Consider the following 86,464-nt stretch of genomic DNA (forward strand, 5'->3'; position numbering starts at 1 on the left):
CGCCCCGCTCTCACGTCCGGGCGCTGGGCAGTCCGGGTGGTTCAACCCGCCTGCTGGTACAGCGCCTTCGTCACCTTGGGGTTGAGCAGCACCACCAGGCCGGCCAGCCCGGCCAGGCCCACCAGCACCCCGAGCACCGGCATCGCCCCGCTGCTCTGCCACATGTAGTAGGCGACCGGCAGGCAGAGCGAGTGGGTCAGCACCGCGGGGGTCCGCCCCCAGCTGCGCAGCCGCAGCAGCGCCCGGGCGGCCAGCAGCGGCAGCAGGCCCATCAGCAGGATCACCACGCCGCCGTACTCGGCCAGGCCCTGGTTCCTGGTGCTCTCCACCAGCGCGGCCACGATCATGTAGCCGCCCCAGGCCACCAGGGCGGTGCCCTCGGCCACGGTGAGGGCGACGGCGGCGAGCAACTGGGCCGGACGGGCGGCCGGTGCGGGTGCGGAGGTCTCTGCGGTCACCCCAGCAGGGTAGCCGCCGCCCCCGCGGCCCCGAGCCGTAGGCTGAGCCTCATGCGCGCGCTCCTGGTCGTGAACCCGAAGGCCACCACCACCAGTGGCCGCACCAGGGACGTCCTGACCCACGCCCTGCGCAGCGACCTGAAGCTGGACGTGGCGGTCACCGGGTACCGCGGCCACGCCCGCGACCTGGCCCGCCAGGCGGCCGCCGACGGCACGGTGGACCTGGTGGTGGCGCTGGGCGGCGACGGCACCGTCAACGAGGTGGTGAACGGCCTGCTGGCACACGGCCCGGGCGAGCGGGTGCCCCGGCTGGCGGTGGTGCCGGGCGGCTCGACCAACGTCTTCGCCCGCGCGCTGGGCCTGCCCAACCACCCCGTGGAGGCGACCGGGGTGCTGCTGGACGCGCTGGACCAGCGCCGCGAGCGGCAGATCTCGCTGGGCAAGGCGATGACCGAGGGGCTGCCGGACCGCTGGTTCACCTTCACCGCCGGGCTCGGCTTCGATGCCGGCGTGGTCGGTCGGGTGGAGGAGCAGCGCCGGTCCGGGCGCCGATCCACGCACGCGCTCTACGTCCGCGAGGCGCTCCGGCACTACGTCACCGAGCGTGAGCACCGGAAGAACGGCCCCGTCACCCTGGAACTGCCGGGCCGGGCCCCGCAGCCGGGGCTGGTGTTGTCCATAGTGTCGAACACCTCTCCGTGGACCTTCCTGGGCAACCGCCCGGTACTGCCTTCGCCCGCGGCTTCCTTCGAAACCGATCTGGACGTCTTCGGCATCACTCGAATGACGGCGTTCGGAACCGCTCGCACGGTCCGTCAGATCCTGTTGCCGCACACTCCTTCGGACCAATCCGGCACGGCCGCCGGACCGACCGGAAAGCACGTGGTCTCCTATCACGACGTCCGGCACTTCACCTTGGTTTCACAGGAACCGGCCCCATTTCAGGTCGATGGGGACCACCTTGGAGACCGGAGTCGCGTCAGTTTCACAGGCGTACGGCGGGCACTGCGTGTGATTGTGTGACCAGAAGGGGGTCCCGCCCTTCTTCTCGAACGCGCGAGCCCCCTTCACCCCATAGAAGTACTGCCTGTGAGGTAGGCGACACCGAAGAATCAAAAATTCCTCCTCGAAGGGGGTTGTATCCGAGCCCGAGGTTTGCGAACCTCTACATGGCGATCGGGACGCGGCGCAGCGGGACAGCGAAGCGGCCCCACTGACCGCGTACCACCTGGCCCCCGGCCGGGAGGCGCGCAGGATTCGCCCGAACCCCCCTCAGCAAAGACCGTCGGGCCTCACCGGCCGTAGGTCCCCTTTTGCCTTTGGGGGATTCGTGAAAGCGTTCACATTCACAAGCCACCATCGATAGTGCCGCTGGACCACCGTCCGTCGGCAGGAGGAGTTGGACGACCATGGACTGGCGCCACCGCGCTGTCTGCCGCGAAGAGGACCCGGAGCTGTTCTTCCCGATCGGGAACACCGGTCCTGCTCTGCTGCAGATCGAGGAAGCCAAGGCCGTGTGCCGCCGCTGTCCCGTCATGGAGCAGTGTCTGCAGTGGGCTCTGGAGACCGGCCAGGACGCCGGCGTCTGGGGCGGCATGAGCGAGGACGAGCGTCGTGCGATGAAGCGTCGCGCCGCCCGCAACCGCGCCCGCACTGCCTGAGCGAGCAGCTTCACAGCGCTCCGCTCGGTGATCGACGCGCAGCACCCGCCGCACCCGCAGTACCCGATCGACACATGATCACAGGCTTCGACCGCCGCTGAGTCGGAGCCTTCCGAGGAGCCGCCGCGCCCGGGCAATCCGGCCGGCGCGGCGAGCCGACACGCGGCTCAACTCGGTCCCGACACTTGCCACTGCTCACGCAGAGCAATACTGTGGACTTGGGACGCTCACCGTACGCAGTTTGCGGGGCGGGCGTCACGCCCGCACAGAGCCCCCGTTCCGACCGACTCCCCCCGACGGCCGGAGCGGGTTGAGAGGCCCTGCCGACCCTCCCCCCCCCGGTCGGCAGGGTCTCGTTTTTCTCCCCCGCCGCCGCACGACCCCCTGGGCGCCCGGCTTCTGACACCCCGTCAGCGGACCGGGATCTCCAGCACCACCTTGGTGCCGCCGCCCGGGGCCGCCACCATGTCGAAGGTGCCGCCCAGCTCACCGGTGGCCAGGGTGCGCACGATCTGCAGCCCGAGGTTGCCGCCCAGCTGCGGGTCGAAGCCCTCCGGCATGCCGCGCCCGTCGTCCTGAACGGTGATCAGCAGGTACTCCTCCGGCCGCGCCCCGCCCGTCCAACTGTCCGACCAGCCCTTGCCGGTGGCCGACGCCCGGCCGCGCAGCGCGCTGACGAACAGGGTGCCGGCGGTCTTCGGGCCGAAGGCGTGTTCGAGTGCGTTCTGCAGCAGCTCGGTCAGCACCATCGCCAGCGGCGTGGCCACCTCCGCCGACAGGATGCCGAAGCTGCCGCTGCGCCGGGTGGTGACCTGGCCGTCCTGGGAGAGCTCCATCACCATCGCCAGCACCCGGTCGGCGATCTCGTCGAAGGCCACCTTCTCGTCCAGGTTCTGCGAGAGGGTCTCGTGCACGATGGCGATCGAGCCGACCCGGCGCACCGCCTCGTCCAGCGCGCCGCGGGCGGCCTCGGAGTCCATCCGGCGCGACTGCAGCCGCAGCAGCGCCGCGACCGTCTGCAGGTTGTTCTTCACCCGGTGGTGGATCTCCCGGATGGTGGCGTCCTTGGTGATCAGTTCGCGGTCCCGGCGGCGCAGCTCGGTGACGTCGCGGACCAGCACCAGCGAGCCGGTGTGGGTGCCCTTGGGCTTGAGCGGGATGGCCCGCAGCGTGACCACGCCGCCCTGGACCTCCACCTCGGTCTGCCGCGGCGCCCAGCCGCTGGCCAGCTTGACCAGCGCCTCGTGCACCGCCCCGCGCGAAGGCGGCGCCAACTCAGCCGTGGTGCGCCCCAGGTGAACCCCCACCAGGTCGGTGGTCAGGCCCAACCGGTGGTAGGCGGAGAGCGCGTTGGGGCTGGCGTAGGTGACGATGCCGTCGGCGTCCAGCCGGATCAGGCCGTCGCCCACCCGGGGGGCCGCGTCCATGTCCACCTGCTCGCCCCGGTACGGGAAGGTGCCGGCCGCGATCATCTGGGCCAGGTCGGAGGCGCTCTGCAGGTAGGTGAGCTCCAGCCGGCTGGGCGTGCGCACGGTGAGCAGGTTGGTGTTGCGGGCGATCACGCCGAGCACCCGGCCCTCGCGCCGCACCGGGATCGACTCGACCCGCACCGGCACCTCCTCGCGCCACTCCGGGTCGCCCTCGCGCACGATCCGGCCCTCGTCGAAGGCGGCGTCCAGCAGCGGTCGGCGCCCGCGCGGGACCAGGTGGCCGACCATGTCGTCCTGGTACGAGGTGGGGCCGGTGTTGGGCCGCATCTGGGCCACCGAGACGTACCGGATGCCGTCCCAGGTGGGGATCCAGAGCACCAGGTCGGCGAAGGACAGGTCGGAGAGCAGCTGCCACTCCGAGACCAGCAGGTGCAGCCATTCCACGTCGGCACCGGTGAGGGTGGTGTGGCGGCGGACGAGTTCGTTCAGCGAGGGCACAGGGCGAGCGTAGCCAACCCGGCGCCGGACGGCGCGATCCGCCCGGGCCGCCGGGGCCGCACCGTCCTCGGAGCCAGTTGTCGCGCTCGTCTGGACAACCAAGATTGGTCTAGTCCACAATGGAAGAGCACCAAGGAGGGACCACACCGCGCAACTGCCCTGACCGCGCGCGGTCTCTCCTCGGTCGGCCGCCGGCTCACCGGGACCCCGCACAGTCCCGGTGCCGCAGCCGGCGACCGACGACAGCTCCGGGCTGCGGTGCCGCGCGGGTTGAGGGTCCCGCGTCGGCGCCGTGGCCCGTAGTGTTTTCCGCTGTTCCGCTTTTCCGCCCGGCTGCTGCCCCGCCCGCGCCCCCGCTCAGTGCGTCTCGGTCACCTTGGCCAGCGCGCGCGGCGCGTCCGGGTCCTGGCCGCGGGCGATGGTGATCTCGTAGGCCAGCTGCTGCAGCGGCAGGATCTCCAGGATCGGCTGCACCTCCTCCGGCACTCCGGCCGGCAGCGCGAAGCCTGCCGAGGCGGCCGCCACCTGGTCCCGCTGGCCCACCACCATCAGGTCCGCCCCGCGCCCGCGCAGCCGGTCCAGCACCGGCTGCAGCGCCTCGCCGCCCTTGCCGTCCGGCACGATCGCGATCACCGGCGAGACGTTGTCCACCATCGCCAGCGGCCCGTGCAGCAGGTCGGCGCCGGAGAACGGCTGGGCCGGGATGTAGGTGGTCTCCATCAGCTTGAGCGCCGCCTCCCGCGCGCTCGGGTAGCCGAAGCCGCGCGAGGTCAGCACCAGCCGCTGGGCGAACCGGTAGCGCTCGGCCAGCGCCCGCACCTCGGCCTGGCGCCCCAGCACCTGGGCCGCCAGCTGCGGCAGCTGCTCGGCCGCCGCCCCGCCCTGTCCGCGCAGGCCCTGCACGAACAGGAACAGGGCCAGCAGCTCGGCGGTGTAGGTCTTGGTGGCCGGCAGCGCCTTCTCCGGCCCGGCCAGCACGTCGATGTGGAACTCGGAGACCTCGGCCAGCGGGGAGCCCGGGTTGTTGGTGACCGCCAGGGTGACCGCGCCGCCCTCCCGGGCCGCCTTGGTGGAGGCGACCAGGTCGGGCGAGCCGCCGGACTGGCTGACCGTGACCACCAGCACGTCCCGCAGGTCGGGCCGGGCGCCGTAGGCGGTGGTGGTGGACATCGAGGCCAGCCCGGCCGGCTTGCCCAGCTCCACCTCCACCAGGTACTTCGCGTACAGCGCCGCGTTGTCCGAGGTGCCGCGGGCGGTCAGCAGCACGAACCGCGGACCGCGCGCGGCGATCTGCGCCGCGACCTGCCTGATCGGCGCCGCCCCCTCGTCCAGCAGCCGGCGCAGCACCGCGGGCTGCTCGGCCATCTCGGCCGCCATGATCCGGCCGGGCGGGTGGGTCGGCTGCTCGGGCATCGGGGCCCCTCTCGATGGGCGGACGGGTACCGGCCCACCGATGCTACGGCCCTGACGCATCGTCAGGACTGATTGTTGATCAGCTGGTTGATCTGCGCGTCGGCGGCCTTGGTGGCCTCGTCCACCGGCTTGCCGGCCAGGATCGAGCTGAGCATGTTGACCAGCACGTTCTGCTTCTCCACCTGGGCCCAGCCGGGTGCCAGCGGGGTGAACCAGGCATCCGGCACCGCGTTCGCCGCGGCCGCCGTCTCCGGCTTGTACTTGAGCGCGTCCAGCTGGGTCAGGTTGTTCGGCAGGATGTCCTTGCCGGCCAGCAGCGCCTCGGACTTGGTGCTGGTGAACAGCTTGATCCAGGCCTTGGCCGGGTCGGCGATGGTGGACTTGGCGGTGATCGCCAGGTCCGAGCCGCCGATGAAGCTGGGCAGCGGCTTGCCGTTCGGGCCGGGGAAGCCGGCCACCTTGAGCACGTCCTTGAGCGCCGCGTCGCCACCGGGCGGGGTGGCCGCACTGCCCGCCTCCCAGCCGTTGCCGTAGATCACCGCGGCCTTCTGCTTGCCGAGCACGTCCGACTGGTGCAGCTCGTTGACCGTCAGGTCGTTGTGGTTGTACTTCTTCACCAGCTCGACGAAGTGCTGGATGCCCTGCTGCGCCTTCGGGTCCTCCAGCGTGCCGTGCCAGTTGCCGGCCGCGTCGAACTTGGCGATCGAGCCGCCGTAGGCCGCCACGTACGACATCGCGGCGTACCAGTACGGGCCCGGCAGGTAGAGCGCGGAGAAGGCCTTGTCGCCCTTGGGGGCGTTCTGCTGGACCCTGTCCATGGCGGCCCGCAGGTCGTCCTCGGTCTTGGGGAAGTCGGCGCTGCCGGTGGCCTGTTGGAGCATCGCGGAGTTGTAGACCGCGACCCGGGCGCCGGCGTAGTACGGCACGCAGTAGAGCTTGCCGTTGTAGTTGCAGGTGTTCTCCAGGCCGCGGATCCAGGCGTCGGAGTTCTCGTAGTCGGCCTTGTTCACCTCGAGCAGCGAACCGCCCAGGATGTACTTCATGGTCTCGGTGTTGCCGAGCTCGACGACGTCCGGCGCCTTGCCCTGGCCGAGCGCGGTGTCCAGGTTGTTCACCTTGTCGGCCCAGGTCTGGTAGCTGAGCTTGATGGTGACGTTCGGGTAGAGCGCGGCGAACTCGTCGTTGACCTGCTGGACCAGCTCGGGCCAGCTGCTCTGGGCGTCGTTCATCAGCCAGACGGTGAGCGAGCCGGTGGCCGCCTTCGGGTCGGCGCTCTGCCTGGCGGGCCCTCCCGAGCCGCCCGACCCGCATGCGGCGGCTCCTGCGACCAGTGCGGTAACGACGGACGCGGCCAACAGCTGACGCTTCACGCGATCCTCCCGGAGGGACGGCAAGAGGGTGTTCCCGCGGCAGGATGGGCCAGGGGCAACCGAGAATTCCGACGGTGGACCCGATGTGGTCCAGACCAGATTTCTGGAGCCTGGCCTAGACCAAAGGCTGTGTCAACGCGATCGGTTCACTTGGCGGTCCGCCGTTGCACACCTGTTGTCAGCGATCAGCGCTCCGCTGTCGACCCGTCACTTGAGGTTCCCTTAAGGCCTGCTTAATGCATGACAATTCCCGTGCGAATGGTCTTCCCGCGGCCCGCCGGGAGCCGGGCGGCGGGATTCCGCGGGCCGCCCGGAAACCGGTACACCGGTGCCCCGGAACGGTAATTCCGTTCCGGGGCACCGGTGTTGAGCGGCGGTCGGAAAGTGTCGGACGGTCAGCCGCGGACCGAGGGCTGACCGGTGAGGACCTCCACCGCGGCGAGCCCGCAGACCCGGGCGGCACCGTGGGTGACGATGTGCAGCGCGCCGACCGGCTCGGCCTGCGGCACCCCCATCTCCACCACCAGGGCGTCGGGGCGGGAGGTCAGCAGCAGGCGCAGTGCCGCCGACATCCACCCGTGGCGGTGCACGTCGCGCACCACCAGGACCAGGCGGCGCCCCTGGGCCTCGGCGACCAGCGCGGCCACCAGCGGCTCCAGCTCGGCCTCCTCGGCCTGCTCCGGACCGACGCTGCGGCTGCGGGTGCCCGGGAAGCGCTCGGCCAGCATGCCGGCCACGCCCCACGGGGTCTCGTCGCCCACCGCGATGTTGGACTCCGGCGAGAAGGAGACCACGTACGGGCGCTCGGTGACCGGGAGGAACGGCTGCGCCGGGTCCTCGGTCACCTTGAGCGCCCGGCGGGCCGCCCGCAGGCCGATCGCCAGGTCCGGCTCCACCGGGGCCGCCTGGGCCGCCCCGGCGCCGAACCGCGCCTGCCGGGCCCAGCTGCCCAGCTCCCGCACCCGGGCGGCGGCGTCCGCCAGCCGCTGCTCGGCGAGCCGGCCCGAGCGGACCGCCTCCACGATCGCGTCGCGCAGCTGGAGCACCGTCTCCTCGTCGCACAGGCCGCCGCCCACGCAGATCGCGTCGGCACCCGCGGCCAGCGCCAGCACCGTCCCCTCCGCGATCCCGTAAGTGTCGGCGATGGCACCCATCTCCACCGCGTCGGTGACGATCAGGCCCTGGTAGCCGAGCCCGCCCGCGCTCTGCGGCCCGCGCAGCAGGCCGGAGAGCACCGCCTCGGACAGCGTGGCCGGGTAGACCGGGTCGAGCGCCGGGATCATGATGTGCGCGCTCATCACGGCCTTGGCGCCGGCCTCGACCGCCGCCGCGAAGGGCGGCAGGTCGCGCGAGCGCAGCAGGTCCTCCGCCACGTCGATCAGCGGCAGGCCGTGGTGCGAGTCCACGTTGGTGTCGCCGTGGCCGGGGAAGTGCTTGGCGCAGGCGGCCACCCCCGCCGACTGCAGGCCCTCCACCCAGGCCGCGGTGTGCCGGGCGCACAGCTCGGTGTCGGCGCCGAACGAGCGCACCCCGATCACCGGGTTGCCCGGGTTGGAGTTGACGTCGGCGGCCGGCGCCCAGTTGAAGTTGATGCCGCACTCGGCCAGCGCCCGGCCGAGCTCGCGGGCCACGTCCCGGGTCAGCGCCGGGTCGTCGACCGCGCCGAGCGCCAGGTTGCCCGGCCAGGAGGAGCCGGAGCCGACCTCCAGGCGGGTGACGTCGCCGCCCTCCTCGTCGATCGCGATCAGCAGGTCCGGGTTCTCCCGGCGCAGCTCGCGGCAGAGCTCGGTCAGCTGGGCCTGGCCGGTCACGTTGCGGCCGAACAGCGCCACCGAGCCGAGGCCGGCGGCGATGTGCCGGTGCACCCACTCGGGCGGCTCGGTGCCGTCGAAGCCGGGCTGCAGCACGGCGAGCGCGTCCCGGTGCAGCTGGTCGCTGTCGGGCACGGTCGGGATGAGGATGCTCATGCTGATCAGCCCTTCACCGCGCCGGCGGTCTGACCGCCGACCGCCTTGCGCTGGAAGAAGAGGAAGAGCACCAGGATCGGCAGCGCGAAGACGGTGGAGGCGGCCATGGTGGCGCCCCAGTCGTCGCCGAAGTTGGTCTGGAAGGAGCTCAGCCAGACCGGCAGCGTCTGCGCGGTGCCCGGGCCGGTGGCCTTGTTGAGCACCAGGACCAGCGGGAACTCGTTCCACGCGGTGATGAAGCCGAAGAGCGAGGTGGACATCAGGCCCGGGACCAGCAGCGGAAAGACCACCCGGACGAAGGCCTGCGGGCGGGTGCAGCCGTCCACCATGGCCGACTCCTCCAGCTCCTTGGGCACCGCCGCGATGAAGCCGCGCAGCGTCCAGACGGTGAAGGGCAGCACCATCATCATGTAGAAGATCATCAGCGGCACGAGGCTGTTGAGCATGTTGTTGTCACGGACGATCAGGTACACCGAGATGACCATGACCTCCCAGGGCGCCATCTGCGCCAGCATGATCACCAGGATGAAGGCCTTGCGGCCGCGGAAGCGCATCCGGGCCACCGCGAAGGCGGCCAGGGTGGCGATCACCAGCGAGGCGCCCACCGCGATCACGGTGACCAGCAGGCTGTTGCCGGCCATCTCCCAGAACTGCGGGGCCTTGAACGCGGTGCTGAAGTGCTCCAGCGTGGCGTGGAAGGGGATGAAGACCGGGGTCTTGCTGATGATGTCCTTGTTCGGCTTGAACGAGGTGGAGACCATCCAGTAGACCGGGAAGGCGAAGAAGACCAGCAGGACAAGGGCGATGACATTGGGCCAGCTGCGGCCAAAGAGAGAGCGCCTCACAGCTCGTCCTCCTGCTTCAGAATGACTCGGAAGTACGGGACCATGGCCAGCGCCAGCATCACCATGGTCAGGATGGCGATCGCGCTGCCGACGCCGAAGTGCTGGTTGCCGATGCCCTCGACGAAGGAGTAGACCGGCATGGTCTCGGTGGACCGCTCGGGGCCGCCGCCGTCGATCGTGTAGACCTGGGTGAAGGACTTGAAGACCCAGATGATCTCCAGGAAGGTCGTCCCCAGGAAGAAGGGCTTCAGGCTCGGGTAGATCACCGAGCTGAAGATCTTGAACGCGCCGGCGCCGTCCATCCGGGCGGCCTCGTACAGCTCGGTCGGGATCGTGGTCAGGCCCGCGTACATGTTGAACGCCACGAACGGGATCGAGCCCCAGACGATCAGCAGGATGATCACGAAGAACGTGGAGGCCTGGTTCCCGGTCCAGTTGTAGGTGGCCATGCTGTGCCAGCCGAGCTTGTCCAGGCCCCAGTTGACCACGCCGTAGCGCGAGTCGAAGAGCCACAGGTAGACGGTGGACTGCGCCACGAACGGCATCGCCCAGGCCAGGATCAGGCCGACCCCGAGGGTCAGCCGCATCTTGCTGCCGAGCCGGTTGAGCAGCAGGCCGACCAGGGTGCCGCCGACCATGATCAGCACCACGTTGATCGCGGTGAAGACCACCGAGCGCTCGGTGGTGTGCCAGAAGTCGGCACTGGTCAGCTGGTCCGTGTAGTTGGAGAAGCCGGTCCACTCGGTCAGGTGCTGGATCAGCTGACGCTTGTTCAGGTTCTGCAGCGACAGGACGAAGGTGTTGACCAGCGGCCAGAGCAGCAGCGTCAGGGTGGCCAGCATGGCCGGCGCCAGCAGCGCGTACGGCGCGAACCGGGACAACAGCCCGGGGCCGGACCTTCTGGGCCCGCTCAGGGAGTCGCCCGGAACCGCCCCGTCAGTGTTGCTGGGCCCTGGGGCCTGGGCCCGCACCGGGTCCGACTGAACAGCCATCGCTCTCTCTTCCTCACGCCTGGCCGAAACGTGGCGGCCACCGTCCGGCCGCCCGCGCGGCCACAAACAGGGCGGCGGCGGCGCCCGCCGGCCCCTTCGGGAGCCGGCGGGCGACGCCGCTCGGTGCTACTAGTTCTTCTGCGCGAGACGCTTGGTGATCTCGTCGTCGTACTTCTTGGCCAGGCTGTCGTAGTCCCCGCCCTGGAGGGCGGCGGCCATGAAGTCCTTGATCGGGTTCGGCGTGTTCTCGACGTTCGCCCAGGCCGGGATGTTCGGCGTGGTCGCACCGTTGGTGGAGGCCGGGATGGCCGCCTTCGCGTAGTCCGAGGTGGCCAGCGCGTTCAGCGAGGTCTTGTTCGGGACCAGGCCGGCGGCGGCCATCATGCCCTCGTACTTGTCCGAGAGCGCGATCTTCAGGAAGCCCTTGGCCAGGTCCTGGTTCTTGCTCGCCTGGGCCACGGCCAGGTTCGAGCCGCCCAGGAAGACGCCCGACGGCTTGTCGGCGGTCAGGCCCGGCAGCGGGAAGTAGCCCACGTTGTCGGCCGGCATGTCCTTGGGGGCCGGAGCCTCCCAGCCGAGGCCGATCATCGCGCCGACGTCGCCCTTGGGGAAGATCGTCATCTGCTGCGGGGTGGCCTCGTCCTTGTCCTTCGGAGCGGCCGAGTAGCTCTGCAGCTTCTGGTAGGTCTGGAAGGCGGCCTTGGCCTCCGGCGACTCCAGGTTGCCGACCCAGCTGGAACCGGACTGCTTGGCGATCTGGCCGCCGGTGCCGGCCAGCAGGCCGAAGTAGGTGTACCACTCCTGGCCCGGCAGGTAGATCGGGTTGCCGACGCCGGCCGCCTTCAGCTTGTCCAGGTCCTGGTAGAACTCGTCCAGGGTCTTCGGAGCGCCGCTGATGCCGGCCTTCGTCCACAGGCCCTTGTTGTAGATGACGACGCGGTTGGCGAAGTACCACGGGGCGGCGTACTGCTTGCCGTCCAGCACCGAGGAGGCGTTCAGGTTGCTCGCCCAGTCGCTGCCGCCCAGGTCTGCCTTGTCCTTGGTGATGTCCAGCAGGCCACCGGTGGCCGCGTAACCCGCGGTCTGGGTGTTGCCGACCTCGAGGACGTCCACCGAACCCTCGGAGAGGGCGGTGGTGATCTTCTGGCCGATGCCGTCCCACTTCTGGATCTGGATGTTGAGCTTGGCGCCCGGGAACTGCGACTCGAAGTCCGCCTTGACCCCGTCCTGCCAGGCCTGCGGCGCGGAGCCGTCCATGAACCAGGCGGTGAGGGTCTTGCCGTTGTAGTTGGCCGGCTTGCTGCTGGAGCTGCTCGCGGTGTCCGAAGACTTCGACGAGCTGCAGGCCGCGACGCCGACGACCATGGCCGCGACGCCGACCGCCGCGATGAGCTGACGCTTCACGCCATCCTCCTGAGGGATGCCCGGGTGCCCCCATCGGTGGCCAGCGGCAGATCCACACGAATCGTGCGAAAGCGGCGCCGAGACCCGCGAGTGGGTGGGGATTCATGAGTGTGGTCTGCAGTGGTGTAGACCAGATGCCTGGAGCTTGGCCTAGACCAATGGCACTGTCAACGGGCCGATGAGCAATCCGGACGAGCCGTTATCAAGCCGACACCGCTCATCGTTCATCGCGTGATGAGCTCCCCGTCGCCGTGGCATACGTGCGACGATGTGTGCCGTTAACGAGGTAGTGGGGCTCCTGAGGGCCCCGCGAGGGGTCCAGCAGGGCCCCGCGGAGAAGCGGAGAAGCGGCCATGAGCAGCGACGGGGGCACCACGGCCCAGCTCCCCCAGGCCCAGGCGGTGCCCACGCAGGCCGGTACGGCCGGCAAGACGGCGGAGGGCGACCCCGCGTCCGCACGCGTGCCCAAGTACTACGGGCTGAAGCGCCACCTGCTCCAGCTCACCGAGACCCAGCCGGCCGGCACCCCGGTCCCGCCGGAGCGGGCGCTGGCCGCCCAGTTCGACACCTCCCGCACCACGGTGCGCCAGGCCCTGCAGGAACTGGTGGTCGAGGGGCGGCTGGAGCGGATCCAGGGCAAGGGGACCTTCGTCGCCAAGCCCAAGGTGGCGCAGGCCCTGCAGCTGACCTCCTACACCGAGGACATGCGCGCCCAGGGGCTGGAGCCCACCTCGCGGCTGATCGAGGTCGGCTACATCACCGCCGACGACCGGATCGCCCCGCTGCTGGACATCAAGCCCGGCAGCCGGGTGCTGCGGATCGAGCGGCTGCGGCTGGCCAACGGCGATCCGATGGCGATCGAGGTGGCCCACCTGTCGGCCAAGCGCTTCCCGGCACTGCGCCGCAACCTGATCAAGCACAACTCGCTCTACACCGCGCTGCGCGAGGTGTACGGCGTGGTGGTGGCCGAGGCCGAGGAGACCATCGAGACCACACTGGCCAACCCGCGCGAGGCCGGCCTGCTCGGCTCCGACCTGGGGCTGCCGATGCTCCAGCTGTCCCGGCACTCCTTCGACCCCGAGGGCGCCCCGGTGGAGTGGGTCCGCTCGATCTACCGCGGCGACCGGTACAAGTTCATCACCCGGCTGCAGCGCCCGAGCTGACCTCGCGGCACGCGGGAAGGGGCGCTCCCGGCCGGGGGCGCCCCTTCCCGCATCCGGTCCCGGTGCGTCCCGATGCCGGTCCCGGCGTCCGGTCCCGGCCCGGGCGAACTGACGCAGCGCCAGAGTTCGGCCGGAGCGACCGTCCAGTTTGCGAGACCCCCGGTTATGACTGGTGACACGAGGGCATGAGGTGCCCTACATTCCGACCAGTCCAAGCCGATCACCAAGGGCGCTGCTCGGCGGGCGCGTCGGAACCCGGGGCGCTGCGGCGCTGCTGGGGATCTCCCTGCCACCGCCGGAGCCGCTCATGACGCTCGAACCCGACGCCCCCGCAGCACCACCGGGCCTTCTGCCCCCCGTGACCCCCGCCCGGGTCCTGGCCGGCCTCAGCCTGGCCGTCCCGGTGGTCGCGCTGCTCTGGGTCAACTCCTACGCGAAGCTGACCCCGAAGCTGGGCGGCGTGCCGTTCTTCTACTGGTACCAGATCCTCTGGATCCCGGTCTCGGCGCTCTTCACCGGCGCCGCCTACCTGCTGCTCAACCACGACGCGCGCCGGCGCAAGGCCGCCCGCGGGGGTGAGGTGCGATGAGCCACGGCGTGAACACGGGCGCCCTGGTGGTGTTCGTCCTCTTCTTCCTGCTGGTCACCGTGCTGGGCTTCCTGGCCTCCCGCTGGCGCCGGTCCGACAACGGCCTGCACCTGGACGAGTGGGGCCTGGGCGGGCGCAGCTTCGGGACCTGGATCACCTGGTTCCTGCTGGGCGGCGACCTCTACACCGCCTACACCTTCATCGCGGTCCCGGCCGCGGTCTACGGGGCCGGCGCCGCGGGCTTCTTCGCCGTGCCGTACACGATCATCGCCTACCCGCTGGTCTTCCTCTTCCTGCCCCGGCTCTGGTCGGTGGCCCGCAGCCGCGGCTACGTGACCCCCGCCGACTTCGTGCGCGGGCGGTACGGCTCGCGCGGCCTGGCGCTGGCCGTCGCGGTGACCGGGATCCTGGCCACCATGCCGTACATCGCGCTGCAGCTGGTCGGCATCCAGGCGGTGCTGGACACCCTCGGGGTGGGCGGCGGGTCGAGCAGCAACTGGTTCGTCAAGGACCTGCCGCTCTTCCTGGCCTTCGCGGTGCTGGCCGCCTACACCTACTCCTCGGGCCTGCGGGCGCCGGCGCTGATCGCCTTCGTCAAGGACACCCTGGTCTACATCGTGATCATCGTCGCGGTGGTCTACCTGCCGATGCGGCTGGGCGGCTACGGGCACATCTTCGACGCGGCCGCGACCAAGTTCAACGCGGTCAACCCGAAGACCCACCAGCCGGTCGGCTCCATGATCACCGGCCCGAAGGCGCAGTGGGGGTACGCGACCCTGGCGTTCGGCTCGGCGCTCGCGCTCTTCATGTACCCGCACACCGTCACCGGCGTGCTGGCCGCCAAGTCGCGCAACACCGTGCGCCGCAACATGGCGATCCTGCCCGCCTACTCGCTGATGCTGGGCCTGCTGGCGCTGCTCGGCTTCCTGGCGATCGCGGCCGGGGTGGGCAAGGACGCCAACGGCAAGGCCATCGCCGGCTTCAACCCGCAGCTGGCGGTGCCGGAGCTGTTCTCCAAGCTCTTCCCGGACTGGTTCACCGGGGTGGCCTTCGCCGCGATCGGGATCGGCGCCCTGGTGCCGGCCGCGATCATGTCGATCGCCGCGGCCAACCTGTTCACCCGCAACATCTACAAGGAGTTCCTGCGGCCCGACGCCACCCCGGAGGCGGAGACCAAGGTCGCCAAGGTGGTCTCGCTGCTGGTCAAGGTCGGCGCGCTGGTCTTCGTGCTCGGCATGGACAAGCAGCTGGCGATCAACCTGCAGCTGCTCGGCGGGATCTGGATCCTGCAGACCTTCGTCTCGGTGGTGGCCGGCCTGTTCACCCGCTGGTTCCACCGCTGGGCGCTGCTGGCCGGGTGGGCCGTCGGCATGGTCTACGGCACCTGGAAGGCGTACGGAATCGCCTCGCCCGCCACCAAGCACTTCGGCGGCAGCAGCGCGGCCATCCCGGTGATCGGCCAGATCGGCTACATCGGGCTGACCGCGTTCGTGCTCAACCTGATCGTGGCGGTCGTGCTCACCCTGGTGCTCAAGGCGGCCAAGGCCCCCGAGGGCGTGGACGAGACCACCGCGGCGGACTACAGCGCGGAGGAGGGCGACCCCGAGCTTGCGGATGCGCCCCAGCCGGTCGCGGCGCATTAAGCGCCCCAGCGCGCGCCCTGTGATCGCGCCGTCATCGCCCTCAACACTGAGGTGATGGCGGCGCGATCACATGTATGACGTCCTTGGGGCGTCGTCCACGCACCGACCAGCGGTGATACCGAGCCAACGGGGAGCGGGCATGCCAGAGCCGAGCACCATCCTGAACGGACAGCCGCGCCGGGAAACCGCGCCCGAGCTGCCCTCGGTCCTGATCGCCACCCGGCACGGCCAGAGCACCGCGAACGTCGAGTTCCAGCTGGCCGAGGCCAACGGGGCGCTGACGGTGCCGATCAGCTGCCGGGACGCCGACATCCCGCTCTCCATGCACGGGCAGGCCCAGGCCCAGGCCTTCGGGCGCTGGTGGGCCGAGCTGCCGACCGGCGACCGGCCGAGATCGCTCTGGTGCTCGCCGTACGTGCGGGCGGCGGAGACGGCGCGGATCGCGCTGGCCCAGGCGGCCGGGCTCGGCTCGGTGCCGGTGGGCCTGCCGGTGCGCTACGACGAGCGGCTGCGCGACCGGGAGCTGGGCGTGCTGGAGATGCTCACCGCGGCGGCCATCGAGAAGCACCACCCCGAGGAGGCGGCCCGGCGGCGGCGGATGGGCGAGCTCTACTACCGTCCGCCCGGCGGCGAGAGCTGGGCGGACGTGGCGCTGCGGGTGCGGGACTGCCTGCGCGACCTGTGCGCCGAGGAGGCCGGGCACCCGGTGCTGCTGGTGGCGCACGACAACGTACTGCTGATGCTGCGGTACGTGCTGGACCGGCTCAGCGAGGCGGAGCTGCTGGAGCTGGACGTGGTGGCCAACTGCTCGGCGAGCATCTGGCGTTCGGTGGACGGACGGCTGTGCGCCGAGCAGTGGAACGGGACCGGGCACCTGCCTGCAACCAACTGACGGCCAGTCAGAGCCCGGGCAGGAGAACCTCCTTCGCGGCCGTCCGCCGGATGCTCCGGCGGGCGGCCGCTCTGCTGTGCGCACGGACTTATGCGCGTTTCTGTTCATTCTGTCGGTTCTATTGACTGGAATGAGCATGGCCGGTCCACTAGGTGCACCTCAGCACCCGTGCACCTCCTCGGAAGGAGCCTCCCGTGCCCCCGGTCCGCCGCACCCTCCACGCCCTGCTGACCGCCTCCGCGCTGCTCGCCCTGCCGCTGGCCAACTCCCCCGCCGCCACCGCGGCCGCACCACCTGCCGCACCGTCAACTCCCGCCGCCGCACCGCTCCTCGCCGCCACTCCCCCGATGGGATGGAACGACTGGGCGCACTACCAGTGCGGGATCACCGAGCAGACCATCACCGGCAACGCCGACGCGCTGGTCAGCAGCGGACTGGCGGCCAAGGGCTACACCACCGTGACGGTGGACGACTGCTGGATGGCGGGCAGTCGCGACAGCGCCGGCAACCTGGTCGCCGACCCGGTCAAGTTCCCGCACGGGATGGCCTGGTTGGGCGCCTACCTGCACGGCAAGGGCCTGAAGTTCGGCATCTACGAGGACGCCGGCTCCAGCACCTGCGGCGGCTACCCCGGCAGCGGGCGGCCGCAGGGCGGCGGGGCCGACCACTTCGTCCAGGACGCCGCCTCGTTCGCCGCCTGGGGCGTGGACTACCTGAAGCTGGACGGCTGCAACGTGTACGTCGCCGCCGGCCAGTCCCAGGAGGCCGCCTACCGCCAGGCCTACGACGCCCAGGCCGCCGCGCTGGCCGGCAGCGGCCGGGCGATCACCTTCTCCGAGTCCGCGCCCGCGTACTTCCAGAGCGGCGAGTGGGGCAGCCCCAGCTGGTTCTCGGTGCTGGGCTGGGTCGGCCAGGACGGCCAGCTCTGGCGTGAGGGCTACGACATCGCCACCTTCGACGCGAGCAGGCCGAACACCTCCCGGTGGAGCTCCGTGCTGTCCAACTACGGCTACAACCGGTGGATCGGGCGCTACGCCAAGCCCGGCAACTGGAACGACCCCGACTTCCTGATCGCCGGCGACGGCGGCCTGAGCGACGAGGAGTCACGCAGCCAGGTGGCGCTCTGGTCGATGATGGCGGCCCCGATGATCCTCTCCTCGAACGTCGCCCAGCTGACCCCCGCGGGCCTGGCCGCGCTCGGCAACACCGACCTGATCGCGCTGGACCAGGACAGCCTGGGCCGCCAGGCCTCGGTGGCCTCGTCCAACGCCAGCACCGACGTGCTGGTGCGCCCGCTGGCGAACGGCGACCGTGCGGTGGCCGTGCTCAACCGCTCGGCGAGCGCCGCCGCACTCTCCGTCCCGCTGGCCGACGCGGGCCTGGCGAACTGCACAGTGACCGCCAAGAACCTGTGGACCGGGGCGGGTTCGACCGTCTCCAGCGCGCTGACCGCGACCGTCCCGGCGCACGGCACCGCGGTGTGGCGGCTCACCCCGAACGGCTGCGCGGCCGCGGTGCCGACCGGCCAGCTGACCGGCAACGGGGCCAAGTGCGCGGACGACTCCGGCAGCGCCACCACCGACGGCAACCCGGTGATCCTCTACACCTGCACCGGCAACGCCAACCAGCGCTGGTCGCTGCCCGGTGACGGGACCGTGCGCACCCTGGGCAAGTGCCTGACCGCCTCGGGCACCGCGGCCGGCTCCTGGGCCGTGCTGTCCGGCTGCACCGGCGCCACCACCCAGCAGTGGAGCTACCGCGGCGACGGCACCCTGGCCAACACCGCCTCCGCCCTGTGCCTGGACGTCTACGGCGGCGGCACCGCCGACGCCACCCGGCTGGACATCTGGACCTGTGGCAGCCACCAGTCCAACCAGGCCTGGTCGCTGCCCGGCTGACCGTGAAGGACCGCACCGCCGGCCGGCCGCGGGCGCCCCGGCGCCCGCGGCCGGCTCGCGGCGTCCCGGCCCCCGGCGACGGCACCGGCCCGCGGATTGGCACACTTGTCCGATGGACTTCGTCATTCGCCGCGCGCTCGACACCGACCTGACCGCCGCCGGTGAGGTGACCGTGGAGGCGTTCGTCGGGGACGGCCACACCCCGCCCGACGCGCAGTACGTGACGCTGCTGCGCGACGCCCGGCGCCGGGCCGCCGAGGCGGAGCTGCTGGTCGCCGTCGACGCGGCGGGCCGGGTGCTCGGGACCGTGACGCTGGCGGTGGGCGGCGGCGAGTGGGCCGACATCGCCCGCTCGGACGAGGGCGAGATCCGGATGCTGGCCGCCGCCGGCGCCGCCCGGGGACTCGGCGTGGGCGAGGCGCTGGTGCGCGCGGCGGTGGACCGGTGCCGCGAGCTGGGCCTGGCGGGCCTGGCCTTCTCCACCCGCCCCGGCATGAAGGCCGCGCACCGGATCTACGAGCGGGTCGGCTTCGCCCGGGCCCCGGAGCGCGACTGGTGCCCGCGCGAGGGCATCGACCTGTGGGTGTACGCAATGGCCTTCTGAGGCCTGCCGGGACAGCGGCACGGTCCCGGCTGACCCGCAATCAGGCCGGTTCCGCGAAGCGGCCAGCACCACAGCGCGACGGATCCGACACGCCGTGAACACTACATCTGGGCCTTCGTCGGGCAGCCGCCACTACATGTATGCTCACTCTCGCTGTCGACGCAGGGGAACCCGGTGCAAGTCCGGGACTGCCCCGCAGCGGTGAGCGCTACCGGCCCCGGCCGGCTCCGCGAGTCCGAGTACCTGCCGACGGTGTGCCATCCGGGCCTCCCCGCAGAGGCCTTCACAGCACCAGCACCGTCCGGCCCCGCGGGTGGGTCAGGGTGACGACGCGCGGCGGAACGATCCGGCGTGCCGTTTTCCCCTGCCGCGCGCTTGGCCGGACACCGTCCGCCGCCGCCACAGGAGAGAGTGCGCCTTGACCGTCGCTGCCTCAGTCGCCCTGCCGTCCCAGGGATCCGCAGTTGCCCCCACCGACCCCGGTACGGCGCTGCTCCGGCTGCTCACTGATTGCAGCACCGACCTTCCGCAGGTGGACCCCGGCCACGTCGCCGCCGCCGCGCTGCGCGGCCGCCACGCTGGTTCGGACTTCGCCGAGCTGCGCGGGCTGGCCGTGGACGCCGCCGCTTCGATGATCGCCGAGGACCCGCAGTACTCGAAGCTGGCCGCCCGGCTGCTCGCCCGCGAGATCCTCGACGAGGCCGCCACCCAGGGTGTGGTCAGCTTCGCCGACTCGGTCGCCGTCGGCCACGCCGAGGGCCTGATCGGCGACACCACCGCCGACTTCGTGGCCAAGCACGCCGCCGTGCTGAACGCGCTGATCGACCCGGCCGGTGACGACCGCTTCGAGTACTTCGGCCTGCGCACCGTGCAGTCCCGCTACCTGCTGCGCCACCCGATCACCCGTCAGGTGGTCGAGACCCCGCAGCACTTCCTGCTCCGGGTGGCCTGCGGCCTGGCGGTCGGCGACAGCGAGCAGTCGGTGGCCGAGGTGGCCGAGCTCTACCGCCTGATGAGTCGGCTCGAGTACCTGACCAGCTCGCCCACCCTGTTCAACTCCGGCACCCGGCACCCGCAGATGTCCAGCTGCTACCTGCTGGACTCGCCGCTGGACAACCTGGACTCGATCTACGAGCGCTACGCCCAGATCGCCCGGCTGTCCAAGCACGCCGGCGGCATCGGCCTGTCCTACTCGCGGATCCGCTCGCGCGGCAGCCTGATCCGCGGCACCAACGGCCAGTCCAACGGCATCGTGCCGTTCCTGCGCACCCTCGACTCCTCGGTCGCCGCGGTCAACCAGGGCGGCCGGCGCAAGGGCGCGGCCTGCGTCTACCTGGAGACCTGGCACGCGGACATCGAGGAGTTCCTGGAGCTGCGGGACAACACCGGCGAGGAGGCCCGCCGGACCCACAACCTCAACCTGGCGCACTGGATCCCGGACGAGTTCATGCGCCGGGTCAACGCCAACGCCGACTGGTCGCTCTTCTCCCCGGCCGACGTGCCCGAGCTGGTCGACCTGTGGGGCGCCGACTTCGACGAGGCGTACCTGAAGGCCGAGCAGGCCGGCAAGGCGGTGCGCACCATCCCCGCCCAGACCCTGTACGCCCGGATGATGCGCACCCTGGCGCAGACCGGCAACGGCTGGATGACCTTCAAGGACGCCGCCAACCGGGCCGCCAACCAGACCGCGCTGCCGGGCCGCACGGTGCACTCCTCCAACCTGTGCACCGAGATCCTGGAGGTCACCGACGACTCCGAGACCGCGGTCTGCAACCTCGGCTCGGTCAACCTCGGCGCCCACCTGGCCGACGGCGCCACCGCGGCGGACCTGCTGAACGCGATGGACTGGGAGCGGCTGGACGCCACCGTGCGCACCGCGGTGACCTTCCTGGACCGCGTGGTGGACATCAACTTCTACCCGACCACCGAGGCCGGCACCTCCAACTCGCGCTGGCGGCCGGTGGGCCTGGGCGTGATGGGCCTGCAGGACGTCTTCTTCAGGCTGCGGCTGGACTTCGACTCCGCCGAGGCCAAGGAGCTGTCCACGCTGATCGCCGAGCGGATCATGCTGACCGCCTACGAGCGCTCCAGCGAGCTGGCCGAGCAGTTCGGGCAGCACCCGGCCTACGCCGAGACCCGGGCGGCCCAGGGGCAGCTGCACATCGACCACTTCGGCACCACCCCGCAGTGGCAGGAGCGCTGGGACGCGCTGCGCGCCACCGTGGCCCGCACCGGCCTGCGCAACTCGCTGCTGCTGGCGATCGCCCCGACCGCCACCATCGCCTCGATCGCCGGCGTCTACGAGTGCATCGAGCCGCAGGTCTCCAACCTGTTCAAGCGCGAGACCCTGTCCGGCGAGTTCCTCCAGGTCAACCCCTACCTGGTGAAGGAGCTCAAGGAGCTGGGCGTCTGGGACCAGCAGACTCGCGACGCGCTGCGCGAGGCCAACGGCAGCGTGCAGGAGCTGGGCTGGCTGCCGGCCGAGGTGCGCTCGCTGTACCGCACCGCCTGGGAGCTGCCGCAGCGCGCGCTGATCGACCTGGCCGCGGCCCGCCAGCCGTACATCGACCAGAGCCAGTCGCTGAACCTGTTCATGGCGGCGCCGACCATCGGCAAGCTCAGCTCGATGTACGCCTACGCGTGGAAGGTCGGTCTGAAGACCACCTACTACCTGCGCTCGCGTCCGGCCACCCGGATCGCCCAGGCCGCCCCCGGCGCCGCCCGCACGGCTGCGCCGCTGCCCACCCCCACCACGACCCAGGCCGAGCAGGACGCCATCGCCTGCTCCCTGGAGAACCCCGAGTCCTGCGAGGCCTGCCAGTGAGCACCCCTGCCGGCGACCAGCGCAAGCTGCTGCTCGACCCCGGCTTCGAGCTGACCCTGCGTCCGATGCGCTACCCGTCGTTCTACGACCGGTACCGCGACGCGATCAAGAACACCTGGACCGTGGAGGAGGTGGACCTGCACTCCGACGTCGCCGACCTGGCCAAGCTGACCGAGGGCGAGCGCCATCTGATCGGCCGTCTGGTCGCCTTCTTCGCCACCGGGGACTCGATCGTCGCCAACAACGTGGTGCTGAGCCTCTACAAGCACATCAACTCCCCCGAGGCCCGGCTCTACCTCTCCCGGCAGCTGTTCGAGGAGGCGGTGCACGTCCAGTTCTACCTGACCCTGCTGGACACCTACCTGCCCGATCCGGACGACCGCACGGCGGCCTTCGCGGCGGTGGAGAACATCCCCTCCATCGCGCAGAAGGCGCAGTTCTGCTTCAAGTACATGAACGCGGTCGACCACCTCGAGTCGCTGCAGAGCAAGGACGACCGCCGGGCCTTCCTGCTCAACCTGATCTGCTTCGCGGCCTGTGTGGAGGGCCTGTTCTTCTACGGCGCCTTCGCCTACGTGTACTGGTTCCGCAGCCGCGGCCTGCTGCACGGCCTGGCCACCGGCACCAACTGGGTGTTCCGCGACGAGTCCATGCACATGGACTTCGCGATGTCGGTGGTGGACACCGTGCGCGAGGAGGAGCCGGACCTCTTCGACGAGAAGATGGCCCAGCAGGTCACCGAGATGCTGGAGGAGGCCGTCGAGGCCGAGCTCCAGTTCGCCCGCGACCTGTGCGGCGACGGCCTGGCCGGGATGAACACCGAGTCGATGCGCCAGTACCTGGAGGCCGTCGCCGACCAGCGGCTGGCCCGCCTGGGCCTGCCGGTCCGGTACGGCTCGACCAACCCGTTCGGCTTCATGGAGCTGCAGAACGTCCAGGAGCTGACCAACTTCTTCGAGCGCCGGGTCTCCGCGTACCAGGTGGCGGTCGAGGGTTCGGTCTCCTTCGACGACGAGTTCTAGGGCCTGGTCACTGGTCGCCACACCACGCACGACGATGGCCCGTCGGGCACCGGAACCCCGGTGCCCGACGGGCCCTCACCCGTACCGGCCGGGTCAGCCGGCCTGCACGGTGCCGCTGGCCCACAGCGCACCGCCGGCGGCGGGACCGCCGCCGGCCCGGTAGACCACCAGGTTCCCGTCGTCCTGCACCAGGAAGTAGGCACCGGGGTTGCCCCAGGTGTTGGGGGTCCACAGCGCCCAGTTGCTGGTCGCGCTGCCGCCCGAGCGGTAGAGCACCAGGTTGCCGTCGGTCTGCATGCTCAGGTAGGCGCCGGGGTTGTTGAACGTGTTGGCGGACCAGATCGCCGCCCCGTCGCTCTTGCGGTAGAGCACCAGGTTGCCGTCGGCCTGCATGGCCAGCCGGGTCTGCTTCGCGTCCACCCAGCGGCCGGCCGTCAGCCCCTGGCCGCCGCTGACGGTGGCCGGCATCGCGTAACTGCCGCTCGCCCAGACCGCGCCACCGGTGCCCGGGCCGCCGCCCGGCCGGTAGACCACCACGTTGCCGTCCTCCTGGACGGTCAGCGTGGCACCGGGGTTGCCGTCGGTGAAGGAGGCCCAGAGCGCGGCGCCGTCGGTGCGGTAGACCACCAGGTTGCCGTCGCGCTGCATCACCGCGTAGGCGCCCGGGTTGCCCCCGGTGTTGGAGTGCCACAGGGTCTGCGCACCGCCGCCGGTCTTCAGGGTCGCCACCAGGTCACCGCCGGTCTGCATGGTCAGGGTGACCGGCGCCGTGCTGGTGGTCAGACTCTGACCGCCCGTCAGCTGGTCGCCCACGCCCATCGCGTTGCCGCCGGCCTGGGTGGCGACGCTGACCGCGTCGGCGTCGATGTTGAGCTTGACGCCGCCCCAGGTCTGGTCGCCGTTGAGGTACTGGTGCACCCGGTTGGCACCCGGCCAGTAGCCCGCGGGCACGCCCATCCCGGCGTCCGAGGTGTTCTGGTTGGAGTTCCAGGCGGCCGCCCAGACCACGTCCGGGCGGGCGAAGGAGCTGTCGTTGTAGTGCGCCGACAGGTCCGCCAGCCCGCTGTACGGGCCGGAGTAGACGCCGGAGCGGTAGCCGGCCTGCTTCAGTGCGCTGGTCCAGCCGTTCAGGTAGGACAGCGACCGGGCGCCGGAGGTCGAGGAGTCGTAGTTCTCCAGGTCGTTGTAGATCGTGGAACCGGCCGGGAAGCCCAGCGCGGTGAGCTTGGTGATCGCGTCGCCCGCGTCGCTCTGGCCCTGCTGCTGCGCGGTCGGCAGGTCGGTGGAGATCTGCAGCGCGAACTTGGTGTTGGCCTGGTGCCCGACGTAGATCGGCAGGAAGGACCAGCCGGCCTGGGCCTGGCGGCTCACCCAGCCCGCGTCCAGGTTGCCGGCGCCGCAGGCCTGGGCCGGGCCGCCGATGTAGATGCCCACCGACTGGTAGGGCGAGTTGGCCTTCCAGGTGTTCATCAGCGTGTCCGAGGGCGCGGTGCAGGCGTCGAAGCCCTTGCCGATGTCCACGGTGAGCGGGGTGCCGGAGGTGGCCGCCGCCGGGGCGGCCGCGGCCTGCGCGCGCGGCGCGGGTGCCGGGGCGCCGCTCTGCGCGCCGGACTGGGCGGCGCCGGCCGGCCGGGTCACCGTGGCACCGGCCAGCAGGGTGTTGACGACCTGCTCACCGGCGCCGTAACTGGCCGTCAGCTGCAGCCCGGTGCCGCGCAGTTGGACCCGGATCTCGCGGCTGCTGCGGCCGGCCTCGACCACCGCGGCGGGGACGGCGGCACCGGCCTCGACCACCGGGGCCGCCGGGCGGCCGGGGACCGCCGCGGGGGTCGGCTCGATCAGCAGCGCGTCGGTCCGCCCGCCCGCCAGGTGCGCCGGGCAGTCCTGGTCCGCGCCCGGGGTGCCGAGGTAGACGGTGTGCTGGTCGAAGCGCACGCAGCTGCGCGGGTTCTGGGCCAGGTCGACGACCTGCCAGTCGGCCGGCACCTGGAGGTGGTAGCCGCGGTAGTCGACGGCGCGGCTGCTGTCGGCCGCCAGCGCCTGCGGCACGGCCAGGCTGGACAGGCCGGCGGTCAAAAGGAGGAGGGCAGCGGCACTGCCCGCCGAGCGTTGTGGCATGAGGTGGGATTCGCCCCTTCGTTCGCGAGCATGTGATGATCAATCACACGCAATGCGAACGATAATAAGCACGCCTGACAGCGCGGCTTCGGCGGCACGCACGACACCGCGGCCCCGCCCGGAGGCGGGGCCGCGGTCGGGTCGCGACGGGGTGGCCGACGCTTCGTCAGTCGTTCGGCACGGTGGCGTAGCGCGGGGTGCCCTCGTTCATCTGGCGCAGCGCGTCCTTGCGGTCCCGCTTGGAGAGCCGGTCGATGTACAGGTAGCCGTTGAGGTGGTCGGTCTCGTGCTGCAGGCAGCGGGCGAAGAAGCCGGTGCCCTCGACCCGGACCGGGTTGCCGTCCTTGTCCTGGCCGGTCACCACGGCGAAGTCCGGGCGCGGCAGTTCGGCGTAGGCACCGGGCACCGAGAGGCAGCCCTCGTTGCCGTCGTCCAGGGTGCGCCGGTCCACCGGCAGCTCCTCGACCACCGGGTTGACCACGTGGCCGATGTGCCGCACGTTCTGGTCGTCCGGGCAGTCGTACACGAACACCTTGGCGTCCACGCCGATCTGGTTGGCCGCCAGGCCCACGCCCTCGGCCGCGTACATCGAGACGAACATGTCGTCGATCAGCGCGGACAGCTCGCCGTCGAACTCGGTGACGGTCTTGCACTCGCGGTGCAGCACCGGGTTGCCCACCACGGTGATCGGCCGGGCAGTGCCCTTGCTGAGGTCGGGCTCCTCACCGATCACCTGGACCGGCTCGGCCGGCTCCTGGTGCTCGTGGGTGTGCTCGTCGTGCTGCTCGGCCATCTGTCCGCTCCTGGTCTGCGCCGGTCTTGGCTAACCCTCCAAGCCTAAGAGGTCAGCAGACCTCCTCCACGTCCCGGTAGGCACGGGTGGTCGGCGCAGCGGCCACCCAGCGGTCCAGCAGCAGGCGGACCAGGCCCGCCGGGGCGGCGATGCCGCACTCGCGCTCGGTCTGCCAGGCGGTGCCGGCCGCGCCCTGGCTGAGGTGGCTCAGGTGGCCGGGGTGCGCGGCGTCCCCGTCGTCGTGCGGGTCGTGGTGCACGGTACGGCCGTCGTCGGTCACCATCCGGCTCTCCGAGCAGGCCCGGCAGAGCAGCCGGACCGAGGAGGTCCAGTCCTCGGCCGCGTAGCCGGCCTCGGCCACCAGCCGCTCCAGCGCGTCCCGGTCCGCCTCCGCGGCGGCCTGCAGCAGCACCACGTAGGTCGGCACCGGCGAGGGCGCCCACAGCTCGATCTCGTCGAAGACCGGGTAGGCGGTGCCGGCGGCCACCCGCTCGCCGTGCGGGGCGCCGTCGTGCAGCACCACCTCGCCCCAGCGGCGGCCGGAGGAGGGCAACGGGATGGAGAGCACCTCGACCCGGGCCGGGTCCAGCCGGCGGCCCCAGACCACCTCGGACTCGCCCTCCGGGGAGAGCCGCACCGGGGTGGTGCCCAGCTCCAGGCGGACCGGGCCGTCCGCCACCGCACCCGCTCCGCCGGGCAGCTTGAGGCCGTAGGCCTGCCAGGACCGGCGGGCCAGCGGCCAGTCCTGCAGGGCGGTCGCGGTGATGCCCAGGTTCCACCAGTCGGGGGCGCCCTGGTCGCGGTCGAGCAGGGCCACCGCGCGCAGGCCGGCCACCCGGGCCTGCTCCCAGTCCCGGCGGAACTTGTGCAGCAGCGCCAGGTTGAACCAGGAGTCGGAGAGCCAGGGTTCCAGGTCGGCGGCCATCACCAGCAGTGCGCCGGCGTCCTCGTACCGCCCGTCGCCGATCAGCGTGAAGGCCCGGTCGGTCGTCTGCCGCCAGGTGGCGGACGGCCGGTGCCGTGCCCGGTGGAAGATCTTCACGTTGCCCTGCCGCCTGTCCGCTCGGTTCCGCTGAATCCTGCTGGGAGCCGGTCCGCCTCCCCGGTGCCGAGCCGGGAGCCCGGAGCCCCGGTTCGGGTGTTCCACGCTATGACCGCATCCAACCACGGCCGCACCCGGGCGCGCTCACCGCACAGGGGTTCATCCGCCCTCGGCCCTGGCCACCGTGCAGGGCCCGCGCCCCTGGGCCCGGACCCGCTCCAGCGCGGCCACCACCACCGGGTCGAAACTGCGCCCGCAGTGCGCCCGCAGCACCGCCAGCGCGCCCGCCGAACCGTCCGCCGCCCCGCACAGGTCCTCGTGCGCGTTGGCCACCCGGATGATCCGGGCCGCCAGCGGCAGCGTGCGGTCGGTGCGGCCGTCCGGGCCGAGCAGCGGATCCGCCGACCGGGCCACCTGCTCGGCCACCGGCTCGGGCACCCCGGTGCAGCGGATCACCTCGCTGCCCAGCCGGGCGATCCGCTGCTGCTCCTGCTCCGGCAGGGTGGCGGTGGCCCCCGCCGCCACCGGCTCGACCAGCGAGAGCTGACCGATGTCGTGCATGAGGGCCGCGTACTCCAGCAGAGCCAGCTCGTGCGCGCCCAGGCCCAGCTCGCGGCCGACGGCGCAGGCCGTGTCCGCCACCCGGCGGGCGTGCCCGGGTGCCGTGTAGCCGGCCACCTCGGTGGCCCGGGCCAGGGTGGCGATGGTCTGCCCGTAGGTGGCCCGCACCGCGGCGGCCCGCCGGAACGAGGTCTGGGCCAGCAGCAGCGGCAGGCAGAAGACCGGCAGCGCCCACAGCCCCACCTCGCCTGCCGCCAGGCTCACCAGCATCCCGGTGGCCGCGATCGCCGACCCGATCCCCGGCAGCGCGCGCAGCTCCTCCTCCAGCGCCGGGCCGAACCGCCCGCCGCCCTGGTGCTGACTGGCCGCCAGCACCGCGTCGCACAGCCCGGCCAGCGCGGCCACCAGCACCAGGAAGACCCCGTAGGCCGGGCCGGCCAGCGGCACCCGGTCCAGCGCACCGCTGGTGTAGAGCGGTTGGAAGAGCAGCGCGGCGAACCCGACCACCAGCAGTCGGCGGGCCGCGCCGTCCCCGTCGAAGGAGCGGGCCCGCGCCACCCGGTCGGCCCGGCGCCGGTGGCCGCGCTGACCGCGCACCGGGGGTCCGCGCCGGGCCCGCGGCATCGGCGCACCCCGGTGCGGATGCCCGCCCACCGGGGTGCGCCGCGGGCGCGGCACCGAGGCCTGCCGGTCCGCCGCCGGCCCCCGCAGCCGGCCGGCCAGGGCCAGGGCCGCGGCCCGCACCACCGCCCCCATCAGCAGCCCCGCCCCGACCACGGCCACCACCTGCAGCGCCCCGTGCTGGGTGGGCAGCCCGCGCAGCGGACCGAGCAGCGCGTAGGCGAGTCCGGCGGCGGCACCCAGCGGTGCCTGCTCGCGCCCGCCGGGGCGCCGGATCCGTACCGCCTCGCCCACCGTGACCAGCGCCGCGAAGCTGACCGCGACCAGCGGCTCCGTCACGCCGCGGGCGGCCGTCGCGGTCAGCGCGGCGGCCACCAGCAGCAGCGCGCCGGCCCGCACCACCGAGCGCCCGCTCAGCGCGCCGCCCGCACCGGCCGGACCGGCCCTCACCTGGCACCCCCGGTGGTCAGCCGGGGCGGCGGCTCCGGCACCCCGAGCGGGATGTCGGGCACCGCGGCGTCCTCGCCCTCGGCCGGCGGCAGCACCGGCTGCCAGCCGTGCCGGCCCACCGCGGCGACCAGCGCCTCCACCATCACCGGGTCGAACTGGCTGCCCGCGCACCGGCGCAACTCGGTCACCGCCTCGGGGACCGGGCGCCCGCGCCGGTAGGAGCGGGTGGAGGTCATCGAGTCGAAGGCGTCGGCCACCGCGATGATCCGGGCGAACTCCGGGATCCGGTCGCCGGCCAGGCCGTGCGGGTAGCCGCGGCCGTCCAGCCGCTCGTGGTGGTGCAGGATGCCGGCGTGCGCCTCGCCGAGGAAGTCGATGCCGCGCACCAGCTCGTGCCCGTACTCGGGGTGCACCTCGACCGCCCGCCGCTCGGCCTCGGAGAGGGGACCGTTTCTGCGCAACAGTTCGGTGGCCACCCCGAGCTTGCCCACGTCGTGCAGGGTGCCGGCGAAGTGCAGGGTGCGCAGCCGCTCGCCGGTCATGCCGAGCTGACCGGCGATCAGCACCGAGGCCCGGCCAACCCGTTCGCTGTGACCGCGGGTGTAGGAGTCCTTGATCTCCACCGCCTGCACCAGCGCCTCCACGGTGGCCCGGTGCGCGGCCCGCTCCCGGTGCCCCTGGGCGAAGACCCAGGCCGAGATGGACAGCGGCAACAGCGCCAGCACCGCGGCGAAGGCGCCGTACGGACCCTGCCAGAGCACCGCCATCATCAGCCCGCCGAGCGCGTGCACCAGGGCCGGCAGGCCGAGCACGCTGCGCGCGCCACGGGCCAGCTCGGGCAGCGGAGTGTGCTCGGCCAGCACCCGCACCCCGGCCACCAGCACCCCGTTGACCAGGCAGAACGCCAGTACGGCGGCCAGCGCCGGGGCGAGCGCCGCCGGGTAGCGGGCGCCCAGCAGCAGTCGCGGCCCGTGTAACAGGCCGAACAGCACCGCGGCCGTCCAGGCGGCGAGGGCGAACTGGGCCGCGTTCCACGCCCGGCGCAGCAGCGGCGGGCCGCCCGGCACGCCGCCGGTCAGCACGGCGGGCAGCGCGACCAGCGCGGCGGCGCCCGGCGGCAGCATCAGGACCCCGGCGTAGAGCACCGGCAGGAAGGTGTTGGCGCTGGGCCGGATCACCCCGGCCGGCCCGGCCGCCGCCCGCGGCGGGCCGCCCAGCCGGGACCGGGCCCGGCGCACCGCGCGCAGGCAGGGGCTGGGCACGCCCTGGGCGACCGACTCCCAGCAGGCGTGCAGGAAGGCGAGCAGCGCCACCCGGGGCCAGTCGACCGGCCCGGTCCAGTTCCACCGGCCCGGCAGCAGGCAGCAGCCGGCGGCCAGCAGCACCAGCAGGACGTAGCCGCGGGCCGGGGCGGACAGGCGTGCGACGACCGCCCGTTCAGGGGCCGTCCGTTCAGGGAGCGCCTGGCCCCCGCGATCGACAGCGATCTCAGCCTCCCCACCTCACCGGGCTCGTCAGAGGAGGATAGGGCTCAACTCCCGCGCCGGAAGCCGCCATCGCGCGATACCCGGCCACACCCGGCACACACTCACCCGATCGAGTGACTTCGGCGAACTGACGGCGCGTCATGCTTCCGTCGGCGCGAACGCCACCGGGGCCCGGGAGCGAACTCCCGGGCCCCGGTGGCGGTGCCGTACTTCGAAGCTGCCCTGCTCTGGTGGGCTACTCGGCGGGCGAGACCACCGGACCGGCGGTCAGCAGCCCGGAGCCGTCGTGCGCACCGGTCGGATCCACCTGGACCACCGGCTCGGCACTGCGCTGGCCGGCCCGGATGCTGTCGATCCGGGCGAGCACCTTGCTGCGCAGGTCCGACGGAGTGTCGTCACACCCGCAGGAGCGCTTGATCAGCGCCTTGATCGCCTGCTCCAGACCGTACTTCTCCAGGCAGGGCGAGCACTCGTCGAGGTGCTGGCGGAGCTTGGCGCAGTCCCCCTCCGGCATCTCGTTGTCGAGGAACTCGTAGAGGTGGTCGAGCACCTCGCCGCAGTCGGTGGCGTGCGGGTCTCCGCAGCTCATGAGCCGGTGCCTTTCGCCTCGCGCCCAGCCCCGCTGCCGGCCGGAACCAGCCCGCGCTCCCGGGCGTAGTCCTCCAGCATGCCCCGCAACTGGCGGCGGCCTCGGTGCAGCCGGGACATCACCGTACCGATGGGGGTCCCCATGATGTCGGCGATCTCCTTGTATGCAAAGCCCTCGACATCCGCGAGGTAGACCGCGATGCGGAACTCCTCGGGGATCGCCTGAAGGGCGTCCTTCACGTCACTGTCCGGCAGGTGGTCGAGGGCCTGGGTCTCGGCCGAGCGCAGGCCGGTCGACATGTGCGACTCGGCGCGGGCCAGCTGCCAGTCCTCGATCTCCTCGGCGGCGGTGCGCTGCGGCTCCCGCTGCTTCTTGCGGTACGAGTTGATGAAGGTGTTGGTCAGGATGCGGTACAGCCAGGCCTTCAGGTTGGTGCCCTCGCGGAACTGGTGGAAGGAGGCGTAGGCCTTGGCGAAGGCCTCCTGCAGCAGGTCCTCGGCATCGGCCGGGTTGCGGGTCATCCGCAGCGCGGCCGAGTACATCGGGTCCAGGTAGCCGAGGGCGTCGCGCTCGAAGCGGGACCGGCGCGCCTCCTCGGTCTCCTCCGCGGAGACTCGGAAGGTGTCCTCGCCGATCGCCTCGGCCAGCTCCTCACCGGTCAGCGGCGCATCGCCCGCGAGCTCGGCGCCGACCGGCGCCTCGTCCCCGTCCGGGTTCGTGTGCGGCTCGTCCTCGGTCGCAGCGACCGGACCCACCTCCTCACTGTTGCGGGCACGGCTCACCGCGAGCCCGCCCGGAAGGGAGGATATCGGGCCGTCGGACTTCCCGCCCGCGACTATCCACTCGGACCACGGGACGAAGGCGCTCTCCGCGCTCCGCTCCTCCGGCCGCTCGGGGCACGCGATCGAACCCATGTGCGCTGCCTTTCCGCCTGGAGCACTAGCTGACGCAAGGGTTAACCCGGCCGCTGCCCGGCGCATTCCCGGCCCAGCACGGATCACCCGGCTGCGCCACTCAGCCGAGCCCGGCCAGCCAGTCGGCCACCGCCGCGGTGACCAGCCCGAGCGCCGCCTGCTGGGTGAGTGGTGCGGACTTCGGCACTTTGAAGCCGTGCCCGGCGGCCGGGACCGGCACCAGCCGGTGGCCGGCCGGCAGCGGCGGGAACTCGGCCGGGGTGCCGAAGGTGTCCTGCTCCCCCTGCACCACCAGGGTGGGCAGCCCGCTGCCGAGCAGTTCCGCGGCCCTCGAGCGCTCCGGCCGGCCCGGCGGGTGCAGCGGGAAGGCCAGCGCCAGCACCGCGGCCGCGCCGCCGGCCGCCCCGGTCCGGCAGGCCACCCGGGCGCCGGCGCTGCGGCCGCCGACCACCAGCGGCAGCCCCTCGGCGGCCAGCGCCCCGACCACCGGCAGCCAGCCGGCGTCCAGCGTCTTCGGAGCCGGGGCCAGCTTCTTGCCGGCCACCCGCCAGGGCTGCTCGACCAGCGCCACGCTCACCCCGCCCGCGGGCAGCGCGGCGGCCAGCGCGGCCAGGTCCGGTGCCTCCACACCGCCGCCCGCGCCGTGCCCGAGGGCCAGCACCAGGCGGGGCTCGGCGGCCCGGTGCCAGCTGATCGCGGCCGGGCCGGCCGGGGTCTCGACCAGGGTCCGACGGTCCGTCACCAGAACAGCGCCCCTTCCGTTTCGGGGGTGACCGGCGCGGTCAGCCCCGGGTGGTTGTTGCGGATGCTGCCGACCGCGGTGCCCACCGGGGTGGCCGCGAGCAGGCCCGGGCGCGGCGCCTGGAGCAGCGACCGGGCCTGCTCCGCATTGTCCAGGCCCGGGTCCAGCCAGGCGGCGAACGACTCGGGCTGCAGGAAGAGCGGCATCCGGTGGTGGATCGGGGCCAGCAGCTCCTCGGCCTCGGTGGTGACGATGGTGCAGGTCACCAGCCAGCCGCCCGGGTGGTCGGCGGGGTGCGCGCGGTCGCGCCAGAACTCGTACAGGCCGGCCAGCGCCAGCGGGGCGCCGTCCACCCGGTGCACGAAGTAGGGGACCTTGCGCGGCCGGCCCTTGCCGCCGGCCGGCTCGAAGGTCTGCCACTCGTAGTAGCCGTCCACCGGTATCAGACAGCGGCGGGCGGCGAAGGCCTGGCGGTAGGCGGGCTTCTCGTGCACGGTGTCGGCCCGGGCGTTGATCATCTTGACCGCGGTCTCCGGCGTGCCCGACCAGGCCGGCACCAGGCCCCAGCGCAGCCGCCGCAGCTGGCGCACCGGCGCGCCGCCGCCCTTGGGCAGCCGCTCCAGCACCGCCAGCACCGGATCGGTCGGTGCCACGTTCCAGCTGGGCGCCAGCGCCTCCTCGGGGTCCCACTGGGCGACCCCGAAGAGCTCGACGATGTCCTCCGGCTTCGTGCTCGCCGCGAATCGACCACACATGCGGCCACCCTATGCAACCGCCGGCTACCACCGGGACGTCTGGGCGTGGGAGGCTGCCCACCCCCGCCCGGCCGACCCAGGGACCCGCGATGAACCACAGTCTCGACCAGCTCTGGCAGCAGGCGGTCGGCACCCAGCCCGACCCGCCGCACTGGCTGGTGCTGGCCTGTGGCGGCGCCGCGCTGCTCGCGGTGCTGCCGCACCCGGTGTGGCGGTTGAGCCGCAACGTGGTGACCCTGGCGCACGAGGGCGGGCACGCGCTGGCCGCGCTGGTCACCGGGCGCCGGCTGGCCGGGGTACGGCTGCACTCGGACACCTCGGGGCTGACCGTCTCGGCCGGCCGGCCGACCGGGCCCGGCATGATCCTCACCGCGGCGGCCGGGTACACCGCGCCCCCGCTGCTCGGCCTGGGCGGCGCCGCCCTGTTGGCCGCCGGTCGGATCACCGCGCTGCTGTGGATAGCCGTGCTGCTGCTGGCCGGGATGCTGGTGATGATCCGCAACGCGTTCGGGGTGCTCTCGGTGGTGGTCACCGGCGCGGCCTTCTTCACCGTCTCCTGGTTCGGCGACCCGCAGTTGCAGGCCGGCTTCGCCTTCCTCGGCGTCTGGTTCCTGCTGCTGGCCGGGGTGCGCCCGGTGCTGGAGCTGCAGCGCAAGCGGCGCCGCGGCGGGGCCCGGGACTCGGACGCCGACCAGCTGGCCCGGCTCACCGGGGCCCCGGCGCTGGTGTGGGTCGCGCTGTTCACCGTGGTCGCCCTGGTCTGCCTGGGGGTCGGCGGCGGCTGGCTGCTCACCGGCTAGCGCGCCGCCGGGACGGGGCGAACGCACTCGCGGCGCCGTCGTCCACCCCTCGGCCGGTGGGCCGGTTCCCGGGCCGCCGCACCTAGACTGACCGCATGACCGACACCCTGTGGCCCGCACCGGTTGCGACCGGCGCCGTCGACGCGACTGTCACCGTCCCCGGTTCCAAGTCCGTCACCAACCGCGCGCTGATCCTGGCCGCGCTGGCCGGCGAGCCCAGTTGGGTGCGCCGTCCGCTGCGCAGCCGTGACTCCCAGCTGATGGCGGACGGCCTGCGGGCCCTGGGCGTGGGCATCGAGGAGCAGGTCAACAACTCGGCCGGCGGCACCGGCGGCGGCGAGGCCTGGCGGATCATCCCGGCCCCGCGGCTCAGCGGGCCGGCCCGGATCGACGTCGGCAACGCCGGCACCGTGATGCGCTTCCTGCCGCCGCTGGCCGTGCTGGCCGACGGCGCGGTGCACTTCGACGGCGACCCGCGCAGCCACGAGCGCCCGCAGCACGGCGTGATCGACTCGCTGCGCGCGCTCGGCGCCCGGATCGAGGACGGCGGCCGCGGCGGCTTCCCGCTGACCGTGCACGGCACCGGCGCGCTGGACGGCGGCGTGGTCGAGCTGGACGCCTCGGCCTCCTCGCAGTTCGTCAGCGCGCTGCTGCTCTCCGGCGCCCGCTACAACCAGGGCGTCGAGGTCCGCAACACCGGCGGCCCGGTCCCCTCGCTGCCGCACATCCGGATGACGGTGGACATGCTGCGCCTGGCCGGCGTCCAGGTGGACGCGCCGGAGGACGGCGGCGAGCCGGACGTCTGGCGGGTCACCCCGGGCGCGCTGCTCGGCCGCGACCTGGTGGTCGAGCCGGACCTGTCCAACGCCGCGCCGTTCTTCGGCGCCGCGCTGGTGACGGCCGGTCAGGTGACGGTGCGGGACTGGCCCCGGCACACCACCCAGCCGGGCGACCAGTTGCGCGAGATCTTCGGGCAGATGGGCGGCCGGGCCGAATTCACCGACGAGGGCCTGAGCTTCACCGGCACCGGTGCCGTGCACGGCATCGAGGTCGACCTGCACGACGTGGGCGAGCTGGCCCCGGTGATCGCCGCGGTCGCCGCGCTGGCCGACTCCGAGTCCCACCTGTACGGCATCGCGCACCTGCGGATGCACGAGACCGACCGGCTGGCCGCGCTGGCCAAGGAGATCAACGAGCTGGGCGGCGACGTCAGCGAGACCGCCGACGGCCTGCGGATCCGACCGCGCCCGCTGCACGGCGGCGTGTTCCACACCTACGAGGACCACCGGCTGGCCACCGCCGCCGCGGTGCTCGGCCTGGTGGTGCCCGGCGTCGAGGTGGAGAACATCGCCACCACCGCCAAGACGCTGCCCGACTTCCCCGAGATGTGGACCGATCTGCTCGGCCGGGCGGCCGGCTGAGCAGGGAGGACCAGCACCATGCGCCGTTACGGCAAGGACGCCGACGAGGACGACATCCGCAACCGCCCGGCCCGCGGGGGCTCCCGGCCCCGGACCCGGACCCGGCCCAAGCACGAGGACGCCGCCGGGGCGATGGTGCTGACCGTCGACCGGGGCCGGGTGACCTGCCTGGTCGAGGCCGGCACCAAGCGCGAGCGCGAGGTGGTCGCGATGAAGGCCCGCGAGCTCGGCCGCAAGGGCGTGGTGGTGGGCGACACCGTCAACCTGGTCGGCGACCTGTCCGGCGAGCCGGACACGCTGGCCCGGATCGTGCGGGTCGAGGAGCGCAGCTCGGTGCTGCGCCGCACCGCGGACGACGACGACCCGTACGAGCGGATCGTGGTGGCCAACGCCGACCAGCTGGCCATCGTCATCGCGCTGGCCGACCCGGAGCCGCGCCCGCGGCTGATCGACCGCTGCCTGGTGGCCGCCTACGACGCCGGCATGGAGCCGCTGCTGGTGCTCACCAAGTCCGACCTGTCCCCGGCCGAGCCGCTGCTGGAGTCCTACGCCCCGCTCGGCATCCAGTACGTGGTGACCCGGCGGGACGTGCTGGCCACGGACGGGGCGGAGGCGGTGCGCGAGCACCTGCGCGGGCTGTCCACGGTCTTCATCGGGCACTCCGGGGTCGGCAAGACCACCCTGGTCAACGCCCTGGTGCCGGCCCACCAGCGGACCACCGGGCACGTCAACGCGGTGACCGGGCGCGGCCGGCACACCACCGTCTCGGCCCTGGCGCTGCGGCTGCCCCCGCCGCCGGGGGCCAAGCCGGGCTCGAAGAAGGCGCTGGACCCGGGCTGGGTGATCGACACGCCCGGCTTCCGGTCCTTCGGCCTGTCGCACATCGACCCGTCCCGGGTGATCCTCGCCTTCCCCGACCTGGAGCCGGGCACCGCCGACTGCCCGCGCGCCTGCAGCCACGACGAGCCGGACTGCGCGCTGGACGCCTGGGTGGCGGACGGCCACGCCGACCCGGCCCGGCTGTACTCGCTGCGCCGGCTGCTCTCCTCCCGGGACCCCCGCGAGGAGGACTGAACCGCCACCGGGTGCCGCCCACCCGCTGATTGCCGATCATAAGGAGAGCGGCGCACGGCCGACCACGACGGAGGAGGCGCAGTGGCCTGGTTCATGGTGGTCCTCGCGGGCTTGCTGGAGACCGGATTCGCCATCAACCTCAAGCTGAGCCACGGGTTCACCAAGCTGTTGCCGACCATCGCCTTCGCGCTGTTCGCGCTGAGCAGCTTCGGCCTGCTCACCCTCTCGCTCAAGCACCTGCCGGTGGGCAGCGCGTACGCGGTGTGGACGGGGATCGGCGCGGCCGGCACCGCGGTCTACGGGATGGTCTGGATGGACGAGTCCACCTCGGTGCTCAAGCTGGTCTCGATCACCCTGGTGATCGCCGGCGTGGTGGGCCTGCAGATCAGCGGGTCCGGCCACTGAACGCTGCCCGGCACCGGGGCACCCGAGCGGTACTGTTCGACCCATGGCCGACTACCACGATGACCTCCGCCTCGCCCACGTGCTCGCCGACTCGGCCGACTCGATCACCCTGGACCGGTTCCGGGCACTCGACCTGACGATCGAGACCAAGCCCGACCTGACCCCGGTCTCGGACGCCGACAAGGCCGCCGAGGAACTGGTGCGCGGGGTGCTGCAGCGGGCGCGGCCGCGGGACGCGGTGATGGGCGAGGAGTTCGGCCTGGTCGGCTCGGGCCCCCGGCGCTGGGTGATCGACCCGATCGACGGCACCAAGAACTACATCCGCGGGGTGCCGGTCTGGGCCACCCTGATCGCGCTGCTGGAGGTCGGCCCGGACGGGGTGGAGCAGCCGGTGGTCGGCATGGTCTCCGCGCCGGCCCTGCAACGGCGCTGGTGGGCGGCGCAGGGCCTGGGCGCCTACGCCGGGCGCAGCCTGGCCAAGGCGAGCCGGATCCAGGTCTCCTCGGTGGCCCGGATCGAGGACGCCTCGCTCTCCTACTCCTCGCTCTCCGGCTGGGAGGAGCGCGGCCGCCTCGACCCGTTCCTGGACCTGACCCGCGCCTGCTGGCGGACCCGGGCCTACGGCGACTTCTGGTCCTACATGATGGTGGCCGAAGGCGCCGTGGACATCGCCGCCGAACCCGAACTGAACCTGTGGGACATGGCCGCCCCGTGCATCGTGGTCCAGGAGGCCGGCGGCCGCTTCACCGGCCTGGACGGCATCGACGGCCCCAGCGGCGCGGACGCGGTCGCCTCCAACGGCCTGCTGCACGACGAGGCGCTGCGCCGGCTGAGCGTCTGACGCACCGCCGGGCGACGGACCGTCAGGCCGTCATCTCCGGGTGCATCGCGTCCAGCAGCCGGGCGGCGCGCTCGGCCACCTCGGGGGGGGCCGAGGTCGGTGGCACGGCGGCACCAGTTCTCCGCCTGCACCGGCTCGCCGCGGCGCAGCGCGAGCAGGGCCAGGCGCAGCGCGGCGCGGCCGTGGCCGGCGTCGGCGGCCCGGGTGTACCAGAGCATCGCCTCCGCCTCGCGCTCCTGACGGGCCAGCAGCAGGCCGAGGTTGAAGGCGGCGCTGCGGCTGCCGTGCTCGGCGGCCCGCCGGTACCAGCTCTCGGCGATCTCCAGCGCGCCACGCTCGGCGGCCCGCACGCCCATCCGGACCTGGGCCCGGCTGTGGCCGGCGTCGGCGGCCACCGCGAACCAGTGCTCGGCCTGCTCCGGGGCCGCCTGGCGGCGGTCCAGCAGCACGGCGAGCCGGAAGGCGCCCTCGGCCGAGCCGGCCTCGGCGGCCTGCTGGTAGCGGTCCAGCGCGGCGCCCAGGTCGCCGCGCTGCTCCTTGGCCACCGCCAGCTGCAGCGCGGCCTCGCCGTGGCCCTCGGCAGCGGCCCGCGCGTACCACTCGTGGGCCATCCGCTGCTCGCCGCGGCCGGCGTGCAGGATGCCGAGGTTGAAGGCGCCGTCCACGCTGCCGGCCTCGGCGGCCTTGGAGAACCAGGGCTCGGCGCCGGCCTCGTCGCCGCGCTGCAGCAGCACCACGGCCAGCGCGTTGCAGGCCTCCCGGTGGCCGGCGTAGGCGGCCCGGCGGTACCACTGCTCGGCCTGCGCCTCGCGGCCGGTGGAGGCGCAGAGCAGGCCCAGGTTGAAGGCGCCGTTGTGGTCGCCGGCCTCCAGCGCCGCCCGGTACCAGCGCTCGGCCTCCTTGTCCTCGCCGCGGCCCGCGTGCAGCGCGCCCAGCGCGTTGGCCGCGTTGCCGTCGCCGGCCTCGGCGGCCTCGCGCCACCACTCGGCGGCGGCGACCAGGTCGCCGGTGTCGCGCAGCAGGAAGCCCAGCGCGCAGGCGGCCCGCGGCTCGCCGTTCTGCGCGGACTGCCGGTACCAGCGGGCCGCCTCCTCGCGCAGGCGCTGTTCGCCCTTGGCGCGCTCCTCGACCAGCACGCCCAGGCGCAGCGCCGCCCTGGCGTGGCTGCGCACCGCGGCGGTGCGGTACCAGGTCTCGGCACTGTCCTTGTCGCCGGCCGCCTCGCGCATCCGGGCCAGCCGGTAGGCGGCCTCGCGGTGGCCCGCGTCGGCGGCCAGCCGGAACCAGCGCTCGGCCCGCACGTCGCGCCGGTGCTCCATCAGGTCGCCCAGGGCGTAGGCGCCCAGCGCGTGCCCCTGCTCGGCGGCGAAGTGCAGCCAGTACTCGGCCGACTCCTCGTCACCGTGGTCGCGCAGGTGCAGGCCCAGGGCGTGCGCGGCCGGCGCGCTGCCGGCCACCGCGGCCTGGCGCCACCACTGGCCGGCCTCCGAGCGGTGGCCGCGCTGGTGCAGCAGCACGCCCAGGTTGTTGGCGGCGGCGCGCAGCCCCGCGGCGGCGGCCCGCCGCAGATACGGTTCGGCCTCGTCCAGGTCTCCGCGGCGCAGCAGCAGCGCGCCCAACTGGCTGGCGGCGCCCGGGTCGCCGGTGTCGGCGGCGGCGCGGTGGCGGGTCTCCAGGGCGGCGCACTCGCGGGCGGCCAGCTCGCTCTCGAAGCTGTCGCTGTCGCCCGCGGCGACCTCCGACGCCTCGGCGGTGGTGCCCCCGGGCACGGCCGGCGGGCCGGCCGGCTGCGGGTGGCGGCCGGCGAGCGGCGGGGCCGGGACGGGCTCCAGGCTCTCCGGGCCGTAGCCCGGGCGCGGGAGCGGGCCGCCCAGGCCGCGCTGGGCGGGCACGGGTGCGGTGGTGACGTCGGTGTCCGGCTGCCTGCCGATCAGCTTCATGCCGACTCCCGCTCCCCCCGAGTGTCGTGGCATCCCGCGGGGACGCGTGACGGCTCACGGCTCGTCAACAGCCGCGCCTCGTCCCCCAACTGGTCCATCGTCGCATCACCCGAACACCCGCGTACACCTGCCCGCGCGATTTTGCCGGGCCGGACCGAAGCCGGCGGAGATTGCTTCGGCGCTTTGTCGACTTCCCGACACTTGCGCCTCACAAACCCCCCTGCCGCACGGCTTGGTGCGGATCTTGGCCCCATAGTAGCGGAGGCGGTGCCACCGCTTAGGGGTGGCACCGCCTCTTGCTGTGGCCGGGTCGGCCTACGGGGGACTCAGCTGAGGCTGAAGTCGTCCGCGTAGTACGTGCCCTGTCCGTACCAGCCGTGCACCCAGATGGTCACCGAGGTGACCGAGGCGCCGGTGGTGAACTTGGTGGACAGCTGCGACCAGCCGGAGCCGGAGGTCCAGGTCGAGGTGTCCGCGCCGGAGCCGGTCACGCCGAGGTAGGTGTAGTTGCCCTGCACCCAGCCGGCCAGCGTGTACGTGGTGTTGGGCTTGACCGTGACGGTCTGCGAGCACTGGGCGTCGTCACTGGCGCTGGCAGCGCCCGCCAGGGCGTGCGAGCCGGAGTGCGCCGGGCTGCTCACCACCGAGCCCAGGTTTCCGGTGCAGGTCCACGGGGAGAGGGCGCCGGACTCGAAGCCGCCGTTGACCACCCCGCCGCCGGACGGACCGGTCGGGGTCGGCGTGGGAGTCGGGGTCGGCGTGGGGCTGGGGGTCGGGGTCGGGGTCGGGGTGGGAGTCGGCGTGGGGCTGTGGGTCGGGGTCGGCGTCGGGGTGGGCGTGGGCGTGCCGGTCGGCGGGGCCGGGCAGTTGCTCGCCGAGCCGTTGGTGTCGGTCACCACCGCGTTGAACAGGGTGGCCGCCGGGTCCAGGTCGTAGAGCGAGAACATCATCGTCCCGCCAAGGCCGTTGCAGTGCAGGTAGTCGGCCTTGGCCTGGATCGACTGCTTGTTCTCGCCGGACCAGAAGTTGGTGCCGTCGTAGAACCAGGCGGCCTGCGCGGCCGGGTCCCAGAAGGTGTCGGCGGGGTTGTCCACCACGCCGGACAGCTCCTTGTACATCCGGGTGCCCGCCACGTTGCCGGAGTCGGGCGCGCCGGGCGCCGGCTGGGTGGCCGCCTGGAACAGGCCGTGGTTGCTGCCCGCCGCCACGCCGGTCCAGCCGCGGTAGTAGAACGGAACGCCCATGTTGAGCTTGCCCGCCGGGAAGCCGCCGGGGATGCCGTACTGGGCGTCACCGACCGTGTAGGCCTTGATCGCCTCGTCCGCCGAGTACTTGGAGGTGCCCGGGGCGATCGGGTTGGACGGGTCGGCCGGGTTGTCGTAGATCGGCGCCTGGTGGTTGGTGGGGCCGGTCGCCTCCCAACCGCCGTGCATGTCGTAGGTCATCGGGTCGGCGAAGGTCAGGTACTGGCCGATCTTGTCGGTCTCGACGGACCGGATCTTGTCCTGACCGGCCGGCAGCGCCGCCGAGAGCGAGTAGGTCTTGCCGTCCGCGGCACCCTGGGTGTTCAGCTCGGACCGGAACTCGGCCAGCAGCGCGGTGAAGTTCTGCTTGTCCGCCGTCGAGGAGTGGTTGCCGGTGTGGCCGCCGCCGCCCGGGTACTCCCAGTCGATGTCGAAGCCGTCGAAGATCCCCTTGCCGGTGCCGGGGCCGCCATAGCCGCCCTGCGAGGGCAGGTTGCCCTTGATGAACATGTCGATGCAGGAGGAGACGAACTTCTTGCGCGAGGCGTCGCTGGCCGCCGCGTCCGAGAAGTACTTGGAGTAGGTCCAACCGCCCAGGCTGAGCACCACCTTGAGGTTGGGGTACTTGGCCTTGAGCTCCTGCAGCTGGTGGAAGTTGCCGGCGATCGGCTGGTTCCAGGTGTCGGTGGAGTTGTCCACCGAGTTGCCGTTGGCGAAGGTCTTGCCGTAGTCGGCGAACGAGTCGCCGGCCCCGTCGCCCGCGTTGGGGTTGTTCTCGTCCTGCGAGGCGGCCGAGTTCGCCTCGAAGCAGGTCAGGTTGGTCGGGTCGATGTTCTCGAAGTCGTAGATCAGGGTGGTGAGTTTGCTCGCCTCACCGGTGGTGTCCACGTTCTTCAGGTAGAACGCGTTCTGGTAGACCGCCCACTGGTCGTAGTACGCCACCTTCATGCCGCCGGAGGTGGCGGCGGCTCCGGTGGTGTTGGCGGGGACCGCGGCGGGCGTGGCGGTGCCGGTGGCCTCGGCGTGGGCCATGCCGAGCGCCGACATGGCGCCGCCCAGCAGGAGTCCGGCCGCGGCGGTCACCGCCCAGGCGGATCGACTGGTTCTGCGCATGCGGGTGTCTTCTCTCTGTTGTGGGGGTGAGAGACGTCGGTCGCGGGGTGTGGGGCCCCGCTGTCCGGTCAGGGCATCGCGTGCAGGTGGCCGCCGACCGAAGTCGCGATGGAACTGCCGTTGCTGGCGTCCCAGTTGGTGGACCAGGTCATCGCACCGCCGATGCCGGGCCACTTGGTGGTGGGCTTGAAGGAGCCGCAGTTGGTACCGGCGGCCAGGCAGTCCAGGGCAGCGTCGACCACGCTGGGCGACAGGTAGCCGCCGCCCGCGGCGCTGCCCGAGGCCGGCACGCCCAGGCCCACCTGGCTCGGCGCCAGGCCGCCCTGCAGTTGGATGCAGGCCAGCGCGGTGAGGAAGTTCTCGGTGCCCTCGGAGTAGACGTTGCCGTCGCAGCCGTTCATCGAACCCGAGTTGTAGTACTGCATGTTGACGATGGTCAGGATGTCCTTGGTGGCCAGCGCCAGCTTGAAGTACTCCATGCCGGTGGACTGCATGTCGATCGTCTGCGGGGCCATGGTCAGCACGAAGCCGCTGCCCACCTTGGCCGCCAGCGAGTGCAGCGCCTGGCTCATGTAGGTCGAGTTGACCCCGTTCTCCAGGTCGATGTCGATCCCGTCGAACCCGTAGGCCTGGATCACCGAGTAGGCGCTGTTGGCGAAGTTGGCCGCGGAGGCGGCGTCGCTCACCGAGATGGTGCCGTTCTGACCGCCGACCGAGACGATCACCTTCTTGCCGGCCGCGTGCTTGGCCGCGATGTCCGCCTTGAACTGGGCGTCGGTGTAGCCGCCCAGCTTGCTCGACAGGGTGCCGTCCAGCGCGAAGGAGATCGCGCCGGGCGTGCCGGTGGCGTTGGCGAAGGCCACCGCGATGATGTCGTAGGCCGGGTTGACGTCGCTGATCCGCTGGTCGGTGGCGCCGTTGTCGAAGTCCTGCCAGTAGCCGGTGAGCCGGTGCTTGTTCGGGCCCGTGGGGGTGGGCGAGGTGGGCGGCGGCGAGGTCGGCGGCTGGGTGGTGGGCGGCACCGTGGTGGGGGGCGCGGTGGTCGGCGGCGCCGTGCTGGGCGAGGCCGGGGTGGTCTCGCCGCCGGGCCCGGTGAGCAGCAGGTCGTCGGCGGCGTAGGCGCCGGTGCCGTACCAGCCGTGCAGGTAGACGGTCACGCTGGTGGTGCTCGGGCCGGTGGTGAAGCTGGTCTTCAACTGGTTCCAGGCCGCGTTGGTGCTCCAGGTGGAGGTGTCCGTGCCGCCGGTGCCGCTGTCGCCCAGGTAGACGTAGTTGCCCTGGACCCAGGCGCTGAGCGTGTAGGCGGAGTTCGGGCGCACCGAAACCTGCTGGGTGCACTGCGCGTTGTCGCTGCCGGCCGGGACCGCCTGCAGCGCGTGGCTGCCGCTGTGCACCGGGCTGCCGACCACCGCACCGGAGTTGGCGGTGCAGCTCCACCCCTGCAGGGTGCCGCTCTCGAAGCCGGGGTTCTGCAGCAGGTTGAGCGCGTCGGCACTGGCGTCACCGCCCGCGGCGAGCAGCAGGCTGCTGCCGGCGATCACGGCCAGCGCGGCCGTCGAGGCCAGCGCCGCACGGGCGCCCGGGCGCCGGTGGCGCCGCTCGGGTCTGGAGTGGGTCACTCTGGTCGCACGTTGCACGTTCTGCTCCTTGGATCGTCGCCGGGCGGCGAGTGGGGGCGATGGGGAGCCGTGGGGGGAGCGCGCTGCGCCGTCGGCCCGCACTGCTCCGCTCGTGCCGACGGCGGACTCAGAGTGGACTAGACCAAATACCCGGTCAAGAGGACCGGGACAGCCGCACGGCCCGACCCGCGGCAGTCGGCACCCGGGACTTGACGGCCCCTCACCCCGTATCGCATCGCGGCCGGTCAGCCGCCGGGCGGCCCGAGTCGCGGACGCCGCGCGGTCATCCGGATTCCATCCGCGCTCCATCCGCCGCCCGCCCGAACGAGGCGGTCAGCGCAGGGATCCGGTAACGGCCCGCGGGGGTGGGCACCGCCAGTCCGTACTCGGCCAGCAGCTCCAGCAACTCCTCCGGGGAGCACGATACTTCGTCGGCTCCACCGGGATGCGCGGCGGCCAGCCGAGCCAACAGGGCCAGCGCCGCCGCCCCGCCCGGCGCCCGGGCCAGCCGGCGGCGCGCGGAGTCCAGCGCGGCGGCCACACCACCGCCGGCCGGGCTGAGTTCGGCCAGCCGCGCGGCCGGATCGGTCAACCGGGCGGCCAGCGCGGCCGGCCCCCGGCCCGGATGGGCGGCCAACCGGGCCGCGGCCGCCCGCAGCGCCAGTGGCAGCCCCTCACAGGCGGCCAGCACCGCCGCCTGGTCCGCCGCCACCACCGGGAGCCCGGCCAACCCGGCCTCGGCCAGCAGCCGCCGCCACAGCCGCTCCGCCTCCAGCGGCGCCAGCTGGTCCAGCGGCACTGCCCGCACCCCGGGCAGCGCGGCCAGCCGCCCGCGGGCGGTGACCAGCACCGCGCAGCTCGGCGAGCCCGGCAGCAGCGGCGCCAGCTGCGCCTCGCCGGCGGCGTCGTCCAGCACCAGCAGCAGCCGGCGCCCCGCGCTGACCGAGCGGAACAGCGCCGCCCGCCGCTCCGGCTCCCCCGGCTGCTCGGCCGGCGCCACCCCGAGGTCGGCGAGAAAGCGGCCGAGCACCTCACCGGGCGGCACCGGCTGCTGGTCAGCGCCGTGCAGTGCGGCGAACAGCTGCCCGTCCGGGTACTGCGCCCGCAGCCGGTGCGCCGCGTGCACGGCCAGCGCGGTCTTGCCGGTGCCGGGCGGGCCGCTGACCACCGCCACCGGCACCGCGCCGGCCCGCCGGCCCCCGCCGAGCTGGCGCACCAGTACCCGCAGCTGGGCCGAGCGTCCGGTGAAGTCCGCCAGGTCGCTGGGCAGTTGGGCGGGCACGCAGAGCGGCCGCAGGGCCGGCCCCGGCGGCCCCGCGGGCGCCGCCAGCTCCGGGTCGGCGCGCAGGATCCGGGCCTGCAGCGCGGTCACCTCCCGCCCGGGCTCCAGCCCCTGATCGCTGATCAGCTGCCGGCGCAGCCGCCCGTAGGCGGCCAGCGCCTCGGCCGGCCGCCCGGCCCGGTGCAACGCCAGCATCAGCAGCGCGCAGAGCCGTTCGCGCTGCGGCTGGGCGGCCAGCAGCAACCGCAGTTCGGGCACCGCCTCGTGGTGCCGGCCCAGCCGCAGCGCCAGCTCCCAGTACTCCTCCTGGGCGGCCAGCCGCAGCTCGGCCAGCCGGGCCCGGTGCAGCGCGGCGAACGGCCCCGGCAGCCCGTCCAGCCCAGCCCCGCGCCAGAGCCCCAGCGCCTCCTGGAGGGTTTGCGCCGCCCGGGCCGGCTCGCCCGCCGCCTGCTCGGCCCTGGCTCGGGCCCGGGCCGCCTCGAAGGCGTGCAGGTCCAGCTCGCCGGGGGCCAGCCGGTAGGCGGTGCCGCGGGTGGCCAGCACCCCGCCCAGGCTGCGCGGCGGCCGGTCCGGGTCGAGCACCCGGCGCAGCCGGGCCACGTAGGTGGCCACCAGGGCGGGCGCGTTGACCCCGGCCCGGCTGCCCCAGACCCCCTGCACGATCTGCTCCCGGGGCACCGGCTCGCCGCCGGCCAGCAGCAGCACCGCCAGCACCGCGCGCTGCATCACGGGCCCGGCCGCCAGCAGTTGCGTGCCCCGGCGCACCCGCAGCGGCCCGAGCAGCTCGTACCGCAGGCCGGCCGCGCCCCCCGGTTCCATCGCCGCGCCCCCTCTCCCCCGCACCCGCGAGGTGGACCACACGGTGGACTAGACCATAGGCCACGTCAACACGGCCGGGGGAAAAACTTGTCGGGTCGTCGACAATCGCCGTTCGCACGGTCAGCGGACCGCGTCCGGAAAACACCGAAGGCCCGGAGGAATCCTCCGGGCCTTCGGTCATCGTAGCGGGGACAGGATTTGAACCTGCGACCTCTGGGTTATGAGCCCAGCGAGCTACCGAGCTGCTCCACCCCGCGTCGTTGTGGTTGAACCATAGCACGTGAGGGGACGGCCCTGCGCACACCACCGAATCGACGGTGCGCGCAGGGCCGCGCCTCAGGACTTGTGCTCGGCCGCCACCGCGGCGTTGATCGCGTCCTGCAGCGCCTTCTGGGCGTTGCCGTAGGCCGTCCAGTCACCCGCCTTGAGCGCGTTCTGGCTGTCGCCGTAGGCCTTCTGGATGTCGTCCAGCGCTTTCTGCAGCGCCGGGTCGGTGGTGGCCCCGCCGCTCGGCGGCGTGGTGGTCCCGCCGCCGGCGGGCGGGGTCGTGGTGCCCCCGCCGCTGGGCACCGTCCCGGTGGCCCCGGGCGCCGAGCCGAGCACACTGGTCAGCGCCTGCCCCAGGGTGTTCTCGAAGGCCACCTTGTCGTTGCCGTAGACCGCCAGCACCTTCTGCAGCACCGGGTAGTTGGCCCCGCGCCCCTTGACGTACACCGGCTCCACGTTGAGGAACCCGCCGCCGACCGGCAGCGTGAGCAGGTTGCCGTACTCCACGTCGGCGTCGCTGCCGTTCTTCAGCAGGGTCAGCTGCGGGGCCACCGCCTGGTTGGAGTTGAACTGCGACTGGACCAGTTTGGGGCCGAGCGTCTTGCTGTCGCTGGGCACCTTGAGGATCCGGATCTTCCCGTAGTCCGGGCCCGGATCGGCGTCCACCGCCATGAAGGCCGCCAGGTTGTCCCGGGTGGCCGGCACGAAGGTGCTGGTCAGCGAGAAGGTGCTGGCCGCCTGGTCCGGCATCCGCAGTGTCAGGTAGTACGGCGGCTGCGCCTGGCCCCGGTCGTTGGTCGGGTCGACCGGGACCTGCCAGATGTCCGTCCCGTTGAAGAAGGAGTTCGGGTCGGTCATGTGGTACATCCCCAGCAGGTCGCGCTGCACCTTGAACAGGTCCTGCGGGTAGCGCAGGTGCGGCAGCAGCGCGGCCGGGATCGAGCTGCGCGGCTCGACCGTGCCGGGGAAGGCCTTCATCCAGGTCTTCAGCACCGGGTCCTGGTCGTCCCACTGGTACAGCGTCACCTCGCCGGTGTACGCGTCCACCGTGGCCTTGACCGAGTTGCGGATGTAGTTGACCTGGTTCGACGCGGTCAGCACGCCGCCGCGCTGGCTGGTCAGCGAGTCCTTGGTGACGTCGCCCAGCGGGGTCTTGGAGGAGAACGGGTAGCCGTCCGAGGTGGTATAGCCGTCCAGCACCCAGGTGATCCGGCCGTTCTGCACCACCGGGTAGGCGTCGCCGTCGATCGCCAGCCAGGGCGCGACCTTCTCCACCCGCTCCTTGGGGGTGCGGTCGTAGAGCACCCGGGCGCCGTTGCCGATCGCGCCGGAGTAGAGGATCTGCGGCTCGCTGAACTTGACCGCGTAAGCCGCCCTGGTGATCGGGTTGGCCAGCGAGACGCCGCTGCCGCCCTGGTACTGGTAGGTCTTGTCGCCGCCGTCCGCGGTGTAGTCGATCTCCTGGTTGGTGCCGCCGACGATCGAGTAGGTGCCGGTGTTCTCGCCGTAGTAGATCCGCTGCTCGTAGTCGCCCAGGGTGCCGGTGGCGGGCAGGCCGGACTCGGTGAAGACCGGCTGGCCCTTGTCGTTGACCTGGTTGCCCTTGGCCGAGACTGCCCCGTACCCGTGGGTGTACTTGAAGTGGTCGTTGATCCAGTTGCGCTGCTGCACCCCGGAGAGGTCCAGCTCGCGCAGGCCGATCACGGTGTCCTGCACGCCCTGCGGGGTGTTGTACCGGTCCACGTCCAGGGTGTTCGGGAAGCCGTAGTACGAGCGCTGCTGCTCGACCTGCTCGAAGGTGGGCGAGACGATGTTCGGGTCCAGCAGCCGGATGTCCGCGATGGTCTGCGCGTCCGGGCCCAGCGCCGCCGCGTCGGTCGAGCCGTTCGGGCTGTACTGCTGGGTCTGGCTGTCCGCGATCCCGTAGGCCTGCCTGGTCGCGTCGATGTTCTTCTTCAGGTACGGCGCCTCCTTGGCCTGCTCGTTCGGCTTGACCTGGAACTGCTGCACGATCGCCGGGTAGAGCCCGCCGATCAGCACCGCCGACAGCGCCATCAGGCCGAAGCCGATCAGCGCCGGGGCCCAGGTGCGCCGCACCGGGGTGAGGAAGAAGAGCACCGCGCAGATCAGCGCCACGCAGAACAGGATGGTCTTGGCCGGCAGGTAGGCGTTGGCGTCCACGAAGCGCAGCCCGGTGTAGCCGTCAACGCCCTTGTAGGCGCCGGTCTTCACCGCCAGCGCGTACCGGTCCAGCCAGTACGCCACCGCCTTCAGCAGCACGAACACGCCCAGCAGCACCGCCAGGTGGCCCTGCGCCCCGACGCTGGCCCGCCGCCCGGGACCCTGCAGCCGCAGCCCCCCGTACAGGTAGTGCACCAGCAGCGCGGCGATCAGCGAGACCACCACCGTGCTGAACGCGAAGCCCAGCAGGAACTCGTACCAGGGCAGGTCGAAGGCGTAGAAGGCGACGTCCCGGTGGAACTGGCTGTCCTTCACGCCGAACTGGGTGGCGTTGGTCCACAGCAGCCACAGCCGCCACTGGCCGGCCGCCGCGGCGCCCGCGACCAGGCCGACCAGCAGCGAGACGCCGATCAGCAGCCACTTGCGGAACGGCGCGATGCCCATCCGGTACCGGTCCAGGCTCTGCTGCTCCACCGACATCGCCGACAGCGGCGGCCGCAGCCGGTGGGCCAGCCAGATGTTCGCGCCGGTGAACAGCGCCATCAGCAGCCCGAACACGGCGAACAGGCCCAGCTTGGTCCACAGCTGGGTGCGGAACACCCCGGAGTAGTGCACCGACCTGAACCAGAGCCAGTCCGTCCAGAACCCGGAGAAGAGCACGAAGGCCAGGAAGAGCAGCGCCAGTACGCCCAGGGTCAGCAGCAGCACCCGGGCACGGCGGGAGGGCGGTCCGACCCTCGGACGGTACGCCGGACCTTCACGGTCGGGCATCTGGAAGACCAAGGCGGCACCTCTGCGGGAGTGGGGCGGACGGCGCACGGCGCCGGCGGACCGGCGGCCCACCAGAGCAACTTAACCGCCCGTCCGCCTGGTTCCCACCCACCCCCGCGCACTGCGGCCCCGCCCGCGACCCGGGGCGCCCCCGACATGTGAGGATGGGGCCATGTCCGAAGCCCCTGACACCGCCGCCCAGGCCGCCGGCCTGCCGCCGGCCGCCAGCCCCCTCACCCGCGCCGCCCTGGAGATCGACGAGTACTCCGCCGGTCTCGGCTGGGACCAGCCCGCCCGCCTGTTCGCCCTGGTCGACAGCGCCCGGCTGCGCCGCACCGACCCCAAGGTGGCCAGGCAGTTGGGGCTGGAGGCCGCGCCGGAGGGCGAGCTGACCCCGGTCCTGCAGGACGAACTGCCCGACGGCATGGCGCTGGACGAGTTCCTCGGCACCATCGCCTGGCCGGACGCGGTCACCGGCTGCGCGCTGGTGGTGGAGCGGCTGATGCTCCCGCCGGGTGCCGAGAAGAGCCGGCCGGCCAACGCCAGCGAGGCGCAGATCGCCGAGTGGGTGGCCAACCACCCCAGCCGCCAGGAGGTCCGGATTACCGCCGCGGTGCTGCGCGACGGGAAGAAGGAGACGGCGCTGCGGCTGCGGGAGAAGGACCTGGCCCGCGAGGTGCTGACCGGTCCCGAGCTGGTCCCGGGGCTGACCAAGGCGCTGCTGGCGACGTTCTCCTGAGCCTGACGACCGGTCAGTGCGCCGGGCAGGACGGCAGTGCCGCGTCCTGTCCGGCCCGGACCTGGCCCAGTGCCTTGAGTGCGTCGTCGAGCGTGTCCACCTTGATCAGCCGCAGCCCGGACGGGGTGTCCCGGCTCGCCTCGTCGCAGTTGTCGCTCGGGGTGAAGAAGTAGCGCGCGCCGGCCTCGCGGGCGGCGATCACCTTCATCGAGATGCCGCCGATCGGGCCGACCTTGCCGTCGTCGTCGATCGTTCCGGTGCCGGCCACGAACTTGCCGCCGGTCAGGTCGGTCGGGGTCAGCTTGTCCACGATGCCGAGCGCGAACATCAGCCCGGCGCTCGGCCCGCCGACGTCCTGCAGCCCGATGTCCACGGTGAACGGGAAGGTGTGCGAGGTCCCGGGCACGATGCCGACCATCGCCCGGTCGGCGTCCGGCGCCTTGGCGGTGACGATCGGCACGTCCTTGTGCGCCGAGCCGTCCTTGGGCGCGACGGTGAAGACCACCGTGTCGCCCGGCTTCTTCTTGGACACCAGCGGGGCCACCTGGGCGGCCGTGGTGACCTGGGCGCCGTCCACCGCGAGGAGCTGGTCGCCCGGATGCAGCTTGCCGTCGGCCGGGGCGCCGTCCACCACGCTGGAGACGATCACCTTGCTGCCCACCTGGTGGCCGAGCTGGGTCAGCGCGGCGGTCTTGGCGCTGTCCTGGGAGCTGGCGAAGTCCTGGGCGTTCTGCTGCTGGGACTGCTGCTCGGTCTCGCCCTTGGGGTAGATGGTGTCGTGCGGCACCACCAACTGGTCGTTGCGCAGCCAGCCGACCACCACCGAGACCAGGCTCGGCTCGTAGTTGGCGCCGGTGACCTGAACCGTGGTCATGTTCAGGTGGCCGGTGGTCGGGTAGGTGGTCGCCCCGGAGACGCTGATCACCGGGGTGCCGCTCTTGTCCTGGGCGCCCAGCGTGTTGTAGGTCGGCCCGGGGCTCAGCTGGGTGTAGGGCACCGGCAGCAGCACGGAGACGCAGAGCAGCGCTATGAGCGTGAGGGTCGCGGCGAGCATCGTCGCAGAGCGGCGTGGCATGCCACGACAGTACGGGACCCGGTCCACCGCGCGCCCGCCGGGTCAGTGCCCGTCCGGCACCCGGTGGCTGCCGGTGCTGCGCTCCATCGCCGCCAGGAAACGCTCGTGCTCGGCGAGCGAGGCACCGTCCCCCGTCGCCCTCCGCGGGCGGGCGGCCCAGGCCGCCCAGAGGACGGCGATCACCCCCGCCACGACGGGGATCCCCAACCAGGCCAGCGCTGCCATGTCCGTCCTCCCAGTTCGTCGTGCCTATCAGCACATTAACCGCCCGCAGACAGAACGGTGCTGAGGCCATCCGGGTTACGGCGAGTCAGCCACTGCCACTCGGCGGGCGCATTCGTATGCCCGGTTGGGCCGAACGGTACCCCGGGGCGGCCTGACGGGGGATCAGCAGGCGCCGACCCACTCCTCGTCGCCGTCGGTGAAGACCTGGTGCTTCCAGATCGGCACCTCGTGCTTGAGGTCGTCGATCAGCTTGCGGGCCGCCGCGAAGGCCTCGCCGCGGTGCGGGCAGGAGACCGCGACGATCACCGCGGTGTCCCCGATGGCCAGCCGGCCGACCCGGTGCACCGCGGCCAGCGCCCGCACCGGGAAGTCCGCGACCACCTTCTCGGCGATCCGGCGCATCTCCTGCTCGGCGCTGGGGTGGCAGCTGTACTCCAGTGCGGCGACCGACTTGCCGCCGTCGTGGTCGCGGACGGTGCCGACGAAGAGCGTGGTGCCGCCGGCCGCGTCGTCACCGACCGCCGCGTGGACCTCGTCCAGCGAGAGCGGGGTCTCGCGGATCGCGAGCAGGCGGATGGGATCGTGGTTCTCGGACATGCTCCAATGATCCGCCATCGGCGGGCCGGACCGGCAATTGTCGAAGTGTCCAAGCCCAGGGCCGCGCAACCGCCCGGGCTCCGGAGGGACCAGGACGGCGCTTGCAGGCCGGGCAAGGACCGGCGGCGCTCGCGGGCCGGATCAGAACCGGCGGCGCTTGCGGGCCCGGCGCACCAGCGCCGCGGTGCCCACCAGCGCGACCGTGGCCCCTGCCGCGCCCAGGCTGGTGGCGGCCTCCTTGCCGCCCAGGCGCCGCCCGGCCACCGCGTGCTTGCCCGCCACCTGGGCCAGCAGTTCGGCCAGCACCTCCTCGTTGCCGTACTTCGGCCGCCAGCCCGCCTCGTGCAGCCGGCTGCCGGAGACCACCCAGGGGTACATGGTGTACGCCAGGTCGCCGGCCGGCGCCGGGGTCAGCCCGAGCCGGTGCAGCCGGGCCGCGGTACCCAGGGCCAGCGAGGCGGGCAGCTCCATCCGGCGGATCCCGGACAGCTCCTCCACCTCCTCCTGCTCCAGCCAGCCGTCGCAGCCCACCGTGACCTCGCCCTCGACCAGGCCGAGCGCCGCGTACTCCAGCGCACTGGCCAGGTCGTCCAGGTGGCAGAACTGCCAGCACGGCCGGGAACCGGCCACCACCAGCAGCCGGGGCGCCTCGAAGTGCCTGGTCAGCACGGTGTCCACGCCGGGGCCGACCACCACGGCCGGGCGCAGCACGGTGACCTGCAGGCCCGGGTGGGCCCGGGGCACCCGGCGGGCCAGCCGCTCGATCTCCAGCAGGTCGCCGACCAGGCTGGCCTCCTCGGTGGCCCGCAGCTCGCCGTCCTCGGCCAGCGGCACCTCGTTGTCCGGCAGCGCGCCGTAGACCATGGCCGAGGTGCACAGCACCACCCGGGGCACCCCGGCGGCCGCAGCCGCCGTGACCACCGTCTGCGCCCCGCGCACGTTGTAGGCACTGCGGGTGCGCGGGTCGGCCTCCATCCCGAAGTCCATCGCCAGGTGCACCACCACGTCGGCCCCGCGCAGCCGCTCGGCCACCGCCGGGTCGCGCACGTCCAGCACCCGCCACTGCACCCCGGAGGCCTCGCCGCGCCGGTCGTCGATCGCCAGCACCTTGCGCACGCCGGGCGACTCGACCAACCGGGCCACCAGCCGGGCGCCGAGCACGCCGGCCGCGCCCGTGACGGCGACGGTGAGCGGTCGGCCGCCGTAGGCTGGGGGCGCGGACCCGGGCGCCACCTGGGCCTGGTCGCCTCCGGTCAGCCCAGAGCGAACGTCCGAAGGCGGGGAACTCACCGGCGATCCTCCACGGTTAGCTTAAGTGCGTACGTACGAGTGTCACGTACGGTCCATCCTGCCCGAGGAGAGGGCCCGGCGGTGCACCCGGCGCGGGCGCGCCCGCCCGTCCACTGTCCTGAAGTTGCTTTCCCGCCACCCGACCAGCGTGACGGCCGACCAGATCGAGGAACCCGTGAGCGACCTCCCCTTCGGATTCGGTGTCCCGCCCGAGGAGCCCGAGGAGGGCAAGGACCAGGGCGAAGGCAAGAAGCACGAACCTCCCCGCGACCAGCCGCAGCAGCCGGACCAGCCCCAGCCGTTCGGCTTCGGCGGGGCCAACCCGTTCGGCGCGCTGTTCGGGGCCGGCGGTCCGGGCCAGGGCGGCGACAACCCGTTCGCGTCCATGATGGGCGGCCTCAACCCGAACGACCTCGGCGCCGCCTTCCAGCAGCTGGGCCAGATGCTCTCGTTCGACGGCGGCCCGGTCAACTGGCAGCTGGCCAAGGACATCGCCCGGCAGAGCGTGGTGGCCGAGCAGCCCGAGGGCCGCACCAAGGACCGCTCGGTCAGCGCTACCGAGCGCTCCGCGGTGGCCGAGGCGGTCCGCCTCGCCGAGCTCTGGCTGGATTCGGTGACCGAGTTCCCGTCCTCCTCGGCCACCGCGGTGGCCTGGAGCCGGGCCGAGTGGATCGAGGCCACCCTGCCGGTCTGGCAGGAGCTGGTCGACCCGGTCGCCGAGCGGGTCGGCAACGCCATGGGCGGCGTGCTGCCCGAGGAGATGCAGGCCATGGCCGGCCCGCTGATGGGCGTGATGCGCTCGATGGGCGGGGCCATGTTCGGCACCCAGATCGGCCAGGCGCTGGGCGCGCTGGCCGCCGAGGTGCTCGGCTCCACCGACGTCGGCCTGCCGCTGGCCCCGGCCGGCAAGGCCGCGCTGCTGCCGCAGAACATCGCCGAGTTCGGCGAGGGCCTGTCCGTCCCCGCCGACGAGGTGCGGCTCTACCTGGCCCTGCGCGAGGCCGCCCACCAGCGGCTCTTCGCGCACGTGCCGTGGCTGCGGGCGCACCTGTTCGGCGCGGTCGAGGCCTACGCCCGGGGGATCAAGGTGGACACCTCCCGGATGGAGGAGCTGATGGGCCGCCTCGACCTGGAGAACCCCGAGGCGCTCCAGGAGGCACTGGGCAACGGCCTGCTGCAGCCCGAGGACACCCCCGAGCAGAAGGCCGCGCTGGCCCGCCTGGAGACGGCGCTGGCGCTGGTCGAGGGCTGGGTGGACGCGGTGGTGCACGCCGCCGCCGAGCCGCACCTGCCGCAGGCCTCGGCGCTGCGCGAGACGCTGCGCCGGCGCCGGGCCACCGGCGGACCGGCCGAGCAGACCTTCGCCACCCTGGTCGGCCTGGAGCTGCGGCCGCGCCGGCTGCGCGACGCCTCCCGGCTGTGGGCCTCGCTGGCCGACGCGCGCGGCACCGAGGGCCGGGACGCGCTGTGGCAGCACCCCGACATGCTGCCCACGGCGACCGACCTGGACGACCCGGACGGCTTCGTGCACCGCGGTACCGGGGAGCCGGTCGAGGGCGGCCTGGACTTCGACGCGATCGACCGGCTGCTGGGCGAGGCGGCGCAGGGCGCTGCCGGCCGCGGTTCGGGGGGCGCCTCCGGCGGCGGTGCGTCCGCTGCCGACGGCGGTGCCTCCGCGTCCGGCGAGGGCGTCGAGGACGCCAAGGGTTCCGGGGACGCGGACGGCAAGGACAAGCCCGCTTCATGAGCACGCTGCACGAGGACGCGGTCGCGGCGCTGACCGCCTGGGCGCCCGCCGAGGACGACCAGCGCGAGCTGCGCCGCGACTACCTGGCCCACCTGGCGGATCGTCAGGACGGGTTGTACAAGTCCTGCCTGCCCGCGCACCTGACCGCCAGCGCGCTGGTGGTGGACCCGGCCGACCGGCGGGTGCTGCTGACCCTGCACCCCAAGGTCGGCCTCTGGCTGCAGATGGGCGGCCACTGCGAGCCCGCCGACGCCACGCTGGGCGCGGCCGCGCTGCGCGAGGCGGTGGAGGAGTCCGGGATCGCCGGGCTCACGCTGCTGGCGACCGGCGGGGCCGGGCGACCGTCCCCGGTGAAGCTGGACCGGCACCAGGTGCACTGCACCGGCAAGGACCGGCCGGCCAACACCCACCTGGACGTGCAGTACGTGGCGCTGGCCCCGGCCGGTGCCCGGGAGCTGATCAGCGAGGAGTCGCTGGACCTGCGCTGGTTCGGCTTCGACGAGCTGCCGGAGCTGACCGACGACTCGGTGCGCCGGCTGGTCGGGCTGGCCCGCGCCCTGGTGGGCTGAGTACTGACGGGTCGAGGCCTGCTGGGTCGAGGCTTGGGGCTGAGTACTGACGGGTCGAGGCCTGCTGGACCGAGGCCTGGGGCTGAGTACTGGGGCCCGTGCCCTGGTGGGCTGAGGCCGCTCGGCGCGGGCCGGGCCGGGGGGAGGTCTGCGGCTCAGCCGCAGACCTCGGGCTCGCCGCCGGGCAGCTCCTCCGCGCCGCGGGCACCGGGGACGTGCGGCAGCCGGGCGGCGGCCGCGACCCCCTCCAGGTAGCCGCGGGCCCGCTCGGTGCGCGGGTAGGCCTCCAGCAGCGCCCAGAACCGCGGGCCGTGGTCGGCCACCAGCAGGTGGGCCAGCTCGTGCAGCAGGACGTAGTCCAGCACGTACTCGGGCATGCCCTGCAGCCGGTGGGAGAGCCGGATGGTGCGCTCGCTCGGGGTGCAGGACCCCCAGCGGGAGTTCTGGTTGGTCACCCAGCGGACCCGGTCCGGCCGGGCCCGGCCGCCGAGGAACTCGGCGGACAGGCGGCGGGCCTTCTCGAACAGCGCCTCGTCACCCAGGGTGCGGCGGCTCTCCTGGGCGGCGAGCCGGTCCAGCATCTGCGCGACCCAGCGCTGCTCCTCGGCCGGCGACATCCGGGCCGGGATCAGCACGATCGTGCGGTCGCCCTCGCGGTAGGCCGAGACCGTGCGGCTGCGGCGGGCACTGCGACGCACCTCGACCGGGCCGCCGTGGGCGTGGCCATGGGGGGTGCGGGGGGCGTCGGTCGGGCGCTGGGGGGCGCCGGGCGCCTCCACCGTGCGGTGCGCGGGCGTCGCGGGACCCGGCCCGGCCGCGGCACGGGCACGCCGAGGCGACGCCGAGGGCTTGGAATCCCGTTCGGCTGCCATGGCACACGACGTTACCCGGTGGGGCTGACATAAGTCCGCTGCCCGGGCCGGATTTCTTTCTCCCGGTGATCAGCATTCACCTTCCGGAATGCGGACCGCCTGAATGCTGGTCAGATGATCTCCGCTGCCTGTGGACAACTGGGTTGGTGAAATTCCGCAGCTGAGGCAGGCTCTCATTACGCACCGGAGTCGGGTGAAGCCATTCGGCAATCGGCGTGCGCACTGTCCCGCGGGGAATTGGAGTCGCCATGTCGACCGTGCAGACCGAGCAGCGCGCGCTGCCCCGCTCCGGGGCGGCTGCGGTGCGGCCGCTCCTCAAGCCCGCGCTCTCCCGCGCCTGGCGGGACGGGCGGACGCTGCAGTTCGGCACCGACCCTGAGCGCGCCCAGGTGGTCGCCGAGGCGGACGAGCGGTACCGCTCCTTCCTCGCCCTGCTCGACGGGGAGCGGGACACCAGCGCGGTCGAGGCCGCCGCCGGCCGCCTGGGGCTGGCCCCGCCGTACGTCCGCGAGGCGCTGGCCGAGCTGGCCCGCACCGGCCTGCTGGAGGACGCGGGCGCCGTCGAGCGCGAGCTGACCGGGTTGGTGCCCAGCCGGCGCGCGTTGCTCGGCCCCGATCTGGCCTCGCTCTCGCTGCTCCATCCACCGCCCGGGGCGGGTGCCGCCAAGCTCGCCGCGCGGGCGCGGGCCCGGGTCGAGGTGCGCGGCGCCGGGCGGGTCGGGGCGGCGCTGGCGGCCGCGCTGGCGGCGGCCGGGGTGGGCGCGGTCGCGGTGCTGGACGAGGGGCGGGTGCACCCCGCGGACTGCTCCCCCGCCGGGCTCGGGCCCGAACAGCTGGGCCGCTCCCGGGTCGGCGCGGCGCGCGAGGTGGTGGCCCGGGCCGCCGGCCGGCCCGCGGCGGGGACCGGGCCGCCCACCGGGCAGCCGGGGCAGTCGGGGCACCTCGAGCGGCCTGAGCGGCCGCCCCGGCCGGATCTGGTGGTGTTCGCCCCGCGGGACGGCAGCGGTGCCTTCGCCGGTCCGGCGGTGGCGGCCCGGGCGTTGCTGCGGGCCGGGGTGCCGCACCTCTACACCGGGGTGGTCGAGCACCTGGGGGTGGTCGGCCCGCTGGTGCTGCCCGGGGCCTCGGCCTGCGGCGGCTGCGTCGCGCTGACCCGGGCCGAGCAGGATTCGGCCTGGCCGCAACTGCTCGCGCAGCTGGCCGACGGCGGGCCAGGCCGGCCGCCGGAGCCGGCCTGTGACGGGGCGCTGGCCACCGCGGTCGCCGGCCTGGCCGCCCTGCAGGTGCTGCTCCAGCTGGACGGCGCCCGACCGCTCAGCGTGGACGGCTACTTCGAGGTCTCCGCCGCCGACGGCATGGCCCGTCGGCGGCGCCTGCCGCCCCACCTGGACTGCGGCTGCTTCTGGCGCTGATCCGGCGGCCGGGGCGCCGCACCGCCCCGCTCGATGCCGAGCCGTCCCGCCCGATCCGGTCGGCCGGCGCTGGCCGGGTGCAAGCGGGGAGCGGGCACAATGGCCTAGTGGCCGCCGTCCCCCGGCCACAGCAGGCCATTCGTGAGGGGTGGCAGGATTGGGAGGCCCCGGGTGAGCGATCTTCCGCGCAAGGCTATGACCCGCACCGCACGGCTCGCCGCGCTGCCCTTGGGGATCGCGGGCCGGGCCACCCTGGGCTTGGGCAAGCGGATCGGCGGCCGGTCCGCCGAGGCGGTCACCGCCGAGCTCCAGCAAGCCACCGCGGACCAGCTGTTCAAGGTCCTCGGCGAGCTCAAGGGCGGCGCCATGAAGTTCGGTCAGGTGCTCTCGGTCTTCGAGGCGGCCCTGCCCGAGGAGGTGGCCGGCCCCTACCGGGCCGCGCTGACGAAGCTTCAGGACGCGGCGCCGCCGATGCCGGCCGCCAGCGTTCACGCGGCGCTGGCCGAGCGGCTCGGCAAGGACTGGCGCTCCGACTTCCGCAGCTTCGACGACCGCCCGGCCGCCGCCGCCTCGATCGGCCAGGTTCACCGGGCGGTCTGGCAGGACGGCCGGCCGGTCGCGGTCAAGGTGCAGTACCCCGGGGCCGGCGAGGCGCTGCTGTCCGACCTGGGCCAGCTCAGCCGGGTGGCCTGGCTGGTCGGCCCGCTGATCCCCGGGCTGGACATCAAGCCGCTGATCACCGAGTTGCGCGAGCGGATCTGCGAGGAGCTGGACTACGCGCTGGAGGCCGAGGCCCAGCGCGCGCACGCCGCGGAGTTCGCCGGCGACCCGGACATCCAGGTGCCGGGCGTGGTGGCCCAGGCCGACCAGGTGCTGGTCACCGAGTGGATGGACGGCACGCCGCTGGCCGAGGTGATCTCCGCCGGGAGCCAGGCCGAGCGCAACCGGGCCGGGCACCTGCTGGCGCACTTCCTGTTCGCCGGCCCGGCCCGCACCGGCTTGCTGCACGCCGATCCGCACCCGGGCAACTTCCGGCTGCTCAAGGACGACGGCCCGATCGAGGGCTGGCGCCTGGGCGTGCTGGATTTCGGCACCGTGGACCGGCTGCCCGGCGGCCTGCCCCGCCCGATCGGCGACTCGCTGCGGCTGGCCCTGGCCGACGACGCGGTCGGCGTGCTGGACATGCTGCGGACCGAGGGCTTCGTCAAGCCGACCATCCAGCTCGACCCGGACGCGGTGCTGGACTACCTGCGCCCGATCATCGAGCCGGCCGCGGTAGACCGGTTCCACTTCACCCGGTCCTGGATGCGGGCGCAGGCGGCCCGGATCGCCGATCCCCGCTCCCCCGCCCACAACCTGGGCAAGCAGCTCAACCTGCCGCCGGACTACCTGCTGATCCACCGGGTCACCCTGAGCACCATCGGGGTGCTCTGCCAGCTGGGCGCCCAGGCGCCGTTCCGCCGCGAGATGCTCGACTGGCTGCCGGGCTTCGCCGAGGCCGAGTAGCCGCCGAGCAGGCCCGGCCGCGCCGCCCGCGCGGCGTCCGGGGCCGGACGCGGCGGTGCCCCGGCCGTCCCTTCCTCGGGGACTGCCGGGGCACCGCCACCGCAAGCGTCAGGTCGGACAGTCGACGGGCCCTGGGGCCGCCGGCTCAGAGCACCGCGGTGGCCAGCACCTTGCGAGCCCGCAGCGAGGCCCGCTCGGCCTTGCGGCGCAGCTTGGCGACCCGCATCGCCCGCAGGGCCAGGCGTTGGTCCTCCGCCTCCTGCAGGCGCTCTTGCATATGGGCGCGGGCCAGGTTTTCTTGCAGTAGATGCATCTCGAGGGTCCTGTTCTGGATCGAAAGTTCGGTGGTCTGCTCGGCGCGGGCGTTCGGCCCCGCGGTGATCGCCATGTCGTGGTCCTGCTCGTGGTGCGTGGTCGGATAGGGGGTCTGTACCGCGGCATCAGCCTGGGCATGGGCGATGCGAACGGAGTGGCGCAGGGCGCCGTCCGCCGGGGGGCATTCCCGGGGGACTGTCGCTGCTCGAAGCGGGTTCACGCGGAAACCTCGGTCTTGCGCGGACGCCCACGCGGCCGCTTGCGGGCCACCACGACACCCTGGACGAAGAGCTCGCCACCCCAGACGCCCCACGGCTCGCGGCGGTCGAGGGCGCCGGCCAGGCAGGCCTCCTTGACCGGGCAGGTGCCGCACAGGGTCTTCGCGTACTCCACGTCAGCCGGGGTCTCGGCGAAGAAGACCTCGGGGTCGAAGGAGCGGCACGGGATGGGAGCGCCGAGCGTCTCGGCGTCGTCGAGCGAGGTGAGCTGCATGAGAGAGCCTTCCGGAGGGGGGAACGGAGCAGGAGTAGCCGGGATCGGCACTGCCGGTACGGACGGGAGGGGCGGTGTGATGACCGTGGACACTGGTGGCGTCTTCCTCGTCTTGTTGTGGTTCCGGTCCAGCTGACTGGTCGGGCTGGGCCGGAGGCCCCGGAGGGCCTTGGGTGGTCTGTCGTACCGGACATAACAGAAGGGCCGCGGATCCCGTGAGACGGGTTCCGCGGCCCTGGAGTGGCCGACCTGAGGGTTCCTCAGGTTCGCTCTCTCCAGGGTTCAGGCCCGCGGAAGGCCCGGCTCCGGACGGCCTCGGCGCCTGCAAAGGCGGCCTTGGCCTGGTTGATCAGCTGCTCGTCCTGCTTGGCGGCTCCGGCACCGCCGGCCCGCAGATAGGCGCCATGCTCGGCCGCCACTGCCACTGCCTTCGGTGCCTTGGTCGGTCGCTCGTCGCGCATCACGCGCACCGAGTCGACGGAGACCTCGCCCCAGCCCAGGAACAGACCCGTCTCGACACCCGTCCCCAGGACACTGGGGGCGAGGGAGGCGCTGAGCAGACCGGCGCACGAAGCGCTGGCACCGCCGGCAACGCCGCCGGGAATGGCGTCGAGACCCAGACCGCCGAGCACGCCGGACAGCGAGGCAACGACAGAGGTCTGGCCAGTCAGTTTGGTGATCATCTGGTTCGTTCCCACTGTCTTCGCCTCCTCTCGGCGTCTCGCGGTGCCCAGTCCCCCGGGCTCCGGTGTTCGGATGTCTGTCAGGTCGTGCGTCCTGCCGGGGCAGGGTCAAGCAAGATCATGCGCAGGGGAAAGCCAGGTCAGGATGGTTCCCGAGGCTTTTGCGGCCGCGTCCCCTTGACCGCTCCGGCAGGCTATTGCGCTTCATGCACAGCGCGCAAACTATTTTTCCGGCGAGTTTTCGGACTCGTCCTCGGCAAGGCCTGCGTCGACCTCACCCGAGGGGTCGTCCGACTCAGCGGCCTGCTCCACCTCGGGGTCTTCCCCCGAGCACAACGAGAGCACGTCAGCCCCGTACTTGTCCAGCTTCATGGCACCGACGCCGGAGATCTGGGTCAGTTCCGCGACGCTTGCGGGCACGTCCTCGGCGATCGCCATCAGGGTGGCGTCGGTGAAGACCACGTAGGCGGGGACCCCCTGCTCCTTGGCGCGGCGCGAGCGCCACTCGCGCAGCCGCTCGTACAGCCCCTCGTCCATCGTGGAGGGGCAGTCCTCGCAGCGGCGCAGCTTGCGCTCCACCGCCTCCGTCAGGGTCCGCCCGCAGACCCGGCAGCGGACCGGCCCGCGCGGCGCCCGGCGCGCCGCCGAACGCTCCCCCGAGCCCTCCGCGCCGCCACGCGCCCCGGTGCGGGAGCCGCCCGCGCCGGAGCCCGGGCGCAGCCCGTCCAGGAAGCGGGTGGGTTTGCGGCCGGCCCGGCCGCCCGGCGAGCGGGCCAGCGCCCAGGAGAGCGACAGGTGGGCCCGGGCCCTGGTCACCCCGACGTAGAGCAGCCGGCGTTCCTCCTCCAACTGCTCGTCCGTCTTGGCGTAGATGATCGGCAGGGTGCCCTCGGTCAGGCCGACCAGGAACACCGCGTCCCACTCCAGGCCCTTGGCGGCGTGCAGCGAGGCCAGGGTGACCCCTTCGACGGCGGGCGCGTGCTGGGCGGCGGCCCGGGCGTCCAACTCGGCCACGTAGGCCGGCAGGTCGGCCGGCTCCCCGGCCGCCCGGCGCCCGGCCTCGAACTCCTCGGCCAGGCGGACCAGCGCGGCCAGCGACTCCCAGCGCTCGCGCACCGCACCGGAGCCGGCCGGCGCGGTGGCGGTGAAACCCCGGGTGGCCAGCACCGCGCGGACCTGGGCGGCCAGGTCGGGGGCGTCGGCGGTGAGCGGATCGCTGCCGGCCCGGGCCGCGCCGCGCAGCAGCAGCCCGGCCTCGCGCACCTCGGGCCGCTCGAAGAACCGCTCGGCGCCCTTGAGCTGGTAGGCCAGCCCCAGGTCGGCGAGCGCCTGCTCGTAGATCTCGGACATGCCGTTGGTGCGGAACAGCACCGCGATCTCGCTGGGCCGCACGCCCTGCTCGATCAGCTCCTTGATCCGGTAGGCGGTGGCCTCGGCCTCGGCGGGCTCGTCCGGGTACTCGAGGTAGACCGGCTCGGGGCCGCTGGGGCGCTGCGAGACCAGCTCGAGGCGGTGCCGGGCGGCCTCGCCGCGGGCGTGGCCGAGCAGGCCGTTGGCCAGGTGCACCACCTGCGGGGTGGAGCGGTAGTCCCGGACCAGCTTCACCACGGTGGCGTCGGGGTGCTTGGTGCGGAAGTTCAGCAGGTAGTCGGGGGTGGCGCCGGTGAACGAGTAGATGGTCTGGCTGGCGTCGCCGACCACGCACAGGCCGGCCCCGGCCCCGCCGCCGGTCCACTGGTCGAGCAGGCGCTGCTGCAGCGGGGAGACGTCCTGGTACTCGTCCACGGTGAAGTGGCGGTACTGGCCGCGCACCCGCTCGGCGATCTCCGGGCGGTCCTCCAGGATGGCGGCGGTGAGCAGCAGCACGTCCTCGAAGTCGATCACGTTGCGGTCGCGCTTGGCCTGCTCGTAGGCCGCGTAGACGCGGGTGATCTCGCTCGCGTCCCGGGGGGCGTCGCGGCCGGCCTTGGCGACCGCGACCGGGTAGTCGTCCGGCACGATCTGGGTGACCTTGGCCCACTCGATCTCACTGGTCAGGTCGCGCAGTTCGGAGCGCTGCACCCGCAGGCCGCTGCGGCCGGCCGCCTCGGCCACCAACTGCACCTTGCGCTCCAGCAGCCGGGGCACCTCCCCGCCGACCGCGCGCGGCCAGAAGTACTGGAGCTGGCGCAGCGCGGCTGAGTGGAAGGTGCGGGCCTGCACCCCGTCGGCGCCGAGCTGGCGCAGCCGGCCGCGCATCTCGCCGGCGGCGCGCGCGGTGAAGGTCACCGCGAGCACCTGCTGCGGCTGGAAGACGCCGGTGCGCACCCCGTAGGCGATCCGGTGGGTGATCGCCCTGGTCTTGCCGGTGCCGGCGCCGGCCAGCACGCAGACCGGCCCGTGCAGGGCGGTGGCGACCGCGCGCTGCTCCGGGTCCAGCCCGGCCAGCACCGCGTCCGGATCGCTCGGGCGGGCGCCGTACCAGCTCGCACCGCCGGGCCCGCCGACCCCGGCGCCGTCCATCGAGAGCTCCTGCTGCATGGGCCCCATCCTCGCAGCCGCGACCGACACCGTGCGCCGCGTTGTCCACAACCCCGACAGGATCGTCATACGGTCCGCTCGTCATCGCGGGGCTGTGGACAACGCAGACCGGAATGGGCGGGCGAGGGCGTACGTTGTGCTTCCCGGCGGCCCGCTTCCGGCGGCGCCGCCTCGTCGCACTCCGACGGACCCACCCCGACGAAGGAGCCTGTTCGATGTCCGGCAGCGTCACGATGTACAGCACGACCTGGTGCGGCTACTGCAACCGTCTCAAGAGCCAGCTCGACCGCGAGGGCATCGCCTACACCGAGATCAACATCGAGCAGGACCCGGCCTCGGCCGCCTTCGTCGAGAAGGTCAACAACGGCAACCAGACCGTGCCGACCGTCCTGGTCACCGGCACCAGCGGCGAGGAGGCCGTGATGACCAACCCGAGCCTGCTGCAGGTCAAGAAGGCGCTGGCCGCCTGATCCGGCGCCGGCCGGCCGGGCCGCTCGTCCCCCGGGGGCGGGCGGCCCGGTCAGCGGCCCCGGTCAGCGGGCGCCGAGCTCGCCCAGCCCGTAGACCAGCCGGCAGCGGTCCGCCGAGTACCGGGTCTCGATCACCCGCACCGGCCCGCGCCGGTCGTAGGTGACCCGGGTCTGCACCAGCAGCGGCACCCCGGGCCCGCCCTGGAACCACTGGGCCTCCTCCGGCCCGGGCATCCGGGCCACCAACTGGTCCACCGCGCCCACCTCCTGGCGGCCGAGCGCCGCCAGCACCGCCTCGTCCCCGCCGGGCACCGGGTCCGGCTCCATCAGCGCCGTCCCCGCGGCCACCCCGGCCCGGTAGTGGCTCTCCTCGATCGAGTAGGGCTCGCGGTCCAGCAGCCGCAGCTGGCGGCGGACCACCACGGCCTCCCCCGGCCGCAGCCCGAGCCGTTCGGCCACGTCCACCCGGGCCCGCACGATCAGCATCTCGAACTCGGCGCTGAGCACCCGCCCGGCGGCGTCCGCCTCGACGCTGTACACCTCGCTGGGCGCCGCCAGCCCGTCCCGCTGGGTCGGCACCGGCAGCGGCGCGGCCGGCGGCCCGTAGGCCCGGTGGTCCAGCATCGGGTGCTCGCGCAGGAACGTGCCCTTGCCCTGCAGCCGGACCAGCCTCCCCTCGTTGACCAGCACGTCCACCGCGAGCCGCACCGTGTTGCGGGCCACGCCGTACTGCTGCTCCAGCTCCGACTCCACCGGCAGCGCGGTGTCCGCGCGCCACTCTCCGGCCGCGATCCGGCGCCGCAGATCGGCGGCCAGCCGCTGGTACTTGGGGGACGACACGCTGCCACTGGAGAGGGTCACCCCGGAAATGTATCGAGCAGGGTGACGGCCTTTCAGCTAAACCGACCATAACTGGCCATGATTGCTCCGTCAGCTCCGGCCCGGATCATCCACAGAACGTTCCTGACCTGTGTGGATGAACAGTTCTGCATCGACTCCCGGGTATTCCGTGGGCAATGCAGCAAGAAGGGGCGTGCGATCGAATCGCACGCCCCCGGACAATTCACGCCGTCACCACCGCGCCGTCTGCGGTATCGGTTCTCCGTACCAGTCCTCGATCAGGTGCCGGGCGATCGAGATCCCGGTCGGCGGCACGATCTCGCCCGACTCCCAGCCCGCCCGCAGGTCCTCCCGGGAGAACCACCGGGCCTCGGCCAGCTCCTCGCCGTCCACCGTGATCTGGGCCCCGCCCGGGGCCACCGTGCCGGTGAAGCCCAGCATCAGGCTGGCCGGGAACGGCCACGGCTGGCTGGCCACATAGGCGACCTCGCCCACCCGTACCCCGGCCTCCTCGAGCACCTCGCGGGCCACCGCCTGCTCGATCGACTCGCCCGGCTCGACGAACCCGGCCAGCGTGGACCAGCGCCCCTCCGGCCAGATCGCCTGCCGGCCCAGCAGGCAGCGGTCCTGCTCGTCGGTGATCAGCATGATCACCGCCGGGTCGGTGCGCGGGTAGTGCTCGGCCGCGCAGGAGGTGCACCGGCGCAGGTGCCCGGCGCCCGCCTTCTCGGTCGGGTGCCCGCAGCGCGAGCAGAAGCTGTGCAGCCGGTGCCAGTGCTCCAGCGCCACCGCGTGCACCAGCAGCCCGGCGTCACGGGGCGACAGCGAGCCGCCCACCTCGCGCAGCCCGGCGGGCCGGGCGTCGCCGTCCAGCCGCCCGGGCAGCGCCTCGCCGGCCAGCGCGAAGTAGCAGACCCCGTCCTCGTCGATGCCCAGGAAGTAGCGGTCCCCGCCCTGCGGCGCCTCGAAGGAGGGCAGAAGCACCAGCTCGGAGCCCTCCCCGGTGTCCACCACGAAGGCCTCGCCCCCGGCGATCGGCAGCACCTTGGTGCTCGGGTGGCTCCAGGCGGCCGCCAGCCACGGCTCGTCCAGCCGGTGCTGCGCCGCCCGGTCCACCCCGGCCCGGGCCAGCGGCAGTGGGCGTGCGGTCTCAGACTTGCTCATGGTGCTCCGTCCCCGTTTCGCGCGGTCTTCGTCATCTCAGCGTCCACCGGGGCTCAGCGGTGGTTCTCGGCCAGGTCGCCCCACAGGTAGGCGGCGGCCTCGACACCCTTGAGGAGCAGGTCCAGCTCGACCTTCTCGTCCACCGAGTGCCAGCCGTCCGAGGGCACCGAGATGCCCAGGAACAGCACGGTGGCGCCGAGCACGTCGCGCAGGTCGGCGGCCGGCCCGGAGCCGCCCTCCCGGGTGAAGAGCACCTCCTGCTCGAAGGCCCGCTCCATCGCCCGCACCGTGGAGCGCAGCGCCGGGTGGTCCAGCGGGGTCAGGCAGGGCCGGGTGATGCTGCCGAAGTGCACCCGGTGCCCGATCCCGGCCGGCACCCGGGCGGCCACCCAGTCCCGCACCGTCTGCTCGATCCGCTCCGGCTCCTGGCCGGCGACCAGCCGGAAGGAGAGCTTGAGGTGCGCCTCGGCCGGCACGATGGTCTTGGTGCCGGGGCCGGTGTAGCCGCCCCAGACGCCGTTCACCTCGGCGGTGGGCCGGGCCCAGATCCGCTCCAGGGTGGAGTAGCCGGCCTCGCCCTGCAGGCCGTGCGACTTCGCGGTGGCCAGCCAGCCCGCCTCGTCGAAGGGGAGCTTGGCGAACAGCTCGCGCTCGCGCTCGGTCAGCTCCACGATCCCGTCGTAGAAGCCGGGCAGCGCGATCCGCCGCTGCTCGTCGTGGAGCGCGGCCGCGAGCTCGGCCGCGGTGGTGGCCGGGTTGGGCACCGCGCCGCCGAAGGAGCCGGAGTGGATGTCGCTGTCCGGCCCGGTCAGGTCGATCTGGCAGTCGAGCTTGCCGCGCATGCCGGTGCAGACGGTCGGGGTGCGCTCGTCCCACATCCCGGTGTCGGAGACCACCACCAGGTCGGCGGCCAGCCGCTCGGCCTGACGGCGGATCAGCGCGCCGAAGTTCGGCGAGCCGGACTCCTCCTCGCCCTCGATCAGCAGCTTGAGGTTGACTGCCGGCGCGCTGCGGCCGGTGGCGGCCAGGTGCGCGCGCAGCCCCAGGGTGTGGAAGAAGACCTGGCCCTTGTCGTCGGCCGCGCCGCGCGCGTGCAGCCGGTTGCCGACCACGGTCGGCTCGAACGGCTCGGTCCGCCAGCCGTCCGCCTTGGCGGCCGGCTGCACGTCGTGGTGGCCGTAGACCAGCACGGTGGGCACCCCGGCCTCGCCCGCGGGCCACTCGGCGAAGACCGCCGGCAGTCCGTCCGTCTCCCAGACCTCCACCACCGGGAACCCGGTCCCGCGCAGCTTCTCGGCCAGCCACTCGGCCGAGCGGCGCACGTCGCCGGCCCGGTCGGGGTCGGCGGAGACCGAGGGGATGCGCAGCCAGTCGGCGAGGTCGGCCAGGAAGGCCTCCTGGTGCTGGGCGATGTAGGAGCGGACGGCGCTGTCCGGGGTTTTCGTCATACGGTTGACCTTAGTTCGCCCCGAAGGGTGGGCGCCGCCGAGGTCCGGGGTGCGGACCGCGGCGGCGCTGTGGGGTCGGTCACGCCGTCCGGCGGGCCAGCACCGTGCGCGAGCGGGTGACCACGGCCGCCAGCAGGGCCGCCAGCAGCGGCAGCGCCACCAGGGTGAGCCCGAGGTTCAGCCACGGCACGGCGATCACCACGTGCGCCTGGCCCTCCAGCAGCCGGGAGGGCGGGGCCATCCCCTTCGCCTCCCGCAGCGCCACCGCCGGCACCATCCCGCACACCGTGCCCAGCACCGCCCCCATCGCGGCGATCACTCCGCACTGGAAGCCGGACAGGCTGCGCCGGATCCGCGGTTCGGCGCCGACCGCCGCCAGGGTGGCCAGGTCCCGCTGCGAGTCGGCCGCGGCCAGCCCGGTGGCGATCCCGGCCGCACCGAGCGCGACCAGCGCGGCGAAACCGGTCAGTCCCAGCTCCATGGCGGAGTTCTGCGCCCGGTAGCCGCGCTCCACCGAGAACTGCCAACTGCGCACCCCGAGCTTGCCCAGCGCGCCCTGCGCCCGCTGCTCGGCGCCCGCGGAGGGCACCGCCGCCGGCCGCCAGACCGAACCGAAGTCGCGGGTCAGCAGCCCGAGCTCGGCCACGGCTGCCGGGCTGAAGTAGCTGGTGTGGACGGCGGGACCACTGCGGACCAGCACCGCGTCCACCAGCTGGTCGTGGTGGGTCCAGGCCGGGTTGGCGGGGTCGCTCTGGCCCGACACCCGCAGCACGGTCTTGCCGTTGTCGATCATCGACGGGTCGAAGACCACCACCTTGCCGTCGGCCGCGGCCTGGCGCACCGCCGCGTCGTCCACTCCGAACAGGCTGTGCAGCAGCGCCGGGTCGCCGGAGACCATCGGACCGAACCTGACGGACTCCACCGGGTTCAGGCAGCGCGGGTCGCGCGCGAGCGCCAGGTCGCCGGGCCCGCTCGGGCTCTGCTGGTCCATCAGCGGGCAGCGCTTGGCCGGCGGCGCCACCAGGCTGGCCGAGCTGGTCGCCTGGTGGCAGTCGGCCGGACCGAGCACGCAACTGCCCGGGGAGTCGACCGCCCGCACGTCGGCCCGCTCACCCAGCCCGGGCATCGCCCGCTCGACCGCGGCCCGCTGCCGGTCCAGCGGGGCAGCGGCCGGATCGGGGTAGCTGAGCAGGGTGACCGCGCCGGCCGGTGCGGTGGCGACGTAGTGCTCGCGCATCTCCTGGTCGTTGCTGGCGCCGTAGACGCCGACCGCGACCGCGCCGGCCACCGCGGCCATCACGGCGGCCACCGCCGGCGAGGTGCGGCCGCGGTGGCGCACCGAGTCGCGCAGCGCCAGCCGCGGGGCCAGCGGCAGCACCTTCCCGAGTCGGCCGAACAGGCCCACCAGCACCGGGGTGCAGGCGACCATGCCCAGCTCGGCCACCGCCGAGCCGCCCAGCACCGCGGTGTTGCGCATGGTCCCGTTGCTCACCCCGAACAGCGCGAGCGCCGCCCCGCCCAGCACCATCAGCACGCCCAGCAGGGTCAGCAGGCGCGGCACCGGCTTCAGCTCACCGCGCCCGGTCAGCGCGACCAGCACCTCCTGCCGCCCGGCCTGCACCGCCGGCACCACGGCCGCCAGCAGCCCGGTGGCCAGCCCGAGCCCGGCCACCGCGAGCAGGTCCAGCGGCGCCAGCGCGAAGGAGCCGAACCGGGCACCCCCGGCCCGCTCCAGCCACGGCCGGGCCACCAGCACGCCCAGCGCCCCGAGCAGCACCCCGACCACCGCCCCGGCCAGGCCGAGCACCGCACCGCTGCCGAGCACCACCGCGCGCACCTGAGCCCGGTCGCCGCCGCCGGCCGCGATGAGCCCCAGCTGGCGCCGGGACCGCCGGGCCCCGACAGCGAACGCGGGGCCCGCGAGCAGCACCACCTCCAGCAGCGCCATGCCGACCACGGTGACCAGCACCACGGTGGCCGAGCGGTCGCTGCTGCCCGTGGACTGCTGGGCGTAGTAGGGGACCTGGTTCCGAGCCGGCGGGTGCAGCGCCACCGCCCGCGAACTGGCCGCGAATCCGTACTTGTTGAGCTGCTGCACGGCCGGCCAGTCCACGCTCGCGCCGGCCGGCAGCCGCACCAGCCAGCTGTAGTTCCGGTCCGGACCGGTGGGCATCAGGTCGCCGAACGCGCCGGGCCGGCCGACCGCCTCGACCAGCCGCAGCTGGTCCGGATGCTCGACCACCCCGGTGATGGTGAAGGACTTCCCGTGGTCGCCGCCGAGCACGGTGCTCGCGCCCAGCCGCAGGCCGGCGGAGTCCAGGAAGGCCTGGGTCACGGCGATCTGGTCGTCCGTCACCGGGGCGTGGCCGCCCACCAGGTTGATCCGGCCGTGCCAGACCTGGTCGGTCAGGTCCGCCTGGGTCAGCCGACTGCGCAGCAGGCCGTCCTTGCTGCCGGCCATCGTGTCGGCGGTGGTCAGCGGGTAGAGCACCGAGCCGGGCGGCAGCAGCCGGGCGGCCAGGGCGCCCGGCTCGGTGTCCTTGCTGCTCTGCTGCTCGGGCCCCGGCTGGACCCAGTGCCCGATCTGGCCGTCCCAGGCGAGCGGGGCCTGCACGACCTCGTAGCCGGACCCGCTGGACTGCAGCAGCACGTCCGCCCGGCCGAGCTGACGCTCCACCTGCTGAGCCGTGGTCAGGTCGGTGCTGCGGTAGACCACGTCGGCACCGGCCACCCCGAGCACCGGCAGCGCGATCATGGCCAGCACCAGGGCGCTGCGCCCCTTGGCCCGCAACGCGTCGCGGCGTGCGATCCGCAGCGCGGCCCGCAGCGCGGGGAGCCTCACAGCTCGCCCCCCTGGGCGTTGCCGGCGGCAGCGGCGAGCAGCTGCTCGGCGCTCTGCCGGCCGGTCTCGTCCACCATCCGGCCGTCGCGCAGGAAGACCACCCGGTCCGCCCAGGCCGCGTGCCGGGCCTCGTGGGTGACCAGCACCGCGGCCGCGCCCGCGTCGCAGCGGGTCCGCAGCACCGCCAGCACCGCCTCTCCGGTGCTGGAGTCCAGCGCGCCGGTGGGCTCGTCGGCCAGCACCAGGCCCCGCTCGCCGATCAGCGCCCGGGCGATCGCGACCCGCTGCTGCTGGCCGCCCGACATGTCGTCGGGGAACCGGTCCGCCAGCTCGGCGATGCCGACCTCGGCCAGCGCCTCCATGGCCTCGCGCCGTGCGGTGCGGGCCGGCACCCCGTCCAACTCGCGCGGCAGCATGGTGTTCTCCACCGCGGTCAGCGCCGGGATCAGGTTGTAGTCCTGGAAGACGTAGCCGACCGCGCGCCGGCGCACCTGCGCCAGCTGACGGCGGCTCAGCTCGCCGAGCGAGCGGCCCTGCACCAGCACCCGCCCGCCGCTGGGGCGGTCCAGGCCGCCGGCCAGGGTGAGCAGGGTGGACTTGCCGGAGCCGGAGGGACCCATCACGGCGACGAACTCGCCGGGGTGCACCGCCAGGCTCACCGAGCGCAGTGCGTGCACCTCGGCGGCGCCCTGGCCGTGCACCCGGGTCACCTGCTCCAGCCGCAGTATCGGGTCGGTGGTGGTGGTCATCGTTCCCCCTGTCGTTGCTTCCCGCGTCCACGCGTCGTCGGCGCGGGTTCCTGCTCGCCGGTGCCGGGTGCGGGTTCCTGCGCCGGGACCGGCTGTGGGCGGTGCTGGGCCAGCCGGGTCTCGCAGTGGTCCAGCCAGCGGACCTCGGCCTCGGTCTGGAAGATCAACTGGTCGAGCACCAGCAGCCAGGCCAGCTCGGTCCCGCCGGCGGCCGGTTCGGCCACCGCCGCGAGCGCCCGGGCCTTGAGCCGGGTGTAGTCCTGCAGCGCCTGGATGCTGTGCCGGCGCTGGCCCTGGACCACCGCCTGGACGTCCACCCCGGGCACCGTGACCGCCATCGCCAGCTTGATCGCCAGCTCGTCCCGGGGCGGGTTGGTGCGCGGCACCGGGGTCTCGAACCAGTTGCGCAGCTCGGCCCGGCCGCGGTCGGTGACCCGGTAGAAGAGGTGGCCCTCCTCGTCCTCCCCGTCCGGGAGCACCAGGCCGTCCCGCTCCAGCCGACCCAGCGTGGTGTACACCTGCCCGACGTTCAGCGGCCAGGTGGCGCCGGTGCGCGCCTCGAACTCGGTGCGCAGCTGGTAGCCGTATCTGGGCCCCTGGTCGAGCAGGGCGAGCAGACCGTGTTTGATCGACATACCGAGTATGTATACCGGGTATGTGCCGTCTCCTCAAGCCCGTCGCGCACCCCACGCCGTGTCAGGTGGGCGTACCGTCACCAGTTGTGAGCCCACTGCGCATCGCGACCTTCAACCTGCTGCACGGCCAGCCGCTGGCCGCCGACGGCAGCCCGCTCCCCTACCCCACCGAGGCCGCCGAGCCGCTGCACGAGGCGATCGCCGCCCTGGACGCCGACGTGCTGGCGCTCCAGGAGGTGGACCGGCACCAGCAGCGGTCCGGGCTGGCCGACCAGACGGCGGTGGCGGCCAAGGCGATGGACGCGGCCGACTGGCGGTTCGCCGCCGCGCTGCACGGACGCCCGGCCCCGGTGGCCGGCTGGCTGCGCGATCCCGAACCCGACGGCCTGCGGGTCTACGGCCCGCAGGACCTGGGCGCCGCCGCCGACCGCCCCTCCTACGGCACCGCCCTGCTCAGCCGGCTCCCGGTGCGGCACTGGCGGGCCCGGCGGTTCGCGCCGGCGCCGTTCGGCCTGCCGCTGCGGGTGGCCGGCCGGCGCGGGCTGACGCCGGTGCCGGACGAGCCGCGGGCCGCGCTGGCCGCGGTCCTGGCGGGCGAGCAGGGCGAGTTCACCGTGGTGGCCACCCACCTGTCCTTCGTGCCCGGCTGGAACATGGCCCAGCTGGCCGGGATCCGCCGCTGGATCGCCGACCTGCCCCGGCCCTACCTGGTGCTGGGGGACTTCAACCTGGTCGGGCCGGTGCCGCGGACCGTGCTCGGCTCGGCCACCGCGCTGGACCGGGCCCCGGCCTCGCCGCGCCGGATCCGCGAGCTGCGCGCGGCCCGGCACGCCCGCGGGGCGCTGCCCGGCGGGCGGCGGCGCGGGCGCGAGGTGGGCCCGCGACTGCAGGGCTGGCACGACCTGGCCCGCACCCCCACCTACCCCTCGCACCGGCCGGCCGTGCAGTTCGACCACGTGCTGGCGGTGGGCGTGCCGCGCACCGCCGTGGGCCTGGTGGCCGCCCCCCGGGTCGGGGTCAGCGACCACCGGCCGCTGCTGGTGGAGGTCGAGCTGTAGATCAGCGGGACCGGGCTACTGGTGCGCCAGCCGGACGTTCTGGTGCGGCAGTTGCGTCTCGCCGGGCACGGCCGGCCGGTACTCGAGCAGCAGCATCGCCGCGTCGTCCCCCAGTTGGCGGCCGACGTGGCGCACCACGTCCTCGTGCAGGCGGTCCAGCACCTCCACCGGGCTGCCCGCGGCGCAGCCGGGCAGCCGCTCGGCCAGCGGGTAGAACCGGCCGGCCCGGTCGCGGGCCTCGATCACCCCGTCGGTGAAGAGCAGCACCCGGTCGCCCGGCTCGAACGGCACCCGCTGCACCGGCGGCGCCACCAGCTCCGGGTCCAGCACCCCGATCGGCGGCACCGTGTCGGCCAGCTCCAGCGCCCGCACCTGCCCGTCCGCGCGCAGCAGCAGCGGGGCCGGGTGGCCGCAGTTGACGATCTCCGCGGCGCCGTCCGGCGCGACCCCGATCAGCACCAGGGTGACGAACTCCTCCTCCACCCCGGGGTGGTCGTTCTCGTGCAGCGCGCGGTCCAGGCTGACGGCCAGCCAGCCGGCCACCCGGTCCAGGGCCGGCTCCTGGTGGGCCGCCTCCCGGAAGGCGCCCAGCACGACGGCGGCCGTCTCCACCGCGTTGAGCCCCTTGCCGCGCACGTCGCCGACCACGGCGCGCACCCCGTGCCGGGTGTTGACCACCTCGTACAGGTCGCCGCCGATCCGGGCGTGCGCGGCGGCGGCCGCGTAGTGCACGGCGGCCCGCACGCTGCCCACCCGGTCCGGGACCGAGCGCAGCAGCACCCGCCGGGCGATCTCGGCCACCAGCTGGGCGTCGGCCAGCGCCTGGTCCTGACGGACCCGCAGGGTGGCGCTGACCCAGCTGATCGCGGTGACCAGCGCGATGGCCAGGACGGTGGCGCTGTGCACCGAGTCGCCCAGCACGCCGTTGTAGGTGGCCATCGCGAAGGCCGCCCCCTCGGCCAGCAGGCCGGTCAGGATCGGGTACCAGACCCGGCGGCTGACGATCGCGGCCAGCGCCGGTACCGCGGTCAGCGCCGGCTCGACCGTCACTTCGAGGGTGGACAGGTAGTCCAGGCAGATCACCAGCGCCATGCCGACGAACGGCAGCGTCAGCGCCGTCCTGGGCCAGGTGCCCGACGGGCGGGCGGCGGCGGGGCCCGGACCGGCGAGCCGGTGGGCCGGGATCCGGTTCCATGTCGCGATCAACTTCCCCATCGCGCTCAACTCAGGTCTCTCCAGCAGAAGGCGCCCGCGCCGACGGCAGCTGGGGCGATGACTGAGGGTGATGATCGGGGGCCTTCCGGTGGCCCGGCAGACGCGGGTGACCGGTTACCGACCCCACAATAGGGGCGAAACGTGCACTCTGCATCGGTTTCGCGCGACCGTGTGACGGGTTGGATGCTCTCTGTGACCTCTTAGTCACTCTTCCCGATCAGGAGCGTTTCCAACGCGTTCCGGTCAGGAAGTCCTACCGGTCTTTCGACCCGCCCGCTGCGGATGTGGCAGAACGCCGCAGTGACCTGCTCCAGCTCCAGCCCGAGCTGCTCGGCCCAGGCCAGCCGGTAGACCGCCAGCTGCAGCGGGTCGGCCCGCTCCTCGTGGCCGGTCTTCCAGTCCACCACCTCGAAGCGTGACCCTGACAGGCCGTCACCGAGCCGGTAGACCGCGTCGATCCGGCCGCGCACCACCCGGCCCGCCAGCACCACCTGAACCGGCGCCTCCACCCGGTACGGGCGCCGGTGGGCGTACGGGCCGCGCAGGAAGGCCTGCTTGAGCTGCTCCAGGTCGTGCTCGTCGGCGATGTCCTCGACCTCGTCCAGGCCGGGCAGCGCCTCCGGCTCCAGCAGCGGCAGCGGCGCGTACTGGGCCTGGATCCAGGCGTGGAAGCGGGTGCCCCGGCGGGCCGCGGGCTGCGGCGGGCGGGGCAGCGGGCGGGCCAGCTCCTTGGCGAAGCCGTCCGGGTCGGCGGCCAGCCGCATCAGCTGGGTGGCCGACAGCGCGGGCGGCAGCGGTACCTCGCGCACCCCGCCGCGGGCCCGGGCCAGCTCGCCCAGCAGCGCGCTCAGGTCGCGGTCCCAGGAGTCCACCAGCCGCTGCTCCTCGGGGACCAGCTGCTCGGGCGCGGGGGCCGGCCGGCCCGCCAGCCGCTCGCGCACCACCTCGGCCACCCGCTGCCGGGCCAGCCGGGCGGCCGGGTCCAGCGGCAGCGGCCACGGGGTGTCGGCCGCCTGGCGCAGCGCCGGGTTCTCGGCGCCGGCCACCGGCGGCTCGGCCCAGTGCTCGACCTCGCCCGCGCCGGGCCGCTCGGCGTGCCCGCGCAGCGCCTCCAGGTACTCGGAGGGGCCGCGCACGGTGGACTGGGTCGGGCCCCACCAGTGCCCCGAGGCGAGCAGCCGGGTGCGCGGGCGGGTCACCGCCACGTAGCCCAGGCGCAGCTCCTCGGTCGCGGCCTGCTCCCGCAGCGCCGTCCGGAAGGCGGCCAGGCCCTTGGCGTTCCAGGCCGGCACCTCGGGCAGGGTGGCCGCGTCGCCGCGCAGCGGGTACGGCAGCACCGGGCGGCGGCTGGTCCACCGCTCGCGCGAGCGGTTGCTCGGGAAGGCGCCCTTGACCAGGCCGGGCAGCGCCACCACGTCCCACTCCAGCCCCTTGGCCTTGTGCGCGGTGAGCACCTTCACGGTGTCCTCCCCGCCCGGCAGGCTGGAGTCCAGGCCGCGGTCGTACTCCTCGGCGGCCCTCAGGAAGGACAGGAACGCGGACAGGCCCGGGTCGCCGTCCAGGTCGGCGAACCGGGCCGCGATGTCCAGGAAGGCCTGCAGGCTCTCCCGGCGCCGGGCGGCCAGCGCCTGCGGGGAGGCGGCCAGCTCGATCTCCAGGCCGGTGACCGCCAGCACCCGGTGCAGCACCTCCAGCAGCGGCTCGGCCAGCACCCGGCGCAGCTCGCGGATCTCCCGGGCGCAGTGCGCGAACCTGGTCCGGGCCTCGGGCGAGAACGGCAGCGTGTCGGGCTGCTCGGACTCCAGGAAGGTCTCCAGCGCGTCGCTGAGCGAGACCACCTCGGTCGGATCGGCCTGCGCGACCGCCGCGGCCAGCGGATCGCTCTCGGCCGTCCCCGCGGTGCGCACCAGCTCGGCCGCCCGGCGGCCGAGCAGCGCCAGGTCGCGCGGGCCGATCCGCCAGCGCGGGCCGACCAGCAGCCGCACCAGGGAGGCGTTGGCGGTCGGGTCCTGCAGCACCTCGCAGACGGCCACCAGGTCGGCCACCTCGGGCAGCTGCAGCAGGCCGCCGAGCCCGACCACCTCGACCGGGATCCGGCGGGCCACCAGTGCGGCGTGGATGTCGGGGAAGGTGGCCGCGCCCCGGCAGAGCACCGCGATCGCCCCCGGCCGGGTGCCGGTGGCCACCAGGTGGGCGATCGAGTCGGCCAGCCAGTCCACCTCCTCGGCGTGCGTGGGCAGCAGGGCGACCCGGACCAGGCCGTCCAGTTCCGCCCCCGGGGCCGGGCGCAGCGCCTCGACGCCCTGGTGCAGCGCGCGCAGCGGGGCGGCCAGCCCGTTGGCGAAGGCGAGCAGCCGGCCGCCGCTGCGCCGGTTCTCGCTCAGCGCGTAGCGGGCCGCGGGGCCGGCGTCGGCCTTCGGGAAGTGGTGCGGGAACTCGTCCAGGTTGGCCACCGAGGCGCCGCGCCAGCCGTAGATCGCCTGGCACGGGTCGCCGACCGCGGTGACCGGGTGGCCGCCGGACTCCGGGCCGCCGAACAGGCCGGCCAGCAGCAGCCGCTGGGCCACCGAGGTGTCCTGGTACTCGTCCAGCAGCACCACCCGGTACTGCTCGCGCAGCAGCCGGCCCACCTCCGGGCGCTCCAGGGCCAGCCGGGCCGAGGCGGCTATCTGGTCGCCGAAGTCCATCAGGCCGCCCGCCTGCTTGCGGCGGCGGTACTCCTCGACCAGGGTGAGCAGCTCCTGGCGGCCCCGGGCGGCCTCCGGGACCTCGCGCAGCTCCTGGTTGGTCAGCTTGGCGACGGCCAGCTCGTCCAGCAGCTCGGTGTCGAAGGCGCGCAGCCGGGCGGGCGGGACCAGGTGCTCGGAGAGCTCGGCGTCCAGCGCGGTCAGCTCGGCGACCAGGGCGGTGAACCGGTCCTTGAGGTGCGGGAAGGGGCCGCGGGCGGAGCGCAGCACCTTGGCGGCGAGCTGGAACCGGGTGGCGTCGGCGAGCAGGCGCACGTCCGGCTCGATGCCGATCCGCAGGCCGTGCTCCTTGAGCAGACGGCCGGCGAAGGCGTGGTACGTGGAGATCTCCGGCTCGCCCGGGTCGAACCCGCCGTGTCCGCCCGGCTCGGAGCCCTCGCGCAGGCCGGCCCGGGCCAGCGCGGTGCGCACCCGCTCGGCCAGCTCGGCGGCCGCCTTGTTGGTGAAGGTCAGGCCCAGCACCTGCTCGGGGGCCACCTGGCCGGAGCCGACCAGCCAGACCACCCGGGCGGCCATCACCGTGGTCTTGCCCGAGCCGGCGCCCGCCACGATCACCGCCGGCTCCAGCGGCGCCCCGATCGCCGCGAGCTGCTCGGGGTTGAAGGGGATGCCGAGCAGTTCCTTGAGCTGTTCGGGGTGGCTGAGCATCGGACCACGGTAACCGCAGGCGCGGACAGCGCGCCTACTCCACCAGCTGGCGGCCGTCCCGCTGGGCCGAGCAGCTGCGCTTGAAGGAGCAGGTGCCGCAGGCCTCGCCGGTGCTGGGGGCGAAGCGCTCGGCCAGCACCCGGCCGGCCGCGTCGGCGAGCAGGTTCTCGATCCACGGCTCGCCCTCGGGCGGCGGCTGGTGCTGCACCTTCGGGGCCTCCGCAAGCTTCTTGTCCTCGAACCGCAGCTGCACCAGCTCGGCCCCGCCCAGCGGCGGGCGCTCGTTCAGCAGCGGGTCCAGCGCGCCCTCACGGACCGCCAGCTGATAGACCGCCAGCTGCTTGTGCTCGGGCAGCGACTTGTCGGTCGGGGCCCGCTTGCCGGTCTTGAAGTCCACCACGTAGGCCCGCCCGAGTGCGTCCTGCTCGACCCGGTCCATCACGCCGCGGATCCGCACCGAGACCTCGCCGACCGGCAGGGTCAGGTCGAAGTCGTGCTCGGTGGCCAGCACCGTGCGCCCGCGCTCCAGCACGTGCCAGTGCAGGAACCGCTCCAGCGCCGCCCGGGCCTGGCCCTTCTCCTGGTCCGACTTCCACGGCGCGTCGAAGGCCAGCGCGTCCCAGACCGTGTCCAGCCGCTCCAGCAGCACCGCGAGGTCGGCCGGGCTGCGGCCCGAACCCACCTCGTCGGCCAGCGCGTGCAGCACGTTGCCGAAGCCCTGGGCCCCGGAGGTGGCGGTCTGCGCCTTGACCTCCTTGCTCAGGAACCACTGCAGCGAGCAGGCGTCCAACTGCTCCAGGCCGCTGCCGGACAACTGCACCGGGCGGTCCGGCTCGCGCAGCGGGACCGGGTTGCTGGTCGGCTCGGCCATCCCCCACCAGCGGTCGGGGTGGGCCAGCGGGACCAGCGGGACGCCGCCGGCGTCGGCCGCGCCGGCCAGCTGCGCGAGGCGCTCGGCGGCGGTGCGGCGCAGCCCGGGCGAGCGGGTCGGGTCGACGGTGACCGCGCGCAGCTCGGCGACCAGGGCGGCGACCGAGAGCGGGCGGCGCGGGCGCTGGGTCACGTCGGCGACGGTGGCCGGCGGGGTGCGGCGCAGCACCTTGCCGGTCCTGGGGTCGAGCTCCTCGCGGTAGAGCTCGCGCAGGAACCGGGAGGGCTCGTCGCCGTCCTCGGCGGCGGCCTTGACCGCCGTCACCACCAGGCGCTCCTTGGCCCGGGTCGCGGCCACGTAGAAGAGCCGGCGCTCCTCGGCGAGCAGGGCGGCGGGGGTGAGGGGTTCGGCCAGGCCGTCCCGGCCGATCCGGTCGGCCTCCAGCAGTGAGCCGCGGCGGCGCAGGTCGGGCCACAGGCCCTGCTGCACCCCTGCCACCACCACCAGGTGCCACTCCAGGCCCTTGGCGCGGTGGGCGGTCATCAGGCGCACCGCCTCCTGGCGGGCGGTGCGCACGGTGAGGGTGTCGGCGGCGATGTCCTGGGCGGCCAGCTCGGCGAGCAGGTCGAGGGCGCCGCGGTGGCCGGTGACCTGCTCCTCGGCGCGGGCGGCGGTGTCGAACAGGGCGCACAGGGCGTCGAGGTCGCGGTCGGCGTTGCGGCCCACCGCGCCGCCGCGCAGGGCGGCCCGCTCCAGGCGCTCGCGCCAGCGGGGGCTGCCGTCCCAGAGCTGCCAGAGGGCCTCCTCGGCGGTGCCGCCGCCGATCAGCAGGTCGCGGACCTTGCGGAGCAGGACACCGAGGTCGCGGGCGCGGCGGGCGGGGGCGCTGTCGAGGGTCACCAGGCGCTCGGGGTGGGCGAGCGCCTCCCGGATGAGCTCCTGTGCCGGGCGCACGACGGCGTGAGTGCGCCCTCGCTGCGCTGCCTGCCCCTGTTCCCGGGCCGCGACGGGAGCCTCCCCGGCCTCCCCGGGCTCCCCGGCCTCCTCGGGTTCCCGGGGCTCCCCCGCCCGCTCGCGCAGGGCGGCGCGCTCCTCCTCGCGCAGGGCGCGGCCCAGGCGGCGCAGGGCGGCGCCGTCGAGGGCGGCCAGCGGGCCCGTCAGCAGGGTTTCGGCCAGTTCGGGGGTCAGCGGGTCGTCCTCGGACGCCGGTCCGGTCGCCTTCTCCCGCGCGGCCCCCTCCGCACACACCCGCAGCGCCAGGAGCAGCGGCACCACGGCCGGTTCCTCGCGCAGCGGCGCGTCGTCGCCGTCGATCTCCAGCGGTACCCCCGCCGCGCTGAGCGCCCGCCGGACCCCGGGGATCGCCCGGGCCCCGGCGCGGACCAGCACCGCCATCTCGCCCCACGGCACCCCGTCCTCCAGGTGCGCGCGGCGCAGCAGGTCGGCGACCGTCTCCAGCTCGGCGCCCGGGGTGGGGAAGGTGAGCACCTCCAGCCGCCCGGGTCCGCCCTCGCGGCCCGGCAGCAGCGCCCGGTGCTGGGCCAGCTTGTCGGCGGGCAGCCGGCCCATCGGCAGCCGCCCGGCCAGCTCCCGGGAGGCCGCCAGCAGCACCGGCGCGGCCCGGCGGCAGACCCGCAGCACCTTCACCTCGGCCGGCCGCCCGTCCCGGCGCGGGAACTGCTGCGGGAAGTCGAGGATGCCGTTGACGTCCGCGCCGCGGAAGGCGTAGATCGACTGGTCCGGGTCGCCGACCGCGACCAGCGTCCGCCCGCCCCCGGCCAGCTGCCGCAGCAGCCGCACCTGGGCCGGATCCGTGTCCTGGTACTCGTCCACGAAGACCGCGTCGTACCGCCCGGCCAGGTCGCTGTCGGGCCGCTCGGCCAGCAGCACCGCGCGGTGCACCAGCTCCGCGTAGTCCAGCACCCCGCGCGCGTCCAGCACGTCCAGGTAGTCGGCCAGGAAGTGCGCCGCCGCCGACCAGTCCGGCCGCTGCACCCGCTCGGCGAACCGGGCCAGCTCTGTTTCGTCCAGGCCCAGCTCGCGGCTGCGGGCCAGCACCGCGCGCACCTCGTCGGCGAAGCCGCGGGTGGTCAGGCAGGCCCGCAGGTCCAGCGGCCAGCCGATCCGGCCCGGGGCCCCGCCCGCCGCGTCCTCGGCGTCGCCGGCCAGCAGCTCACGGACCATCACGTCCTGCTCCGGACCGGAGAGCAGCCGCAGCGGCTCGGCGTACCGCTCGGGCTCCTGGTGGGCCCGCAGCAGCGCGTAGCAGAACGAGTGGAAGGTGGTGGCCTGCGGCGCGGCCGCCAGCCGGACCGCGAGCCGGTCGCGCAGCTCCATCGCGGCCTTGCGGCTGAAGGTGAGGACCAGGATCCGCTCCGGATCGGTGCCCGCCTCGACCCGCCGGGCCACCGCCTCCACCAGCGTGGTGGTCTTCCCGGTGCCGGGGCCCGCGAGCACCAGCAGCGGACCGTCCGCGTGCTCGGCCACCGCCTGCTGGTAGGGGTCCAGCACCGGCGGGGCGGGCGTCGCGAGCGGGCTGCGCACCAAGCGGTAAGGGGCGGCCACGGGCGTCCTCGGGTCAGGAATCGAAGACCCTACAGCCTACGAGACCGCGCGGGGTGCTCCGGTCAGCGCCCGTCCCAGCGGGCCTGGCGCAGGTCCAGCCGCCACTGCTCGCCGCGCTCGCGCAGCGGGGTGCCCTCGACCCGGTAGGCGGCCAGCGCCCGCTGCTCGTGCCCGGGCAGCAGGGCGCCGTCCGCGCGCACCACCCGCCACCAGGCCACCGCCCCGCCGTACAGCGCCATCACCCGGCCCACCTGGCGCGGGCCGCCCTGACCGAGGAACTCGGCCACGTCCCCGTACGTCATGACCCGGCCGGGCGGGATACGGTCGACCACATCGAGCACCGACTCGGCGAACGGGGGCAGGTCTGCGGCCGGGCGAGCGCCCGCGCGGTTGTCCGTCACCCGGGCATTCTTGCCCATCCGGGCCGGCCGGCGATCTCCTGCGGGGTATTCGCCGCGCCCGGCCCGGCCCCTGTCCGGCGGCGGGGTGTCCGGCATGCCACCATCTTCCAGGCGGTGAGTGGTGATACGAGGACAAGACCAGATGACCGGGACGGGTGACGTGGACGTGGACCAGGGCTCCGACGAGTCCACCCCCGCACACTCAGCGGCCGGTCCGGGCGGGGAGCCGAAGATCTCGCTCCGCAAGCAGCAGCCGCCGCAGCCGGACCCGGACCCCGTTCCCGGCCCCGCCGCCGAGCCCGCACCCGGCTCCGCCGGCGAACCCGCACCCGAGCCCGCACCGGCCGCCGAGTCCGCGTCCGAGTCCGCACCCGCACCCGCGCCGGCCGCTGCGGTCGTGGACGACCACCACCTCTCGGTGGACGAGCCGCTGCTCGCCGCCCGGGCCCACCGCCCCTCCGACCTGATCCGCTTCGTGATCGGCCTGCTCGGCATCGTCTCGCTCTTCGTGATCGCCAACATCGCCACCTCCACCACCAGCGGCATCGAGAAGGACATCCACGCCAACATCCGCCACGTCACCCCCTGGCTCTCCACCCTGGGCAGCCTGCTCTCCGGGGTGGCGGTGCTCGGCGTGCCGGTGGCCTTCGCCGTGGAGCGGCTGATCAAGCGCGACGGCCTGCGGGTGGCCGACGGCGTGCTCGCCTCGGTGCTGGCCTACGGGGTCTCGCTGGCGGTGGACTGGTGGGTCGCCGAGGGCGCCACCGAATCGATCCGCACCGCCTTCACCCAGCTGCCCGCGGGCAGCAGCTCGATCACCGAACCGGTGCACGGCTACCTGGCGCCGGTGATCGCCTTCATGACCGCGGTCGGCATGCACAGCCGGCCGCGCTGGCGGGTCGCGCTCTGGGTGGTGGTGCTGCTCAGCGGGGCCACCGAGCTGATCAGCGGAAACACCACGCCGCTCGCGCTGCTGCTGACCCTGCTGATCGGCTGGTCGGTCGCCTACGGGACGCTCTACGCCATCGGCTCGCCCAACATCCGGCCCACCGGACAGCACCTGATGCTGGGCCTGCGCCGGGTCGGGTTCACCCCGCGCACCGGCTACCGGGCCCCGGACGCCCCCGGCGGTACCCGGCGCTACTTCGTCCAGCAGCAGGACGGCCCGGCGCTGGACGTGCACATCATCGACCGCGAGCAGCAGGCCTCCGGCTTCTTCTACCGGGCCTGGCGGCGGCTGCGGCTGCGTTCGGTGGCGGTGCGGCGCAGCCCGCAGTCGCTGCGCCAGGCACTGGAGCAGGAGGCGCTGATCGCCTACGCGGCCACCGCCGCCGGGGCCAGCGCGCCGCAGCTGGTGGCCACCTCGGAGCTGGGGCCGGACGCCGCGATCCTGGTCTACCAGAAGATCGAGGGCCACACCCTGGACGAACTGGCGGACGACCAGGTCACCGACGAGGTGATGGCCTCGTTCTGGGAGTCGGTCGGGGCGCTGCACGGACGCCGGATCGCCCACCGCCGGCTCACCGGCGAATCGCTGCTGGTGGTGGACGAGAAGCACGGCGCGCTGGTCAACCTGTCCGGCGGCGACATCGCCTCCGGCGACCTGACGCTGCGCATCGACGTGGCCCAGCTGCTCACCACCTTCGCGCTGCGGGTCGGCCCGGAGCGGGCGGTGGCCACCGCCAACCGGGTGCTCGGCGCGGACAAGGTGGCGGCCGCGCTGCCGCTGCTGCAGCCGGTCGGGATGAGCCGGCAGACCCGGGCCGACCTGGCCAAGCAGGTCAAGGAGCGCAAGGCGGCCGCGCAGGCGCTGGCGTTGGAGCAGGTGGCGGCCGGCGAGCTGACCCAGGCCCAGGCCGAGGAGGACATCGCGACGGCCGGCGAGGACCTGCTCACCCGGATCCGGGCGCAGATCCTGCAGATCGCCCCCGAGGCGCCGGAGGCACCGGCCAGGCTGGAGCGGCTCAAGCCGAAGACGCTGATCACCTGGATCGCCCTGGCCTTCGCCGCCTACCTGGCGGTGACCACGATCCAACCCGGCCAGCTCAAGCTCTCGCACATGAACTGGGGCTGGACGGCGGTCGCGGTCACCGCGGCCACGCTCAGCTACGTGGCCGCCGCGATGAGCCTGACCGGCTTCGTGCCCGAGCGGCTGCCGTTCGGGCGCACGGTGGCGGCCCAGGTGGCCGGCTCCTTCGTGAAGCTGGTCGCGCCGGCCGCGATCGGCGGCATGGCGCTGAACACCCGTTACCTGCAGAAGTCCGGCGTGCGGCCCGGGCAGGCGGTGGCCAGCGTGGGCGCCTCGCAGCTGGCGGGCCTGGGCGGGCACCTGCTGCTGCTCTTCGCCTTCGGCCTGATCACCGGCAGCCAGAACGGCGGCGAGGTGGGCAACCAGCGCGCGGTGATCATCGGGGTGCTGACCGCGGCGGTGCTCTCGCTGGTGATCGCCGCGGTCGGCCCGCTGCGCCGGTTCGTGGTGAACCGGGTCCGCTCGCTCTTCTTCGGCGTGGTGCCGCGGATGCTGGACCTGATGCAGCGGCCGAGCAAGCTGCTCTCCGGCTTCGGCGGCATCCTGCTGCTGACCCTGGCCTTCACCGCCTGCCTGGACGCCTCGCTGCGCGCCTTCGGCGGCTCGATGAGCTTCCCGGCCGTCGCGGTGATCTTCCTGACCGCCAACGCGGCCGGCTCGGCGGTGCCGACCCCGGGCGGGATCGGCGCGGTCGAGGTGGCCATCATCACCGCCCTGGGCTTTGCCGGGCTGCCGGCCGCCACCGCGACCTCGGCGGTCTTCCTGTACCGGGTGCTGACCTTCTGGCTGCCGGTGCTGCCGGGCTGGATCGCCTACAGCGTCCTGCAGCGCCGCGGCAGCCTCTGACCGGGCGGGACAGACCGAGCAGGACAACGGGGTCGGCCCCCACTCCCGACGAGAGTGGGGGCCGACCCCGTCACGCAGCTGCGGTGACTAGTACACCGGCTTCTCGGGCTCGATCTGGTGGACCCAGCCGATCACGCCGCTGCCCAGGTGGACCGAGTTGGCGAACCCGGCCGCCTTGAGCACGGCCAGCACCTCGGCCGAGCGGACACCGGTCTTGCAGTGCACCACGATCTTCTTGTCCTGGGGCATCCGCTCCAGCGCACTGCCCATCAGGAACTCGTTCTTCGGGATCAGCACGGCGCCCGGGATGCTGACGATCTCGTACTCGTTCTGCTCGCGGACGTCGATCAGCAGGATGTCCTCGTGGTTGTCCTGCATCTCCTTGAGCTGCTTGGGCGTGATGGTCGAACCGAGGGCCGCCTCCTGGGCCTCCTCGGAGACCACGCCGCAGAACGCCTCGTAGTCGATCAGCTCGGTGACCGTCGGGTTCTTGCCGCAGACCGCGCAGTCGGGGTCCTTGCGGACCTTGACCTGACGGTAGTTCATCTCCAGGGCGTCGTAGATCATCAGCCGGCCGACCAGCGGCTCGCCGACCCCGGCCAGCAGCTTGATCGCCTCGGTGACCTGGATCGAGCCGATCGAGGCGCAGAGCACCCCGAGCACGCCGCCCTCGGCGCAGGAGGGGACCATGCCCGGCGGCGGCGCCTCCGGGTAGAGGCAGCGGTAGCACGGGCCGTGCTCGGCCCAGAAGACGCTGGCCTGGCCGTCGAACCGGTAGATCGAACCCCACACGTACGGCTTGCCGAGCAGCACCGCGGCGTCGTTCACCAGGTACCGGGTGGCGAAGTTGTCCGTCCCGTCGACGATCAGGTCGTAGCCGGAGAAGATCTCCATCACGTTGTCGTTGTCGAGCCGCTCGTCGTGCAGGATCACGTTGACGTACGGGTTGATCTCCTTGACCGAGTCGCGCGCGGACTCGCCCTTGGAGCGGCCGATGTCGGACTGCCCGTGGATGATCTGGCGCTGCAGGTTGGACTCGTCGACGGTGTCGAACTCGACGATGCCCAGCGTGCCGACACCAGCCGCAGCCAGGTACATCAGTGCCGGGGAACCGAGGCCGCCGGCGCCCACACAGAGCACCTTGGCGTTCTTCAGCCGCTTCTGCCCGGCCATCCCGACGTCCGGGATGATCAGGTGGCGGGAGTACCGGCGGACCTCGTCTACGGTGAGCTCGTCAGCCGGCTCGACCAGGGGTGGCAGCGACACAGGGACTCCGATGGTCGTCAAACGGTGGTGTCTACGGCCAACAGTGTCATGCCGGCCCGTTATTCCGAGACAGCATGTCCGAAGAGCGAGACGGGTACCACCGGATGGTGGGACCGGGCGGGGCCGCCCGAGGCCGGCCCGACGCCGGCTCAGACCCGGCAGGCCGTCTCCAGCCAGACGTCCCCGAACGACTCCTCCAACGGGGTGCCGGCCCGCCAGCCCAGCCGCTCCCGCGCGGTGCGGACGTCCGCCTGGCGCCACGGGACCGGCTCCACCGGCGGCAGCGGCGCGAGGGTCGCGACCGCGCGCGAGCCCGGCTCGGCCACGGCCTGCGCGGGGACCAGCGCGGGCGGGCGCAGTTCCTCGGTCAGCGAGCCCTCGAAGCCGGAGACGCGCACCAGCAGGTCGGCCGCCTCCCGGGCCCGCACCGCGTGCCCGGTGCCGATGTTGATCACACCGGTGGCGGCCGAGACCGCGGCGGCGCAGACCGCCCGGGCCACGTCCCGCACGTCCACGAAGTCCCGGAACGCGGACAGGTCCGGCATCCGGACCTGCGGCTCCTGCTGCTCGATCGCCCGGCGCAGCCCCTCGGCCAGCCGACCGAAGAGCGAGGCGGCCGGCGCCCCGGGGCCGACCACGTCGAAGGCGCGCAGCACCGCCGCGTCCAGCCCGGAGCCCAGCACCAGCTCGGTACCGGCCAGCTTGGACACCCCGTACGGACCGACCGGGCGCGGCTCGCTGGACTCCGCCACCGGTGTCCCGAACGGGACCGGGCCGTACTCGGCGGCCGAGGCCAGGTGCACCAGCCGGGCCGGCTCGCGGCTGCGCCGGATCGCCTCGCAGACGGTGGCCACCGCGATCGCGTTGGCCCGCACCAGGGCCCGCGGGGTGCCGTAGGTGGCGCCGGCGCAGTTGATCACCACGTGCGGCGCCACCGCGTCCAGGAACCGGGCCAGCGCGCCCGGGCTCCCGGCCGCCAGATCGAACCGGATGTCGGCCGCGTCCCGCCGGCCCAGCACGGTGACCTGCAGGTCGCGGTCCTGCAGCAACCGGTCGGCGACCCGGCGGCCGATGTACCCGCCGGCCCCCAGCAACAGCACCCTCATCGGGCGTCCTTCCACGAGATGACTGAAGAGAACGGACCGACCACCCGTCAGCAGGAGCGCGGGCGGGTGGCTGCTCAGCGGTGCGCAACGGGCTCGCTGACGACCAGCCAGCTGTACGGCAGCACCACCGCCGCCGCGAGCGCGGCGGCCAGCGCGGTGAGCGGACCGGGGCCGGCCAACCAGGCCGGCAGCCCGCCCAGTGCGCGCAGCCCCACCAGCAGTGCGCCCAGCCCGGCCGCGCCCAGCAGCCCGAGCGGCCCCGCCGGCCGGGCCCCGCACCGGCGCAGCACGGCGGCGCCGGCCAGCAGCAGCCCGACCGCCGCCTGCCCGGCCCACTGGGCGGGGCAGGCCTGCTGCACCGCGGCCTGCAACAGGCCGCCGGTGGCCGGGCCCGGGCGCGGCGCCAGCGCGGTGAGCACGGCGAGCGCGGCGAAGCTGGTGGCAGCGAGCACGGCCAACTGCAGACCGAGCGCCACCGGCAGCACCGGGCGCATCCGGGCCCGGAACTCCGCGACGGTGGCCGCCGAGCGCAGCTGCGCCTGCCCGGCGTGCCGGACCCAGCGGGCCGACCAGTCGGCCGGGGCCGCGGCCGCCCAGGCCGCCACCGCCAGCGCGGCGGGCACCCGGACCGCGCCCGGACCGCCGGCCGGCCCCAGCACTGTGACCAGCGGCAGCAGCACCACGCCCAGCAGGCCGAGCAGCCGGCCCGCCCGGTAGCGCCGACCCGGTCCGGCCGGCGCCCGTTGGCCGCCGGGCGCGGTCGCACCCGACTCGTCGGGCCGCCGGGGCACCCGGGCGAACAGCTCCTCGGCCAACGCGAACACGTCCGCGTGGCGGTAGCGCCCTGCGGTGGCGGCGGCCACCCCGGCCTCCTCCAGTCCGGCCGCGATCTCCAGCGGGTGGGTGGCCCGCTCGCACAGCTCCCGGTGAGCCGCCATCAGCTCCCGCACCGGATCGGCCACCGGGTGCGGCGGGCCTGCCGGAACGGGCGGGGTGGGCG

65 protein-coding genes, 1 tRNA gene, 2 pseudogenes and 1 riboswitch are annotated in these 86,464 nt (G+C 73.6%); of the genes and pseudogenes, 23 read left to right on the forward strand and 45 right to left on the reverse strand.

What is annotated here, in order from left to right; genetic code table 11:
- Positions 1-41: 41 nt before the first annotated feature.
- Positions 42-458: a hypothetical protein gene (locus tag C7C46_RS30465; RefSeq protein WP_110673165.1), complete on the reverse strand. Its 417-nt coding sequence runs from the start codon at positions 456-458 to the stop codon at positions 42-44.
- Between the two features lie 51 nt (positions 459-509).
- On the opposite strand from C7C46_RS30465, the gene C7C46_RS30470 reads away from it, so the two are divergent.
- Both C7C46_RS30470 and C7C46_RS30475 read left to right on the forward strand, forming a co-directional pair.
- Positions 510-1,481, forward strand: a complete 972-nt coding sequence (locus C7C46_RS30470) for a diacylglycerol/lipid kinase family protein (protein WP_110673166.1) — start codon at positions 510-512, stop codon at positions 1,479-1,481.
- Positions 1,482-1,867: 386 nt separating this feature from the next.
- On the forward strand, positions 1,868-2,119 hold the full coding sequence (locus tag C7C46_RS30475) for a WhiB family transcriptional regulator (RefSeq protein WP_014138019.1): 252 nt from the start codon (positions 1,868-1,870) through the stop codon (positions 2,117-2,119).
- 410 nt (positions 2,120-2,529) lie between these two features.
- On the opposite strand, the gene C7C46_RS30480 is transcribed toward C7C46_RS30475, so the two are convergent.
- From C7C46_RS30480 to C7C46_RS30510, 7 genes are all read right to left on the reverse strand, one after another.
- Positions 2,530-4,047 carry a sensor histidine kinase gene (locus C7C46_RS30480; protein WP_181442618.1) on the reverse strand — a complete coding sequence of 506 codons (1,518 nt, stop codon included), beginning with the start codon at positions 4,045-4,047 and terminating at the stop codon, positions 2,530-2,532.
- 357 nt (positions 4,048-4,404) lie between these two features.
- Complete coding sequence (locus C7C46_RS30485; protein WP_110673167.1) at positions 4,405-5,460, reverse strand: SIS domain-containing protein; 1,056 nt, start codon at positions 5,458-5,460, stop codon at positions 4,405-4,407.
- 62 nt (positions 5,461-5,522) lie between these two features.
- Positions 5,523-6,830 (reverse strand): extracellular solute-binding protein, encoded by a 1,308-nt coding sequence (locus C7C46_RS30490; protein ID WP_110673168.1) that lies wholly within the window; start codon positions 6,828-6,830, stop codon positions 5,523-5,525.
- A gap of 395 nt (positions 6,831-7,225) precedes the next feature.
- Positions 7,226-8,797 (reverse strand): glycoside hydrolase family 3 protein, encoded by a 1,572-nt coding sequence (locus tag C7C46_RS30495; protein ID WP_110673169.1) that lies wholly within the window; start codon positions 8,795-8,797, stop codon positions 7,226-7,228.
- A 5-nt stretch (positions 8,798-8,802) separates the two neighbouring features.
- On the reverse strand, positions 8,803-9,642 hold the full coding sequence (locus tag C7C46_RS30500; RefSeq protein ID WP_110673170.1) for a carbohydrate ABC transporter permease: 840 nt from the start codon (positions 9,640-9,642) through the stop codon (positions 8,803-8,805).
- Positions 9,639-10,634, reverse strand: coding sequence for a carbohydrate ABC transporter permease (locus C7C46_RS30505; protein ID WP_110673171.1), 996 nt, complete (start codon positions 10,632-10,634; stop codon positions 9,639-9,641). The genes C7C46_RS30500 and C7C46_RS30505 overlap by 4 nt, the downstream gene beginning before the upstream one ends.
- Before the next feature lie 129 nt (positions 10,635-10,763).
- The gene (locus tag C7C46_RS30510; RefSeq protein ID WP_110673172.1) at positions 10,764-12,038 is read right to left on the reverse strand and encodes an extracellular solute-binding protein; all 1,275 of its coding nucleotides are present in this window, start codon (positions 12,036-12,038) and stop codon (positions 10,764-10,766) included.
- 353 nt (positions 12,039-12,391) lie between these two features.
- Between C7C46_RS30510 and C7C46_RS30515 the strand changes: the two genes are divergently transcribed.
- The 8 genes from C7C46_RS30515 (at position 12,392) to C7C46_RS30550 (ending at position 22,673) form a co-directional block, all read left to right on the forward strand.
- Positions 12,392-13,201 (forward strand): GntR family transcriptional regulator, encoded by an 810-nt coding sequence (locus C7C46_RS30515; protein WP_245985205.1) that lies wholly within the window; start codon positions 12,392-12,394, stop codon positions 13,199-13,201.
- A 307-nt stretch (positions 13,202-13,508) separates the two neighbouring features.
- Complete coding sequence (locus C7C46_RS30520; protein ID WP_110673173.1) at positions 13,509-13,790, forward strand: DUF3311 domain-containing protein; 282 nt, start codon at positions 13,509-13,511, stop codon at positions 13,788-13,790.
- Positions 13,787-15,433 carry a monocarboxylate uptake permease MctP gene (gene mctP, locus C7C46_RS30525; protein WP_110673174.1) on the forward strand — a complete coding sequence of 549 codons (1,647 nt, stop codon included), beginning with the start codon at positions 13,787-13,789 and terminating at the stop codon, positions 15,431-15,433. The genes C7C46_RS30520 and mctP overlap by 4 nt, the downstream gene beginning before the upstream one ends.
- A 139-nt stretch (positions 15,434-15,572) precedes the next feature.
- Positions 15,573-16,325, forward strand: a complete 753-nt coding sequence (locus tag C7C46_RS30530) for a histidine phosphatase family protein (RefSeq protein ID WP_110673175.1) — start codon at positions 15,573-15,575, stop codon at positions 16,323-16,325.
- A 194-nt stretch (positions 16,326-16,519) separates the two neighbouring features.
- Complete coding sequence (locus C7C46_RS30535; RefSeq protein ID WP_110673176.1) at positions 16,520-18,223, forward strand: ricin-type beta-trefoil lectin domain protein; 1,704 nt, start codon at positions 16,520-16,522, stop codon at positions 18,221-18,223.
- Between the two features lie 112 nt (positions 18,224-18,335).
- Positions 18,336-18,827, forward strand: coding sequence for a GNAT family N-acetyltransferase (locus C7C46_RS30540; protein ID WP_110673177.1), 492 nt, complete (start codon positions 18,336-18,338; stop codon positions 18,825-18,827).
- A 134-nt stretch (positions 18,828-18,961) separates the two neighbouring features.
- A riboswitch (cobalamin riboswitch) is annotated at positions 18,962-19,092 on the forward strand.
- Between the two features lie 153 nt (positions 19,093-19,245).
- Positions 19,246-21,651, forward strand: a complete 2,406-nt coding sequence (locus C7C46_RS30545; RefSeq protein WP_110673178.1) for a ribonucleoside-diphosphate reductase subunit alpha — start codon at positions 19,246-19,248, stop codon at positions 21,649-21,651.
- Between the two features lie 65 nt (positions 21,652-21,716).
- Entirely contained in the window at positions 21,717-22,673 is a 957-nt protein-coding gene (locus tag C7C46_RS30550) for a ribonucleotide-diphosphate reductase subunit beta (protein WP_245985214.1), read from the forward strand.
- A 93-nt stretch (positions 22,674-22,766) separates the two neighbouring features.
- Here C7C46_RS30550 and C7C46_RS30555 read toward each other — a convergent pair whose 3' ends face one another.
- From C7C46_RS30555 to C7C46_RS30595, 9 genes and pseudogenes are all read right to left on the reverse strand, one after another.
- Entirely contained in the window at positions 22,767-24,749 is a 1,983-nt protein-coding gene (locus C7C46_RS30555) for a glycoside hydrolase domain-containing protein (RefSeq protein WP_110673179.1), read from the reverse strand.
- A gap of 208 nt (positions 24,750-24,957) precedes the next feature.
- Positions 24,958-25,494, reverse strand: a pseudogene (gene def / locus C7C46_RS30560) (peptide deformylase); the annotation flags it as partial.
- Between the two features lie 142 nt (positions 25,495-25,636).
- Positions 25,637-26,626, reverse strand: a complete 990-nt coding sequence (locus C7C46_RS30565) for a hypothetical protein (RefSeq protein ID WP_110673181.1) — start codon at positions 26,624-26,626, stop codon at positions 25,637-25,639.
- 159 nt (positions 26,627-26,785) lie between these two features.
- Complete coding sequence (locus C7C46_RS30570) at positions 26,786-28,258, reverse strand: HD-GYP domain-containing protein (RefSeq protein WP_110673182.1); 1,473 nt, start codon at positions 28,256-28,258, stop codon at positions 26,786-26,788.
- A complete protein-coding gene (locus C7C46_RS30575) occupies positions 28,255-29,643 on the reverse strand; it encodes an HD-GYP domain-containing protein (protein WP_245985206.1) in 1,389 nt (462 codons plus the stop codon). The genes C7C46_RS30570 and C7C46_RS30575 overlap by 4 nt, the downstream gene beginning before the upstream one ends.
- Before the next feature lie 337 nt (positions 29,644-29,980).
- On the reverse strand, positions 29,981-30,334 hold the full coding sequence (gene rsrA, locus C7C46_RS30580; RefSeq protein ID WP_245985208.1) for a mycothiol system anti-sigma-R factor: 354 nt from the start codon (positions 30,332-30,334) through the stop codon (positions 29,981-29,983).
- Positions 30,331-30,996 (reverse strand): sigma-70 family RNA polymerase sigma factor, encoded by a 666-nt coding sequence (locus C7C46_RS30585; protein ID WP_110673227.1) that lies wholly within the window; start codon positions 30,994-30,996, stop codon positions 30,331-30,333. The genes rsrA and C7C46_RS30585 overlap by 4 nt, the downstream gene beginning before the upstream one ends.
- Positions 30,997-31,348: 352 nt before the next feature.
- Positions 31,349-31,993 carry an alpha/beta hydrolase family protein gene (locus C7C46_RS30590; RefSeq protein ID WP_181442622.1) on the reverse strand — a complete coding sequence of 215 codons (645 nt, stop codon included), beginning with the start codon at positions 31,991-31,993 and terminating at the stop codon, positions 31,349-31,351.
- Entirely contained in the window at positions 31,987-32,745 is a 759-nt protein-coding gene (locus C7C46_RS30595; protein WP_110673184.1) for an SOS response-associated peptidase, read from the reverse strand. Before C7C46_RS30595 ends, C7C46_RS30590 begins: the two co-directional genes overlap by 7 nt.
- Positions 32,746-32,834: 89 nt before the next feature.
- Here C7C46_RS30595 and C7C46_RS30600 point away from each other — a divergent pair, with 89 nt between their 5' ends.
- The 5 genes from C7C46_RS30600 (at position 32,835) to hisN (ending at position 37,286) form a co-directional block, all read left to right on the forward strand.
- A complete protein-coding gene (locus C7C46_RS30600) occupies positions 32,835-33,545 on the forward strand; it encodes a M50 family metallopeptidase (protein WP_110673185.1) in 711 nt (236 codons plus the stop codon).
- Positions 33,546-33,640: 95 nt separating this feature from the next.
- A complete protein-coding gene (aroA, locus tag C7C46_RS30605) occupies positions 33,641-34,966 on the forward strand; it encodes a 3-phosphoshikimate 1-carboxyvinyltransferase (RefSeq protein WP_110673186.1) in 1,326 nt (441 codons plus the stop codon).
- An 18-nt stretch (positions 34,967-34,984) separates the two neighbouring features.
- Positions 34,985-36,040: a ribosome small subunit-dependent GTPase A gene (rsgA, locus tag C7C46_RS30610; protein ID WP_110673187.1), complete on the forward strand. Its 1,056-nt coding sequence runs from the start codon at positions 34,985-34,987 to the stop codon at positions 36,038-36,040.
- An 81-nt stretch (positions 36,041-36,121) separates the two neighbouring features.
- A complete protein-coding gene (locus C7C46_RS30615; RefSeq protein ID WP_110673188.1) occupies positions 36,122-36,445 on the forward strand; it encodes a DMT family transporter in 324 nt (107 codons plus the stop codon).
- A 43-nt stretch (positions 36,446-36,488) separates the two neighbouring features.
- Complete coding sequence (hisN, locus tag C7C46_RS30620; protein ID WP_110673189.1) at positions 36,489-37,286, forward strand: histidinol-phosphatase; 798 nt, start codon at positions 36,489-36,491, stop codon at positions 37,284-37,286.
- Between the two features lie 22 nt (positions 37,287-37,308).
- Here hisN and C7C46_RS30625 read toward each other — a convergent pair.
- The 6 genes and pseudogenes from C7C46_RS30625 to C7C46_RS30650 form a co-directional block, all read right to left on the reverse strand.
- Positions 37,309-39,259: pseudogene (locus C7C46_RS30625) on the reverse strand (tetratricopeptide repeat protein).
- 293 nt (positions 39,260-39,552) lie between these two features.
- Entirely contained in the window at positions 39,553-41,583 is a 2,031-nt protein-coding gene (locus tag C7C46_RS30630; RefSeq protein WP_110673190.1) for a glycosyl hydrolase family 18 protein, read from the reverse strand.
- A gap of 68 nt (positions 41,584-41,651) precedes the next feature.
- Positions 41,652-43,220, reverse strand: a complete 1,569-nt coding sequence (locus C7C46_RS30635; RefSeq protein ID WP_425470147.1) for a chitinase — start codon at positions 43,218-43,220, stop codon at positions 41,652-41,654.
- A gap of 265 nt (positions 43,221-43,485) precedes the next feature.
- On the reverse strand, positions 43,486-45,303 hold the full coding sequence (locus C7C46_RS30640; RefSeq protein WP_110673192.1) for an AfsR/SARP family transcriptional regulator: 1,818 nt from the start codon (positions 45,301-45,303) through the stop codon (positions 43,486-43,488).
- A 183-nt stretch (positions 45,304-45,486) separates the two neighbouring features.
- Positions 45,487-45,560: transfer RNA gene (locus C7C46_RS30645), tRNA-Met, on the reverse strand.
- Between the two features lie 79 nt (positions 45,561-45,639).
- Entirely contained in the window at positions 45,640-48,522 is a 2,883-nt protein-coding gene (locus C7C46_RS30650) for a UPF0182 family membrane protein (RefSeq protein ID WP_110673228.1), read from the reverse strand.
- A gap of 172 nt (positions 48,523-48,694) precedes the next feature.
- On the opposite strand from C7C46_RS30650, the gene C7C46_RS30655 reads away from it, so the two are divergent.
- Entirely contained in the window at positions 48,695-49,261 is a 567-nt protein-coding gene (locus tag C7C46_RS30655; RefSeq protein WP_110673193.1) for a PPA1309 family protein, read from the forward strand.
- A 13-nt stretch (positions 49,262-49,274) separates the two neighbouring features.
- On the opposite strand, the gene C7C46_RS30660 is transcribed toward C7C46_RS30655, so the two are convergent.
- From C7C46_RS30660 to C7C46_RS30675, 4 genes are all read right to left on the reverse strand, one after another.
- A complete protein-coding gene (locus C7C46_RS30660) occupies positions 49,275-50,336 on the reverse strand; it encodes a YlbL family protein (protein WP_110673194.1) in 1,062 nt (353 codons plus the stop codon).
- 42 nt (positions 50,337-50,378) lie between these two features.
- Positions 50,379-50,561: a hypothetical protein gene (locus C7C46_RS30665; protein ID WP_110673195.1), complete on the reverse strand. Its 183-nt coding sequence runs from the start codon at positions 50,559-50,561 to the stop codon at positions 50,379-50,381.
- Positions 50,562-50,723: 162 nt separating this feature from the next.
- The gene (locus tag C7C46_RS30670; protein WP_245985210.1) at positions 50,724-51,158 is read right to left on the reverse strand and encodes a molybdenum cofactor biosynthesis protein MoaE; all 435 of its coding nucleotides are present in this window, start codon (positions 51,156-51,158) and stop codon (positions 50,724-50,726) included.
- 141 nt (positions 51,159-51,299) lie between these two features.
- Positions 51,300-52,448 carry an NAD-dependent epimerase/dehydratase family protein gene (locus C7C46_RS30675; protein ID WP_425470148.1) on the reverse strand — a complete coding sequence of 383 codons (1,149 nt, stop codon included), beginning with the start codon at positions 52,446-52,448 and terminating at the stop codon, positions 51,300-51,302.
- A 175-nt stretch (positions 52,449-52,623) separates the two neighbouring features.
- Here C7C46_RS30675 and C7C46_RS30680 point away from each other — a divergent pair, with 175 nt between their 5' ends.
- Both C7C46_RS30680 and C7C46_RS30685 read left to right on the forward strand, forming a co-directional pair.
- Positions 52,624-54,195 (forward strand): zinc-dependent metalloprotease, encoded by a 1,572-nt coding sequence (locus C7C46_RS30680; RefSeq protein WP_110673230.1) that lies wholly within the window; start codon positions 52,624-52,626, stop codon positions 54,193-54,195.
- Positions 54,192-54,764 carry an NUDIX hydrolase gene (locus tag C7C46_RS30685; protein WP_110673197.1) on the forward strand — a complete coding sequence of 191 codons (573 nt, stop codon included), beginning with the start codon at positions 54,192-54,194 and terminating at the stop codon, positions 54,762-54,764. Before C7C46_RS30680 ends, C7C46_RS30685 begins: the two co-directional genes overlap by 4 nt.
- A gap of 155 nt (positions 54,765-54,919) precedes the next feature.
- Here C7C46_RS30685 and C7C46_RS30690 read toward each other — a convergent pair whose 3' ends face one another.
- Positions 54,920-55,636 (reverse strand): M48 metallopeptidase family protein, encoded by a 717-nt coding sequence (locus C7C46_RS30690; protein ID WP_110673198.1) that lies wholly within the window; start codon positions 55,634-55,636, stop codon positions 54,920-54,922.
- A 248-nt stretch (positions 55,637-55,884) separates the two neighbouring features.
- Between C7C46_RS30690 and C7C46_RS30695 the strand changes: the two genes are divergently transcribed.
- Both C7C46_RS30695 and C7C46_RS30700 read left to right on the forward strand, forming a co-directional pair.
- Positions 55,885-57,048: a ThiF family adenylyltransferase gene (locus C7C46_RS30695; protein ID WP_110673199.1), complete on the forward strand. Its 1,164-nt coding sequence runs from the start codon at positions 55,885-55,887 to the stop codon at positions 57,046-57,048.
- A 171-nt stretch (positions 57,049-57,219) separates the two neighbouring features.
- Positions 57,220-58,554, forward strand: coding sequence for an ABC1 kinase family protein (locus tag C7C46_RS30700; RefSeq protein WP_110673200.1), 1,335 nt, complete (start codon positions 57,220-57,222; stop codon positions 58,552-58,554).
- 145 nt (positions 58,555-58,699) lie between these two features.
- On the opposite strand, the gene C7C46_RS30705 is transcribed toward C7C46_RS30700, so the two are convergent.
- The 4 genes from C7C46_RS30705 to C7C46_RS30720 all read right to left on the reverse strand — a co-directional run bounded on the left by C7C46_RS30705 (position 58,700) and on the right by C7C46_RS30720 (position 62,546).
- Positions 58,700-58,942 (reverse strand): hypothetical protein, encoded by a 243-nt coding sequence (locus C7C46_RS30705; protein WP_245985212.1) that lies wholly within the window; start codon positions 58,940-58,942, stop codon positions 58,700-58,702.
- A gap of 143 nt (positions 58,943-59,085) precedes the next feature.
- The gene (locus C7C46_RS30710) at positions 59,086-59,442 is read right to left on the reverse strand and encodes a WhiB family transcriptional regulator (RefSeq protein WP_425470149.1); all 357 of its coding nucleotides are present in this window, start codon (positions 59,440-59,442) and stop codon (positions 59,086-59,088) included.
- Positions 59,443-59,621: 179 nt separating this feature from the next.
- On the reverse strand, positions 59,622-60,044 hold the full coding sequence (locus C7C46_RS30715) for a hypothetical protein (RefSeq protein ID WP_146259272.1): 423 nt from the start codon (positions 60,042-60,044) through the stop codon (positions 59,622-59,624).
- A 222-nt stretch (positions 60,045-60,266) separates the two neighbouring features.
- Positions 60,267-62,546 carry an ATP-dependent DNA helicase UvrD2 gene (locus C7C46_RS30720; protein WP_181442624.1) on the reverse strand — a complete coding sequence of 760 codons (2,280 nt, stop codon included), beginning with the start codon at positions 62,544-62,546 and terminating at the stop codon, positions 60,267-60,269.
- A gap of 233 nt (positions 62,547-62,779) precedes the next feature.
- Here C7C46_RS30720 and C7C46_RS30725 point away from each other — a divergent pair, with 233 nt between their 5' ends.
- Positions 62,780-63,034 carry a mycoredoxin gene (locus C7C46_RS30725; protein WP_110673204.1) on the forward strand — a complete coding sequence of 85 codons (255 nt, stop codon included), beginning with the start codon at positions 62,780-62,782 and terminating at the stop codon, positions 63,032-63,034.
- A 63-nt stretch (positions 63,035-63,097) separates the two neighbouring features.
- On the opposite strand, the gene C7C46_RS30730 is transcribed toward C7C46_RS30725, so the two are convergent.
- The 6 genes from C7C46_RS30730 to C7C46_RS30755 form a co-directional block, all read right to left on the reverse strand.
- Positions 63,098-63,895 (reverse strand): GntR family transcriptional regulator, encoded by a 798-nt coding sequence (locus C7C46_RS30730; protein WP_110673205.1) that lies wholly within the window; start codon positions 63,893-63,895, stop codon positions 63,098-63,100.
- 210 nt (positions 63,896-64,105) lie between these two features.
- Entirely contained in the window at positions 64,106-65,038 is a 933-nt protein-coding gene (gene nudC / locus C7C46_RS30735; RefSeq protein ID WP_110673206.1) for an NAD(+) diphosphatase, read from the reverse strand.
- A gap of 53 nt (positions 65,039-65,091) precedes the next feature.
- On the reverse strand, positions 65,092-66,486 hold the full coding sequence (locus C7C46_RS30740; RefSeq protein WP_110673207.1) for a dipeptidase: 1,395 nt from the start codon (positions 66,484-66,486) through the stop codon (positions 65,092-65,094).
- Positions 66,487-66,565: 79 nt separating this feature from the next.
- On the reverse strand, positions 66,566-69,328 hold the full coding sequence (locus C7C46_RS30745) for an FtsX-like permease family protein (RefSeq protein ID WP_110673208.1): 2,763 nt from the start codon (positions 69,326-69,328) through the stop codon (positions 66,566-66,568).
- On the reverse strand, positions 69,325-70,077 hold the full coding sequence (locus tag C7C46_RS30750) for an ABC transporter ATP-binding protein (protein WP_110673209.1): 753 nt from the start codon (positions 70,075-70,077) through the stop codon (positions 69,325-69,327). The genes C7C46_RS30745 and C7C46_RS30750 overlap by 4 nt, the downstream gene beginning before the upstream one ends.
- Positions 70,074-70,712: a PadR family transcriptional regulator gene (locus C7C46_RS30755; RefSeq protein ID WP_110673210.1), complete on the reverse strand. Its 639-nt coding sequence runs from the start codon at positions 70,710-70,712 to the stop codon at positions 70,074-70,076. The genes C7C46_RS30750 and C7C46_RS30755 overlap by 4 nt, the downstream gene beginning before the upstream one ends.
- A gap of 86 nt (positions 70,713-70,798) precedes the next feature.
- On the opposite strand from C7C46_RS30755, the gene C7C46_RS30760 reads away from it, so the two are divergent.
- Entirely contained in the window at positions 70,799-71,770 is a 972-nt protein-coding gene (locus C7C46_RS30760; RefSeq protein WP_110673211.1) for an endonuclease/exonuclease/phosphatase family protein, read from the forward strand.
- Positions 71,771-71,785: 15 nt separating this feature from the next.
- On the opposite strand, the gene C7C46_RS30765 is transcribed toward C7C46_RS30760, so the two are convergent.
- The 4 genes from C7C46_RS30765 to C7C46_RS30780 all read right to left on the reverse strand — a co-directional run bounded on the left by C7C46_RS30765 (position 71,786) and on the right by C7C46_RS30780 (position 80,235).
- Positions 71,786-72,985, reverse strand: coding sequence for a PP2C family protein-serine/threonine phosphatase (locus tag C7C46_RS30765; RefSeq protein WP_110673212.1), 1,200 nt, complete (start codon positions 72,983-72,985; stop codon positions 71,786-71,788).
- A gap of 200 nt (positions 72,986-73,185) precedes the next feature.
- Complete coding sequence (locus C7C46_RS30770; protein WP_110673213.1) at positions 73,186-76,380, reverse strand: ATP-dependent helicase; 3,195 nt, start codon at positions 76,378-76,380, stop codon at positions 73,186-73,188.
- 34 nt (positions 76,381-76,414) lie between these two features.
- Entirely contained in the window at positions 76,415-79,816 is a 3,402-nt protein-coding gene (locus C7C46_RS30775; protein ID WP_110673214.1) for an ATP-dependent helicase, read from the reverse strand.
- 62 nt (positions 79,817-79,878) lie between these two features.
- A complete protein-coding gene (locus tag C7C46_RS30780; RefSeq protein WP_110673215.1) occupies positions 79,879-80,235 on the reverse strand; it encodes an MGMT family protein in 357 nt (118 codons plus the stop codon).
- Between the two features lie 124 nt (positions 80,236-80,359).
- Here C7C46_RS30780 and C7C46_RS30785 point away from each other — a divergent pair, with 124 nt between their 5' ends.
- Positions 80,360-83,092 carry a lysylphosphatidylglycerol synthase transmembrane domain-containing protein gene (locus C7C46_RS30785; protein WP_110673216.1) on the forward strand — a complete coding sequence of 911 codons (2,733 nt, stop codon included), beginning with the start codon at positions 80,360-80,362 and terminating at the stop codon, positions 83,090-83,092.
- Between the two features lie 87 nt (positions 83,093-83,179).
- Here the strand turns inward: C7C46_RS30785 and moeZ are convergent, their stop codons facing one another.
- The 3 genes from moeZ to C7C46_RS34495 all read right to left on the reverse strand — a co-directional run.
- On the reverse strand, positions 83,180-84,358 hold the full coding sequence (moeZ, locus tag C7C46_RS30790; RefSeq protein WP_110673217.1) for an adenylyltransferase/sulfurtransferase MoeZ: 1,179 nt from the start codon (positions 84,356-84,358) through the stop codon (positions 83,180-83,182).
- A gap of 149 nt (positions 84,359-84,507) precedes the next feature.
- The gene (locus C7C46_RS30795; RefSeq protein ID WP_110673218.1) at positions 84,508-85,464 is read right to left on the reverse strand and encodes an NAD-dependent epimerase/dehydratase family protein; all 957 of its coding nucleotides are present in this window, start codon (positions 85,462-85,464) and stop codon (positions 84,508-84,510) included.
- A 74-nt stretch (positions 85,465-85,538) separates the two neighbouring features.
- Positions 85,539-86,464 (reverse strand): hypothetical protein (locus tag C7C46_RS34495; protein WP_220040720.1); only part of this gene is annotated, 926 nt, incomplete at its 5' end.

This window comes from Streptomyces tateyamensis (genome assembly GCF_003205575.1).
GTDB classification, from domain to species: Bacteria; Actinomycetota; Actinomycetes; order Streptomycetales; family Streptomycetaceae; genus Kitasatospora; species Kitasatospora tateyamensis.

Coding starts and splice junctions, on each gene's coding strand:
- C7C46_RS30470 (WP_110673166.1), top strand. CDS start 510: ATGCGCGCGCTCCTGGTCGTGAACCCGAAGGCCACCACCACCAGTGGC.
- C7C46_RS30475 (WP_014138019.1), top strand. CDS start 1,868: ATGGACTGGCGCCACCGCGCTGTCTGCCGCGAAGAGGACCCGGAGCTG.
- C7C46_RS30485 (WP_110673167.1), bottom strand. CDS start 5,460: ATGCCCGAGCAGCCGACCCACCCGCCCGGCCGGATCATGGCGGCCGAG.
- C7C46_RS30495 (WP_110673169.1), bottom strand. CDS start 8,797: ATGAGCATCCTCATCCCGACCGTGCCCGACAGCGACCAGCTGCACCGG.
- C7C46_RS30505 (WP_110673171.1), bottom strand. CDS start 10,634: ATGGCTGTTCAGTCGGACCCGGTGCGGGCCCAGGCCCCAGGGCCCAGC.
- C7C46_RS30515 (WP_245985205.1), top strand. CDS start 12,392: ATGAGCAGCGACGGGGGCACCACGGCCCAGCTCCCCCAGGCCCAGGCG.
- C7C46_RS30520 (WP_110673173.1), top strand. CDS start 13,509: ATGACGCTCGAACCCGACGCCCCCGCAGCACCACCGGGCCTTCTGCCC.
- mctP (WP_110673174.1), top strand. CDS start 13,787: ATGAGCCACGGCGTGAACACGGGCGCCCTGGTGGTGTTCGTCCTCTTC.
- C7C46_RS30530 (WP_110673175.1), top strand. CDS start 15,573: ATGCCAGAGCCGAGCACCATCCTGAACGGACAGCCGCGCCGGGAAACC.
- C7C46_RS30540 (WP_110673177.1), top strand. CDS start 18,336: ATGGACTTCGTCATTCGCCGCGCGCTCGACACCGACCTGACCGCCGCC.
- C7C46_RS30550 (WP_245985214.1), top strand. CDS start 21,717: ATGCGCTACCCGTCGTTCTACGACCGGTACCGCGACGCGATCAAGAAC.
- rsrA (WP_245985208.1), bottom strand. CDS start 30,334: ATGAGCTGCGGAGACCCGCACGCCACCGACTGCGGCGAGGTGCTCGAC.
- C7C46_RS30595 (WP_110673184.1), bottom strand. CDS start 32,745: ATGTGTGGTCGATTCGCGGCGAGCACGAAGCCGGAGGACATCGTCGAG.
- C7C46_RS30600 (WP_110673185.1), top strand. CDS start 32,835: ATGAACCACAGTCTCGACCAGCTCTGGCAGCAGGCGGTCGGCACCCAG.
- aroA (WP_110673186.1), top strand. CDS start 33,641: ATGACCGACACCCTGTGGCCCGCACCGGTTGCGACCGGCGCCGTCGAC.
- rsgA (WP_110673187.1), top strand. CDS start 34,985: ATGCGCCGTTACGGCAAGGACGCCGACGAGGACGACATCCGCAACCGC.
- hisN (WP_110673189.1), top strand. CDS start 36,489: ATGGCCGACTACCACGATGACCTCCGCCTCGCCCACGTGCTCGCCGAC.
- C7C46_RS30630 (WP_110673190.1), bottom strand. CDS start 41,583: ATGCGCAGAACCAGTCGATCCGCCTGGGCGGTGACCGCCGCGGCCGGA.
- C7C46_RS30640 (WP_110673192.1), bottom strand. CDS start 45,303: ATGGAACCGGGGGGCGCGGCCGGCCTGCGGTACGAGCTGCTCGGGCCG.
- C7C46_RS30650 (WP_110673228.1), bottom strand. CDS start 48,522: ATGCCCGACCGTGAAGGTCCGGCGTACCGTCCGAGGGTCGGACCGCCC.
- C7C46_RS30655 (WP_110673193.1), top strand. CDS start 48,695: ATGTCCGAAGCCCCTGACACCGCCGCCCAGGCCGCCGGCCTGCCGCCG.
- C7C46_RS30660 (WP_110673194.1), bottom strand. CDS start 50,336: ATGCCACGCCGCTCTGCGACGATGCTCGCCGCGACCCTCACGCTCATA.
- C7C46_RS30665 (WP_110673195.1), bottom strand. CDS start 50,561: ATGGCAGCGCTGGCCTGGTTGGGGATCCCCGTCGTGGCGGGGGTGATC.
- C7C46_RS30670 (WP_245985210.1), bottom strand. CDS start 51,158: ATGTCCGAGAACCACGATCCCATCCGCCTGCTCGCGATCCGCGAGACC.
- C7C46_RS30685 (WP_110673197.1), top strand. CDS start 54,192: ATGAGCACGCTGCACGAGGACGCGGTCGCGGCGCTGACCGCCTGGGCG.
- C7C46_RS30690 (WP_110673198.1), bottom strand. CDS start 55,636: ATGGCAGCCGAACGGGATTCCAAGCCCTCGGCGTCGCCTCGGCGTGCC.
- C7C46_RS30695 (WP_110673199.1), top strand. CDS start 55,885: ATGTCGACCGTGCAGACCGAGCAGCGCGCGCTGCCCCGCTCCGGGGCG.
- C7C46_RS30705 (WP_245985212.1), bottom strand. CDS start 58,942: ATGGCGATCACCGCGGGGCCGAACGCCCGCGCCGAGCAGACCACCGAA.
- C7C46_RS30715 (WP_146259272.1), bottom strand. CDS start 60,044: ATGATCACCAAACTGACTGGCCAGACCTCTGTCGTTGCCTCGCTGTCC.
- C7C46_RS30720 (WP_181442624.1), bottom strand. CDS start 62,546: ATGGACGGCGCCGGGGTCGGCGGGCCCGGCGGTGCGAGCTGGTACGGC.
- C7C46_RS30725 (WP_110673204.1), top strand. CDS start 62,780: ATGTCCGGCAGCGTCACGATGTACAGCACGACCTGGTGCGGCTACTGC.
- nudC (WP_110673206.1), bottom strand. CDS start 65,038: ATGAGCAAGTCTGAGACCGCACGCCCACTGCCGCTGGCCCGGGCCGGG.
- C7C46_RS30740 (WP_110673207.1), bottom strand. CDS start 66,486: ATGACGAAAACCCCGGACAGCGCCGTCCGCTCCTACATCGCCCAGCAC.
- C7C46_RS30750 (WP_110673209.1), bottom strand. CDS start 70,077: ATGACCACCACCACCGACCCGATACTGCGGCTGGAGCAGGTGACCCGG.
- C7C46_RS30755 (WP_110673210.1), bottom strand. CDS start 70,712: ATGTCGATCAAACACGGTCTGCTCGCCCTGCTCGACCAGGGGCCCAGA.
- C7C46_RS30765 (WP_110673212.1), bottom strand. CDS start 72,985: ATGGGGAAGTTGATCGCGACATGGAACCGGATCCCGGCCCACCGGCTC.
- C7C46_RS30770 (WP_110673213.1), bottom strand. CDS start 76,380: ATGCTCAGCCACCCCGAACAGCTCAAGGAACTGCTCGGCATCCCCTTC.
- C7C46_RS30780 (WP_110673215.1), bottom strand. CDS start 80,235: ATGGGCAAGAATGCCCGGGTGACGGACAACCGCGCGGGCGCTCGCCCG.
- C7C46_RS30785 (WP_110673216.1), top strand. CDS start 80,360: ATGACCGGGACGGGTGACGTGGACGTGGACCAGGGCTCCGACGAGTCC.
- C7C46_RS30795 (WP_110673218.1), bottom strand. CDS start 85,464: ATGAGGGTGCTGTTGCTGGGGGCCGGCGGGTACATCGGCCGCCGGGTC.